The organism is Nonomuraea sp. MTCD27 (assembly GCF_041950495.1).
GTDB lineage: Bacteria > Actinomycetota > Actinomycetes > Streptosporangiales > Streptosporangiaceae > Nonomuraea.
The window spans coordinates 219780-332750 of the sequence record NZ_JBGNUW010000001.1 but is presented as its reverse complement, the minus strand read 5'-3'; the positions used below and the strand labels follow the sequence as shown (position 1 = coordinate 332750).

The 112971-nt window shown below is 72.0% G+C and carries 102 protein-coding genes, 2 pseudogenes and 1 riboswitch (2 of these 105 running past the window's edge); of the genes and pseudogenes, 61 read left to right on the top strand and 43 right to left on the bottom strand.

Going from position 1 to position 112971, the window contains the following annotated elements:
• The 5 genes from kdpB to ACBJ59_RS01625 all read right to left on the bottom strand — a co-directional run.
• Positions 1 to 296 carry the 5' portion of a potassium-transporting ATPase subunit KdpB gene (gene kdpB, locus ACBJ59_RS01645; RefSeq protein WP_375108370.1) on the bottom strand. Its footprint begins 1789 nt before the window's first position, so the window shows 296 of its 2085 coding nt (coding positions 1–296); the start codon lies at positions 294 to 296; the stop codon falls past the left edge of the window.
• 2 nt (positions 297 to 298) lie between these two features.
• The gene (gene kdpA / locus ACBJ59_RS01640; protein WP_375108369.1) at positions 299 to 1960 is read right to left on the bottom strand and encodes a potassium-transporting ATPase subunit KdpA; all 1662 of its coding nucleotides are present in this window, start codon (positions 1958 to 1960) and stop codon (positions 299 to 301) included.
• Positions 1960 to 2049, bottom strand: a complete 90-nt coding sequence (kdpF, locus tag ACBJ59_RS01635) for a K(+)-transporting ATPase subunit F (RefSeq protein ID WP_375108368.1) — start codon at positions 2047 to 2049, stop codon at positions 1960 to 1962. The genes kdpA and kdpF overlap by 1 nt, the downstream gene beginning before the upstream one ends.
• Positions 2050 to 2298: 249 nt before the next feature.
• Positions 2299 to 3510 (bottom strand): cation:proton antiporter, encoded by a 1212-nt coding sequence (locus ACBJ59_RS01630; protein WP_375108367.1) that lies wholly within the window; start codon positions 3508 to 3510, stop codon positions 2299 to 2301.
• Positions 3511 to 3665: 155 nt separating this feature from the next.
• Positions 3666 to 4319, bottom strand: coding sequence for a class I SAM-dependent methyltransferase (locus tag ACBJ59_RS01625; RefSeq protein WP_375108366.1), 654 nt, complete (start codon positions 4317 to 4319; stop codon positions 3666 to 3668).
• Between the two features lie 185 nt (positions 4320 to 4504).
• Here ACBJ59_RS01625 and ACBJ59_RS01620 point away from each other — a divergent pair, with 185 nt between their 5' ends.
• The 3 genes and pseudogenes from ACBJ59_RS01620 to ACBJ59_RS01610 all read left to right on the top strand — a co-directional run bounded on the left by ACBJ59_RS01620 (position 4505) and on the right by ACBJ59_RS01610 (position 6918).
• Positions 4505 to 5158 (top strand): rhomboid family intramembrane serine protease, encoded by a 654-nt coding sequence (locus ACBJ59_RS01620; protein ID WP_375108365.1) that lies wholly within the window; start codon positions 4505 to 4507, stop codon positions 5156 to 5158.
• A gap of 198 nt (positions 5159 to 5356) precedes the next feature.
• Positions 5357 to 5717, top strand: a pseudogene (locus ACBJ59_RS01615) (ATP-binding cassette domain-containing protein); the annotation flags it as partial.
• A 277-nt stretch (positions 5718 to 5994) separates the two neighbouring features.
• Positions 5995 to 6918, top strand: a complete 924-nt coding sequence (locus tag ACBJ59_RS01610) for a PaaX family transcriptional regulator C-terminal domain-containing protein (RefSeq protein ID WP_375108364.1) — start codon at positions 5995 to 5997, stop codon at positions 6916 to 6918.
• A 112-nt stretch (positions 6919 to 7030) separates the two neighbouring features.
• Here ACBJ59_RS01610 and ACBJ59_RS01605 read toward each other — a convergent pair whose 3' ends face one another.
• From ACBJ59_RS01605 to ACBJ59_RS01590, 4 genes are all read right to left on the bottom strand, one after another.
• The gene (locus ACBJ59_RS01605) at positions 7031 to 7420 is read right to left on the bottom strand and encodes a hypothetical protein (RefSeq protein WP_375108363.1); all 390 of its coding nucleotides are present in this window, start codon (positions 7418 to 7420) and stop codon (positions 7031 to 7033) included.
• 21 nt (positions 7421 to 7441) lie between these two features.
• Positions 7442 to 7831 (bottom strand): hypothetical protein, encoded by a 390-nt coding sequence (locus ACBJ59_RS01600; protein WP_375108362.1) that lies wholly within the window; start codon positions 7829 to 7831, stop codon positions 7442 to 7444.
• A 312-nt stretch (positions 7832 to 8143) separates the two neighbouring features.
• Entirely contained in the window at positions 8144 to 9520 is a 1377-nt protein-coding gene (locus ACBJ59_RS01595) for a serine hydrolase (protein WP_375108361.1), read from the bottom strand.
• Between the two features lie 11 nt (positions 9521 to 9531).
• Complete coding sequence (locus ACBJ59_RS01590; RefSeq protein WP_375108360.1) at positions 9532 to 9777, bottom strand: hypothetical protein; 246 nt, start codon at positions 9775 to 9777, stop codon at positions 9532 to 9534.
• A gap of 214 nt (positions 9778 to 9991) precedes the next feature.
• Here ACBJ59_RS01590 and ACBJ59_RS01585 point away from each other — a divergent pair, with 214 nt between their 5' ends.
• The 3 genes from ACBJ59_RS01585 to ACBJ59_RS01575 all read left to right on the top strand — a co-directional run bounded on the left by ACBJ59_RS01585 (position 9992) and on the right by ACBJ59_RS01575 (position 14656).
• A complete protein-coding gene (locus tag ACBJ59_RS01585) occupies positions 9992 to 10924 on the top strand; it encodes a MarR family transcriptional regulator (RefSeq protein ID WP_375108359.1) in 933 nt (310 codons plus the stop codon).
• 12 nt (positions 10925 to 10936) lie between these two features.
• A complete protein-coding gene (locus tag ACBJ59_RS01580) occupies positions 10937 to 11917 on the top strand; it encodes a DUF2804 domain-containing protein (RefSeq protein WP_375108358.1) in 981 nt (326 codons plus the stop codon).
• A 96-nt stretch (positions 11918 to 12013) separates the two neighbouring features.
• Entirely contained in the window at positions 12014 to 14656 is a 2643-nt protein-coding gene (locus ACBJ59_RS01575) for a DUF6493 family protein (protein WP_375108357.1), read from the top strand.
• A 77-nt stretch (positions 14657 to 14733) separates the two neighbouring features.
• On the opposite strand, the gene ACBJ59_RS01570 is transcribed toward ACBJ59_RS01575, so the two are convergent.
• On the bottom strand, positions 14734 to 15450 hold the full coding sequence (locus ACBJ59_RS01570) for a class I SAM-dependent methyltransferase (protein ID WP_375108356.1): 717 nt from the start codon (positions 15448 to 15450) through the stop codon (positions 14734 to 14736).
• 244 nt (positions 15451 to 15694) lie between these two features.
• Here ACBJ59_RS01570 and ACBJ59_RS01565 point away from each other — a divergent pair, with 244 nt between their 5' ends.
• Positions 15695 to 16528 (top strand): hypothetical protein, encoded by an 834-nt coding sequence (locus tag ACBJ59_RS01565; RefSeq protein ID WP_375108355.1) that lies wholly within the window; start codon positions 15695 to 15697, stop codon positions 16526 to 16528.
• 18 nt (positions 16529 to 16546) lie between these two features.
• Positions 16547 to 17329, top strand: a complete 783-nt coding sequence (locus ACBJ59_RS01560; RefSeq protein ID WP_375108354.1) for a hypothetical protein — start codon at positions 16547 to 16549, stop codon at positions 17327 to 17329.
• Positions 17330 to 17333: 4 nt separating this feature from the next.
• On the opposite strand, the gene ACBJ59_RS01555 is transcribed toward ACBJ59_RS01560, so the two are convergent.
• Positions 17334 to 17933, bottom strand: coding sequence for a gamma carbonic anhydrase family protein (locus ACBJ59_RS01555; protein WP_375108353.1), 600 nt, complete (start codon positions 17931 to 17933; stop codon positions 17334 to 17336).
• Between the two features lie 86 nt (positions 17934 to 18019).
• On the opposite strand from ACBJ59_RS01555, the gene ACBJ59_RS01550 reads away from it, so the two are divergent.
• The 6 genes from ACBJ59_RS01550 (at position 18020) to ACBJ59_RS01525 (ending at position 27790) form a co-directional block, all read left to right on the top strand.
• Positions 18020 to 18361 (top strand): ArsR/SmtB family transcription factor, encoded by a 342-nt coding sequence (locus tag ACBJ59_RS01550; protein WP_375108352.1) that lies wholly within the window; start codon positions 18020 to 18022, stop codon positions 18359 to 18361.
• Between the two features lie 158 nt (positions 18362 to 18519).
• Complete coding sequence (locus tag ACBJ59_RS01545; protein ID WP_375108351.1) at positions 18520 to 22482, top strand: Pls/PosA family non-ribosomal peptide synthetase; 3963 nt, start codon at positions 18520 to 18522, stop codon at positions 22480 to 22482.
• Positions 22479 to 23783 (top strand): M1 family metallopeptidase, encoded by a 1305-nt coding sequence (locus ACBJ59_RS01540; RefSeq protein WP_375108858.1) that lies wholly within the window; start codon positions 22479 to 22481, stop codon positions 23781 to 23783. The genes ACBJ59_RS01545 and ACBJ59_RS01540 overlap by 4 nt, the downstream gene beginning before the upstream one ends.
• Positions 23784 to 23885: 102 nt before the next feature.
• A complete protein-coding gene (locus ACBJ59_RS01535; RefSeq protein WP_375108350.1) occupies positions 23886 to 25037 on the top strand; it encodes an acyl-CoA dehydrogenase family protein in 1152 nt (383 codons plus the stop codon).
• Positions 25038 to 25228: 191 nt separating this feature from the next.
• On the top strand, positions 25229 to 26443 hold the full coding sequence (locus ACBJ59_RS01530; RefSeq protein ID WP_375108349.1) for an FxsB family cyclophane-forming radical SAM/SPASM peptide maturase: 1215 nt from the start codon (positions 25229 to 25231) through the stop codon (positions 26441 to 26443).
• Positions 26444 to 26467: 24 nt separating this feature from the next.
• Positions 26468 to 27790 (top strand): HEXXH motif domain-containing protein, encoded by a 1323-nt coding sequence (locus tag ACBJ59_RS01525; RefSeq protein WP_375108348.1) that lies wholly within the window; start codon positions 26468 to 26470, stop codon positions 27788 to 27790.
• Here the strand turns inward: ACBJ59_RS01525 and fxsT are convergent.
• Positions 27744 to 30287: an FxSxx-COOH system tetratricopeptide repeat protein gene (fxsT, locus tag ACBJ59_RS01520; protein ID WP_375108347.1), complete on the bottom strand. Its 2544-nt coding sequence runs from the start codon at positions 30285 to 30287 to the stop codon at positions 27744 to 27746. The two genes, ACBJ59_RS01525 and fxsT, sit on opposite strands and share 47 nt — an antisense overlap.
• Positions 30288 to 30448: 161 nt before the next feature.
• On the opposite strand from fxsT, the gene ACBJ59_RS01515 reads away from it, so the two are divergent.
• The 7 genes from ACBJ59_RS01515 to ACBJ59_RS01485 all read left to right on the top strand — a co-directional run bounded on the left by ACBJ59_RS01515 (position 30449) and on the right by ACBJ59_RS01485 (position 40857).
• Positions 30449 to 30604, top strand: a complete 156-nt coding sequence (locus tag ACBJ59_RS01515; RefSeq protein ID WP_375108346.1) for a hypothetical protein — start codon at positions 30449 to 30451, stop codon at positions 30602 to 30604.
• Positions 30605 to 30688: 84 nt separating this feature from the next.
• Positions 30689 to 32596 carry a hypothetical protein gene (locus ACBJ59_RS01510; RefSeq protein ID WP_375108345.1) on the top strand — a complete coding sequence of 636 codons (1908 nt, stop codon included), beginning with the start codon at positions 30689 to 30691 and terminating at the stop codon, positions 32594 to 32596.
• 253 nt (positions 32597 to 32849) lie between these two features.
• On the top strand, positions 32850 to 34175 hold the full coding sequence (locus ACBJ59_RS01505; RefSeq protein ID WP_375108344.1) for an MFS transporter: 1326 nt from the start codon (positions 32850 to 32852) through the stop codon (positions 34173 to 34175).
• An 11-nt stretch (positions 34176 to 34186) separates the two neighbouring features.
• Positions 34187 to 36913 (top strand): P-loop NTPase fold protein, encoded by a 2727-nt coding sequence (locus tag ACBJ59_RS01500; protein ID WP_375108343.1) that lies wholly within the window; start codon positions 34187 to 34189, stop codon positions 36911 to 36913.
• 196 nt (positions 36914 to 37109) lie between these two features.
• On the top strand, positions 37110 to 39242 hold the full coding sequence (locus ACBJ59_RS01495) for a SpoIIE family protein phosphatase (protein WP_375108342.1): 2133 nt from the start codon (positions 37110 to 37112) through the stop codon (positions 39240 to 39242).
• 208 nt (positions 39243 to 39450) lie between these two features.
• The gene (locus ACBJ59_RS01490) at positions 39451 to 40239 is read left to right on the top strand and encodes an NPP1 family protein (protein WP_375108341.1); all 789 of its coding nucleotides are present in this window, start codon (positions 39451 to 39453) and stop codon (positions 40237 to 40239) included.
• 66 nt (positions 40240 to 40305) lie between these two features.
• On the top strand, positions 40306 to 40857 hold the full coding sequence (locus ACBJ59_RS01485) for a hypothetical protein (protein ID WP_375108340.1): 552 nt from the start codon (positions 40306 to 40308) through the stop codon (positions 40855 to 40857).
• A gap of 6 nt (positions 40858 to 40863) precedes the next feature.
• Here ACBJ59_RS01485 and ACBJ59_RS01480 read toward each other — a convergent pair whose 3' ends face one another.
• Entirely contained in the window at positions 40864 to 42057 is a 1194-nt protein-coding gene (locus ACBJ59_RS01480) for an alginate lyase family protein (protein ID WP_375108339.1), read from the bottom strand.
• Between the two features lie 149 nt (positions 42058 to 42206).
• Between ACBJ59_RS01480 and ACBJ59_RS01475 the strand changes: the two genes are divergently transcribed.
• Positions 42207 to 43010 carry an SAM-dependent methyltransferase gene (locus tag ACBJ59_RS01475; protein WP_375108338.1) on the top strand — a complete coding sequence of 268 codons (804 nt, stop codon included), beginning with the start codon at positions 42207 to 42209 and terminating at the stop codon, positions 43008 to 43010.
• Between the two features lie 3 nt (positions 43011 to 43013).
• Here ACBJ59_RS01475 and ACBJ59_RS01470 read toward each other — a convergent pair whose 3' ends face one another.
• Positions 43014 to 43646 (bottom strand): dihydrofolate reductase family protein, encoded by a 633-nt coding sequence (locus ACBJ59_RS01470; RefSeq protein WP_375108337.1) that lies wholly within the window; start codon positions 43644 to 43646, stop codon positions 43014 to 43016.
• 268 nt (positions 43647 to 43914) lie between these two features.
• Here ACBJ59_RS01470 and ACBJ59_RS01465 point away from each other — a divergent pair, with 268 nt between their 5' ends.
• On the top strand, positions 43915 to 44571 hold the full coding sequence (locus ACBJ59_RS01465; protein WP_375108336.1) for a CBS domain-containing protein: 657 nt from the start codon (positions 43915 to 43917) through the stop codon (positions 44569 to 44571).
• Positions 44572 to 44786: 215 nt separating this feature from the next.
• Positions 44787 to 45776 (top strand): Acg family FMN-binding oxidoreductase, encoded by a 990-nt coding sequence (locus ACBJ59_RS01460; RefSeq protein WP_375108335.1) that lies wholly within the window; start codon positions 44787 to 44789, stop codon positions 45774 to 45776.
• 25 nt (positions 45777 to 45801) lie between these two features.
• Here ACBJ59_RS01460 and ACBJ59_RS01455 read toward each other — a convergent pair whose 3' ends face one another.
• Positions 45802 to 46230 carry a pyridoxamine 5'-phosphate oxidase family protein gene (locus tag ACBJ59_RS01455; RefSeq protein WP_375108334.1) on the bottom strand — a complete coding sequence of 143 codons (429 nt, stop codon included), beginning with the start codon at positions 46228 to 46230 and terminating at the stop codon, positions 45802 to 45804.
• A 172-nt stretch (positions 46231 to 46402) separates the two neighbouring features.
• The gene (locus ACBJ59_RS01450) at positions 46403 to 46588 is read right to left on the bottom strand and encodes a hypothetical protein (RefSeq protein ID WP_375108333.1); all 186 of its coding nucleotides are present in this window, start codon (positions 46586 to 46588) and stop codon (positions 46403 to 46405) included.
• On the opposite strand from ACBJ59_RS01450, the gene ACBJ59_RS01445 reads away from it, so the two are divergent.
• From ACBJ59_RS01445 to ACBJ59_RS01405, 9 genes and pseudogenes are all read left to right on the top strand, one after another.
• Positions 46589 to 48886, top strand: coding sequence for a phosphoketolase (locus tag ACBJ59_RS01445; RefSeq protein WP_375108332.1), 2298 nt, complete (start codon positions 46589 to 46591; stop codon positions 48884 to 48886). It begins immediately after the preceding gene.
• Positions 48887 to 48969: 83 nt separating this feature from the next.
• Positions 48970 to 49314, top strand: a complete 345-nt coding sequence (locus ACBJ59_RS01440) for a hypothetical protein (protein ID WP_375108331.1) — start codon at positions 48970 to 48972, stop codon at positions 49312 to 49314.
• Positions 49311 to 49781: an HPP family protein gene (locus ACBJ59_RS01435; RefSeq protein ID WP_375108330.1), complete on the top strand. Its 471-nt coding sequence runs from the start codon at positions 49311 to 49313 to the stop codon at positions 49779 to 49781. The genes ACBJ59_RS01440 and ACBJ59_RS01435 overlap by 4 nt, the downstream gene beginning before the upstream one ends.
• A 10-nt stretch (positions 49782 to 49791) precedes the next feature.
• Entirely contained in the window at positions 49792 to 50310 is a 519-nt protein-coding gene (locus tag ACBJ59_RS01430; RefSeq protein WP_375108329.1) for a flavodoxin family protein, read from the top strand.
• 192 nt (positions 50311 to 50502) lie between these two features.
• Complete coding sequence (gene ppk2, locus ACBJ59_RS01425) at positions 50503 to 51288, top strand: polyphosphate kinase 2 (protein ID WP_375108328.1); 786 nt, start codon at positions 50503 to 50505, stop codon at positions 51286 to 51288.
• Positions 51289 to 52036: 748 nt separating this feature from the next.
• A complete protein-coding gene (tnpA, locus tag ACBJ59_RS01420) occupies positions 52037 to 52459 on the top strand; it encodes an IS200/IS605 family transposase (RefSeq protein WP_375108327.1) in 423 nt (140 codons plus the stop codon).
• Positions 52425 to 52523: pseudogene (locus tag ACBJ59_RS01415) on the top strand (hypothetical protein); the annotation flags it as partial. The gene tnpA and the pseudogene ACBJ59_RS01415, both read left to right, overlap by 35 nt.
• Entirely contained in the window at positions 52514 to 53641 is a 1128-nt protein-coding gene (locus ACBJ59_RS01410; protein ID WP_375108326.1) for an RNA-guided endonuclease InsQ/TnpB family protein, read from the top strand. The pseudogene ACBJ59_RS01415 and the gene ACBJ59_RS01410, both read left to right, overlap by 10 nt.
• Before the next feature lie 72 nt (positions 53642 to 53713).
• Positions 53714 to 54682 carry a CapA family protein gene (locus ACBJ59_RS01405; protein WP_375108325.1) on the top strand — a complete coding sequence of 323 codons (969 nt, stop codon included), beginning with the start codon at positions 53714 to 53716 and terminating at the stop codon, positions 54680 to 54682.
• 78 nt (positions 54683 to 54760) lie between these two features.
• On the opposite strand, the gene ACBJ59_RS01400 is transcribed toward ACBJ59_RS01405, so the two are convergent.
• The 3 genes from ACBJ59_RS01400 to ACBJ59_RS01390 form a co-directional block, all read right to left on the bottom strand.
• Positions 54761 to 55174, bottom strand: coding sequence for an SPW repeat protein (locus ACBJ59_RS01400; protein WP_364129910.1), 414 nt, complete (start codon positions 55172 to 55174; stop codon positions 54761 to 54763).
• 76 nt (positions 55175 to 55250) lie between these two features.
• Positions 55251 to 56555, bottom strand: coding sequence for an acyltransferase (locus tag ACBJ59_RS01395; protein ID WP_375108324.1), 1305 nt, complete (start codon positions 56553 to 56555; stop codon positions 55251 to 55253).
• 21 nt (positions 56556 to 56576) lie between these two features.
• Positions 56577 to 59141, bottom strand: coding sequence for an ATP-dependent Clp protease ATP-binding subunit (locus tag ACBJ59_RS01390; protein WP_375108323.1), 2565 nt, complete (start codon positions 59139 to 59141; stop codon positions 56577 to 56579).
• A gap of 249 nt (positions 59142 to 59390) precedes the next feature.
• On the opposite strand from ACBJ59_RS01390, the gene ACBJ59_RS01385 reads away from it, so the two are divergent.
• The 3 genes from ACBJ59_RS01385 (at position 59391) to ACBJ59_RS01375 (ending at position 61781) form a co-directional block, all read left to right on the top strand.
• Positions 59391 to 60554, top strand: a complete 1164-nt coding sequence (locus ACBJ59_RS01385) for a site-2 protease family protein (protein ID WP_375108322.1) — start codon at positions 59391 to 59393, stop codon at positions 60552 to 60554.
• A 124-nt stretch (positions 60555 to 60678) separates the two neighbouring features.
• Positions 60679 to 61140, top strand: coding sequence for a hypothetical protein (locus tag ACBJ59_RS01380; RefSeq protein WP_375108321.1), 462 nt, complete (start codon positions 60679 to 60681; stop codon positions 61138 to 61140).
• Positions 61137 to 61781 (top strand): TetR/AcrR family transcriptional regulator, encoded by a 645-nt coding sequence (locus ACBJ59_RS01375; RefSeq protein WP_375108320.1) that lies wholly within the window; start codon positions 61137 to 61139, stop codon positions 61779 to 61781. Before ACBJ59_RS01380 ends, ACBJ59_RS01375 begins: the two co-directional genes overlap by 4 nt.
• Here the strand turns inward: ACBJ59_RS01375 and ACBJ59_RS01370 are convergent.
• Genes ACBJ59_RS01370 through ACBJ59_RS01350 form a run of 5 tightly spaced genes read right to left on the bottom strand, consistent with a single transcriptional unit; the run spans position 61735 to position 66280 of the window.
• A complete protein-coding gene (locus ACBJ59_RS01370) occupies positions 61735 to 62556 on the bottom strand; it encodes an ABC transporter permease (RefSeq protein ID WP_375108319.1) in 822 nt (273 codons plus the stop codon). The genes ACBJ59_RS01375 and ACBJ59_RS01370 overlap by 47 nt on opposite strands.
• Positions 62553 to 63272, bottom strand: a complete 720-nt coding sequence (locus ACBJ59_RS01365; RefSeq protein ID WP_364129894.1) for an ABC transporter ATP-binding protein — start codon at positions 63270 to 63272, stop codon at positions 62553 to 62555. The genes ACBJ59_RS01370 and ACBJ59_RS01365 overlap by 4 nt, the downstream gene beginning before the upstream one ends.
• Positions 63273 to 63287: 15 nt before the next feature.
• Positions 63288 to 64256: a phosphotransferase family protein gene (locus ACBJ59_RS01360; protein WP_375108318.1), complete on the bottom strand. Its 969-nt coding sequence runs from the start codon at positions 64254 to 64256 to the stop codon at positions 63288 to 63290.
• Positions 64253 to 65443 (bottom strand): acyl-CoA dehydrogenase family protein, encoded by a 1191-nt coding sequence (locus tag ACBJ59_RS01355; RefSeq protein ID WP_375108317.1) that lies wholly within the window; start codon positions 65441 to 65443, stop codon positions 64253 to 64255. Before ACBJ59_RS01355 ends, ACBJ59_RS01360 begins: the two co-directional genes overlap by 4 nt.
• A 54-nt stretch (positions 65444 to 65497) precedes the next feature.
• Entirely contained in the window at positions 65498 to 66280 is a 783-nt protein-coding gene (locus ACBJ59_RS01350; protein ID WP_375108316.1) for a CPBP family intramembrane glutamic endopeptidase, read from the bottom strand.
• Between the two features lie 105 nt (positions 66281 to 66385).
• On the opposite strand from ACBJ59_RS01350, the gene ACBJ59_RS01345 reads away from it, so the two are divergent.
• Positions 66386 to 66763, top strand: a complete 378-nt coding sequence (locus tag ACBJ59_RS01345) for a DUF6285 domain-containing protein (RefSeq protein ID WP_364129885.1) — start codon at positions 66386 to 66388, stop codon at positions 66761 to 66763.
• Here ACBJ59_RS01345 and mctP read toward each other — a convergent pair.
• The 4 genes from mctP to ACBJ59_RS01325 form a co-directional block, all read right to left on the bottom strand.
• The gene (gene mctP / locus ACBJ59_RS01340; RefSeq protein WP_375108315.1) at positions 66732 to 68339 is read right to left on the bottom strand and encodes a monocarboxylate uptake permease MctP; all 1608 of its coding nucleotides are present in this window, start codon (positions 68337 to 68339) and stop codon (positions 66732 to 66734) included. The two genes, ACBJ59_RS01345 and mctP, sit on opposite strands and share 32 nt — an antisense overlap.
• On the bottom strand, positions 68336 to 68545 hold the full coding sequence (locus ACBJ59_RS01335; RefSeq protein WP_364129880.1) for a DUF3311 domain-containing protein: 210 nt from the start codon (positions 68543 to 68545) through the stop codon (positions 68336 to 68338). Before ACBJ59_RS01335 ends, mctP begins: the two co-directional genes overlap by 4 nt.
• Before the next feature lie 227 nt (positions 68546 to 68772).
• Positions 68773 to 69426 (bottom strand): carboxymuconolactone decarboxylase family protein, encoded by a 654-nt coding sequence (locus ACBJ59_RS01330; protein WP_375108314.1) that lies wholly within the window; start codon positions 69424 to 69426, stop codon positions 68773 to 68775.
• Entirely contained in the window at positions 69426 to 69974 is a 549-nt protein-coding gene (locus tag ACBJ59_RS01325) for a VOC family protein (RefSeq protein WP_375108313.1), read from the bottom strand. Before ACBJ59_RS01325 ends, ACBJ59_RS01330 begins: the two co-directional genes overlap by 1 nt.
• Positions 69975 to 70052: 78 nt before the next feature.
• Between ACBJ59_RS01325 and ACBJ59_RS01320 the strand changes: the two genes are divergently transcribed.
• Positions 70053 to 70943, top strand: coding sequence for an SDR family oxidoreductase (locus ACBJ59_RS01320; protein WP_375108312.1), 891 nt, complete (start codon positions 70053 to 70055; stop codon positions 70941 to 70943).
• On the opposite strand, the gene ACBJ59_RS01315 is transcribed toward ACBJ59_RS01320, so the two are convergent.
• The 7 genes from ACBJ59_RS01315 to ACBJ59_RS01285 form a co-directional block, all read right to left on the bottom strand.
• Entirely contained in the window at positions 70934 to 71875 is a 942-nt protein-coding gene (locus ACBJ59_RS01315; RefSeq protein WP_375108311.1) for a helix-turn-helix transcriptional regulator, read from the bottom strand. The two genes, ACBJ59_RS01320 and ACBJ59_RS01315, sit on opposite strands and share 10 nt — an antisense overlap.
• Positions 71857 to 73452: a CocE/NonD family hydrolase gene (locus tag ACBJ59_RS01310; protein WP_375108310.1), complete on the bottom strand. Its 1596-nt coding sequence runs from the start codon at positions 73450 to 73452 to the stop codon at positions 71857 to 71859. The genes ACBJ59_RS01315 and ACBJ59_RS01310 overlap by 19 nt, the downstream gene beginning before the upstream one ends.
• Before the next feature lie 59 nt (positions 73453 to 73511).
• Positions 73512 to 74372 (bottom strand): DUF4394 domain-containing protein, encoded by an 861-nt coding sequence (locus ACBJ59_RS01305; protein WP_375108309.1) that lies wholly within the window; start codon positions 74370 to 74372, stop codon positions 73512 to 73514.
• Between the two features lie 124 nt (positions 74373 to 74496).
• Positions 74497 to 77991, bottom strand: a complete 3495-nt coding sequence (locus tag ACBJ59_RS01300; RefSeq protein ID WP_375108308.1) for a S8 family serine peptidase — start codon at positions 77989 to 77991, stop codon at positions 74497 to 74499.
• Between the two features lie 124 nt (positions 77992 to 78115).
• Positions 78116 to 79549, bottom strand: coding sequence for a glycosyltransferase family 39 protein (locus ACBJ59_RS01295; RefSeq protein ID WP_375108307.1), 1434 nt, complete (start codon positions 79547 to 79549; stop codon positions 78116 to 78118).
• Positions 79550 to 79560: 11 nt separating this feature from the next.
• Entirely contained in the window at positions 79561 to 80196 is a 636-nt protein-coding gene (locus tag ACBJ59_RS01290; protein ID WP_375108306.1) for a TetR/AcrR family transcriptional regulator, read from the bottom strand.
• A complete protein-coding gene (locus ACBJ59_RS01285) occupies positions 80193 to 81407 on the bottom strand; it encodes a cytochrome P450 (RefSeq protein ID WP_375108305.1) in 1215 nt (404 codons plus the stop codon). Before ACBJ59_RS01285 ends, ACBJ59_RS01290 begins: the two co-directional genes overlap by 4 nt.
• 281 nt (positions 81408 to 81688) lie before the next feature.
• Between ACBJ59_RS01285 and ACBJ59_RS01280 the strand changes: the two genes are divergently transcribed.
• Genes ACBJ59_RS01280 through ACBJ59_RS01265 form a run of 4 tightly spaced genes read left to right on the top strand, consistent with a single transcriptional unit; the run spans position 81689 to position 86771 of the window.
• Positions 81689 to 83815, top strand: a complete 2127-nt coding sequence (locus ACBJ59_RS01280) for an anthranilate synthase component I (RefSeq protein ID WP_375108857.1) — start codon at positions 81689 to 81691, stop codon at positions 83813 to 83815.
• Between the two features lie 45 nt (positions 83816 to 83860).
• Positions 83861 to 85027 (top strand): amidohydrolase family protein, encoded by a 1167-nt coding sequence (locus tag ACBJ59_RS01275; RefSeq protein ID WP_375108304.1) that lies wholly within the window; start codon positions 83861 to 83863, stop codon positions 85025 to 85027.
• A 56-nt stretch (positions 85028 to 85083) separates the two neighbouring features.
• Entirely contained in the window at positions 85084 to 85992 is a 909-nt protein-coding gene (locus ACBJ59_RS01270; protein ID WP_375108303.1) for an ABC transporter ATP-binding protein, read from the top strand.
• Positions 85992 to 86771 (top strand): ABC transporter permease, encoded by a 780-nt coding sequence (locus tag ACBJ59_RS01265; RefSeq protein ID WP_375108302.1) that lies wholly within the window; start codon positions 85992 to 85994, stop codon positions 86769 to 86771. Before ACBJ59_RS01270 ends, ACBJ59_RS01265 begins: the two co-directional genes overlap by 1 nt.
• On the opposite strand, the gene ACBJ59_RS01260 is transcribed toward ACBJ59_RS01265, so the two are convergent.
• On the bottom strand, positions 86727 to 87239 hold the full coding sequence (locus ACBJ59_RS01260; RefSeq protein WP_375108301.1) for a MarR family winged helix-turn-helix transcriptional regulator: 513 nt from the start codon (positions 87237 to 87239) through the stop codon (positions 86727 to 86729). The genes ACBJ59_RS01265 and ACBJ59_RS01260 overlap by 45 nt on opposite strands.
• A 13-nt stretch (positions 87240 to 87252) precedes the next feature.
• Positions 87253 to 87603, bottom strand: coding sequence for a DoxX family protein (locus ACBJ59_RS01255; RefSeq protein ID WP_375108300.1), 351 nt, complete (start codon positions 87601 to 87603; stop codon positions 87253 to 87255).
• A gap of 375 nt (positions 87604 to 87978) precedes the next feature.
• Between ACBJ59_RS01255 and thyX the strand changes: the two genes are divergently transcribed.
• Positions 87979 to 88713, top strand: a complete 735-nt coding sequence (thyX, locus tag ACBJ59_RS01250; protein WP_375108299.1) for an FAD-dependent thymidylate synthase — start codon at positions 87979 to 87981, stop codon at positions 88711 to 88713.
• A 139-nt stretch (positions 88714 to 88852) separates the two neighbouring features.
• On the opposite strand, the gene ACBJ59_RS01245 is transcribed toward thyX, so the two are convergent.
• Both ACBJ59_RS01245 and ACBJ59_RS01240 read right to left on the bottom strand, forming a co-directional pair.
• Positions 88853 to 89161, bottom strand: coding sequence for a hypothetical protein (locus tag ACBJ59_RS01245; protein ID WP_364135258.1), 309 nt, complete (start codon positions 89159 to 89161; stop codon positions 88853 to 88855).
• 3 nt (positions 89162 to 89164) lie between these two features.
• Positions 89165 to 90244 carry a WD40/YVTN/BNR-like repeat-containing protein gene (locus tag ACBJ59_RS01240; protein WP_375108298.1) on the bottom strand — a complete coding sequence of 360 codons (1080 nt, stop codon included), beginning with the start codon at positions 90242 to 90244 and terminating at the stop codon, positions 89165 to 89167.
• Between the two features lie 154 nt (positions 90245 to 90398).
• Between ACBJ59_RS01240 and ACBJ59_RS01235 the strand changes: the two genes are divergently transcribed.
• Positions 90399 to 91193: a helix-turn-helix domain-containing protein gene (locus ACBJ59_RS01235; protein WP_375108297.1), complete on the top strand. Its 795-nt coding sequence runs from the start codon at positions 90399 to 90401 to the stop codon at positions 91191 to 91193.
• Positions 91194 to 91251: 58 nt separating this feature from the next.
• Here the strand turns inward: ACBJ59_RS01235 and ACBJ59_RS01230 are convergent, their stop codons facing one another.
• Together ACBJ59_RS01230 and ACBJ59_RS01225 are read right to left on the bottom strand one after the other, a co-directional pair.
• Positions 91252 to 92652, bottom strand: a complete 1401-nt coding sequence (locus ACBJ59_RS01230; protein ID WP_375108296.1) for a hypothetical protein — start codon at positions 92650 to 92652, stop codon at positions 91252 to 91254.
• A gap of 115 nt (positions 92653 to 92767) precedes the next feature.
• The gene (locus ACBJ59_RS01225; RefSeq protein WP_375108295.1) at positions 92768 to 93865 is read right to left on the bottom strand and encodes a globin domain-containing protein; all 1098 of its coding nucleotides are present in this window, start codon (positions 93863 to 93865) and stop codon (positions 92768 to 92770) included.
• Between the two features lie 566 nt (positions 93866 to 94431).
• Here ACBJ59_RS01225 and ACBJ59_RS01220 point away from each other — a divergent pair.
• From ACBJ59_RS01220 to ACBJ59_RS01210, 3 genes are read left to right on the top strand one after another with little or no spacing between them, the layout of a single operon-like run.
• Positions 94432 to 95118 (top strand): gamma-glutamyl-gamma-aminobutyrate hydrolase family protein, encoded by a 687-nt coding sequence (locus tag ACBJ59_RS01220; protein ID WP_375108294.1) that lies wholly within the window; start codon positions 94432 to 94434, stop codon positions 95116 to 95118.
• Positions 95119 to 95127: 9 nt separating this feature from the next.
• Positions 95128 to 96042, top strand: coding sequence for an alpha/beta hydrolase (locus ACBJ59_RS01215; RefSeq protein WP_375108293.1), 915 nt, complete (start codon positions 95128 to 95130; stop codon positions 96040 to 96042).
• The gene (locus ACBJ59_RS01210; RefSeq protein ID WP_375108292.1) at positions 96042 to 96824 is read left to right on the top strand and encodes an enoyl-CoA hydratase/isomerase family protein; all 783 of its coding nucleotides are present in this window, start codon (positions 96042 to 96044) and stop codon (positions 96822 to 96824) included. Before ACBJ59_RS01215 ends, ACBJ59_RS01210 begins: the two co-directional genes overlap by 1 nt.
• 271 nt (positions 96825 to 97095) lie before the next feature.
• Here the strand turns inward: ACBJ59_RS01210 and ACBJ59_RS01205 are convergent, their stop codons facing one another.
• Positions 97096 to 97683, bottom strand: a complete 588-nt coding sequence (locus ACBJ59_RS01205) for a class I SAM-dependent methyltransferase (protein ID WP_375108291.1) — start codon at positions 97681 to 97683, stop codon at positions 97096 to 97098.
• Positions 97684 to 97811: 128 nt separating this feature from the next.
• Here ACBJ59_RS01205 and ACBJ59_RS01200 point away from each other — a divergent pair, with 128 nt between their 5' ends.
• From ACBJ59_RS01200 to ACBJ59_RS01140, 13 genes are all read left to right on the top strand, one after another.
• On the top strand, positions 97812 to 99416 hold the full coding sequence (locus ACBJ59_RS01200; protein WP_375108290.1) for a sensor histidine kinase: 1605 nt from the start codon (positions 97812 to 97814) through the stop codon (positions 99414 to 99416).
• On the top strand, positions 99413 to 100102 hold the full coding sequence (locus ACBJ59_RS01195; RefSeq protein ID WP_375108289.1) for a response regulator: 690 nt from the start codon (positions 99413 to 99415) through the stop codon (positions 100100 to 100102). Before ACBJ59_RS01200 ends, ACBJ59_RS01195 begins: the two co-directional genes overlap by 4 nt.
• A 142-nt stretch (positions 100103 to 100244) precedes the next feature.
• On the top strand, positions 100245 to 100658 hold the full coding sequence (locus ACBJ59_RS01190; protein WP_375108288.1) for a hypothetical protein: 414 nt from the start codon (positions 100245 to 100247) through the stop codon (positions 100656 to 100658).
• A gap of 10 nt (positions 100659 to 100668) precedes the next feature.
• Positions 100669 to 101265, top strand: a complete 597-nt coding sequence (locus ACBJ59_RS01185; RefSeq protein ID WP_375108287.1) for a phosphoribosylanthranilate isomerase — start codon at positions 100669 to 100671, stop codon at positions 101263 to 101265.
• 112 nt (positions 101266 to 101377) lie between these two features.
• Positions 101378 to 102130 carry a GNAT family N-acetyltransferase gene (locus ACBJ59_RS01180; RefSeq protein WP_375108286.1) on the top strand — a complete coding sequence of 251 codons (753 nt, stop codon included), beginning with the start codon at positions 101378 to 101380 and terminating at the stop codon, positions 102128 to 102130.
• Between the two features lie 128 nt (positions 102131 to 102258).
• Positions 102259 to 102840 carry a CDP-alcohol phosphatidyltransferase family protein gene (locus ACBJ59_RS01175; protein WP_364135300.1) on the top strand — a complete coding sequence of 194 codons (582 nt, stop codon included), beginning with the start codon at positions 102259 to 102261 and terminating at the stop codon, positions 102838 to 102840.
• Positions 102841 to 102844: 4 nt separating this feature from the next.
• A complete protein-coding gene (locus ACBJ59_RS01170; protein ID WP_375108285.1) occupies positions 102845 to 105349 on the top strand; it encodes a sugar phosphate nucleotidyltransferase in 2505 nt (834 codons plus the stop codon).
• Between the two features lie 299 nt (positions 105350 to 105648).
• Positions 105649 to 106161: an FHA domain-containing protein gene (locus tag ACBJ59_RS01165; RefSeq protein ID WP_364135306.1), complete on the top strand. Its 513-nt coding sequence runs from the start codon at positions 105649 to 105651 to the stop codon at positions 106159 to 106161.
• 55 nt (positions 106162 to 106216) lie between these two features.
• Positions 106217 to 106870 (top strand): MerR family transcriptional regulator, encoded by a 654-nt coding sequence (locus tag ACBJ59_RS01160; RefSeq protein ID WP_364135309.1) that lies wholly within the window; start codon positions 106217 to 106219, stop codon positions 106868 to 106870.
• 132 nt (positions 106871 to 107002) lie between these two features.
• On the top strand, positions 107003 to 107473 hold the full coding sequence (locus ACBJ59_RS01155) for a bifunctional nuclease family protein (protein ID WP_090771501.1): 471 nt from the start codon (positions 107003 to 107005) through the stop codon (positions 107471 to 107473).
• Between the two features lie 147 nt (positions 107474 to 107620).
• Positions 107621 to 108241, top strand: coding sequence for a MerR family transcriptional regulator (locus tag ACBJ59_RS01150; RefSeq protein ID WP_364135312.1), 621 nt, complete (start codon positions 107621 to 107623; stop codon positions 108239 to 108241).
• Between the two features lie 77 nt (positions 108242 to 108318).
• Positions 108319 to 108418: riboswitch (glycine riboswitch) on the top strand.
• A gap of 179 nt (positions 108419 to 108597) precedes the next feature.
• A complete protein-coding gene (gene gcvP, locus ACBJ59_RS01145) occupies positions 108598 to 111429 on the top strand; it encodes an aminomethyl-transferring glycine dehydrogenase (protein ID WP_375108284.1) in 2832 nt (943 codons plus the stop codon).
• 113 nt (positions 111430 to 111542) lie between these two features.
• Positions 111543 to 112352: a tetratricopeptide repeat protein gene (locus ACBJ59_RS01140; RefSeq protein WP_375108283.1), complete on the top strand. Its 810-nt coding sequence runs from the start codon at positions 111543 to 111545 to the stop codon at positions 112350 to 112352.
• Between the two features lie 10 nt (positions 112353 to 112362).
• Here the strand turns inward: ACBJ59_RS01140 and ACBJ59_RS01135 are convergent, their stop codons facing one another.
• A complete protein-coding gene (locus ACBJ59_RS01135) occupies positions 112363 to 112707 on the bottom strand; it encodes a hypothetical protein (protein ID WP_375108282.1) in 345 nt (114 codons plus the stop codon).
• Positions 112708 to 112789: 82 nt separating this feature from the next.
• Between ACBJ59_RS01135 and ACBJ59_RS01130 the strand changes: the two genes are divergently transcribed.
• Positions 112790 to 112971: the start of an alpha/beta family hydrolase gene (locus tag ACBJ59_RS01130; RefSeq protein ID WP_375108281.1), read on the top strand. 409 nt of this gene lie beyond the right edge of the window; only the first 182 of its 591 coding nucleotides appear in the window; its start codon is at positions 112790 to 112792; its stop codon lies beyond the right edge, outside the window.

Below are 112971 nucleotides of genomic sequence, written 5' to 3'. Positions count from 1 at the left end.
GCGCGCAGCGTGGCGGCCTGGGCCTTGCCCCGGCCCTCGGCCACGGCCTCGGCCAGGTTGGCGAAGACGACGGTCAGCCACAGCCACACGACGATGGCCCAGGCGAACCAGGACGGGTCGGCGATCGCCAGCACGGTGGTGAACACCGCGCCGATCTCGACGATGAACATCACCGGGTTGCGCCACAGGCTCAGGGGATTGAGCTTCTTCAGCGCGTCCGGCAGGGATCTGAACATCTGCTCGGGGTCGAGCAGGCCGCCGCCGACCCGGCTCTTCTCCTTCGGGGTCGTTGACATGGTCAGAGAAGTCCTTCTGCGAGGGGTCCGAGCGCCAGTGCCGGGAGGAAGGTGAGGGCGACCAGGATGATCGTCACGCCGACCACCATGCCGACGAACTGCGGCCGGTGGGTGGGCAGCGTGCCGGCCGAGGCGGGCACCGGCGCCTGCCGGGCCAGCGAGCCGGCCAGCGCCAGCGCCAGCACGATCGGCAGGAACCGGCCGAAGGCCATGCACAGGCCGAGCGTGGTGTTGTGGAAGGTGGTGTTCACGCTGACGCCGGCGAAGGCGGAGCCGTTGTTGTTGGAGGCGCTGGTGTAGGCGTACAGGATCTCCGACAGGCCGTGCGGGCCGGAGTTCAGCATGGCCGAGCGGCCCACTTCGGTGCCCATGGCCAGCGCCGTGCCGATGAGCACCAGCACCGGGGTGACCAGGAAGTACAGCGAGGCGAGCTTGATCTCGCGGGCGCCGATCTTCTTGCCCAGGTATTCCGGCGTGCGGCCGACCATCAGGCCCGCCACGAAGACGGTGATGACGGCCAGGATCAGCATGCCGTACAGGCCCGCGCCGACGCCGCCCGGCGCCACCTCGCCGAGCAGCATGTTGAAGATCAGCATGCCGCCGCCGAGCGCGGTGTAGGAGTCGTGGAAGGAGTTCACCGATCCGGTGGAGGTCAGCGTGGTGGCGGAGGCGAACATGCCGGAGTTCGACACGCCGAAGCGCGACTCGCGGCCCTCCATCGCCTGCCCGATCGCCTGCGGCACGGTGCCGCCCGCGCTCAGCTCGGCCCAGTTCGTGACGCCGATGCTGATGACGGCGATGATCGCCATCACGCTCACGATCGCGTAGCCCTGGCGGTTGTCGCCGACCATGCGGCCGAACGTGCGCGGCAGGGCGGCGGCGATCACCACCAGCAGGAAGATCTCCACCCAGTTCGTCCACGACGTGGGGTTCTCGAACGGGTGGGCGGAGTTGACGTTGAAGATGCCGCCGCCGTTGGTGCCCAGGTCCTTGATCGCCTCCTGCGAGGCGGCCGCGGCCGGGGTGAACGTCTGCTCGCCGCCGGTCAGCGTCGTCCACGTGCTGTGGTCGGCGAAGGTCTGGATCACCCCGCCGGCGACCAGCACGATCGCCGCGACGAACGCGATCGGCAGCAGGATGCGGAGCGTGCCGCGTACGAGGTCCACCCAGAAGTTGCCGAGCGTGTCGGCCTTCCTGCGGGCGAAGCCGCGCACCAGGGCGATGGCCACCGCCATGCCGACCGCCGCGGAGACGAAGTTCTGCACCGCCAGGCCGGCCGTCTGGACGACGTGGCCCATGGTGGCCTCGCCCGAGTACGCCTGCCAGTTGGTGTTGGTGACGAAGCTGACCGCGGTGTTCCAGGCCAGCGCCGGCTCGACCGGCTCCATCCCGAGGGACAGGAACAGGTGGTTCTGCAGGCGCTGCAGCCCGTACAGGAACAGGATGGACAGCACCGAGAACGCCAGCACGCCGCGCGCGTAGACGCCCCACCGCTGCTCGCTGTCCGGCTGGACGCCGAGCAGCCGGTAGGTGACCCGCTCCACGGCGTTGTGCCTGGTGCCGGTGTAGACCCGGTACATGTAGTCGCCCAGCGGCCTGTAACAGACGGCCAGGGCGAGCAGCAGGGATGCGATGAACAGGATCCCGGCCATGGTCGATGACATCAGAACCGCTCCGGGAACAGCAGGGCCACGACCATGAAGATCACCAGACCGGTGGCCACGACCAACCCGATGGCGTTGACGGCGCTCACAGCCGCTCCACCGCCTTGACGACGTACCCCAGGACCACGAAGACCGCGATCGTCAGGGCGACGAAGATGACGTCGGCCATCCCCACTCCTCAACTCCGTGACAGGTGTTCCAGTCGCCCTTCGCGAGCGGCTGTAGACCCAGCCAATCCGGGTTTTTGGGTGGTTTTGACTTTCTTGACGGGTTCCATACGGGCGCGGCCGGATTCTTGATGCGGTCCCTACGCGCACGCCCGTTGGGCGGGGGCCGGGTCAGTCCCCGCGCAGCCGCCGCCGGGCGCCGCTGAACCAGGCCGGCACCTCACGCTCGTCGTCGAACCCGCGGGCGACCACGATGTCGGTGGAGGAGTGCAGCAGGATCGACAGCACGATGGTGACCGCGACGAGCTGGAAGACCTGCTGCGCGGTGGCGATGCCGGAGGCCAGGACGATCAGCCCGTACACGACGGACGCGAAGCCCTTGGGGCCGAACCAGGCCACGGCCGCCTGCTCGCGTACCGACAGGCCGGAGCGCAGGAAGGACAGCCAGATCGCGATCGGGCGGGCCAGCACCAGAGCCAGGATCGCGAACAGCCAGCCCCGCCAGCCGACCGCGCCGAGCAGGGCGGGGGTGATGAGGGCGCCGAACAGCAGCAGCGCGGCCAGCTTGAACAGCTCCGCGATGAGCTCGCCGAAGTGCTCGAACGACTCCCGCTGCCGCTCCCCGAACGTGGCCACCGTGATGCCCGCGGCGAACGCGGCCAGGAACAGGTTGCCGTGCGTGACCTTGCCCAGCGCCAGTACCAGCAGGCCGATGGCCAGGGCGTTGAGCGGCTCGTACTGGGTGGAGGCGGAGAACCAGCGGGTCTGCTCCAGCTTGATCGCCAGCCACGGCACGGCGACGCCGATCAGCACGCCCATCCCGAGCTCCAGACCGAGCTCGCCCAGGTGCAGGTCGTCGGAGCCGGCCGCGACGGCCAGGAACACCATCACGAAGGGCAGCGCCAGCCCGTCGTTGACGCCGGACTCGACGTTCAGCAGCTGCCGCAGCCGCGGCGGCACCTTCTCGTTGCCCACCAGCGCGGCGGCGAAGACCGGGTCGGTGGGCGCCAGGATCGCGCCGATCAGCAGCGACTCGATCCAGCCGAGCCCGACCAGGTAGTGCGCGCCGACCGCGGTGACGACCAGGGTGAGCGGCAGCCCCCAGCCCAGGGCGCGGCCCGGCAGCCGCCAGGCGGTGCGCAGGTCCTTCCAGCCCACCCGCATGCCGTCGGTGAACAGCACCGTGAACAGGGCCAGCTCGGCCAGCGTGCCCACCAGCTCGTCGCCCGGACGGACGGACACCACACCGAGCACGCCGTCGCCCAGCACGAACCCCGCCGCCAGGAACAGCGCCGCCGTGGACAGGATCGTGCGATGCGCCAGGCTGGACACGAGCACGGCGAGCAGCAGCACTCCGGCGAAAGCCGTGAGCAAGGTGACCATCGGGGAAGCCTCCGGTGGAACGTCGACAGGACCCTTGCCGACCAGGCTTCCCGGCACACCGGCCTATACCGTAACAGCTCGGCCGGAGCGGTGTTCTCTACGCATCCTTGACGCGTCCCGCGGCCGGTCGAGGGTCCGCCGGGCACGCGGCCGGCTCAGGTCGAGGCGGGGCGGGCGCTGCCGATGACGTGGGAGATGTGCCAGCGGGCGAAGCGGTCGAGCCGGTCGATGACGAATCCGGCCCGCTCGATGGCGGCGACCATGTCACGTGCCGGGTGACAGCCGCCGCACACGCGGGCCCACACCGGGGTGACCACCGCCTCGGCCAGCGCCATGGCCGGGTTGACCGAGCGCTGGTGCTCGTGGAAGCGCAGCTCGCCGCCCGGCCGCAGCACGCGGTGAATCTCGCCGAGCGCCGTGTCCAGGTGCGGGGCGCAGCACAGGGCGAGCGAGCAGACCACCGCGTCGCACGTGCCGGGTTCCACGGGGAGCTGGGAGGCGTTCCCGCCGAGGATCCGCACCCGCATCGGGACGTCGTCGAGGACGAGGCGGGCCGCCGCGCGCAGGAAGGGGTCGGACTCGACCAGGACGATCTCCTCGCAGGCGGCGGGATAGCAGGTCAGCTTGACGCCGTCGCCCGCGCCGATCTCCAGCACCCGTCCGGACAGGCCCTCCATCAGCCGCCGCCGCTGGGGGGTCATCGTCGCGCCCCAGCGCACCGGGCGGGGGTGGTGGAACTGCTCCATCCCCGAACCGACGCCTTCCCCGGCATCGGGGGGCACGCTGGGCTGCGGAACATGAACGACCATGGCTCCTCCTGAGGACGACGTCTCCCAGCCTGCGGCACCCGCTCATCCGGATGGAGCCATCTCTACACGATTCCTACGGTCCGCGCGCCAATAGTCACGCTTCCTTGACGAGCCGCGTTCCGATGCCGAATCCGTGATCTTTCAATCCGATACTGGTGCGACACGGAAGAGCACGGGAGGACCGGATGGAGACCAAGGGCCCCACGGCGGAGATCATGATCGCCGAAGCCCGCAAGGCGTTATGGGTGATGGTCGGGTTCCTGGCCGTCATCTGGATTCTCCAGGTCGTCAACTGGGCGACGGGCTACGCGCTGAGCTACGAGTTCGGGCGGCAGGCGTGGAACCCCGAGAGCCTGCCCGACATCGTCACCTCCCCGTTCCTGCACTGGAGCTGGGCGCACATCGAGGCCAACTCGGGGCCGCTGTTCATCTTCGGGTTCCTGTCCGCCTACCGGGGCGTCGCCAAGTTCTTCGGCGTGACGGGATTCATCATCCTGGTGAGCGGAGTGGGCGCCTGGCTCACCGGCGACCCGATGAGCACGAACGCCGGTGCGAGCGGCGTCGTCTTCGGCTATTTCGGCTACGTACTGGTGCGCGGCGCGTTCGACCGGCATCTGACCGACATCGTGGTGGGTGTCGTCATGGCCCTGTGCTTCGCCTACCAGTTCGCGGGGCTGCTGCCCCAGGAGGGCATCGGCTGGCAGAGCCACCTGTTCGGCTTCCTGGGCGGCCTGGTGGGCGGCTGGCTGTTCCGCGACCGCAAGCGCCTCGCGCCGGCCGCCCCGCAGCAGAGCCCCAGGTCCGCGCTGCTCAAGGAACTGGACGACCTCGGGCTCTGACCGGCGATCACCCCCATCTGTTGCCGTTGGGGCATGCATTATTACTTCCTCTGAGAAACGACGGCCTCAGCCGCCTGTTCGGGCCCCATCAGCGGGCGCGGCTGAGCCTCTTCGCCGTCGTGTCTCGTCTTTCACGGATTCCCGCCCGCATCACGTCCGCTCTGCCGGCCTGCGCGGGATCCGGTTCTCGGAGGAAGCATGTTCACCGCCATCTCCCTACCGGCCCGTGTCCGGGCCCATCTCAACGCCACCGATCTGCGCCTGGCCCGTGGCGGCCGCCCCGTCCTGGCCGGCGTCGACCTGACCGTCTCTCCCGGTGACCGGCTTGGGGTGGTCGGCGAGAACGGGCGCGGCAAGACCACCCTGCTGCGTGGTGCTCGCCGGGACGCTCGCCCCCGACTCCGGCAAGGTTCACCGGGCCGGTACGCTCGGCGTCGCCGACCAGGAGCTGCCCGCCGGCGACGGCCGTACCGTCGGCGACCTGATCGACCTCGAACTGGCCCGGGTGCGCGCCGCGCTGCGCGCGTTCGAGTCGGCCACCCTCGCGCTCGCCGACGGAGCCGCGCTGGACGCCGTCCACGACCGGGACCGTCCCCGAGGCGCTGGCCGAGACCGGCGCCGCCGTCGTGCTGGCCACCCACGACCGCCGGCTGCTCCGCGACACCGCCGGCTGGCCCCGCCTGGAGCTCTGACCGCGCTCCTGCCCGGGACGGTCACGGGGCCGTCCCCGGCAAGGCGCGGCCGTTTCGTGGCATCGGGTTCCATCCGCGGAGGCCTTACACGTACGACGGATCGATAACGTGTGTATGTCCAAGCGTCATCCATATACTCCTGATGTGACTGACGGTGAAGGGTCTGAGGCAGGAGACGTCGATCTTCCGCGCTTCCAGGTGGGCGCGCCTCCGCAACACCTGATCACGACGCTGCTGGGCGACTACTGGATCAGCCGGCCCGAGCAGCTGCCGTCGGCGGCGCTGGTGCGGTTGACGGAGGAGTTCGGCGTGTCGCCCGTGGCGGCGAGAGCCGCGCTCTCTCGCCTGGCCCGGCGGGATCTGCTGGAGTCGTCGAAGGTGGGGCGGCGTACCTACTACCGGCTGACCGACCGGGCCGCGGCGGTGCTGTCGGAGGGGCGGCAGCGGATCATGTCGTTCGGGCTGGAGCAGGGCGCGTGGGACGGGACCTGGGTGGTGGCGGCGTTCTCGATCTCCGAGGAGCAGCGCGATCTGCGTCACGCGCTGCGGACGCGGCTGCGCTGGCTGGGTTTCGCCCCGCTGTACGACGGGCTGTGGGTCTCGCCGACGGCGGACGCCGACGGTGCGGCGGCGGTGCTCGTCGAGCTGGAGGTGCCGACCTCCACGATCTTCCGTGCCCGGGCTGTGGACCTGGCGGGCACCCGCGCCCCGCAGGAGGCGTGGGACTTCGACCAGCTGCGGCGCACCTACGAGGGCTTCACCGCCCAGCACTCCCCGCTGCTGAGCCGGGTCCGCAAGGGCGCGGTCGGCGCGTCCGAGGCGCTGGTGGCGCGTACCGGGATCATGGACACCTGGCGCACCTTTCCCAGCCACGATCCCGACCTGCCGGCCGAGCTGCTGCCCGCCGGCTGGCCGCGGGCGGCGGCCAGGGACGTCTTCGTGGAGATCTACGACACCCTCGGCCCGCTCGCCGAGTTCCGGGTCAGGCAGATCGTCGCCGAGTTCGAGCCCGGCCTGGCCGAGCTGGTCGCCCACCACCGCACCAGCTCGATCCTCGCCCCCAGCTGACCCCCTGAGAGAAGACATCAGCCTGGACGATCGCAATGTCCCTTGCAGTGCACCAGTGAACCCGGCCCGGGGGGATCCGCGGTTCACGACCGCGGCGGGTCCGGGGTCACCGTCAGGAGACGGAGAAGTAGAAGGCGACGTCGCGCGTCTGGCCCTCCGGGTTGATGCTCCGCACGGCGATGGTGACGCCGCGGTCCGGCTTGCCGCACTCCTTGGCGTTGATGATCGACAGCCAGCGCGGGGCGGGATACACCCCGACCGGAGTGGCGTGGATCGCCTCCGGGCCGCGCAGCATGACGTTCTCGTTGAGGTTCACGCAGTAGATGCCCGTGCGCAGCCGGGAGGTGGAGATCACGTTAAGGGCGGCCCCCACCGTCCGGCCGTCCGAGGCGACCCGGACCGAGGCCTGCGCGTACGGCGTGTCGGCCTGCGCCACGGCGGTCGGTGCGAGGACGGCGGCCGCGGTGAGCGCGCCCGCGGCGAGGCTCTTGATGTTCTTCATGGACGTGTCCTTTCGGCCCGGTCAGAGGACGGCGACGTCGAAGCCGCCGTCAGCCAGGTGTCCGGTCGTGGGGTCATAGACGACTACGGCGAGAGTGTTCTCCGCCTTGTCGCAGAGGGCCGACGGGTTCCGGTAGGCGATGTACGGCAGCCTGTTCGGGACGCGCGGGGTGATCTGGATGAGCCCGCCCGTGACGTCCACCGAATGGCCGATCCGCACGCAGTAGTGGCCCTTGGCGACCCGGCGGGAGGCGGTGACGTTCTTGAAGTTGTTCAGCGTCCCGTCGGTGTCGACGATCGCCGCCGCCCGCGCGTACGGCGCGTAGATGTCGGCCTGCGCGACGGACCCCCCGGCCAGTACGCAGCCGGCGGCGGCGATGACGAGGCCGCCGGCCAGAGTATGACGCAACATGGAAACCCCCTTCGGTTACCCGCAGAAAGTGATCTGCAGCGGAAAAGTAAGTCAGGGGACAGCGCAGCGCCACGAACCACCCCGCACCATGAGGTTCAAGGAATCTTGACCGTCCGGCGCGAGGTCGATCCGGCCGTCGGTGGCGAAGGGCCGGATCGCCACCAGGCTCAGCGGACCCGGAGGTTTTGATATGCGTGACATAAACGTCTTCGCCGTAAAGAAATCTGCATCACGATGCCGGTTGCCGGGTGGCCGTCCCGTACAGGTGACACGCGACCTCGCCCCCGTCGGTGTCCGGCCACCCTGCGGTCCCTACTCCTCGCGGGCTCTCGGGTTCACCCGGCAGTTGGTGTGCAGGTATTGCGCGGCCCCGTCCCGGAAGTCGTAGATCGCGACCGTCTGCGTGTCCTCCAGCGGGTCGTCCGACGGCATCAGGAAGTGCGTGTCGCTGATCGGGAGCAGCTCGTACGGGATGCGCTCCGGCTTGCCGAGAAAGCTCGCCTGCCAGGGATCCAGGACGAACGTGAGCGAAAGCCGCCCGCCGTCGGCCGACACCTCGTACCGGGCCCCGGGCCGCTCGTAGACGCCCTCGTACCGGGACAGGTCGAGCGCCGGCGCCGGGTCGGGCTCCGGCAGCTCCGGGATCGTGACCGCGCCGAGCTCGGCCAGGATCTCGTTGAACACCTCCTTGTAGAAGCTCTCGCGCGGCCCTCCGTTCGTCATCAGGGAGAGGGCGAGCCCGGAGTCCGGCAGGATCCGCAGGCGGGCGTTCTGGCCGACGGTGCTGCCGTCGTGCGCGTAGACGGTCTCGCCGTGCCAGTCGCACACGATGAGCCCGAGGGCCCACTCCGGCCCGAACATGTACGGGTCGGGCACGGGAACGCGCGACCCCGTCATCTCGAGGACACTCCCGGCCGAGACGATCCGCGTCCCGTCCCCGGCCTTGCCCTCGCCGAGGACGACGTGCGCCATCGCGAGCACCTCCCGGGCCGTCGAGTTGACGTTCCCGCCGGGGCCGAACGCGCGCGGCAGGTGGGGCAGCGGCGAGGCGACGGGCCCCTCGTCGAGGGACCGGATCACGTGACCCGTCGCGGCCCGGCCGGGCTCCACCTGGTCGGGACGGCTGCTCGTGCCGGTCAGCCCCAGGGGACCGAACAGGCGGTCCCGCATGATGTCGTCCCAGCCCTTGCCGTCGATCACCTCCATGACGCGGGCGAGGATCGCGTAGCCGAGGGCGGCGCTGTAACCGTGGGTGTACCCCAGGGGATGGACCTGGGGCGCGTCGGCGATGTTGTCGACCATGCGCTCGTACACGTCGTCGCCCTCGCCGGGGGCGCCGAAGTCCTCCTCGATGCCGTTGGTGTGGTTGAGCAGGTGGCGGGGCGTGACCCGGGCGGTGACCTCGGGGTCGGCGACCCGGAAAGCGGGCAGGTAGGTCCGCACCGGCTCGTCCAGCGCGACCTTGCCCTCGTCCACGAGCTGCATGAAGGCGAGGGCGGTCCACGTCTTGCTCAGCGAGCCGCACTGGTAGATGGTGCCGGTCGTCGCGGGCTCGCCGGTCGAGACGTCCTTGACGCCGACCGCCAGGTCGGTGATCTCGCCGTCGTGGAGGATCCCGACGGTGGCGCCGGGGATGCGGTATTCGCCGAGGAGCTCGGCGGTCCGGGCCCGGATCCGCTCTATGTCCATGAGGCTCCCGCCTAGCGCAGGCCGACCGCGTTGGCGGCGTCGGCCTCGATGAACTCCGTGGTGGCGAAGGCTCCGGCGTGCTCCTCGAAGAAGCCCCTGACGCCGTCGACCGAGTCGTGGACGATGACGTTCACCGCCCTGGTGCCGTCGGTGCTGGACACCGCCAGGGTCCACTTCGCCCCCTTGGGCAGCCGGCCGTACGCCTGCTTCAGCGCGCCCCAGAACCCGTCTCCGTCGGAGATCGTGGAAATCGCCATGACGTGCATCGTCGTGTCCTTCCGTAACGTGTTTCCTGGCGCGAAAAGGCTACGTTGCGTTTGATGCAACGTCAACGAAAAATCAAGGATGTAAGCCTTTGAACAGGCAGTTCTCCGAGAATCGTTGCAACAACAATGTCGATAAACGCAATCTGCCGTTGCAATGTGCTGTCGATGAACGCACACTGGACCGGACCAGGACAGGAGGCGGACGATGCCCGGAGGCAGGCTGACCCACGAGGACCGCCGGCGGATCGCGGCCTGGCTCGCCGAAGGGCTCGGGTACGCCGAGATCGCCCGCCGGCTCGGCCGCCCGACCTCCACGATCAGCCGGGAGGTCGCCCGCAACGCCGCGGGCGGCGACTACCTGCCCGACCGGGCCCAGCAGGCCGCCGGGCGGCGCGCCCGGCGGCGCAGGCCCGCCCCGGCCACGGAGCCGCCGGACGACGGGCGGACGGCCGAGTCGGTGCGCGGCTACGTGGAGGAGTTCGCCGCCCTGCTGGCCGGGACCGGCCTGCCCCGGATGGTCTCCCGGGTCTTCGTCTGCCTGATCACCTCCGGCCGGGGGAGCCTGACGGCCGCCGAGCTCGTACGCGGGCTGCGGGTCAGCCCGGCCTCGGTGTCCAAGGCCATCGGCTACCTGGAGGCGATGGAGCTGGTCGGCCGCCGCCCCGACCCCGGCGGGCGGCGCGAGCGCTACGTCATCGACGACGACACCTGGCTCCGGGTGTGGCAGGCCGACACCGGGGCGCACGCCAGGGTCGCCGAGGCCGCGCGGCGCGGGATCGAGCTCTTCGGCGCCGGCACGCCCATCGGCGAGCGGCTGGGCCAGATGGGCCGGTTCTTCGCCCGGGTCAGCGATGAGATGAACAACAGCGGCCTGACCGACACCGCCGTCCGCGACGCGCTGACGGTGATCGCCGCGCTGGCGGACGCCGGCCGGCCGCTGACCGCCGGCGAGCTGGCCACGGCGCTGGGCCTGCCGGGGGGCCGCGTCGCCGACGCCCTGGAGGCCATCGAACACCGCCCGGTCATCGCCGACCCGCTCGCCCTGCGGGCCACCGGCTCCGGCGCGTACACCCTCGCCCCGAGGCCGGACCGCCTGAGCCCCGCGCAACGCCAGGCACTGCGCGCGATCGCCGGATAGTACGTTCTCCCCATGCCGACCCATGAACGGGAGATCACCGAGCCCGTGGACCTCTGCCTGCCCGACGGCCGCCTCGACCCCCGGGCGGTCGGCTGGACCCGGCGCCCCCTGCACCGGGCCAACCTGCGGGGCTGGGGCCGGGCCAAGCGCTGGGAATACTGGGGGATCGTCACCCCGTCCCACGTGATCGGGCTGGTGGCGTCGTCGCTCGACTACGCCGGCGTGCACGGCCTCTACGTGCTCGACCGCGCCTCACGGGCCGAGGTGAGCCACGACGCCGTGGTGCCGCTGGCGCGCGGTGCCGCCTTCCCGCCGCGCAGCGGGGAGGGGACCGCCCGGGTCGCGGGCGGCGGCGTGCGGATCGCCATCGACCAGCATCCCGGCGGCACCTCGATCGCGGCCCGCGCGCCCGGGGTGGTCGTGGAGCTGGAGGTCCCGCTGCCGGACGGGCACGAGTCGCTCGGGGTGGTGATCCCATGGGGCCCGCGCCGCTTCCAGTACACGGTCAAGGACGTCGGCCGTCCCGTGCACGGGCGCCTGGTGCTGGGCGCGGCCGAGCACCAGGTGGGCGACGGCGCCTTCGCGGTGCTCGACCACGGGCGGGGCAAGTGGCCGTACTCCGTCGTCTGGAACTGGGCCGCGGGCAGCGCTCCCGGCCTCGCCGTGCAGCTCGGCGGGAAGTGGACCGACGGCACCGGCCTGACCGAGAACGCGCTGTTCCTGGACGGGCGGCTGCACAAGATCGGCGCCTCGCTGGAGTGGGTGTACGACCGCTCCGACTGGCTGCGCCCGTGGCGCATCCAGGGGGACGGGGTCGAGGTGGAGTTCACGCCCTTCCACGAGAAGGTCTCGCGTACGGAGCTCGGCCTGGTCGGCTCGGAGACGCACCAGTGCTTCGGGCACTTCACCGGCCGGATACGCGCCGACGACGGGCAATGGGCCGACCTCGACGGCCTGACCGGCTGGGCGGAGGAGGCCCGCAACCGCTGGTGACCCGGGATTGTCGGGGCCGCCGGATAACGTCCCGGCCATGATCGCTGCCACGCGCGCGGGGTCCCACCCCCGCCCCGCCGGAGACGAGGTGCCGGCGTGAACCCATGGACAGAGGTTCTCGACCGCATCGACGCTGGTGACGACGAGGACCTGGCGAGGTTCCTCGACGGGCTGAGCGACCTCGGCAGGCAGGCGGTGGCCCGGCAACTGCCCGCCCACCTGGCCGAGGAGCTCGGCGGCGGGTTCCTGGCCCGCCGCGAGGTCGAGGCCCTGGCCACCGGCTACCGCCTGGCCGGTGCGGCCTGCCTGCCCGGGGCGGCCCAGGTGGCGGCCTGGCTGGACCGCAGGGAGCTGCGCCGCCCGCGCGACCCCGACGCCGACGCCGCCCGGATCGTCTCCGTGCTGCGCCGCCGCCCCGAGAAGTGGCGCCGCGTCCTGGCCGAGCGGCTGGTGGGCCGGCTGCGTATCCCGGCCGAGCGGGATTGGCGCAGGCTGTGGGGCCTGCCCGGCTGGGACGTGGCCGCCGCGCTGGCGATCGAGACCGGCCTCGGGCCGCCCGACGGCGACGCGTTCGTCGCCGGCTGGGTGTGGGCGCTGGCCGGGCGGAAGCGGCGGAGCGGCGGAGCGCCCGTCCTGGCCGCGGACCCGCTGCTCGACGACCTGCTCCCGCACCTGTTCCACGCCCAGGGCGTGGGCCGGGCGCTCGCCCTGGACGAGTGGTGGAACCCCGGCCGGACCATCGCCGGCGAGCTGGCCGGCCTGGCCGAGGCGGGCCGGGTGCCGCGGCAGGCGCTGATCGACGGCTGCGCCGGCCGTTTCCTGGCCGGGGGCGAGGCCGCGGAGATCACCCCGTTCGTGACGTTGTGGCGGTGGCTGCGCACGACGCCCGGCGAGATCCCGGTGCTCGACTTCGTCCGCCTGCTGCCGTCGGCCACCTCCCCGCTCGTGCGGCTGGCGCTGGACGAGCTGCACCGGGCCGAGGCCGCCGGAGCGCTGGACGCCGAGCTGTTCGCCGAGGCGGTCGGCGCGCTGGCGTTCCGGCCGGAGCCGGAGTTCGCCGGGGCCGCCGTGAAGTGGCTGGCGGACGCGCCCCCGTCCAGGAGCGGCGGCGCGGTGGCCGCGCTGGCGAGCGTGTTCGACGCCGGCACCCGGGCGCTGCGCGAGCGCGCGGTGCGGCTGGCGGTCAAGCTCGCCCCGCACGCCGGCGACGAAGGCCGCGAGGCGATCCGCGAGGCGGCCACCCGGTTGCCCGCCGACCTGCGCGAGCGCGTGGCCGCCGGCTACGGCGCGGTGCCGGAGCCGGACCCGGAGCCGTGGCCCGCCCCCGTCCTCGCCCCGTCCCCTCCGCCCGTCCTCGCGCCGCCCATCGGCACGGTGGCGGAGCTGGCCCGCGAGCTGACGGTGCTCAGCCGGGCGGCCGTCGAGCCACAGCTGTTGGAGCGGGTCCTCGCCGCCCTGGTCGAGCTGACCCACCACGACCGCGACGGCGTGGCGGCGGCGCTGCGGCCCTGGTGGCTCGAACAGTGGCACCAGCCGTTCGACGCCCGCTTCTACGCCCACGTCGCCAACGGCTACGACCGCGACCCCCGGTTCCTGCTGTTGCGCTGCGCGCTGGCGGTGGTCTCGCCCGAGCACGGCCGCGAGCTGAGCGCGCTGCCGGCCGGGCGATCCCATGACCACCCGCCCATCGACGTGCTGCCCCAGCGCCTCGTCCGGCGCCGCCTGCGGGAGGTGGTCGCCCTGTTCGAGCGGGGGGAGACCATCCCCGTGCTGCTGGCCACGCCGACCGCCGCCACCGGCCACGTCGGCGCGCGGACCCTGATCGAGCGGATGGAGCGGCTGGGGGAGACCGAGCCGCTGGAGGCGGACTTCCAGCAGGCGTTGTTACGGTTGCCGCGGCACGTCGACCCGGCCCTGCTCGTACGCGCGGAGAAGCTGCCGTCCCAGGCCGGCCGGCGGCTGGCGGCCTGGCTGCGCGACGGCGGCCTGCCCGACCCCGTCGTGGACTGGAAGCTGCGCAGGGTGCGGCACGACGGCGACCACCGCTGGGTGCCCTACGAGGTGCGGCCCAGCGTCGTGCCGCCCGAGGGCCTGCCCGACTGGCTGGCCGAGCTGTGCGCGGTGGAGCGCCGGTCCGGCTACCTCGCCTACCCGCGCGACGTGGTGTGGTGGCCGGCGATCATGCCCTCCCACCCCGAGGTCGTGGCCGCCCACCTCCTGCTGTGCCTGCCCAGGTTCCTCGACGGCTCCGATGCCCGGCTGGACGCCGTGACGGCACTCGCGCACGCCGACGGACCGGTGGGGGCGGCGACCGCGATCACGATCGCCGCCGCTCTGGGGCACCGGCGGCCCGCCCCGCGGGCGACCGCGGCCGACGCGCTGACCGTCCTCGCCGTCCGCGGCCGGCTACCGGCCGCGGAGCTGGGCCGGGCCATCGCCGAGCTGATCCGGGCCGAGCTCGTCGTCCTCGGGCGGATCACCCCCGCCCTCGCCGAGCTGGCCTCGGGCGGGGCGCACGCGGAGATCTGGCGGGCCCTCGCCGTGGCGCTCCCGTCCCTGCTGCCGGCCCCCGGCGAGCGGCCCCGGGCCGGGCTCGGCGAGCTGCTCGAGGTGGCCGTGCAGGCCGCCGCCCTCACCGGAGTGCGGTGCGAGATCCGCGGGCTGGCGGACCTGGCGGCCCGCAAGGGGTCCAGCCACGTGCTGAAGGAGGCGCGGCGCCTGCACCTGGCGATCTCCTGACCGGGCGGACCGTTCGTGCGGCGGCCCGGCTACCTGGCCGGCGCGCCGGCCCCGCCGATCAGCTACCGGCCGATCAGCTACCGGCCGATCACGTACAGGCCGAGCTCGGGCGGGCCCGTGCGGGCCGGGGTGAGGCCGTGCTCGGCGAGCTCCGCCTTGAGCCCGGGCTCGTCGAGGATCCACCAGTCGTAACTCGCCGTCACCTCCCCGGCGGGCCGCTCGTCGTGGTACGTGCGGTACGTCATGTGCCAGGTGATCCGGCCGGGCCCGGCCGGTACGGCGCGGCCCAGGCCCTCGTACCGGCGCCGCCCCACCCGCACGTCCGCGAACCGGGACTCCGGCACCGCCGTCGGCTCGGAGGGCGGCTGCAGGTTCAGCACCGCCCGGCCGCCGGGGGCGAGCCGGTCGGCGAGCAGGCGCCAGACCCGTCGCCGCCCGGGCGGGTCGAAGTGCCCGATGACGTTCATGGCGACGAGGGCGCCGAGCCGCTCCGGCAGCGTGGTCTTCAGGAAGCCCTCCGGCAGCACGGTCACCCGGTCGCGGAGCCCGGCGCTCTCGTTCACCCGCGCCAGCAGGACCGAGCGCAGCCCCGCCGACGGCTCGACGGCCACGATCTCGGCCCCGGGCACCGCCCGGGCGATGACCCGCGTGCCGTGCCCGCCGCCCGCGCCCACGTCCACGACCGGGCCGGCGAGCCCGGCCAGCGCCTGCGCCAGCGGTGGCCCCAGGGCGGCCCAGTGCGGGGCGAGCATCATGTCGACGAACTCCGCCGAGCGCTCGTATTCGTCGGCCATCCTCACCCCTTATTCACGATATTGATAATCATCATCATTTCGTGAGATTAGGGATTTCATGGGGCGATCGTCAAGAGGGTGATGATCCGCTGGAAAGGCGCGAATCTCACCCTCCGTGATGCTCGGGTTGGTCGATTCGTCCGCGCCGCCGTGATCGGTGCACCAGGATGGAGTCACGGACGTTGCTCACCGTGAGCCTCCAAAGACGGAACTTGCTGCCGTGTGACAGGGGTGTGCTGTGGCCATGGCCATACATCGTTTCGCCCAGCGGGCGGTGCTGTGGGTGCTGGCGTGCGCGGGCATCGGCGTCGCCCTCGCCGACCTGCTGGGCCTGCTCGACGCGATGACCTTGGGAACCGCCCTGCCCAAGATCACGCTGCTGATCCTGAGCACGGTGACCGTGTTCCTGCTGCTGGAGATCGACCGGCTGCGGGTGGTCGACCAGATCCACGAGCTGGTCCGGCGGCTCGACACGGACGCGATCGTCCGCGACCGCCTGCGCGATCACTACGGAGGCGTGGCGCGCGTGCACGAGGGCTTCCCGAAGGGCGAGTTCATCGAGCACCTCGGCACGGCGAGCCGGGAGGTGTCGATCCTGCAGACCTGGATCCCCAACCTGCCGGACTTCCAGAAGGAGCTGGCGGAGGCCATCGTGCGCCGCGGCATCCGGGTCCGCGTGCTGCTGCTGCACCCCGCCTCCCCGGTCGCGCGGCTGCGCGACGAGGCGCTCGGCAAGCACCGCGACCCCGGCGCCGAGGAGAACGTGCGCGAGAGCGTGGGGCGCTGCCTGGAGGCGTTCGCGTCCATGTACGCCGGCCTCGGCGCGAACCGCGAGCTCCTTCGGGTCCACGTCTACAACTCGCTGCCGTCGATCGCCGTCTACCAGGTGGACGAGCGCTATCTCGTCAGCTCCTTCCTGCACAACAAGCTCGCCATCAACTCGAGCCAGGTCGAGGTCCACGGCGCCGACACCGTGGTGGGCCGCGACGTGCGGCACGAGCTGACGAAGATCTGGGAGATCAGCCGCCCGGTCGATCTCGGGAACTGGCAGGTGTCGGTCAACAACATCTCTCTCTAGGGGCGAAAGGACTGATCCATGAAAGAGCTCGACTCCATGAAAGAGCCCGTCTCCATGAAAGAGCTCGACGACTTCGAGGACGGCCTGATCGAGGAGTTCAAGGCGCATCCCGTGCTCGCCCACGTGCCGCTGATCCCGGCGGACGACTTCGCCGCGCTGCTGCTCCAGCGGCGCTTCCTGTCGCTGTCGTTCACTCCGGCCTACGACCTGGCGATCGATCTGCTGACCGACGAGACCGGGCTGCGCATCGCCCGTACGATCCTGCGGGAGGAATATCCGGGAAGCGACGGCCGTACCCGGTCACACCGCGAGGACATGAAGGAGGACCTGCTCCAGCTCGGCGTCTCGCGGCGGGCCCTGGTCGAGGCGCGGCCCAGCGCGGCCACCACGGCCGCCATCACCGGCACCCTGGAGCTCATCGCCGACGCCGGCCGGTCCGAGCACGCCGACCTGCGGCTGCTGGCGATCCTGCGCTTCTGGGGGGAGATCCTGGTCTCCGTCGAATACGGCCGGTTCTGGCCCCGGATGGAGCCGCACCTCACGCGCGACGGCAAGAACCACTCCTACTTCTACTATCCCCACCTCCTTCACGACGCCAAGGCGCACCCGCTCGCGGCGACCTCGCGGCTGTCGGCGAGCCATTCGGACCAGCTCGGGGTACGGCTGAGCGAGCTGCTGGCCCGCGACGACGGGGCCGACGGGTTCCGGGAGGTCGAGCGGCGGGCCTACGAGCTGCGGGTGGACTTCTACGACCAGTTCCTGCCGATGGTGGCCGCCACCGGATCCCGGGCCGGCGCCTGAGGGCTCACGCCTCGCCGAGCGGCCGGTCGTCGAGGTGCGCGCCGTAGAACTCGGCCTGGCGGGCCATGATGTCGCGCATCGGCGTGCCACGGGGCACGCCGTAGACCGTGCCGGGGAAGTCGAGGCCGCGCTGCTTCTCCCACAGCTCCTCGTGCCGCTCGGGGGAGAACAGCTCGGCCGGGTCCCCCGCCGCGATCCAGCCGATGGGCACGACGGTGCCGGGTTCGAGCCTCGAGTTGACGTGCAGCACGCTGTTGATCCGCAGCTCGGAGCGGGCCCCGGCCACCGCGCCGGGGAAGAGCGACGCCCCCGTCGCCACGAAGACCTCGTCCTCGACGACCGCCCCGTTGACGTGCGCGTGCGGGCCGACCAGCACGGCGTCGCCGATGATCGCGTGGTGTCCCGCCCGGCCGCGGATCAGCGCGTTCTCCATCACCACCACGTCCGAGCCGGTACGCACCGCACCGTCCTCTCCGGTGAGGACGGCCCCGTGCAGGACGCGCGCCCGCTCACCCAGGACGACCTCGCCACAGAGGACGGCCGTCGGCGCCACGTAGGCGGACTCGGGGACCACGGGCCTCCTGCCGCGATGCTCAAGCAACATGGCTCCGATCCTAGGCATGAGCAGGGCACGACATATCGAAGTTCCGCGAATCATCGTTATCAGCCGTATACTCGGCCTGATCACCTATGACGACACATGCCCGTCCTTCCTCGGACACCTCCGCCGAACTGCTCGACGTGTTCAAGGCGCTCGCCAACCCGGTGCGCCTGCAGCTGCTCCAGTGGCTGCGCGACCCCGAGCGCCATTTCCCGGTGGCGGAGGGCATCGCCGATCCGCACGAGGTAGGCGTGTGCGTGAGCCACCTCCAGGCCAAGACCGGGCTCGCGCAGTCGACTGTCTCGGCGTACATGGCCTCCCTCGAACGCGCCGGGCTGGTCCGCTCGACCCGGGTGGGGAAGTGGACGCACTACCGGCGCGACGAGGAGCGCATCGCCGGGATCATCGACCTGCTCGGCCACTCCCTCTAGCCCGCGACCGCCCGGTACGCGGCCGGCCAGGCGGAATAAGATCGCTCGCCGGGGCCGTTTGGCACGGGGTGGCGCGAACGCCACGATGGTGGCGGATGATTCGGGATGCCGCGGCATCTGCCTTCCAGGCACCGACCGCCTGACTCAGGGAGCAGCGTTTGCGTAGCAACCCGGCTGAATTACGCCCCAGAACCGCGTCCGCGGTCTATCCCGCCGGCCCGCTGGCGCCGCCACCGCGCACGTTGCTCGACATCCTCGACGAGACCACGCGCCGCCATCCGGACGCGCCCGCGCTCGACGACGGCAGCACGCGTCTCGACTACCGCTCGTTGCGCGCCGAGGTGAACCGGCTGGCCGCCGAGCTCGCGGAGGCCGGGATCGGGCGCGGCGCCCGGGTGGGCGTGCGCATCCCGTCGGGGACCGCCGAGCTGTACGTGTCCATCCTGGCCGTGCTGGCGGCGGGCGCCGCGTACGTGCCGGTCGACGCCGACGACCCGGACGAGCGGGCCGAGCTGGTCTTCTCCGAGGCCGCCGTGGACGCCGTCCTCACGGACAAGCTGACCGTCCGCGACACGGCGGAAAGCGGCACTGCGGAAAGCGACACGGCGGGGAGTGGCAGCGCGGGAAGCGGCGCTTCGGGAAGCGGCAGCGCGGGGAGTGGCGGCCCCTGGGGTGGCGGTTCCTGGGGTGGCGAGGTGGCCGGGGAGGCCGTCGAGGCGCCCGCGCCGGGGGACGACGCGTGGATCATCTTCACGTCCGGCTCCACCGGACGGCCGAAGGGCGTGGCGGTGACGCATCGGTCGGCGGCCGCGTTCGCCGACGCCGAAGCGGGCCTCTTCCTGCGCGAGCGCCCCCTCGGCCCCGGCGATCGCGTGCTGGCCGGGCTCTCCGTGGCCTTCGACGCCTCGTGCGAGGAGATGTGGCTGGCCTGGCGCAACGGCGCCTGCCTCGTGCCCGCCCCCCGAGCCCTGGTGCGTACGGGGATCGACCTGGGCCCCTGGCTGGCCGCCCGGGGCATCACGGCCGTCTCGACCGTGCCGACGCTGGCCGCGCTCTGGCCGGTCGAGCACCTCGGCGGGGTCCGGCTGCTCGTCTTCGGCGGCGAGGCGTGCCCTCCCGAGCTGGTCGAGCGGCTCGCCGTGCCGGGGCGGGAGGTGTGGAACACCTACGGGCCCACCGAGGCGACGGTGGTGGCGTCCGCGGCGCGGCTCACCGGCGACGGGCCCGTACGCATCGGGCTGCCCCTCGACGGCTGGGACCTGGCCGTGGTCGGCGACGCCGGCGAGCCGGTGGCCATGGGGGAGACCGGCGAGCTGGTCATCGGCGGCGTCGGCCTGGCCCGCTACCTGGACCCGGTCAAGGACGCCGAGAAGTACGCGCCGCTGCCGTCGCTGGGCTGGGGCCGCGCCTACCGCAGCGGCGACCTCGTACGCGCCGACCCCGAGGGCCTCGTGTTCCTCGGCCGGGCCGACGACCAGGTGAAACTCGGCGGGCGCCGGATCGAGCTGGGCGAGGTGGACGCCGCGCTGCAGGCGTTGCCCGGCGTCACCGGAGCGGCCGCGGCCGTCCGCACCGCGGGCGGCGGCCATCAGCTGCTCGTGGGGTACGTCGTCGCCGGCCCCGGCTTCGACGCCGCTGAGGCGCGCGAGCTGCTCGCCGACTCGCTGCCCGCGGCCCTCGTGCCGCGCCTGGCAACGGTCGGCTCGCTCCCGACCAGGACCTCCGGCAAGATCGACCGCGACGCGCTGCCCTGGCCGCTCACGGAGCCCGGCGGCTCCTCCGCCGCGCTGACCCCGGCGGAGGCGCTGCTGGCCGAGCGGTGGACCGGCGTCCTCGGCGTGGCGCCGGACGGCCCCGGCGCCGACTTCTTCGCCGACGGAGGCACCAGCCTGGCCGCGGCCCGGCTGGTGTCCGTGCTGCGCCCCGACCACCCGGACGTGGCGGTCGGCGACGTGTACGCGCAGCCGACGCTCGCCGGGCTGGCGCGCATCCTGGCCGGCAGGGGCGAGAGCGAGCCCGAGCGGCCGCCCGTCGCGCCCATGCCCCGGCGGGCCGCGCTGGCCCAGTCGCTGCTCATGATCCCGCTGCTCACCGCCGGCGCGATGCGCTGGCTCGTGCCGCTGGCCGCGCTGGGCAACCTGCTCGCGCCGCCGTGGGCGCCGGCCCTGTCCTGGTGGTGGGTGACGCTGGGCGCGCTGGCTTTCCTGACCCCCATGGGGCGCATGAGCCTGTCCGCGGCGGTGGCCAGGCTGCTGCTGCGCGGCTTGCGGCCGGGCGCCCACCCGCGCGGCGGCGGCGTACACCTGAGACTGTGGTTCGCCGAGCAGTTCGCGGCCAGGCTCGGCGTCCCCGACCTGGCCAGCGCGCCCTGGATGACCTGGTACGCCCGGCTGCTCGGCGCCCAGGTGGGCGCGGACGCCGACCTGCACTCGCCCCCGCCCGTCACCGGCCTGCTCAAGGTGGGCAGGGGCGCGTCCGTCGAGCAGGAGGTCGACCTCAGCGGCCACTGGTACGACGGCGACCTCGTGCGCATCGGCGAGATCCGGATCGGCGCCGGCGCCACCGTCGGCTCCCGCTCGACGCTGCTGCCGGGCGCGCGCATCGGCAAGAACTCCCAGATAGCCCCGGGGTCGGCCGTCGCGGGCACCGTGCCCGCGGGCGAGCTCTGGGCCGGGGTGCCGGCGTTCCGGCAGGGCAAGTCGCGCCGGACGCGGCCTCCCGAGCGGGCCGGCCGCTCCCGGTTCTGGGCGACGCTGTACGCCGTGAGCGCCGTCGCGCTCAGCCTGCTCCCGGTGGTGGCGGCCGGGGCCGGGCTGGCGGTGGCGGCGGTGTTCGCCCGGGACGCCCGCACGCTCGGCGAGGCGGTCACCGCCGTCCTGCTGGCCGTGCCCCTGGCGACGATCGCCGGTATGGCCGCCTTCGCCCTGGTCACGCTGGTCAGCGTGCGGCTGCTCGGCCTTGGCCTGCACCCGGGCCACCACCCGGTGCACAGCCGGCAGGCGTGGCAGGCGTGGGCGACCGGACGGCTGATGGCCTCGGCCCGCGTCTGGCTGTTCCCCCTGTACGCGAGCGTCCTGACCCCCGCCTGGCTGCGGGCGCTGGGCATGAAGGTGGGCCGCGGCACCGAGCTGTCCACGGTCCTCGCGCTGCCCACGATGACCTCGGTCGGCGACGGCGCCTTCCTGGCCGACGACACGATGGTGGCCCCGTACGAGCTCGACGGCGGGTGGATGCGCATCGCGTCCGCGCGGATCGGCAAGCGCGCCTTCCTCGGCAACTCGGGCATGACCGCGCCCGGCCGCAAGGTGCCCAAGGACGGCCTGGTCGGCGTGCTGTCGGCGACGCCGAAGAAGGCCAAGTCCGGCTCCTCGTACGTGGGGATGCCGCCCATGGAGCTGCGCCGTACCGCGGAGGAGGGGGACCGGAGCCGCACCTACGACCCGCCCGCGCGGTACCGGGCGGCCCGGGCGGTCGTCGAGGCGTTCCGCGTGGTGCCCGCCATGTGCGCGGTCGCGCTGGCCGTCCTGGTCGCCGCCGCGTTCGAGGGGCTCGCCGCCCGGTACGGCTTCGCCGTGGCGGCCGCGCTCGGCGGCGTGGTCATGGCGTCCGCCGGGGCGGTCGCGGCGCTGGTCGCCACGGCCGCCAAGTGGGCCCTGGTCGGCCGGATCCGGGCCGGCAACCGGCCGCTGTGGAGCTCGTTCGTGTGGCGCAACGAGCTGGCGGACAACTTCGTCGAGGTGCTGGCGGCGCCCTGGTTCGCCCAGCCGTGGCTGGGGACCGCGCCGCTGAACGTGTGGCTGCGCTCGCTCGGGGCACGCATTGGACATGGGGTCACGTGTGACACGTACTGGCTGCCCGAGGCGGATCTGGTGACCCTGGGCGACGGGGCGTGCGTCAACCGGGGCTGCGTGCTGCAGACCCACCTCTTCCACGACCGCGTCATGAGCATCGACACCGTGACGCTCGGGGCCGGCGCGACGCTGGGCCCGCACGGCGTGGTCCTGCCGGCCGCGCGGGTGGGCGCCGACAGCACGATCGGCCCCGCCTCCCTGGTCATGCGCGGCGAGAGCGTGCCCGGGCGCACCCGGTGGTTCGGCAACCCCATCTCGGCGTGGCGATGATCCCCATCTCGACCCCGTACTTCCCCGCGCACGGTGACCACCGCTACGGCGTCACGCACTACGACCTGACGCTGGGCTACCGGGTCGCGGCCAACCGGCTCGACGGCACGGCCCGGCTGACGGTGGTCGCCACGGCGGCCGCCGCCGAGCCGCTCGGCGTGCTGGAGCTGGACCTCGGCAGGTTCCGGGTCTCGGGGGTCACCGTGGACGGCGTGGCCGCCCGGCACGCGCACGGCCAGGGCAAGCTGCGCGTGACCCTGCCCAGGCCGCTGCCCCCCGGGGCGAGCGCCGGGGTCGAGGTGCGCTACTCGGGCAACCCCGTACCGGTGCCGAGCCCCTGGGGCGGGCTCGGCTGGGAGGAGCTGAGCGACGGCGCGCTCGTCGCCGGGCAGCCGATCGGGGCGCCCTCCTGGTTCCCGTGCAACGACCGGCCCGGCGACAAGGCCTCCTACCGCATCGCCGTGACCACCGCCGCGCCGTACCAGGTGATCGCGAACGGCGTGCTCGTGGCCAGGCGGCGCGGGGCCGGGAGCACGACGTGGATCTACGACCAGGCCGAGCCCATGGCCAGCTACCTGGCGAGCGTGCAGATCGGCCGCTACCAGCTGTCCGAGGTCGCCGGGACCAGGCTGGCCCACCCGGCGCGGCTGGCCACCCGCGTACGCCACGACTTCGGCCGGCAGGGCGAGATGATGGCGCTGTTCACCGCCCTGTTCGGGCCCTACCCGTTCGCCGGCTACACCGTCGTGGTGACCGACGACGACCTGGACATCCCGGTCGAGGCGCAGGGCATGTCGATCTTCGGCCGGAACCACGTCGACGGCGTACGCGGGAGCGAGCGCCTGGTCGCGCACGAGCTGGCGCACCAGTGGTTCGGCAACAGCCTCACCGTGGCCTGCTGGCGGGACATCTGGCTGCAGGAGGGGTTCGCCACGTACGCCGAGTGGCTCTGGTCGGAGGAGTCGGGCGGCCCGCCCGCCGGCGAGCACGCCCGGCGCTGGCGGCACCGCCTCGCGCTGCTGCCGCAGGACTTCGCCCTGGCCGACCCCGGCCCGGCCGCGCTGTTCGACGACCGCGTCTACAAGCGGGGCGCGCTCACCCTGCACGCGCTGCGCCGGGCCGTCGGCGACCGGGCGTTCTTCCTCGCCCTGCGCGCCTGGACGGCCGAGCACCGGCACGGGAGCGTCACGACCCGGGAGTTCGCCGCCCACCTCCGGCGGCACGCCGCGCAGCCGGTGGACGCGCTGCTGTCCGCCTGGCTGTACGAGAAGCCGCTGCCGCCCCTGGACCCGCAGGACTGAGCAAGCGGCTGCCGCCCCTGGACCCCGCGGGACTGAGCGGATGCCCGCCCCGGACGGGGACGCCCGTCGTAGCCTCGGAAGGTGGACCCGGGAGGAGCGGCGATGGCGCAGAACCAGGGGACCGGACCGGCCGGCGGACCCGACGCGTTCGAGGACATGCTCGCGGAGCTGGCCCGCCGCCGCGGGGAGTTCGGGGAGCTGCGCTACGTCCCCAAGGACTTCGTCGACCGGCTCAAGCGGCTCGGCCTCTACCGGGCGGCCACACCGGAGCGGTTCGGCGGCGAGACGATGCCGCCCGCGGAGTTCCTCAGGAAGATCGAGCGGATCTCCGCCGTCGACGGCTCCACCGGCTGGGTCGCCGGCTTCGGCTCCCAGCTCGTCTACCTGGGCCCGCTGCCGCTGGAGAGCCAGGCCGAGCTGTACGCCGACGGCCCCGACGTCGTCTTCGCCGGCGCGCTGTTCCCCGTCCAGCCGGCCACCCCGACCGAGCGCGGCTTCCGCCTCAGCGGGCGGTGGAAGTTCGCCAGCGGCTGCATGGCCGCCGACATCGTCTGCGTCGGCATCCCCGGCGACGACTCGACCGCCGGCAAGCCGCGCGGGGTGCTGGTGCGCCCCGAGCGCCTGGAGATCGTGCGGGACTGGGACGTGGTCGGCATGCAGGGCACCGGCTCCTTCGACCTGGTGGCCGAGGACGTGGAGGTCGGCCGCGAGTGGTCCTTCATCCGGGGCGGCACGCCGGTGATCGACGAGCCGCTCTACCGCTATCCCGCGATCTCGTACGCCGCCCAGTCGCTGTCCGTCGTCTCCGCCGGCGTCGCCCGGGCCGCGCTCGACTTCGCCCAGGGAACCGGCGGCGACCGGGGGAGCATCACCGGCGCCCCGAAGCTCGCCGAGCGCGCCTACTACCGCGCCGGGATCGCCGAGGCGGAGGCCGCGCTCCGCTCGGCCCGGGCCTACTTCTACGAGGCCGCCGAGGAGGCGTGGCAGGCGGTGCTGGCCGGCGGGCTGGTCGGTGACGGGCAGAACGCGCACCTGCGCCTGTCCGCCGCCCACCTCGCCCGGACCGCCGCGGAGGTGGTCGGCAAGGTCGTCTCGCTGTCCGGCACCGCGGCGATCTACCGCGACCACCCGCTGCAGGCCCTGCTCGGGGACGCGATGGTGCCGCAGGAGCACGCCTTCCTCAGCCCGGCCATGTACGACGCCGCGGGCGCCGTCCTCATGGGCCTGCCACCCACCGTCCCGGCCTTCCGCTGACACCGCCGCCTGACCGGCGTCCGCCGTGCGATCCCTCTACACGGATAACGATCAAACAAAAGCCACAAATAGGGCAAGCGGCTTCCGAATAGGGCCTCCCCCCGAGTTTGCAAGTCGGTTAACATCAAGTCGGTCTAAATTCAGATTCATTGTGGCGAACTTACCCGGGTGGATGACGGGGTGGTTTCCGGTTGAGGCCCGACGCGGGGGATCAGTCACGGGAGTGGCCTGCCACCCTCGATGTCGATGAGTTGTCACGGGGCGGCTGGCGCCCGCATCCCTTCCGGCAATTCCTGCTCAAAGTACACAGCCGCTGCAATCTTTCCTGCGATTACTGCTACATGTACACGATGGCCGACCAGAGCTGGCGCTCCCGTCCGATGGTGATGGATCCGCAGCTCGTCACGGTCGCCGCGCAGCGCATCGCCGAGCACGCCGCCGAGCACCACCTCCCCTCGCTCCGCGTGGTCCTGCACGGGGGCGAGCCGCTGCTGGCCGGGCACGACTACCTCGCCAAGATCGTCGAAGTCGTCCGGAACGAGATCGGCGAGAGCGTCCGGCTGGACGCCGTGGTGCAGACCAACGCCGTGCTGCTGGGCGAGCCGGCCCTGCGCTCGTTCGACCAGCTGGGGGTCAAGGTGGGGGTGAGCCTCGACGGATATCCCCGCGGCAACGACCGCAACCGCAGGTTCGCCGACGGCCGGGGCAGCTACGACGCGGTGTCGGCGGGCCTGAGGCAGCTCATGCGCCCGGAGTTCCGGCACCTGTACGGCGGCCTGCTGTGCACGATCGACCTGGAGAACGACCCGGTCGAGACGTACGAGGCACTGATCGCGTTCGAGCCGCCGGCGCTGGACTTCCTGCTCCCGCACGCCACCTGGGACTCCCCGCCGCCGGGCCGGGGCCCGGACACCAGCCCGGCACCGTACGCCGACTGGTTGATCCCGATCTTCGACCGCTGGTACGACAGCAAGTCCGAGAGCACGGTGCGGCTGTTCCAGCAGATCGTCAACCTGCTGCTGGGCGGCAGCTCGGCGAGCGAGTCCGTCGGCCTGACCGCCTCCACGGTCGTGGTCATCGAGACGGACGGCACCATCGAGCAGACCGACTCGCTCAAGGTGGTCGGCCAGGGCGCCCCCGCCACCGGCCTGAACATCACCGACCACTCCTTCGACGAGGCCCTGCTGCACCCCGGCATGATCGCCCGCCAGCTCGGCTGGGACGCGCTCAGCGACACGTGCAAGGCGTGCACGTTCGGGCGGGTCTGCGGCGGCGGGCTCTACTCACATCGCTACCGGACGGGCACGGGGTTCGCCAACCCGTCCGTCTACTGCCCCGACCTCTACCGGTTGATCGAGCACATCCGATCCCGCCTGGTCGCCGAGCTCCGGCGCGCGGTGACATGAAGCGGTGGCATGAAAAGGAACGCCATGTCCCTCAGACGGCACCGGATCCCCGACGACGTCCTGGAGCGGCTCGCCGCGGGCGCCGGCGGCGCGCAGGCGGCCGCCTGGCTGGCCGCGATCGAGCGCAGCAGGAACCTGCTCCTGATCCGCGGGCTGCTGGACCACCGGCCGGGCAAGGCCGCCGAGCGGGCCTACGACCTGCTGGCCCGGCTCCACCGGCAGGCGCCCGCGGCGGTCGACGCCGTGATCCGCTACCCGTCCGTGGGCGTGTGGGCCAAGCGCACGTTGCGGGCCCTCATCGAGGGGACGGCGACCGGATGGGAGCCCGCCCAGCTCGGCGGCGTGGCGGCGGCCGCGGCGGTGCGGGCCGGGCTGCCGTGCTCGGCCGAGGCGCCCGCGCCCGGCGGGTCGCTCCTCCTGCCCTCGGTCGGCCTGATCGAGCTGGGCGCCGAGCCGGACGCGCTCGTCCGGCTCGAGATCGGCGGCGACGGCGTGATCCAGGTCTCCGGCGCCGGCCGGGAGCTGCGCCATCACTCCGGCGAGGCCCGGCCCGGCTGGTCCCCGCTGGAGCATCTCACCTCACCCGCCACCGGCCTCGACCTCGTCGTGGACGACGTGGATCCGTACCGCTGGGGCGAGGGCGACGTCCGCAAGGACCGCCTGTCCGCCGACGAGCTGGGCGTCTGGCGGGAACGTTTCGAGGAGTCCCAGTCGATCCTGCGGGCCCACCACTGGACGCTCGCCGCCGAGACGCGCGAGCTGATCTCGGTGCTGACCCCGGTCGAGGCCCCGCCCCACGGGGGGAACAGCGCGTCCGCCGGCGACCGGCCGGGCACCATCGCCCTCTCGACCCCGGTGGACGGCCGCTGGCTGGCTGTGACGTTCGCCCACGAGGTCCAGCACGCCAAGCTCAACGCGGTGCTGGCGGTGACGGAGCTGACGCTGCCGGACGACCGCCGCTACTACGCGCCCTGGCGCGAGGACCCGCGCCCGCTCCCCGGGCTGCTGCACGGCGCGTACGCCTTCCTCGGCGTCGCGGGATTCTGGCGCCGCCAGCGTGAGGCCGACGGCGACCTCCGGGCGCACGGGGAGTTCGCCCGCTGGCGCGGCTCGGCGCTGGAGGCGACGGAGACGCTGCTGTCCAGCGGACGGCTGACCACCGAGGGCCGGGCCTTCGTGACCGCCGCCCGGCGCACCCTCTCGGCCTGGTCGGCCGAGCCGGTGCCGCCGGCGGCGCTGGAGCAGGCCCGGTGGGAGCACGCCGAGCACCGGGCCGCCTTCGAGGCCAAGCACCCGCACGTCACAGCGGCGGCGGGTCGAAGTCCCACGAAGCCCGCTCGCCCTTGAGCGCGCGCAGCAGGTGCGGATGGTCGGGGTCGAACGCTTCCCGGTACGCCGACAGCGTCTCCCCGGTCAGCCGCTCAGCCTCCTCCTCCCGCCCGGACGCCCGCAGGTCGAGCGCGAGGTTCACGGTGGCCGACAGCGTCAGGTAGTGGCGCTCTCCGAACGACGACGCCAGCAGCTCCACGGTCTCGTGGTCCTGGCGGCAGGCGGCGGCGAAATCGCCGAGCGCGGCCAGGTCGCCGCCCCGGTTGACGGCCGCGGTGAAGGTGTAGATGTGCTTGGGGCCGAGCCGGTCGAGCAGGCCCTTGTAGGCGTCGGTGTCCTCCTCCAGCGCCCGCGCCGCGTTGCCGCGCAGCCGGTAGAGCAGCGCCAGGTTGCTCTGGCAGCCGTAGGTGTAGGGGTGCTGGTTGCCGTAGACGGTGCGATAACGCGTCATCGTCTCCTTGGCCAGCACGAACGCCTCGTCCAGGCGGCCCGCCTCGCGCAGCGTGTTCGACAGCGCCATCGCCGACGCCATCGTGTCGGGGTTGTTCGGCCCCAGCACCTTCTCGGTCCTGGAGTAGGTGTCCTGGATGAGCTCCAGCGAGGTGGACAGGTCACCGGCGGCCCGTTTCGCGATCGACAGCTCCTTGGACGCCTTCAGCGTCAGCGGATGCTCGGGCGACAGCTCCCGCAGGCCGTACGCGTAGGCGTCCTCGGCCAGGTCGCAGGCCTCCTCGAAGTCGCCGCACAGGCGCACCACCAGGGCCAGGCAGTTCCAGGCGTTCTGCACGTCCCACGGGCTGATGCCCTTCGTGGCGCTGCTCATCTCCAGATAGGTGAGCTTGAGCAGGTCCCTGGCCTTGAGGTGGTCGCTCAGCAGCGCGTGGTCCAGCCCGAGGTTGTGCAGCATGCGCAGCGCGCCCGGGTGGGTCGGCCCGAACTTGCTCTCGTAGGCCAGCAGCGACTCGTCGTCGCGACTGCGGGCGCGCTCGAACTCGCCCAGGGCGCGCAGGTTGCTGCCGTAGGAGTTGGCGACGGCGAGGGTCTCCTCGTGGTCGGCGCCGAACGTCTCCTGCATCAGCTCCAGCGTCTCCTCGTTCATCAGGCGGGACTCGGTGAACTCGCCGAGCTGCCACAAGGTGTTCGCCAGGTGCCGGCGCAGCCGCAGCACGTGCGGGTCCGCGACGCCGAGCTGCGCCGTCCACGCCGCCCGCAGCGCCTCGCCGAGGTTCCTGGCGGCACGGTAGTCGCCGACGCGGTAGAGGTAGCGGACGACGTCCAGACAGGTCCGCCTGGACGGCTCGGCGTAGCAGGAGCTCAGCCCGGACGGCTCCACGTGCGGCAGCAGCTCGCCGAAGGCCGGCCACTTGGCGGTGTCCTCGGGCGAGGTCGGGGCGCTCCCGGCGAGGAGCAGGTGGACCTCGTGCCGCAGGCTCTCGCGCTGGTCGGCGCTCACGGAGTCGCGCAGCAGGCTCTGGATCAGCCGGTGCACCGTGATCGTCCTGGTGCTCGGCTCCACCTTGATCAGGGCGAACCTGTTCAGCTCGCCGATCGCCTTGTTCAGCAGCAGGGGGTCGGCCAGGATCGGGGCCATGCTGGTGGCCTCGGACACCTTGTTGCCGCGGCGGAAGACGTCACGGGGGATGGGGTCGGGCCCGAAGAACGCCAGGCAGCGCAGCACGGTCGCGGCCTCCGGCATGCGCTCCTCGATCGCCTGCACCGACAGCTGCCAGGCCGCCGTCATGGAGTGCGGATATTCGGTCGCCTTGCCCAGCGCCAGCAGCGGGCGGGTCTGCTCCTCCAGCGCCTCGATGTACTCCTCAGTGGGCATCCCGGTCATCAGCTGCAGGGCGGCGGCCTGTTCCAGCGCCAGCGGGAGGTCGCCGAGCGCCTCCGCCAGCCGGTGCGCCTCGTCCCTCGGCAGCTCGCGCTCCAGCCGCTTGCGGAGGAAGGCCAGGCTCTCGTCGCGTTCGAAGACGTCGACGGCGACGCTCTCGCTGGTCGTGGTCCAGCGGTTGTTACGGGAGGTGATGAGGACCCGCCCGGGCCCGCCGTCGGGGATGAAGTCCTTGATGGACTCCGGTTCGTCGGCATTGTCGAAGATCAGCAGCCATTTGTCGTACGGGGTGCCCTGCTGCAGGGCCTTGCGCACGGCCACGGCGGCCTCGTCGATGCCCACCACGTTCGCCGAGGGCAGGCCGAGCTCGGGGGCGAGGGCGGCGAGCGTGGCCGGGACCAGGGCGGGCTGGTCGGAGGCGATCCACCAGACCACGTCGTACGAGCTGCGGAAGCGCCAGGCGTACTCGGTGACGAGCTGCGTCTTCCCCACACCGCCCAGGCCGTGCAAGGCCTGCGGCACGGGCGAGTGCGCCACCACGGCCGTGGTGGCACCGCCCGCCATGCTCTTGCCCAGGCGGCTGAGCAGCGCCTCGCGACCGGTGAAGTTCCTGTTGCGCGGGGGTACCCTGCCCCAGACCGGGGGCATCTTCGTCGCCCGCTCGTTCGCTCGCTCGTCCACGTGGGCCTCCGCCAGTCTCCGCCAGCCGTTTTCCCAGGAATTCCATCCTAGGATTGATTTAACGCACCTAGCGTCACAGAATCACATATAAGTTAGTAGGTCACACGCTCGGCCGGGCGTGCGGTTTCCGGATGTCCATAACTGACGGCGAGGGACACGGAATGGGCGAGAGAATCTGTGCGGAGCTCCTGGATATCAGCGACTTCGACCTCGAAGTTCTGAAGGACATGCAATCCCCCGCACTCAGAAGTGCCTACCGGCGGCTGGCCGAGGCATCGGATGAAACAGCGGTTCAGGGGTGGAATTCGGCCATCTGAAACCCGGTCACGAACCTGGTAATGATCGAAAGTAATCGCCATTCGCCTGCGAAAAGCGCGCGAATCGCTGGCTGAATCGCGGCGATGGGCGGGACAGTGATGGAGTCGAGGGGCAACCGGTTCCCCGGGGAGCGCGCCTTCCGCAGGGAGGACGCCGTCCGGTTCTTCGGGCGTGAGCGGGAGGCGAAGGAGCTGTCCCGCGCGTGGCGGACCCACCCTGTCACCATCCTGTACGGGTCCGCGGGATGCGGTAAGTCGTCGCTGCTGGCCGCCGGGGTGCTGCCGCTGCTCGACCCCGCCGGGAACGACGTACTGCCCGTCGGCGGCCTCCGGCACCGGCCCGGCGTGCCCGCCGCCCTCGTCCAGGAGAACGAGAACCCGTTCGTCCTCGCCCTGCTCTCCTCCTGGTCGCCCTACCAGGCGCCCACCGAGCTCGTCGGGCAGACGGTCGCCGGCTTCCTGGGCAAGCACCCGCCGAGACGGGTGCCCTCAGGAGACCCGCTGCCGCTGCTGGCCGCGATCGACCACGTGGACGACGCCTTCGCGGGGCCGGCGGCGTGGCAGCGGCACCGCGCGGAACTGCTGGCGCAACTCGCCGACGCGCTCGACAGCGAGCTGTCGCTGCGCCTGCTCGTCGTGGTGAACGAGGAGCATTTCGACGACCTCGTCCGGCATCCCGGCCTCGCGCGCGCCCGGCACTTCCGCCTGCCCCCGCTGCCGGTGGGGGCCGCGCTCGACGCGTGCCGCCTGCCGGTCGAGACCACGGGCGGCGGGTTCGCCCCCGGGGTGGCCGAGGCGCTCGTGGACGACCTGCGCACCGTACGCGGCGAGCGGCGCGTCCGGGTCCAGCCGCTCCTCCTCCAGCTCGCCTGCGCGGCCCTGCCCGACGGCACGGCGTACGTCACCCGCCCGCCCGACGTGGACCGGGTGATCGCCGACCACTGCGACCGGCTGCTCGGCGAGGTGGCCGCGGACTACTTTCACGGTGATACGGGCAAGCTCAGGGCCCAGGTACGGGAGACGTTCGCCGGGCCCGTGTCCCCGGGGGAGGGCGGGCTGCCCGAGTCCGTGATCGACGCCCTCGTCGAGCACCGCCTGCTGCGCACCGTGCCCGGCGACGGCGGCCCATGGCACCGGCTCTGGGACGACCGGCTGGCCGCCGCGCTGCTGCTGAGCGGGTCCGGCTCGCTCCCGCGCGGCCCCGCGGACGCCGCCGGGGAGCTGCGGGTCGCGGAAACGGCACTGCGGCTGGGGCACCTCGACGTGGCGGCCGGGCACGCCGGCGCGGCCCTCGCCGCGGCGCCCAGGGCCGGACCGCTGACGGCCGTCATCCGGTCGTTCCTCGGCGACGTGGCCTATCACGGCGGGGACCTGGACGCCGCGGTCGCTCACTACCGCCTGGCCGCCCAGAGCCACGCGACCGCGCGGGGCGGCGATGTCGCCGTCGCCACCCTGCTCACCGCCGCCGGCCGCGTCCTCATCCGGCAGGGTGCCTTCGGCGACGCGATCAAGGACCTGCGGGCGGCCTGCCGGCGCAGCCCTGACGACGCGACCATCCAGACCGAGCTCGCCTGGGCGCTGTACTACAGCGGGCACGAGAGCGGCGCGGTGGACGTGCTCGACGGCGTACTGGCCGTGGCGGGCAACGCCACGGAGGCGCTACGTGCCCGGGGCGAGATCATGTCCGACCTGCAGCGGCCCGAGCGCGCGCTGCGCGACCTGGAACGGGCCGGGCCGCTCCAGCAGCCTTCGGCGCAGGCCGCCTACGCGCTCGCGCTGGCCCAGAAGGGCGAGGTCTCGGAGGCCGTACGCGCCATCCCGCCCATGGACGCCGAACAGGACGGCCCGACCCTGCTGCGCGCGGCGCGGGTGATGGTGGCGGCGGGCAAGCACAGCGAGGCGGTCCGGCTGGCGCGGCGTGCGCGCGAGCCCGGCGCCCGAACGCACCTCCCACCCCGCCTCGCCGCCGAAGCCGACCGCCTGAGCGAATAACCGCCCCCTACCTACCCGCCGCCCCTCCCGCCGTCATTCGTGCGCCGCGCCCGGTGTGCCGCGACCCGTGTGCCGCGCTCGGCGCGTGCCGCGACCCGTGCGCCCATGCGCTCGGCCACCGAGGTGCGCGGCGGGTGCGGCGTGCGCCTGGGCGGGTGCCTTGCCGTATATATTTGAAGCCTCCCGCCGTCTCTCTCCTCAAAGGGAACGCGGAACACATTTCCCCAAGATCCAGCTGGCGGGAGCTGCGACGGTGGTGGCCTCTCAGGGTTTCGTGCGGTCATGGAGCGCTTCGGCGCTGTCCATGCTCGGCACCCGCACCCTGAGCGTCATCTACCCGCTGCTCGCGATGGCCCTCACCGGCTCGGCCGCCTGGGCGGGGTGGGTCGTGTTCGCCTCCATGCTGCCCGGTCTGCTGTGCTACCTCCCCGCCGGGACGATCAGTGACCGGCTCGGGCCGCGGCGCGTGATGTTGTGGAGCGAGGCGCTGCGGGCGCTGCTCATGGCCCTGCTGTGCGGCACGATGCTGGCCGGGATGTTGCGCATCGAGCACCTGCTCGCGGTCGCCTTCCTGGAGGGTGGTCTCGCGGTCGTCACCTCGGTGGCCGAGGCGGCGCTGGTGACCACGACGGCCAGGCAGGCCAGGCTGCACACCGCGCTGGCCATGCACGAGACCACCGTGCACGCCATCGCCCTGGCGGGACGTCCGCTCGGCGGCGCCCTGTACGCGCTCGGCCCGCTCACCGCGTTCCTGTCGAACGCGTTCTTCTTCGCCATGTCGGCGGGGGTTCTGGTACGCCCGCCCCGAGCGGCCCCGGAGACCGGGCCGCAGACCGGGCCGGAGACCGGGCCGGGTCCGGAGACCGGGGAGCGGCGGCCCATGTTGCGGGAGACCGTCATGGGTTTTCGCGAGGTCTGGCGGCACCCGTTCATCAGGTCGGCCACGATCCTGACCGCGCTCATCAATCTCATCGTGCAGTCGCTGACCGTGGTGTCCATTTCCCACATGACCGGCGGCGGGCTCAACCCGGCGGTCATCGGCACGATTCTGTCGGCTTCCGGCGTCGGCGGAATCATCGGCGGGCTCATTTCCCCGCGGCGCCGCAGGATTTCCCGGAAGATCCACGAGAAGGCGTCCCGCCGGATGTCGGCCGCGATATTCGCCGAATGGGTGGGGCTCACCCGGCACGGCAGGTCCATGCTGCTGGTCCACGCCTGGATGTGCTCCCTCGCGCTGCTCCTCACCGCCGTGACCGGGATCGCGCCGCTCGCGTTCGCGGTGGCGCTGTTGATGATCGGGCTGGCCGGCGGGCTGAGCAACGTCACCATCAGGACCGTGCTCAGCGACGTGCCCCACCATATGACGGCCCGGGTGGTCGGGGTGTCCCGGCTGGTGAGCTACGGGGTCGCGGCGCTCGGCCCGCCGCTGTTCACCGTGTTCTACGAGCGCGCCGGAGCCGGGCTCACCGTCGGCACGCTCGCCCTGGCCATGGTGGTCGTCGCATTGTCCATGACCGTGGTGCCGCCTTTCCGGAAAAGTCTGTCCCCCAACTGGGCCACAAGAAAGGTGACCGCCTGAATAATTGACGCATGGCGGCTGCGGGTTTGCTGCGCATGGTCCTGGTGACCATTCTCGTGCCGGTGCTCGCCGCGATGACCGCGGCGCCCGCGTTCCTCGACAGCGGCTCCCTGACCATTCCCGTGGGGGAGAAAGGGCCGTGGCGGGTCGCGGTGGCGAATCCCGGGCCCGCGGTGGACGCCCAGGTGCGCCTGACCGGGCCGGTCGCCAAGGTGCTGGCCGTCTCCGGGCCCGCCGTGGTGCGCCTGCCCGCCGGGGGCGTCACCGACATCGTCCTGCGCCGCGCCGGGCCGGGCCGCGCCGTGGCGGGAGAGCTGGTCCTGGTCGCCGAGAGCGGCCTGGCCAGGAAACAGGTGCGGATCACCGAGGCGTCGTGGCTCGCCCGCTACTGGGCCGTGCCGGTGGGCGGCGTCCTGCTGCTGCTCGTGGCGGCGGGGGTCGCCCTGGTGATGCGGCGGCGGCGTCTCGTGCCGGAGGCCACGCAGGGGGCGCCGGCCGCTCCGGGACAGGAGGAGTTCACCCACAGCGACGAGCCCGTGGAGGCCGACGGACTGGGCCGCGAGGAGTACGTCAGGGAGCTGGCCATGCTGGCCGGCTCGGCCGCGCCTCCTCTGGTCGTCGGTGTCTTCGGCGAGTGGGGGACGGGCAAGACGTCCCTCCTCAAACAGGTACGGAAGGTGGTGGAGACAGAGCATCCCCACTGCGCGCACGTGTGGTTCGATCCCTGGCCGCACCAGTACGACGGCAACCCCGTGCTGCCCCTGCTCCACGGCATGGTCACCCAGCTCGGGCTCACCCGGCGCGAGGATGTGCGCCGTACCCTCAGGACCATCTCCGAGGTGCTCGGCTCGCTCGTGCTCACCGCCTCCCTGCGGATCAGCGTCACCGACGTACGCAAGAGCCTCGATTCCTACGACGAGACGAACTTCCGCGTCCGCTCCGAGCGCACCCGCTTGGACGAGCACCTCGGCACGCTCATCGCGCAGGCCCTGCGGGCCCGGGGGAAGAGCAGGCTCGTCGTCTTCATCGACGACCTCGACCGGTGCGACGGCGAGCAGATCACGGCCCTGCTGGAGGCCCTCAAGCTGCACTTCAACCGCGACAACTGCGTGTTCTTCCTGGCAGTGGCGAAAGAGCCGCTGATCTCAGCCGTTCGCAGCAAATATCAGGACATGCCGGTCGACAACTACCTCGACAAGATCGTGCAGTTCCCCTTCGAGATGCCCCGGCTGCCGGACCCGGCCTTCCACGACTACCTGGACAGCCTCCTGCGCGAGCAGATCCGGCCCGCAAGAGACCTGCTCGCCATCGGGCTGCCGCGCAACCCGCGCACGGTCAAGCGCTTCGTCAACGTCCTGATCCTCCAGGACAGGGTGGCCAGGGCCAGGGGGCTGGCCGACTACGACCTGTGCATCCTGGCCGCCGTCCTGCTCATCCGGGACGCCGACAAGGACTTCTACGACCGGCTGAGCGGCGATTCGACCCTGCTCAACCGCATCGCCGAGGACCTGGAGACGGCCTCGACCGACCAGCTGCCCGACTGGAACCCGCTGCCGCTGGGGATCGTGCGCTGCCTGCTCGGCATGAAGCGGGCGGTGCCCGGGGACGTCAGTTCCTACATCGACCTGGTCAAGGCCTCGCCGCTGCCGCGGCAGAGCGACGAGGTCGCCCCGGAGGAGAGCCTGCCCCGGGACCCCGTCAGCGGGGCGGTCCCGTCGTCGGTGTTCCTGGAGCGGCTGGGCCGGCGCGTCGACCTGGTGGTGGGCGAGGAGGGCGAGCTACTGCCCTCGCTGGCGCGCGTCGGCCCGGAGCCGCAGGCCCGGCGGGTCACGCCGGAGGAGGTCATGGGCCTCTGGAGGAACGAAGGGCTGCTGCTCACGGGTGCGCGGGGGTCGGGCAAGACCACCTTCTGCGCGCGGATCATCCGGCGGCTGCTCGCGCAGGGCGGGGCCACCCCCGTCTACCTGCCCGTACGCTCCCTCAGAGAGCGGAGCGGCACCCTGGAGCTGCGGCTCACGCACGCGGTGGTGGACCAGTACCGCCTCTCACTTTCGGAGGCGTTCAGCCTGGTGATCAGGGAGAACGTGCTCTGCGTGCTCGACGGCCTGGACGAGCTGCCGAGCCCGTCCGCGCGGGCGAGCCTGGTGCAGGAACTGCTGATGTGGCAGGGACAGACCGGCACACGCGTCATCGTCACCGACACCGGCAGGATCGCGCACGACCGCCTGGTACGCGGCGGATTCACGGTCGTGGAGCTCCTCGGCGTGCCCGAGGTGGACGCCGCGGCCCGGCTGCGCCGGCATCTCACCGCGCACGGGGCCGACTACGGTCGGCTGCGCCTGCCGGAGGGGTTCATCCGCTCACCGGAGGCGCTGGCCATGCTGCTGGCCTCGTCCTCCTGGATCGACGACCTGCCGCCGGACCCGGTCGACTTCATCCCCTGGTACGTGAACCGCGCGCTGCGCCGCTGCGCCACCGAGGAGTTCACGGCCGACCAGCTCGCCGAGGCGCTGCGCGGGCTCGCCCGGGATCCCAAACACGGGCCGGGGGAGACCTTCTCCAGTGAGGCGGCGGGCGTCAGGAGCGTGTTCCGGCAGAGCGGCCTGCGCGGGATCGAGGTGACCGGCGCCCTGCGCGCGCTGGTCGAGGCGGGGCTGCTGAAGGAGGCCGGTGAGGACACCTACCGCTTCTGCCACGAACTCATCCTGGAGCACTTCGCGAGGCGGTCTCCTGCCTGATCTGCGGGGATGTCCCAATTATGGAGTCAAGACGAACTTGCCGATTTAATGCCCGAAATATCGATGCTCGTGTCAAAGTGCGACCAGAATCCCGCCATGGGCCGTCTTGCCGTGGACGCGGGCGCCTATCGTTGGCCGTATGACTGGTTCGTGGAAGGCCCTGTCGATGCCGGTGCGGAGTGGAGCCTGCTGAGCCGTGCCGAGCCAGGTCGAAGGGACCGCTGAACGGCATGCGTCCGCGCTGGACGAGGTGCTCTGCGACGCGGTCAGTGCCGCCGGTGCGCACATCGGCGCGATCTACCTCCTGAACGAGACCGACCAGGTGCTCCTCATGGAGGCGGAGATCGGGCTGCCCGCGCAGATCGTCCGGCCGTGGACCCGGGTCAGGCTGAACGCCTGCGTCCCGGCCGCTGCCGCCGTCCGCCAGCGGCACCTGATCTGGGTCCCCAGCCACCAGGACATGGCCCGCCGCTTCCCCGCGACGGCCCTCGCCCTGCCGTACTCGTTCGCGGCGGCCGCGGTGCCGATCCAGACCGGGGCCCGGGTCTGGGGCTGCTGGGTGCTGATGTGGCCCCCGTCGCACCCGCCCGACCTGAACGCCCAGGAGATGGACGTCATCGACCTGGCGAGCCGGAAGCTGGGCGACCTGCTGAGGCAGGCCGACAGCGAAGGACAGCCGCCGCACCCCTCCGGCGAACCGCGCGTCCTCACCCCCGCGCCGAAGCAGACCCCGGATCCCGAGCACGCCGCCGGAGCCTTCACCTATCTGGACCGCCTGCACGAGGGATGCGTCGCCCTCGACCTGGAGGGCCGCATCACCTTCGTCAGCGCCACGGCGGCCGAGCTCCTCGGGGGCGACGTGTCCGGGCTGCTGGGCAGGACGCTCTGGGACGTGATGGCCTGGCTGAAGGACCCGCTGTTCGAGGATCGCTGCCGGGCGGCGGTGGTCAGCCAGGAGATGGCCCGCTGCGTGGCCCGCCGCCCGGACGGCCGCGAGCTGGAGTGTCATCTCTATCCGGACTCGTCAGGCATCAGCCTGCGCCTCACGCTTGTTCCGCTGCGGGACCAGGAGCCGCCGGCGCACGAGACCGGCTCCCGCGCCCACGGCCTGCCCAGACCGGAGGTCTTCTACAATTTCGTGCACCTCGCGGCGGCCCTGACCCGGGCGCAGAAGGTACGGGAGATCATCGATCTGTTCGCCGATCACGTCATGCCCGTGTTCGAGGTCCAGGCGATGGCGGTGGTGATAGCCGAGTGCGGCAAGCTGAAGATCATCGGCAGCCGGGGGTACGACAGCGAGGTCCTCGACCGGTTCGACGGGCTGCCGCTGACCACGCCCACGCCCTCCGAACGCGTCCTGCGGACCGGCGTCCCCATGTTCTTCGCCAACCGGAGCGAGCTACGCCAGATGTACCCGTACGTCGCTCACTACGACCAGATGTCCGCCTGGGCCTTCCTGCCGCTCGCGGGTGCGGAGGGCCGGATCGGCAGCTGCGTGCTCGCCTTCGGCACCCCCCGCTCGTTCAGCGGTGAGGACCGCGCCGGCCTCACCACCCTGACCGGGCTGATGTCCCAGGCCCTCGACCGCGCCCTCCTCTACGACGCCAAGGAGCGGCTCGCCCAGAGCCTGCAGGAGGTGCTGCTCCCGAGGCGCCTGCCCGAGATCCCCGGCCTGGCGGCGGCGGCCCGCTACCTGCCCGCCACCCGCGGCGTGGGCATCGGCGGCGACTTCTACGACCTCATCCGCCTGAGCGACTCGCTGGCCATGGCGGTCATCGGCGACGTCCAGGGGCACAACATCACGGCCGCCGCCCTCATGGGGCAGGTGCGTACGTCCATCCGCGCCCACGCCGCGGCCGGCGCCGAGCCCGGGGAGGTGCTCACGCACACCAACCGGCTGCTCATCGAGACCGAGACCGACCTGTTCGCCAGCTGCCTGCTGGTCCAGGTCGACCTGCGGCTGCGCACCCTCAGCGCGGCCAGCGCCGGTCACCCGCCGCCCCTGTTGCGCCCGCCCAACGCGCCGGGCGAGATCATCGACGTGCCGGTGGGGCTGCTGCTCGGCGTGGAGGACAACATTCACTACCCCACCACGGAGGTGCCGTTCCCGCCGGGCGCCCTGCTGGCCCTCTACACCGACGGGCTCGTCGAAACCCCGGGCGTCGACCTCGACGAGGCCATCGGGGAGGTCGCCGACCACCTGACCCGAGCCTCGAACCAGCCGCTGTCGGAGCTCTGCGACAGTCTCCTGGACGACATCCCGCACGGCGCGCGACGGATCGACGACATCGCGTTGCTGCTCCTGGAACACCGGTCCGGCCACTCCTGACCGCGCCCCGGCAGGGGGGAGCGCGAGGGCCTGCGGTGGCCAGGGTGCGGAAGGACTCCGTGAGCCGGGTTCACCGGCCGTTTCCCCACGTCGTACCACTGGCTGCCTGATGTTCGCCCGAAGGCATTGGACGGCGCCGATCCGCCGTCGTCTCATGGAGGCATGATCGACAGGTCCCCCCACCGCCGATCCCGGCAGGAGACTCGCCATGCCCGATGACAGCACCCACGTGAGACGGCGTCCGCGGAGATTATCGTTCGCCCTGCGCGCCCTGGTGGCCGCGGCGGCGATCGTCGTGGCCGTCCCGGGAATCGCCCACGCCGCCCCGCCCACCGCCCTCGACGGGGTGGCGCCGCCGGAAGACCGTACGTACCAGCCGGCGTTCGACTACGACGGGGACGGCTGTTACCCCACGCCCGCCATCGGGCGCGACGGCACCATCGCACCGGGACTGGCGCTGGGCGGCGCGGTCAACGGGCAGTGCCACGACCTGTCCGACCTGGACAACACCAACTCCTACTCCCGCTCCAAGTGCAACAACGGCTGGTGCGCGTACGTGTACGCGCTCTACTTCGAGAAGGACCAGACGCTGCCCGGCTGCTGCGGGCACCGGCACGACTGGGAGCACGTCGTGGTCTGGGTCCAGGACGGCACCGCGCAGTACGTGGCGGCGTCCGCGCACGGGGCCTACAGCGTACGCGCGCGCTCGCAGCTGCCCTGGGACGAGACCGGCACCCACCCGAAGATCATCTACCACAAGGACGGGCTCTCCACCCACGCGTTCCGCTTCGCGAGCGCCACCGAGCAGCCGGAGAACCACAAGGGCACGTGGCAGTTCCCGCCGCTGGTCGGCTGGGACGGCTACCCGCCCGGGTTCCGCGACCGCCTGGTAGCGCACGACTTCGGCTCGGCGAGCTTCGGCCTCAAGGACTCCTCGTTCAACGGGGAGCTGGCGAAGGCCAAGCCGGCGGGGATCCCGTTCGATCCCTACGCCTGAGACGGCGCGGCCGGCCGGGGCTCCCCTCGGCCGGCCGGATCGGACACGAGCGCTAAACTGCCCGATATGCGGCGATTGACCAGTACGGTGGTCGTGGTGGCGGGGGACGCCGCCGGGGACGTGGTCGCGGGCCTGGACGGGCTGCACAACGTGCGGGCCATCCCGCGCGGCGAACGCGGGCCGGCCGAGGTGACGGAGCTCGCGGGACGGTCGGCGGCCACGTACGTGGTGCACGACGCCGACCCGCTGGCCGACGTGGCCGCGGCGTGGGCCGCCTACTTCGACGGCACCGGGATCACCGGCGGCCTGGAGGTGGCCGTCGAGGCCGCGCTGGGCGAGCTGCGCGCGGGCCGGCTGGTGCTGCCCGACTACTACCTGGTGCTGGACCCCGACGGGCTGGCCGAGACCTGGCGGCACTGGTGGCTCGGGGTGCTGGCGGGAGCCGCGCCCGTACGGGTCGTGCCGGTGCACGCCTCGTCGGCCGCGGTGGCGGCGGAGCTGGGCCGGCTGTCGGCGGGCCGGTGGTGGCCCGCCGACCTGGAGGGGTGGCTGCGCGGCCTCCCGCGGGTGGTGCCCGACCTGGCCGGACTGCCGGGCGGCGGCGGCGTGGTGGTGTAGGGGGCCTCAGTTGGGGTTGCCGGCGTGGGTGAGGGTCTCCCAGGCCACGAAGAGGTTGTTGGTGCCCGCCGGGCGCTGCCGCTCGGTGAGGGTCTGGGTGTTGGTCATCGCGATGCCCATGCGGTGGTGCAGGGCGTTGAAGCCGACCTCCGTGACCGGGCCCAGGCCCAGCGTGAGAGCGCCGTCGCACAGCCACGACGGGACGGCCGCGCCGAGCTGGTACTTGGCGTGCAGCCCGAGCGCGTGCCGCAGGCGGTCGGCGATTTCAGGGTAGAGGTCCTGGCCCTGGATCCGGGCCGTCTCGGCGATGTGCGCGATCGCCGCCAGCCCGTAGCCGGTGTGGGTGAGGTCGCGGCACGTCTCCTGGGACAGCCCGTCGACGAACGTCTCCTGGCCCTGCCAGTACGAGATGATCTCGGCCCGCGTGTCGATGCCGCTGCCGGCCGGTCCCCTGGGCAGGGCGCCGTCGGCGGTGAGGTAGATGTAGGCGGGCACGCGGGCCCGGAATGTGCTCACGGCCTTGTCGTAGGCGGCCCGGTCCTCCAGGAACACCGCGATCCCGATGGCCGCGTCCATCATGGACAGCTCCCAGTTGCCGTTCGTGCTCGGCCGGCCGTTGATGACCTCGGGGAGGTAGACGTTCCTGAGCATGGTCGCGAAGCGGCTGACGCCCGTGGCGGACCAGCCGGTGTAGGTGTAGCGGATGATCTCGGCCGCCCGGGGCCAGGACGAGCCGGCCCACCCGGTCTGCAGCGGCGCGTTGCTGTTGGTGTGGTCGGTGATCACGGCCGACCAGGCGTCCATCAGCTCGATGGCCTTCTGCGCGTACCGGCTGTCGCGGGAGATGTACCAGATCAGCGCGTCGGTGTAGGCCGCCAGCGCGTCCTGGCGCTCGTCGGTGCAGCCGTAGTTGGGGTTGGAGTACGAGCCGCACTCCACGACGGCGCGCGGCTTGGGGGTGCGCGACAACGAGGCCAGGCTGCTGGCCACCATCTGGTCGTAGGCGGCCTTCCACGGCTGGGCGCCGGCGTTGACCTTGGACCGGACGAAGTCGAGCTGGGCGCGGCTGACGAGCACGCCCGGATGCGCGAACGTGGCCGGCGCGCTGCGGGCCCCGGCGGTGGCGGGAGCGGACATGGCTGCGGTGATCAGGAGCAGGACCAGTAACAACAGGGTCCCGCGGGCGCGGGGACGGACCACGTGCTCAGCCTCCTTATTTAGGAAACTTTCCTAAAATGTGAGGAGATCGTAGTCCTGACACCACATCCTGACAAGAGCCATGCCCCTGCCGAAAACCGCCGGGTACGCCTATGCTCTTTCTTGATCGTCTCCAGGAGGAGTGGGCATCCGTGGCCGAACAGCCTGACGAGTGGACCGGCGCGATCGACACGACCAGGCCCAGCATCGCGCGGGCCTATGACGTCGTCCTGCACGGCAAGGACAACTACGAGGTCGACCGGGCGTTCGTCGCGGAGATCGTCAAGGTCGTCCCCGAGATCTACGACGTGGCGGCCTACAACCGCCAGATGCTGGGCCGCGGCGTACGGTTCCTGGCCGGCCAGGGCGTCACGCAGTTCCTCGATCTCGGCTCGGGCCTGCCCACGGTGGAGAACACCCACCAGGTCGCCCAGCGGGCGAACCCGGACTCGCGCGTGGTCTACGTCGACAACGACCCGATGGTGCCGGCCCAGGGCCGCGCCCTGCTGGCGGACAACGACCGCGCCGCGGTGGTCTCGGCCGACCTGCGGGACCCGGCGGCGGTCCTCGGCGACGAGGCCGTCAGGCGCCTCGTCGACCTCGGCCGCCCGGTCGGCGTCCTGCTGGTCGGCGTCCTGCACCACCTGCACGACGACGAGGACCCGCGGGGGATCGTCGAGGCGTACATGGCCGCGGTCCCGTCCGGCAGCTACCTGTTCATCACCCACTTCTGCGACTCCAGCCAGGACTCCCGGGACGCGGAGCGGAAGTATCTCGCGCTCCTCGGCACCGGCAGGTTCCGCACCGTCGCGGAGATCACCGGCTTCTTCGACGGGTTTGAGCTGGTGGAGCCGGGTGTGGTGCCCCTGCCGCGGTGGCGGCCGGACGCGGCCGTTCCCGAGGCGCTGACCGTGGGCCAGCGCCTCATGTTCGGCGGCGTCGCGCGCAAGCCCTGACCGCTACACGAGGGTGTTGTAGGAGGGCTTGCCCGTCCACTCGTAGGTGAGGTAGGCGACACCGGCGTCGGTGGCGGACGAGCCGGTGAGCTTCAGCCCGGCCGGGACGGTGCCCTCGGCGAACAGGCGCTTGCCCTCGCCGAGCACGACCGGGAAGACCAGCAGGTGGTACTCGTCGACCAGCTCGGCGCGCTGCAGCGTACCGATGAGGTCGCTGCTGCCCTGGACGAGGAGCACGCCGTCGGTGTCCCGCTTGAGGTCGGCGACCGTCTGGGCGGCATCGCCCACCAGCACCTGGGTGTTGCGCCACTTGGCCGCCATCGGCGTCCTCGTGGTGACGTACTTCGGCATGCTGTTGATCTTGGCGCCGCCCTCCTCGTCCGGCACGTCCGGCCAGTGCGAGGCGAGGATGTCGTACGACCTGCGGCCCAGGAGCAGGCCGTCGGCGCGGTCGAACAGCGGGCCCATGATGCGGTTGAAGCCCTCGTCCACGTGCGGCGGCAGCCAGCCGCCCTGCCGGAAGCCGTTGGAGTCGTCCTCGCCGGGGCCGCCGGGGGACTGCATGACCCCGTCCAGCGACACGAACGTCCCCACCACCAGCTTGCTCGCCATCTCGTTGCTCCCTGTCTCGGTCATCGCGTCTCTTTGATGTGCCTCCAGCGTGCCCGGGCGCGTTTAAGGATTCCTTACGGCATTCCTATGGGGCGCTACCGGCACACGGGAACCGGCCCGGGGCGGGTCGTCGGCACGGCGTGCGTCCGCTTCTCCGTGGAGCTGCCGGCGTGTCGAGTCGGCCCGTTCACCGGCCGCGTACGGGGACCTTTGGGCGACCACCTGAGGACCTTCGCCGCTACGGGGTGAGCCCGTCGTGCGGGACGGTGGAAGCGGATGAGAGGTGGAGACCATGCCGATGGAAGTCAAGGACGTCATGGGTCGTGTGGCGATCGCCGTGCTGGAGGAGGCGTCCTTCGCCGACATCGTGGCCGCGATGAAGCGGTTCGCGGTGGGCGCCGTCACCGTGATCGACGCCGACCGGCGACCGGTGGGCGTCGTCTCGGAGGACGACCTGCTGCTCAAGGAGGTCGACCCGGTGCGACACCCCGTGTCGATCTTCGAATCCCGCAAGCAGCGGCGCGAGCACGAGAAGGCCGCGGGGCTGACGGCGGCCCAGCTCATGACCTCTCCCGCCGTCACCGTCACGCCGGGCACCGGCCTGCGCGACGCGGCCCGGCTGATGCACGACCGGCGGATCAAGCAGCTGCCCGTGATCGACGTGGTCACCGGGCGGGTGGTCGGCACGCTGCACCAGCGCGACGTGCTGCGCGTCTACTCCCGTCCCGCCGACGAGCTGATCGCCGACATCATGGCCGCGCTCCCGGCGGCGGGCACGTACTCCGTCGAGATCGACAAGGGGGTCGTGACCCTCGGCGGGCGGGTGCGCCGGCGGTCGGAGGCCATCGCGGCCGCGGCCGCGGCGCGCGCGGTCGAGGGCGTCGTGGACGTGGTGTGCGCGGTGGTCTCCGAGCAGGACGACCTCGTGGCCGTCCCGCCGCTGCTGTAGGAGGCGGCCATGAGGGACGGCCCGGCGTCGTCGTGGGCTTGGAGGACTCGCCGTCCGCCGCCGTTCGCCGGAGCCGTGCGCGCGGCCGTGCGAGAGAACGGTTCCCGTGGATCGTGCCGATGAGGGCCGATGTACCCGGCGGAAGGGTCCTTCGGCCCTGACGGGGCGGGGGTACCGCGTGATGCTGTGGTGTGAGGACCCGTGGAGGGAGAGTCATGGCCACCCGTTCGGCAGAACACGTACTGGACGCCGCGGTGGAGGCCGCGCGCTGGGCACCGTCGGTGCACAACACGCAGCCCTGGACCTTCTCGATCTCGGAGGAGGAGATCTGCCTGCGGGCCGACACGGACCGGCAGCTGCGCGTCGGTGACGCCTCGGGCCGGGAGCTGCTGATCAGCTGTGGCGCCGCCCTGTTCACCATGCGTACGGTGCTGCGCCGCGAGGGGCTCGAACCCGTCGTGCGCGTCCTGCCCGACCCGGACCGCCCGTCGTTGCTGGCGACGTTGCGGGCCGGGGCCGGTGCCGCGGCCGACAACAGGGCCGACGACGCCACCAGGATGCTGGCGGGCGAGATCGAGCGCCGCCGTACGCACCGGGCGGGCTTCGCCGACGTGCCGGTGCCGGACAGGCTCGTGGAGCGGCTGGTCGGAGCGGCCCGCGGCGAGGGGGTCGACCTGACGCCCGTCCGCTCCCCGGAGGCGGCCGGCGTGCTCGCCGCGCTCACCCAGGCCGCGCAGGGCGTGCAGGCGCAGGACCGGCGCTTCAGCCTGGAGGTGATCCGATGGGCCCGGCCTCCCGGCAGCAGCCGCAAGGACGGCGTGCCCGCCGAGGGCTATCCCCGCCGGAGAGCGCGTACCGACCCGGACTTCCCGCAGCGCGACTACGCCTGGCGTCACGACTGGGGCAGCCGCGCGGACCAGAAGGGCGCGGTGGCGACCGGGGTCGTCGCGCTGCTCACCACGCCGGGCGACAGCCGCCGGGAATGGATCGACACCGGGCAGGCGCTCCAGCACGTCCTGCTGCACGCCTCGGCGTACGGGGTCAGCGCCGCCTTCCACACCCAGGCGCTGGAGATGGACCAGCTGCGCGAGTTCATCCGGCAGGAGGTCTGCTCGGGCCGGTACCCGCAGATGATCATGCGGTTGGGCGTCACCTTCGACGACAAGGGCTCGGTGCGCCGCCCCCTGTCCGAGCTCCTGGACTGAGGGCCCGCCGGCCGGCCCGGGCGGGCTAGACCGCCGCAGCGATGGGCCGGCCGGTCAGCCGGCGGCCGGACACCTGCTCGGCCTCGACCACGATGTAGTGGTCGTGGTCGCCGGTCACCCACGGGACCAGCGGCAGCGCGCTCAGCCGGGCGAGCTCGGCGGGATCGGTCACCGCGCGAGCATGCCCGACGGCCGTGACCGACCAGCCCGTCCGCAGCGCGGGGTCGAGGTCGTCGGCCTCGAACGCCACCACGCTGCGCCGGGTGGCGGCCGCCAGCTTCGACCCGGACGAGGTACGGATCACGATGCTCTCGCCGACGAGGCGGAAGTTGACCGGCTGAACGGCGGGCAGGGCGCGATCGGTGAACACGATCCGCCCGATCGGCACGGACGACAGCAGGTGCAGACACTCCTCGCGGGAGAGCACCTGAAGTCCGGACGTATCGAGTCGCATGGTTCCAGCATCACCCCGCCGCACCCTCCGCGAGCAGGGACGAAAGTCCCCTCGATCCCGCCGATCAGCCCGGGGCGGACGGGGAGAAGGACTCGGGCCGCAGCGGCTCGCCGGGACGACCCCGGCGCGGCCTGACCTGGGACTCAAGGGACCAAGGTCCTCCGTGGCCGGGCTACACCTGCGGGTACTGCGGGTACTGCGGCAGCGGCCGCGAGACCCTGTGCGAGCCGCAGCTGAACACCGGGTACGCGATCTTCGGCATCGGCGGGGCCGACGTGGCCGTCGTGCCCTTCTCACCCGCCAAGGTCGGGACCAAGGTCCCTAGGCCGGGGGACAGGCGCCGGAAATCATCGGACACATGACGACGATGCAGACCATCGATGCCTACTGGCGTGCCGCGAACTACCTGTCCGTGGGGCAGATCTACCTGCTGGACAACCCGCTGCTGACCGAGCCGCTGCGGCCCGAGCACGTCAAACCCCGCCTCCTCGGCCACTGGGGCACCACACCCGGACTGAACTTCTGCTTCGCCCACCTCAACCGGATCATCGCCGAACGCTCCCAGGACATGATCTACATCGCCGGCCCCGGCCACGGCGGCCCGGCGGCGGTGGCGCACGCGTGGCTGGAGGGGTCGTACTCCGAGCGGTATCCGGACGTGTCGCAGGACGTGGAGGGCATGCGGCGGCTGTTTCGGCAGTTCTCCTTCCCCGGCGGCATCCCGAGCCACGTCGCGCCGGAGACGCCCGGGTCGATTCACGAGGGCGGCGAGCTGGGATATTCGCTGGCACACGCGTACGGGGCGGCCTTCGACAACCCCAGGCTCGTGGTGGCCTGCGTCGTCGGCGACGGCGAGGCCGAGACGGGCCCGCTGGCCGCGAGCTGGCACTCCAACAAGCTCCTCGACCCCTTCCGGGACGGCGTCGTCCTGCCGATCCTGCACCTCAACGGCTACAAGATCGCCAACCCGACCGTCCTGGCCCGCATCCCCGAAGCCGAGCTGATCAAGCTCATGGAAGGGTACGGCTACCGCCCTCACGTGGTCGGCCCCGACCACGACGAGATGGCCGGCACCCCGGACGTGGTGTTCGACCAGATCGCCGCCTACAAGGACGGCCGCGCCGACCGCCTCCCCATGATCATCCTCCGGACGCCCAAGGGCTGGACCGGGCCCCGCGAGGTGGACGGCCTGCCGGTCGAGGGCACGTGGCGGGCCCACCAGGTGCCGCTGTCCGGGGTCCGGGACAACCCCGGGCACCTGGCGATGCTGGAGGAGTGGATGCGCTCGTACCGGCCGGACGAGCTGTTCGACGGAGACGGCCGGCCCGTGCCCGCCGTCCTGCACGGGGTGCCGGAGGGACCGCTGCGCATGAGCGCCAGCCCGCACGCCAACGGCGGCGAGCAGCTGCGCCCGCTGACGCTCCCGGACTTCCGCGACTACGCCGTCGACGTCAAGTCGCCCGCCGGGCAGACCAGCGAGCCGACCCGGATGCTGGGCGCCTTCCTGCGCGACGTCATCGCCGCGAACCCGCACGGCTTCCGGCTGATGGGGCCGGACGAGACGGCGTCCAACCGGCTGCAGGCCGTGTTCGAGACGACCGACCGGGCCTGGAACGCCGCCGTCGAGGAGACCGACGAGCACTTGGCCGCCGGCGGGCGGGTCATGGAGGTGCTGTCCGAGCATCTGTGCCAGGGCTGGCTGGAGGGCTACCTGCTGACCGGGCGGCACGGGCTGTTCAACTGCTACGAGGCCTTCATCCACATCATCGACGCGATGTTCAACCAGCACGCCAAGTGGCTGGCCTCGACGAAGCGGATCCCGTGGCGGCGGCCGATCGCCTCGCTCAACTACCTGCTGTCCTCGCACGTGTGGCGGCAGGACCACAACGGCTTCAGCCACCAGGACCCCGGCTTCCTCGACCTGGTGGTCAACAAGAAGGCCGAGGTCGTACGCGTCTACCTGCCGCCGGACGCCAACACCCTGCTCTCGGTCGGCGACCACTGCCTGCGCTCGCGCGACTACGTCAACGTGATCGTCGCCGGCAAGCAGCCGGTGCTCGACCTGTTCACCATGGACGAGGCCATCGCCCACTGCACGCACGGCCTGGGCATCCTGCCATGGGCCTCCACCGACCAGGGCAGCGAGCCGGACGTGGTGCTGGCCTGCGCGGGCGACGTGCCGACGCTGGAGACGCTGGCCGCCGCCGCGCTGCTGCGCGAGCACCTGCCCGAGCTGAAGGTACGCGTCGTCAACGTCGTGGACCTCATGCGCCTGCAACCGCCCTCGGAGCACCCTCATGGCATGCCGGACGCCGAGTTCGACACGATCTTCACCACCGACAGGCCGATCATCTTCAACTTCCACGGCTATCCCTGGCTGATCCACCGCCTCACCTACCGCCGGAACGGCCACGACAACCTGCACGTGCGCGGCTACAAGGAGGAGGGCACCACCACGACGCCGTTCGACATGGCCATGCTCAACGACATCGACCGCTACCACCTGGTCATGGACGTCATCGACCGCGTCCCGGGCCTCGGCACCACGGCCGCCCACCTCCGCCAGCACATGAGCGACGAGCGGCTGCGGGCGCGGGCGTACACGCGCGAGCACGGCGAGGACGCACCGGAGATCCGCGACTGGACCTGGACCTGACCGGCCCGTGCCGCACCCGACCCCACCATGCACGATCGATTGGGCTCAGGCCACCTGAGCCCCGGTGAGGGCCTCTGGCCGGCGTGAACGGCCCGCTGGCCAGGCTCGGCCTGCTGGGCCGGCTCCTCGATCACCAGCGGCTCATCCACACTGTGACCCGGGGGAACGTGACCGTCGCCTTCACGGTCCTGTCGTACGCGGGCCTCCTGACCGTGACCGGCGTTCCCGGACCACGTCGGCCGTCCGCGAACGGGCGGATCAGGACCAATGGCATCCCGGCCCGGGACTTCCTCCTCCGGTGCCGCGACGCCGCCTTCGGGAGAGTGGAAGCAGGAGGAACGAACGTCGTGAGCGAGGGCACGGCGTCCCGAACCACACGGCCCGTCCCGGTCGCGGTGGTCCGGCCACGTATCGAGGAGGCGTCATGACCGTCGAAACGCTGACCGCCGGACAGGTGATGAGCCGCATCCTGGTCGCCGTCAGACCGGACGAGTCACCGCTGATGGCCTGGGAGCTGATGCGCCGGGCCGGCGTGCACCACCTGCCGGTCGTGGACGGGCGGAACGTGGTGGGCATCCTGACCAGCGAGCGGCTGGCCGCCTCCTGGTCGGGCGGGCCGCAGGAGCAGTCGAGCCGCCAGGTCCACACCCTGCTCGAGCGCGGCCCGCGGCCACGCGTACGGCCGGACATGCCGCTGCCCCGGGTCGCGGCCGTGATGCTGGACGCCGGGTGCGACGCCGTGCCCGTGCTGTCCGGCGACGGGCTCATCGGCCTGGTCACGGCCCGCGACGTGCTGGCGGCGGTCGCCGGCCGCGCCCAGCCGGCCGCGGACACCGGTGAGGTGGTCACCGGGATGTTCCACCTCGAACCCGTCCTGCCATCCCGGACCCGATAGGAGACGAACGATGGACGCGCTGGTCGTCTACGAATCCATGTACGGCAACACGCGGCGGATCGCCGAGGCGGTGGCCCGGGGGCTGGCCGCCGGGATGGTGGCCGAGGCGCTGGAGGTCGGTGCCGCGCCGGCGCTCGTGGGGGAGGACGTGCGGCTGCTCGTGGTGGGCGGCCCGACGCACGCCTTCTCCATGAGCCGCGCCTCCACCCGGCAGTTCGCCGCCCAGCAGGCCGAAGGGGCGCTCGTCTCGCGCGGGGACGGCGTACGGGAATGGCTGGCGGCCCTGCGCACGTCGTCGGCCGGGCTCGGCTCGGCCGCCTTCGACACCCGCATCGCCAAGCCCCGCATGCCCGGCTCGGCCGCACACGGCATCGCCAGACGGCTCCGCCGCCACGGCGTCCGGGCCGTCGTCCCGGCGCAGAGCTTCTACGTCACGGGCACGCAGGGGCCGCTGGTGGAAGGCGAGCTGGAACGCGCCCGGCAGTGGGGCGAGATCCTGGCCGCCCTGTTCCCAACCCCAGCCACCTGACCGCCGTTGAAGCCCGGGGCGGGAGGCCCTGGGCGCGACGCGGGGCAGCGGGCCGGGTGCGGCGCCGGGGGTGCGAGGCGGGGTGCGAGGCGGGGCGGGGCGGCGGGTGTGACGGCGGGGACGTTTGCTTGTGGCGGGCTCCGGGGGACAAGCTGGGCGGATCGCTGATGACGATGGAGAGGAACCGCCCTCGTGACGACCGAGAGGCTGCGGCGCAAGCCGTACGAGAAGCAGCTCCTCCGCCTCCAGGCGGAGCTCGTGAAGCTGCAGGAGTGGGTGAAGGCCGAGGGGCAGCGGCTGGTCGTGATCTTCGAGGGGCGGGACGCCGCGGGCAAGGGGAGCACGATCAAGCGGGTCACCGAATACCTGAACCCGCGGGTGACCAAGATCGTCGCGCTGCCCGCCCCCACCGAGCGGCAGCGCACGCAGTGGTACTTCCAGCGCTACGTCGAGCACCTACCGGCCGCGGGGGAGATCGCGCTGTTCGACCGGAGCTGGTACAACCGGGCCGGGGTCGAGCGGGTGATGGGGTTCTGCTCCCAGGAGGAGTACACCCGGTTCCTTCACCAGTGCCCGATCTTCGAGCGGTTGCTGGTGGAGGACGGGATCATGCTGCGCAAATACTGGTTCTCGGTCAGCGACACCGAGCAGGAGCGGCGCTTCCGCGACCGGCTGGAGGATCCGATGCGGCGCTGGAAGCTGTCGGAGATGGACCTGGAGTCGATCACGCGCTGGGAGGAGTACTCGCGGGCCAAGGACGAGATGATGATCCACACGCACATCCCCGAGGCGCCGTGGTACGAGGTGGAGAGCGAGGACAAGCGGCGGGCCAGGATCAACATGATCTCCCACCTGCTGTCCACGATCCCGTACCAGGAGGTACGGCGCCCGCCGCTGAAGATCCCGCCCCGCCCCGCTTCCACGGGGTACCGCCGGCCGCCGAGGGTGGAGACGCTGGTGCCCGACGTCACCACCTGACGGCCACCGGTGAGGCCCCCGGCCGGATGATCCCGCAGAACGGGTCACGAGCCCGAGCCACGGGACCGCCGCCGGGCGCGCAGGAGGGCGGCGACGGCCGCCCCCGCCCCCGCGCCCGCAGCGGCGGCGACGGCGGCCACGACGAGCACGCCCATGCCCGCCCTCCGCCCGCCCCCAACGCCCCGCCCGCCCCTAACGCCCCGCCGGCCCTCAACGTCCCGCCCGCTCCGATCGGCCACCGGGCCTCTCACACTCCTGACGCCCTGCCTGCCCCGATCGGTCAGCCGGCCTCTGAGGCCCGCAAAGCCTCGCCTGACCCGACCGGCCCCCTTGCCCCCGTAGGGCCGCCTGCCCCGGTCAGGCCGTCTGCCCGGAAGGGGGAGGCCGTCGGCGATGGACGTGGCGGCCACGGTGGCGGTCTCGGTGGTGGCTTGGCGGTGGATCGCCCGGGATGCCCGCTCGACGTCCCCCGCCCCCACCCGCTGCCGTTCATGCGCTCTCATCCGGCCGTCCCACCTTTCCGTCAGAATCCGGCGGACCGGCGCCCGCCGCGCTGTCCGCGTGGCCCTACCCGGCGCCGCCCCCCGTATCCATCAGTACCTCCTGAGGGGACCGGCGGCTTCGGCCGTCGGGGGAATCGGGAGCGGGAGGGCCGCCAAGGCCCGAGCGTGCAGTGACCCGCCAGATTCGGGCATCAGAGATCTCCGTTCATCGCGCACTAGATATATGACGCTGTCATAAAGATCGGGTGACTCGTCAGGTGCGCACCTCCCCCGGTGTGGCGTATGAGCTCGGGTACCACGTCGTGTGGTGCCCGAAGTACCGCCGTCCCGTTCTGGGCGGCCGGGTGAAGGCCCGCTTGGAGGAGCTGATCCGCGTCAAGGCCGACGAGCACGGGTGGGAGATCGTGGCGCTTGAGGTGATGCCCGACCAGGTGCACCTGTTCGTCAAGCCGCATCCGAAGAACTCGCCGTCGTATGTGGCCAACCAGTTCAAAGGGTTCACCTCGCACCACCTGCGCGCGGAGTTCGCTCACCTGCGTTCCCGGTTGCCCACGCTGTGGTCGCGGTCCTATTTCGTGGCCACCGTCGGCGCCGTGTCCGCAGAGACGGTGCGGCGTTACATCGAGACGCAGTATGAGCGGGCGCCCCAGGCGGGTGGCCGTGCGTAGGTCTTACACGTTCCTCATGCGTCCGACCGCGCACCAGCAGGCCGCGCTCACCGCGTGCCTGGACGACCACCGCGCCCTGTACAACGCGGCGCTTGTGGAGCGGCGCGAGGCGTACAAGCGGTCCAAGGTGTCGATCCGGTACGGCGACCAGTCCGCCCAGCTGAAGGAGATCCGCGCCGACGACCCGATCAGGCGCACTGGTCGTTCTCCTCCCAGCAGGCCACCCTGCGCCGCCTGGACAAGGCGTTCCGCGCGTTCTTCGACCGCGTCAAGGCCGGTCGCACTCCGGGCTTCCCGCGTTTCAAGGGCCGGGGCTGGTTCGACACGGTTGAGTGGCCCAAGGACGGCGACGGCTGCCGGTGGGACTCCCAGCCCGAGCACCCGTCCGCCACGTTCGTCCGCCTTCAAGGCGTCGGGCATGTCCGCGTGCACCAGCACCGCCCGGTGCGGGGCCGGGTGAAGACGATCAGCGTAAAGCGGGAAGGCTCCCGCTGGTACGTCGTCCTGTCGTGCGACGACGTGCCCGTCGAGATCCTGCCCGCCACGGGTGCGGTCGTCGGCGTGGACATGGGCGTGGCGTCGTTCCTGACCACCTCGGACGGCGAGCAGGTCGGCAACCCGCGACACCTCGCGGCGTCCGCCGAGAAGCTGGCAGCCGCTCAGCAGGACCTCGCCCGTAAGAAGCGCGGGTCCAAGCGCCGCCGTAAGGCGGTCGCCCGCGTCGCAGCCCTGCACGGCAAGGTCCGGCGTCAACGGCTCGACGGCGCGCACAAGGCCGCGAACGCCCTGATCCGCGACTACGACATGATCGTGCACGAGGACCTGCGGATCGCGAACATGACCAAGAGCCCAGCCCCGAAACCGGACGGAGAAGGCGGCTACCTGCCCAACCGCGCGGCGGCCAAGGCCGGACTGAACAAGAGCATCCTGGACGCGGGTTGGGGGGTGTTCCTGGGCATCCTCGCGCACAAGGCTGAAAGCGCCGGTCGAGAGCTGATCTCCGTGGACCCCCGCAACACCTCCCGCACGTGCGCCCAATGCGGGCACATGGCGAAAGAGAACCGCGCCACCCAAGCCGAGTTCGCCTGTACGGCGTGCGGCCACACCGCGCACGCCGACGTCAACGCGGCGATCAACATTCTCGGGGCAGGGCTTGCCCTTCGCGAAGCCGCAGCGGCTTAGCGAGAAGCCGCCCTCTTCAGGGGGCGGAGGAGTCACGTGTTTGAGCACGTCATCGCGAGGCAGAGGACTCCTGTGACTGTGACGCTCGCGCTGGCGGGTGACACGATGCTCGGCCGTGGCGTCGCCGACCTGCTGGCCAGATCATCCGAACCGGAGGCGTACGTGTCGGACGGCGTCCGCGCGTGGCTCTCCGAGGCCGACCTGACCCTGCTGAACCTCGAATGTTGCGTCTCCGACCGGGGCAGCCCGTGGAGCGCTCCCGGCAAGCCGTTCCACTTCCGCGCCCCGTCGCACGCCGTGGAGCTGCTCGCCGAGCTCGGCGTCAGCTGTGTCACGCTGGCCAACAACCATGCCCTGGACTACGGCCACGAAGCGCTGCTGGACACCCGTGCCCTGCTCGAACGCGCCGAGATCCGCGTGGCGGGCGCGGGCGGCGACCTGGAGCGGGCGCGCGAGCCGGTCGTGCTGGTCGTGAACGGGCTGCGCATAGCCGTCATCTCCGTCACCGACCACCCCCCGGACTACGCCGCCACCCCCGACCGGCCCGGCGTGGCCTACGCCGACCTGCAGGCCGGCGTCCCGGCCTGGCTGACGGACACGGTGGCGCGAGCGCGTACGGAGGTGGACGTCGTGCTGGTCAGCCCCCACTGGGGCCCCAACATGACGAGCGGCCCGCTGCCGTACGTCCGCGCGGCGGCCACGATCCTGGCCGACGCGGGAGCCACGCTGATCGCCGGCCACTCCGCGCACGTCCCGCACGGAGTCGCCCCGCCCGTCCTGTACGACATGGGGGACTTCCTCGACGACTACCTGGTGGATCCGGACCTGCGCAACGATCTGTCGCTGCTGTTCCTGGTGACCATCGACGAGCTCGGCCCGGTACGGCTGCGCGCCGTGCCGCTCAAGCTGGACTACTGCCACACCCTCCTGGCCACCGGCGAGGAGCGCGACTGGCTCGGCCGGCGTTTCATCGGCGCGTGCGCCAGGCTCGGCACCACGGCGGCGTGGGAGGACGGCCTGCTCACCGTGGACATGCGCTGAGTGGACATGCGCTGAGTGGACATGCGCTGAGTGGACATGCGCTGAGATGGAGGGCCGGTCCGTGGGCCGGCCCTATTCTCACCGCCTTCGCGTCATGCCCATGCCGCACGTGACCAGGCCCAGAATGAGGATGATCGCGCCGACTATGACATTCGTGATGATTCCCGACGTGTTCGTCTCACCCCTGATCACCCAGGGCGCCAGGATGGTCCACACCCCGATGAGGGGTGCGGTCCACGCGATGCCGTAGGTGCGGCCGTACGCCGAGCTGAAGCCCAGCGCCAGCAGTGCCACGGCGATCCCGGTGACCAGGTTGTTCACGGTGAGCGCCCCGAGGTTGGTGAATCCCACGATCCACGGCGACAGCGCCAGGAAGAGCCCGGCCAGCAGGGTCAGCCCGTCCGCCGCTTGAACCGCCGGATTGGCCGCGGCTACCTCGTACCTCTCCCGCATGCTGATGATGTCGGGATGCCGCTCCATCTCGCGGGTCATCGGTGACATCACCTCCCGATTGCGTTGACGGGACCTTCTCCCGTCGCCCGCCTCCCACTACCCACTTCCGGCCGTCTCACACCAGCGGCGGGTGCGTTGACCTGCGACGACGGGCGTGGCGCAGGACGGCGGCCCCGGCGAAGTAGGCGACCAGTGCCGGGGTGGGCAGCCCGGCCACGCCGTGGTCGCCCGGACCGGCCGACGCGGCGCCGAGCAGCCCGCCCAGCACCCCCGCCGTCCCGGCCAGCGCCGGCACGACCGGCGCGGCGCGGGGATCGGGCAGCGGACCGGAGCGCTGCTCGATGGGCCCGAACACCGCCACCAGCACCCCGAGGATCAGGGCCAGCACGACGATCCACGGCACCCGCAGCAGCACCCAGGCCGTCGAACCGGCCGGCGGGTCCGGCAGCACCCCCGTCGGATACAGCGCCAGCACCCCCAGCACGGCGGCCGTCATGTGCCACAGGAACAACGTCATGATCACGGAGTTGACCGCGACCACCACCGTCCACGGGCGCAGCCGCCGCAGCCACCGGTTGACCGGGTCCTGCAGCCACATGGCCAGACCCGTCTGCGCGACGGCCAGCGCCAGCAGCGCCAGGCTGGGCGGAGAGGTGTTCACCCCCACCATGCTGATCGGGTACGGGCCGGGCACGGTCAGCGCCACCAGCGCGGCGAGCCCGCCGAGGACGAGCGGCAGCGCGACGGATCGCCGGGCGGGCAGGCGCCCGTCCTGCCAGGCGAAGCCGGCCTGGTGGACGGCCAGCCAGGCGAACAGGAAGTTCCCCTGGTCGACGTACGGAATGTGCCACACCATCCGCGCCGCGTCACCCACGCCGACGAGGACGGCCAGCACGACCGGCACGACCAGGCCGTACCGGCGGTGCAGGGCATGCGTGAGCGGGGTCAGCACCACGACGGCCAGGTAGACCACGAGGAACCACAGCGGGATCGCCGCCGCCCAGACGCCCATCCCGATCAGCGCGGAATCGGCGCCCAGCGTCCGCGCCGACAGGGCGGCCACGGTCAGCACGCCGAGCAGCGCCGTGGTGGGCCGGACGAGCCGGTCGGTACGCCGCAGGATCCAGCTCGACGCGGTGCCGCCGCCGTCCCGATGGGAGGTGAAGGAGGCCGCGTTGGCGAAGCCGCCGACCAGGAAGAAGATCGGCATGACCTGGAACAGCCAGGTCAGCGGCCGGGTCCAGGGCACGGTCTCGAGGGCGCTGCCGCCGTGCAGGCCGCCGTCGTCGCTCACGTACACGACCAGCCAGTGGCCCATGACCACGGCCGCGATCGCGACCGCGCGCAGCAGGTCGACCTGGCGATCCCGGCGCGCCGGCGTGTCCGCGGCCAGCCGGCGGATCCGCCGCAGAGTTCCCATGAGCGTCGTCAACGAGGCCGGTCACAGGTAGGGGCCGGTCAGGTCCGGCTGGTCCTCCTCGGGGAGGCGCGGTTCGGGCCGGGCCACGACGTGCGGCTCGACGTCCGGCCCGGGCTCGGTCCCCGGGTCGAGCACGGTGATGGCGAGATCGCCGTCCCTGACGCCGATGTGCGCGCGCTGGTCCCGCCTCAGCGTGCCGTCCAGCAGCAGCCGCGACAGCGTGTTGTCGAGCTTGCGCTGGATCGTCCGGCGCAGCGGCCGGGCCCCGAAGTGCGGCTGGTACCCCTCGTGCGCCAGCCAGTCCACGGCCGCCGGCTCGAGCTCCAGCACGACGCCCTGGGCGTGCAGCCGTCGCCGGGTGTCCTCCAGCAGCAGGACGGTGATCTGCCGGAGCTGCTCGGCGTCGAGGCCGCGGAAGACGATGATCTCGTCGACCCGGTTGAGGAACTCCGGCCTGAACCGCATCTGCAGCAGCCGCATGAGCTGGCCGCGCAGCCCCCGGGCGGCCTCGCCCGGATGGGACATGATGAGGTCCGCGCCCAGGTTGGAGGTCATGATCAGCACGGTGTTCCGGAAGTCCACCGTACGGCCCTGCGCGTCGGTCAGCCGCCCGTCGTCCAGCACCTGCAGCAGCAGGTTGAACACGTCGGGGTGGGCCTTCTCGATCTCGTCCAGCAGCAGGACCGAGTACGGCTTGCGCCGCACCTGCTCGGTGAGCTGGCCCGCCTCCTCGTAGCCGACGTATCCCGGCGGGGCGCCGACCAGCCGGGAGACGGTGTGCCGCTCCTGGAACTCGCTCATGTCGAGCCGGATCATCCGCTCCTGCTCGCCGAACAGCGACTCGGCCAGCGCGCGGGCCAGCTCCGTCTTGCCGACCCCGGTGGGCCCGAGGAACAGGAAGGAGCCGATGGGCCGGTCGGGGTCGCTCATCCCGGCCCGGGAGCGGCGTACCGCCTCGGACACCGCCGCGACCGCCTCGTCCTGGCCGATCACCCGCTGGTGCAGGTGCTCCTCCAGGGCCAGCAGCCGGTCCTTCTCCTCCTGGGTGAGCTGGGAGACGGGGATGCCGGTGGCGCGGGAGACCACCTCGGCGATCTCGTTCGGGGTGACCTCGGCGACCCCGCGCCGGCAGCCGCGGGCCTGCCCGACGCGGGACTGCAGGCCGGCGATCTCGTCGCGCAGCTCGCGGGCGCGTTCGTAGTCCTCGGACTCCACCGCCTGCTGCTTCTCCCGCTGCCGGTGCTCCAGCTCCTCCTCCAGCTCGCGGGTGCCGGCCGGGGTGGTCCTGGTCTGCAGCGCCACCCGGGCGCCCGCCTGGTCCATCAGGTCGATGGCCTTGTCGGGCAGGAACCGGTCGGAGACGTAGCGGTCGGACAGCTCGGCCGCGGCGACGAGCGCGTCGTCGGTGAACTTGACCTGGTGGTGGGCCTCGTACCGGTCGCGCAGGCCGCGCAGGATCTCGATGGCGTCGGCGACGCTCGGCTCGGGCACCAGGATGGGCTGGAAGCGCCGCTCCAGCGCGGCGTCCTTCTCGACGTGCCGGCGATACTCCTCCAGCGTGGTGGCGCCGATCACGTGCAGCTCGCCGCGGGACAGGGCGGGCTTGAGCATGTTCGCGGCGTCGATGGAGCCCTCCCCGCCGCCCGCGCCCACGACGGTGTGCAGCTCGTCGATGAAGATGACGAGCTCCTCGCGGTTCGCGCGGATCTCCTCCATGACCTTGGTCAGGCGCTCCTCGAACTCGCCGCGGTACTTCGTGCCCGCCACCATCCCGGCCAGGTCCACCTGGACCACGCGCTTGTCCTTGAGCGTGTCGGGCACCTCGCCGTCCACGATGTGCTGCGCCAGCCCCTCGACGATCGCGGTCTTGCCGACGCCCGGCTCGCCCAGCAGGGCCGGGTTGTTCTTGGTCCGCCTCGACAGCACCTCCACCGCCTGCATGATCTCGTTGTCGCGGCCGACCACGGGGTCGATCGCGCCCTCCCGGGCGACGGCCGTCAGATCCCGGCCGTACTGGTCGAGGGTGGGGGTGCTGCTGGGCGGCGGCTGCTGGCCCGCCAGCGGCTCGGCGCTCCCCGTGCCCTCCGGCGCGAACGACTGCGGGGTGACGCGCGCCCCGCGCAGCAGCCGGCCCGCCGTCGACTGGGGGTTGGCCGCCAGGGCGAGCACCAGGTGCTGCGCCCCGATGTACGACGCGCCGGTGGCGTGCGCCACCTGCCGGGCGTCCAGCAGCGCCCGCTTGGCCGCCGGGGCCAGCGGCATGGGGCCCTGGCGCGGCTCGCCCTGCTCGACGGCCTGCTCAACCTCTCCCGCCAGCGCCGCCGGATCGGCTCCCGCCTGCTCCAGCTGCCTCCGGGTCGCCTCCACCTGCGTGGCGGCCCACAAAAGATGCTCGGTGTCGAGGTAGTCGGCGCCCCACTCGGCCGCCTTCTCCGCCGCCGTCCGCAGCAACTCGATCGCGTCCTCGCTGAGCAACCGCCCGATGTCCACGCGACGGGGGAACGCCGGTGGGCCGAGCCCGAAGAACCTGGCCAGCAGATCATCCATCGGGCCGTAGCCGTAATGCCAATAATCACCCGTAGTCATCGATCCTCCCCTCAGGTATCGCCCGTCACGCCCGTCTACCCATGACATCAATGGACAACCACGGCAATTCCGGAGCTATCGGTCAGGAGTCTGGATAGCGGGCACAAGAAGCCGCTGCCGGCGGCGCCTCCCGGCGAGGCGCACTGACCGTGGAGAAACCGCCCGAGTGACGAGAAACACCCGACCATCCGCGTGACCAGGGGCGATGCGCGGGTAAGGGAGGGCGGACATCCATCCGCAGGAGGAAAGATGCGCTCCTCCATCTCTCTGGGCCGCATCGGCGGAGTCCAGGTCGGGCTCAACGTCAGCGTGCTGGTCATCGTCGTCATCCTGGTCGTGGGGCTGGCCTACGGGCGCTTCCCCGCGGTCTTCCCCGGCCGCTCCCCCGTGGAGTACCTGCTGGCCGGGCTGACCTCGGCCGTGCTGTTCCTGGGGTCCCTGCTCGCCCACGAGCTGGCCCACGCCGTGACGGCCCGCCGCCACGGCATCGAGGTGGCGCACATCACCCTGTGGCTGCTCGGCGGCGTCGCCGAACTGCGCGGCCAGCCCCGCACGCCCGGCGCCGACCTGAGGATCGCCGCCGTGGGCCCCGTGACGAGCCTGCTGGTGGGGGTGCTGTTCGGCGCCATGGCGGTGCTGCTCTCCGCCATGACGGGGACGTCGCTGCCCGCCGGCGTGTTCCTGTACCTGGCCGGGGTGAACGTGCTGCTCGCGGTGTTCAACCTCATCCCGGCCGCGCCGCTGGACGGCGGGCGGGTCCTGCGCGCGGCCCTGTGGGCGCGCTGGCGGGACCGCGCCAGGGCGGCGATCGCCGCGGCCCGCGCCGGCCGGGTCTTCGGGTACGTGCTCATCGCCCTGGGCTTCCTGCAGGTCGTCACCGGCCTCGGCTTCGAAGGGCTGTGGCTGGTCCTGATCGGCCTGTTCCTGGTCAACGCCGCCACCGCCGAGGAGCAGCAGACCCGGCTCGGCACCCTGCTGTACGGCCTGCGGGTCGGCGACGTGATGTCGGCCCGGCCCGTCGTCGCGCACCCCGGCCAGACCGTGGCGGAGCTGATCGACCAGGTCGTGATGCACCGGCGGCTGTCCACGTACCCGCTGGTGGACGACGACGGCGTGTTCACCGGGCTGGTGACGCTCAACCGCATCCGCAGGGTGCCCCCGCAGGACCGCGCCGCGAAGAGGCTGAGCGACATCGCCTGCCCGCCGGACGAGGTGCCGCGCTCCGGCCCGGACGAGCCGCTGACGGACTTGCTGGGCCGGATGGGCGGCTGCACGGACGGGCGCGCGGTCGTCCTCGACGGGAGCGGGCACCTGATCGGCCTGCTGACCCCCACCGACATCAGCCGGGTGGTCGCGACCGCCGGCCTGCGCGGCGCCGGCCACACTCTCCACCGGGAACGCCACAACGCCTGAACAGGGCGGACCTTCCCCCGTTCCCGCGTGCGGCGCGGACCGGACGGCTAAGGTGGGCGTCCGAAACTCGCGATCTCCCCGGCACGCACGGGCCCGGGCGCGGGCGAGCACAGGGGAGGGGAGCATGCGCGACCGGCGAGCCCGCCACCTCATGGGAGCCGCCGCCGGCCTCGCGGCGATCGTCCCCGTCTACTACCTCACCGAGGCCGCCGCCAGGGCGCTGCGCACGGGCGCCGCCGCGTTCGGCCCCGCGCCCGCCGGCCTGGGCTACCTGGCGGCGGTGGCCGTGCTCGTCACCCTCCTCACCGCCTGGCCCGCGGCCGCCCTCGGCTGCGGGGTGCCCCTGGCCGCGGCGGGCGTGCTGTTCGCCCTCGACCTGGACGCCGCGGTCGGCGTGGCCGCCACCCTGCCCTGGGCGCGGACCGGCGGGCTGCCGTGGTCCCCGCCGGACGGCGTGCCGTGGGCGGAGCTGGGCGAGCCGCCCGGCACCCTGGCCGGGACGGGCGGCCTGTACGCGCTCATCGGCGCCGTCCTGGTGCTCTCGGCGGTGCTCCCGGCCCGCCTGCGATCTATCCTGGACAGGTGAACGGGCGGGATCCGGATCGGCGCAGTGCGCTGCTCGACGCGGCCGACCGGGTCATCATGAAGGAGGGCCCCGGCGTCTCGATGGCGGCCATCGCCGCCGAGGCGGGCATCACCAAGCCCATCCTCTACCGCCACTTCGGCGACAAGCACGGCCTCTACCAGGCCCTGGCCGACCGGCACGTGCGCAAGGTCATCGCCCAGCTCCGGCCCGAGTTCGCCGCGGCGGGGCCCGACCTGCGCGAGCGGGCCAGGTCGGCCATCGACGTCTACCTCGACCTGGTCTCGGCCAACCTCAACCTCTACCGGTTCCTGTTCCACCGGGCCGGCGCCGAGGACAGCAGGGTCCGCTCCCACATGACCTCGCTGGTGCGCAGCCTGGGGGAGGAGCTCGGCGGCATGCTGGCCGCCGAGCGGGTGGTGCCCGACCCGGTGCGCGCCCAGGTGCTCGGGCACGCCTTCGTCGGCATGGTGCAGACGACCGGCGACTGGTGGCTCGACCACCGGGAGGTGGACCGGGCGCAGGTGGTGGAGGGCCTGGTGGACGTGATCGCCGCCGCGGTCGCTCCCCGGCCGGAAGGGCCGGCGCCCCGGCGGGTCACTCCCCGAAGCGCGACAGCCGCCCGCGGCGCCGGGCATAGCTGAGGGCCCACGCGAACAACCCCAGCGTCCCGGCCAGATAGCCGACGTTGATGGCGCTCGCCCAGGCCAGCCGGTCCCACGGCACCGCCCCGCCCGCCATGACCGTGCGCATGCCCTCGAACACGTGCGAGGCCGGCAGGAACCAGGCCGCCGTCTGCAGCGGCGCCGGCAGCACCGAGATCGGGTAGAAGATCCCGGCCAGCGGCTGCACCACGAACACCAGCGACCAGGCGATCACCTGCGCCTTCTCGCCGAAGCGGAGCACCGCCGCGATGCCGACCAGCCCCAGCGACCAGCCCAGCATGAGCAGCACCCCCATGAACGGCACCAGCCCCACCCCCATGGCGTTCACCCCGAACCCGTACAGGGCGTAGGCCAGCCCGGCCATCACCGCCACCGCGAAGGCCACCTTGCCCAGCGAGAACAGCACCAGCCCCACCAGGTATTCGACGCTGGACAGCGGGCTGACCTGCACGTTGAGCAGGTTGCGCGACCAGATGTCCTCGAGGAAGGCGATCGAGATCTCGTTGCTGGCCTTCTGCAGGACCTGCCACAGCAGCACCGCGCCGAGCAGGAACGACACCACGAACGGCACCCGCTGCGTCTGCAGGAACGACGTGACGAACCCCCACAGCACCAGCTCGACCGTCGGCCAGAACAGGATCTCGAATACCCGGACCGGGCTGCGCCGCAGCGCCGCGAAGTCACGGCGGACCACGCCCAGCACCCGGGTGCGCCGGGCGGCCAGGCTCAACGGGGGCAGGGTCAGGTACGTCATCCGCGGGCCACCTTGAGAAACACCTCTTCCAGGTCCTCGGCACCGTAGTGCCCGGCCAGCTCCGCCGCGCTGCCGGCCGCCACGATCTCGCCCCCGGACAGGAAGTGGATCCGGTGGCACATGCGCTCGACCTCCCGCATGTTGTGCGAGGTGATCAGCATGGAGCTGCCGCTCTCCCCGGCCACGCGGGACAGCAGGCCCCGGATCCGGTCGCCGGCGTCGGGGTCGAGGTTGGCCGTGGGCTCGTCGAGCACCAGCAGCCGGGGCGCGTTGAGCAGAGCCTTTGCCAGCTGCACGCGGGTGCGCTGGCCGGACGACAGCGCCATCACCTGCCGCCTGCTGATCGGGCCCAGCTCGAACAGCTCGATCAGCTCGTCCACCCGCAGGCGGGGGCGGCGCACCGCGTACAGGCGGGCGAAGGCGTCGAGCACCTCGTGCACGCGCAGCACCCCGGGCAGGTCCACGTAGCTCGCGGCGAAGTTGACCTGGCTCAGGACCTCGACCCGGTGCCGGGCCAGCTCCATGCCGAACATCTCGATGGTGCCCGCGTCGGGGGTGATCAGGCCGAGCAGCATGTGCAGGGTGGTCGACTTGCCCGCGCCGTTGGGGCCGAGCAGCGCGACGACCTCGCCCTCACCGACGGTCAGGCTCACGTCGCGAACGGCCGTGACCGCCCCGAACCGCTTGACCAGATGGGAAGCTCGCAGGATGGTCACCGACCAAGCGTGCGGTCAGGAGGGGCGGCCAGGCAACGGGTTTTCCCGCAGCAGCCGCAGCAGGTCCCACTCGTTCTCGCACACCCGCCGCCCGATCGCGGCCAGCTCGACCGACCGAGCGCCGCCGCGCAGGTGCCGCATGGTCTGCATGACGCAGATGATGCCCCACTTCAGCACGCCGAACGTCTCCCACCAGCGCAGCGCGTCACGGTCGACCGCCTGCCCGCCGGCCTCCTCGTAGGCGTGGATGAGGTCGCTGTAGTCGCCGAACCCGCCCACCGGCAGCTCGGAGCCGAACCGCCACGCCTTCACGCACAGCCAGCCCAGGTCCTCCAGCGGGTCGCCGGTGTGCGCCAGCTCCCAGTCGAGCACCGCCCTGATCCCCTCGGGCCCGACGATGAGGTTGCCGTTGCGGAAGTCGCCGTGCACGACCGTCGGCCGCCGGCTGCGCGGGCGGGTTGCGGCCAGCCGCCGCAACGCCAGCTCGAACACCGGATGCGGCTCGCCGAGCTGGTCCAGCACGTCCCGCCAGCGCAGCAGCGGGTCCTGCCCCTGATCCTCCGTCACCGGGACCGCCGACAGCGGCATGCGGTGGATGGCGGCCAGCGCCTGCCCGCACTGCCGGGCCAGCCGGGGCCGCGCCGCCGCGTAGGCGTCGTCGCGCAGGATCTTGCGCGGGATCGTCTCGCCGGGGACGCGGGTCATGAGGATGTACGACTCCCCGCAGGCGATGATTCGCGGCACCGGCACGCCGGCCCCGGCGGCGGCCCGCATCAGCCCCGCCTCGGCGGCCAGGCCGGAACCCGCCTCCGTGGGGGCGCCGGGCGAGTCGAGCCGCAGGATCAGCTCGTGCCTGCCGCCGTCCTGGGTGACGACGTCGAGGGCCCAGGTCTCCCGCGAGGCCCCGCCGGGCAGCCGGGCGCAGGACCCGATCGCCGCCCCGGCCCCGAACACCTCGCGGGTGATCGTTCGCGGGTCGGTCATCGGCGGCCGAACTCCCAGGTGCCGCCCGCCGCGTACGAGCCCAGGATCCGCCGCCCCACCGAGTCGATGTGCACCTCGTCGGGCCCGTCGTAGATGCGCCCCGCCCGCGCGTGCCGGTACATCCGGTCCAGCGGCGTGTCGGGGGTCAGGCCGGCGGCGCCGTACACCTGGATGGCCCGGTCGATCACGTTGTGCAGCATCCGCGCGCCCACCACCTTGATCGCCCCGATCTCCACCCGGGCCTGCGAGCCCGCGTCGATCGCCTCGGCGGCGTGCAGCGTGAGGAGGCGGGCGGACTGGATCTCGGCGTAGGAGTCGAACACGTGCTGGCGCATGAGCTGCTTGGCGGCCAGCGGCTCCCCGAAGGCGGTGCGCTCGTGCAGCCGCCGGCACATCAGGTCGAAGGCCCGCTGCGCCTGCCCCAGCCACCGCATGCAGTGGAAGATCCGCCCGGGCCCGAGCCGCCTCTGCGCGATGACGAACCCCTGCCCGCGCGGCCCGAGCAGGTTGGACGCCGGCACGCGGACGTCCTCGTAGCGCACCTCGCAGTGCGCCCCGTCGAGGCCCAGCACCGGCGTCTCGCGCACGATCGTGTAGCCGGGGGTGTCCGTCGGCACCAGGATCATGGAGAAGGCCAGGTGGGGTGGCGCGTCCGGCTCGGTCCTGCACATCACGGTCGTGTACGCCGCCCGCGACGCCCCGGTCGTGAACCACTTGTGGCCGTTGATCACCCACTCGTCCCCGTCGAGCACCGCGGCCGTGCCGATCTGCGTCGGGTCGCTGCTGGAGACGCTCGGCTCGGTCATCGCGAAGCTCGGCGAGATGTCGCCGCGCACCAGCGGTTCCAGGTAGCGCTCCCGCTGCTCGGGCGAGGCGTGCTCGTGCAGCATCAGGGAGTCCTGGAGGGTGTAGGTGCCCAGCGCGAGCTGGCCGTACTCGCTGCGGCCCTGCACCTCGTTGACGTAGACGTAGTCGAGGAACGGCAGCCCGCCGCCGCCCAGCTCGCGGGGGTGGCCGAGCGCCCACAGGCCCTCCTTCCTGGCCTCCGCCCGCAGCTCCTCCAGCGCCGTCGCGGCCGCCGGCCCGCCCGCGTGCAGGACGGGCTCGGCGGGCTCGACCCGCTCGGTCATGAACGCGTACACGGCATCGCGGATCGGGCGTACGCCGTCGGGGATGGCGAAGGTCATGAAACGATCCCATCCCGAAACCCCGGCGGCGGTCAACGGTGGCGCGGCGGCCGATCAGGGCAGCCAGCTGACCCGGCCGTGCAGGAAGGCGTACCCGACGAAGGCGACGGCGTCGATGAGCGTGTGCGCGACCACCAGCGGCATGGCCCGCCCCCACCGCTGGTACAGCCGCCCGAACACCAGCCCCATCACCACGTTCCCGACGAACCCGCCGAACCCCTGGTACAGGTGGTACGACCCGCGCAGCAGCGACGACACCACCACGGCCTTCCACGGCGACCACCCGGCCTGCCCGAGCCGGTGCAGCAGGTAGCCGGCGACCAGCACCTCCTCCAGCACGCCGTTCTGCGCCGCCGCCAGCAGCAGCACCGGCACCTGCCACCACACCTCGGGCAGCTGCCCGGGCACGACGGTCAGGTTCACCCCCGCCGCCCACACCGCCAGGTAGAACGCCAGCCCGGAGCCGCCGATCGCGGCCGCCAGCGCCGCCCCGCGCGCCAGGTCGCCCCCGGGCCGGCGCAGGTCGGCGCCGATCGTCCGCAGCGACTCCCCGGAGCGCACCAGCAGGTACGCCACCAGCCCCACCGGCGCCACCGAGATCGCGATCTGGACGAGCTGCAGCGCCAGGTCCAGCCAGGGCCGGTCGGGCGCCATCGATCCGACGAGCACCGCCTGCTGGCCCTTGAGCTCCCGCGGCGCCGTGAGCGCACCGATCAGCCGCACGAGCGCCACCAGAGCGCTGGCGCCGAGCGAGACCGAGAACACGACGAGGACCTCGGCCCGGATGAGCCTCGGCCCGAGCACCGGGGCGGGTGCGGCGGGGGACTGAGTGTGCATGTGCGCAGATTAGTCGGTACATGATCGGATGCCGATAAAAGCGACATTCCGCCTGGTAGCCGGATCCGCTTGGGGAGCGGGGTCCCGGTCTGCTAAGGAGGTGCTGTGAGGCGTACCGATCCGCACGACGTCCCCACCGCGGCCGAGCTCGTGGCCGCCGTGCGCGACTTCCTCCAGACCGATGTGCTCCCGGCGGTCGACGGCCGGGTCCGCTACCACACGCGCGTCGCCATCAACGTGCTCGGCATGGTGGAGCGGGAGATCGAGCTCGGCCCCGAGCAGGCCGAGCGGCACGCCGCCCGCCTGGCGGAGCTGGGCGTGGCGGGCGACGCCGAGCTGGCCGCCGCCATCCGGGAGGGCCGCGTCGCGGACGACGCGGCCCTCGTGACCGCCCTCGAACAGGCGGTACGCGCGAAGCTGGAGGTGGCCAACCCCGCCTATCCGGGTGAGGTCAGTGGGAGCCGGTCAGATCCAGGTCCTTGACCTCCGGGTCGCCCTCGTCGGCGAAGTAGTCGTTCCGGGCGGTCGCGTCCTTCCCGTCGGCCACCTTGGCGGCCCGGAAGATCAGCGTGCCCACGGCCGCCACGATCAGGTTGACGCCCAGCGCCAGGAACCCGGCGTAGATCGTCATCTTGGTGTCGAAGCCCAGGTTCGCCAGCCCGAACGCCGAGCCGCCGAAGTGCTGCTTGCCGTTGGCCGGGTTCGGGATGAGGTAGAGCATCCACATGCCCGCCGCCAGGCCGGCCGCCCAGCCCGCGATCAGGCCGCCCTTGTGGAACCAGCGGGTGTAGAGGCCCAGACCCACCGACGGCAGCGTCTGCAGGATGATCACGCCGCCGATGAGCTGCAGGTCGATCGAGAACTGCGGGTCGAGCAGCAGGATGCACAGCACCGCGCCCACCTTGACCACCAGCGACACCAGCTTGGAGACCTTGGCCTCCTGGGCGTCGGTGGCGTCCTTGTTGAGGTATTCGCGGTAGATGTTGCGGGTGAACAGGTTCGCCGCGGCGATCGACATGATCGCCGCCGGGACGAGCGCGCCGATGCCGATGGCGGCGTAGGCCACGCCGGTGAACCAGTCGGGGAACATCTGGTCGAACAGCACCGGCACGATCGTGTTCGTGTCGGTCTTGCCGCCGGCCGTGACCGGCTTGGTGCCCGCCGCGATCGCCATGAAGCCGAGCAGCGCGATCAGGCCCAGCACGAGGCTGTAGGCGGGCAGCGCCGACATGTTGCGCTTGATGACGTTGCGGTTCTTGGAGGCCAGCACGCCGGTGAGGCTGTGCGGGTAGAGGAACAGCGCCAGCGCCGAGCCGAAGGCCAGCGTGATGTACTGCAGCTGGTTGTTGGCGTTCAGGATGACGCCGTCCGCCGGATTGGGGCTGGCGTCGAACTTGGCCTTGGCCGCGTCGAAGATCGAGTCCCAGCCCCCCAGCTTGGCCGGGATGTAGATGATCGCCGCCAGGATCACGATGTAGATCAGCGCGTCCTTCACGAACGCGATCAGCGCGGGGGCGCGCAGGCCGGACTGGTAGGTGTACGCCGCCAGGATCGCGAACGCGATGATGATCGGCAGGTGCCCGGTGATGCCCATCGCCTTGAGCACCGCCTCGATGCCGACGAGCTGCAGCGCGATGTACGGCATCGTGGCCACCAGACCGGTGATCGCGATGACCAGCGCCAGCGTCGGCGACCCGAACCGGGCCCGGACGAAGTCGGCCGGCGTGACGAACCCGTGCACGTGCGACACCGACCACATCCGCGCCAGCACCAGGAACACCAGCGGGTAGACCACCACGGTGTACGGCAGCGCGTAGAAGCCGAGCGCCCCGGAGCTGAACACCAGCGCCGGCACCGCCACGAAGGTGTAGGCGGTGTACAGGTCGCCGCCGATCAGGAACCAGGTGATCCACGAGCCGAAGCTGCGACCGCCGAGCCCCCACTCGTTGAGGCTGGCCAGGTCGTTGGGCCGCCGCCAGCGGGCGGCCACGAAGCCCATGCCGCTGACCAGCAGGAACAGCAGGATGAAGACGACCAGCTCGGTCGTGTGCCCGCTCACTTGGTCATCCTGTAGACGATGGTCGTGGACACGACGCCGACGACGATGAAGGCGATCTGCAGCCAGTAGAAGAGCGGGAAGCCCATCAGGCGCGGCTCGTCGGCGTTGAACAGGAACGTCAACAGCGGCAGCACGATAGGCAGGACCAGCAGCCAGTTCCACGGGCTGCGGTCGGTGCGCGGCTGCCCGGGTTCCCCGGTAGTCATCGACCCTCCGATAGGTGGATCAGGAGCCGGTTGTGACCGGGCCCTGACATCTAGTCAATGGAGGGAGATTAGCTTTACGGGAGTATTAAACCCAATGTCCGCAATGTTACGGTTTGGCCTAAATGTCGAGATGGTGTCTCGGCATGTGAGACCAGGGTCAGGGGTCGCCGGATGCACAGTAACGACGGTCACGGGGTGAACGGGATCGCCGATCGGCGAATGGTCGATTACTCGCGCCCAATGGTCGCGTCGCCGGTGGGGTCGCCGGCGAGCTCGTCGGCGATGTCCTGGGTGCCGTACCCCTCGGGCGCGGGCACCTCGACGATGGGTTCCGGCCGGTCGTCGAACTCCAGCCGCAGCGCCCGCGACATGGTGGCGTGCATCTCGTACAGGCAGATCGCGTAGGTCAGCTCCAGGATCTGCTCGTCCGGCAGATGCGCCTTGAGCACGGCGAACACCGCGTCGTGCACCCGCCCGCCGTCCAGCGCCAGCGCGTCGGCGTAGGCCAGCACGGCCCGCTCCAGCTCGCCGAACAGGTCGCTGACCGCCCAGTGCTCGACCGCCCGCACCTTCTCCTCCGGGACGCCGAGCGCCCGCAGCTGCTTGCAGTGCTGGGAGAAGACGAACTGGCTCTGCCTCGCCCAGCCCGCCCTGGTCTGGCCCAGCTCGCGCAGCACGGGGTCGAGCGTCATCTCCCGGTAGAGCCGGAAACCCTTAACGCAGTGCCGGAAGATCTTCGGATCGAGCGCGAACACCGTCCACCAGTCGCCCGGCGAGCCGGTGGCCGTGCCCTGCCGGCCGGGGGAGAGCAGGCGGTCGTGGAAGAACGTGACGACCGGGTCGGTCATCTCCTCCCGCGGCACCTGGCGCAGCCGCGGCATCACACGGTCCGGTCGGCGGCGGTCTTCGGCTCGTGCGTGACGTCGCCCGGCCGCCCGACCCGGCGCGTCCAGGCGGCGAACTCGACCAGCACGCCGTCGGGGTCCTTGAAGTAGATCGACCTGACGAACACGCCGTCGTGCATCTCGGGGGCCACGCCGAACTCGCTGTCGTCGTGGTTGAGCAGCACGCCCACGTCGATGCCCTTGGCGACGAGCCGCTCGCGGTATTCCTCGATCCTCTCCGGCGGCACGTCGAAGGCGATGTGGTTCATGGAGCCGACGGCCGACAGCAGCTCGCCGCGGTCGGGCAGGTTCTTCGGCGCCGACACGCCGGGCACCCCGTCGGGAGCGTCGGGGAACCAGAAGAAGGCCAGCGCGTTGCCGCCCCCGCAGTCGAAGAAGAAGTGCTGCCCCCAGCCCATGGGCAGCTCGATGGTCTTGATCAGCGGCATGCCCAGCACGCCGGAGTAGAAGTCGACGGTCTGCTTCATGTCCGAGCAGACCAGCGCGACGTGGTTGACCCCGCGAAGCTCGAATTCGCTGTTCATAGTAACTCCCTACTTATCACAGGGTTTCACCGAAAAACATGACACGAGATGTCGGCTTTCGCGGGCACGATCGGTCGCATGATTGCTTTGGTGGCGGGCGCGACCCGCGGAACGGGACGGGGCATCGCGGTGGCCCTGGGGGAGGCCGGCGCGACGGTCTACTGCGCGGGCAGGAGCACGCGGGAGCGGCGCTCGGAGATGGACCGGCCGGAGACCATCGAGGAGACGGCCGAGCTGGTCACCGCGGCCGGCGGGACGGGCATCCCCGCCCCCTGCGACTTCCTCGACCCGGCCCAGGTGGAGGCGCTGGCCACGCGCGTGGAGGCCGCGCACGGGCGGCTCGACGTGCTGGTCAACGACGTGTGGGGCGCCGACGGCCTCTGGGAGTGGGACACGCCGGTCTGGAAACACGACATGGACAAGGGGCTGCGGCTGCTCCGGCTGGCGATCGACACGCACCTCATCAGCGCCCGGCACCTGCTGCCGCTGGTGATCAAGGAGAAGGGCGGCCTCGTGGTCGAGGTCACCGACGGAACCTGGTCGTTCAACGAGACCCGCTACCGGGAGAACGTCTACTACGACCTGGCCAAGATGTCGGTGAACCGGCTGGCGTTCGCCTGGTCGAACGAGCTGCGCCCGCACGGCGGCACCGGCGTGGCCGTGACGCCGGGCTTCCTGCGCTCGGAGGCCATGCTCGACAACTTCGGCGTCACCGAGGACAACTGGCGCGAGGCCAAGGTGGACATCGCCTGGATGGTCTCCGAGACGCCGCTCTACGTCGGCCGGGGCGTGGCCGCCCTGGCCCAGGACCCGGACCGGCAGCGCTGGTCGGGCAGGTCGGTCAGCAGCGAGGAGCTGGCCGTGGCGTACGGGCTGACGGACGTGGACGGCAGCCGCCCGCGCGTGTGGAGCTTCATCACCGAGGTGCGCGAGAAGGACGGCCAGACCGGCTGGGAGTCCTACCGGTAGAGGCGCGCCATGCGGGCGGCGGCCTCGGCGACCATCGCCCGCAGCTCCGGCGGATCGAGCACCTCCGCCTCCGGCCCGAACCGCAGCACCTGCGAGTACGCCACCGGCACCGACTCCACCGCCAGCCGCACGGTGCCGTCCGGCCCGAGCGAGGCCAGCGCGTCGTCGAGCGCGGCCGGGTCGGCGATGTGCCGCAACATCCGCAGGCCGCGCTCGCTGAGCCGCAGCGTGATCACCTCCCGCAGCAGCGACCGGCTGAACTCCGCCGACTGCCCCGCCCAGAAGGCGGCCAGGTCGAAGTCGGCGTCGCGGACGAACGGCTCGTCCAGCACGGAGATCTCGCCGAACCGGTGCAGCCGGAAGATCAGGAACCGCGTCCCGAGGCGGGCGGCCAGGTACCAGACCCCCGCCTTGAGCACCAGCCCGTACGGCTCCAGCGTGCGCGCGTTGCCCTTGTAGACGGCCGAGACGCGCCGGTCGCTCCACACGGCCCTGGCCAGCGGCGCCAGCGCGGCCGGCGGCGGGTCACCGCCGGCGAACCACCCCGGCGCGTCCAGGTGGAAGCGCTGCGCCGCGGTAGACGGCGCGTCCTGCAGCGCGGGGGAGAGCGCGGCGGCGGCCTTCAGCCGGGCCGTGGCCGCCACCTCCTGCAGCCCCATCTCGCGCAGCGCGGCCGGCACCCCCGACAGGAACAGCGCCTCCGCCTCGGCCCGGTCCAGCCCGGTCAGCCGGGTCCGGTAGCCGTCGACCAGCCGGTAGCCGCCGCCCCGCCCCCGGTCGGCGTAGACCGGCACGCCCGCCTCCGACAGCGCGAGCACGTCCCGGTGCACCGTGCGCTCGGAGACCTCCAGCTCCTTGGCCAGCTCGGCCGCCGTCATCCCGCCCCGGCCCTGCAGCAGCAGGACCAGCGACATCAGCCTCGAGGCGCGCACAGCGGCAGCACCACGGCCGAGGGGCGGTCGGGGGAGTGGAACACCTCGACGTCGGCGGGCACCATCGCGCCGCCCGCGCCGAGGGGGTCGCCGGTGCCGTGGTTGCGGGCGATCGTCGGGTACGCCCCCGCCGCCACGTGCACCCGGATCCGGTGGTCGCGCCGGAACCGGTGCCCCATCGGCCACAGGTCGACGCCGACCCGGCGCACGCCCTCACCGTCGGGTCCGGGTCCGGAGCCCGGCCGCAGGCGGCGCACGCCCTCGCACACGTTGAGCGAGCGCCCGTCCGGGTGCACGTCGCACACCCGCACCACCACGTCCACGGACGGGGTGCTGGAGCGCACGAACAGCTCCGCGCGTACCGGGCCGATCATCTCCACGTCCGAGTCCAGCGCGGCCGAGCTGTAGACCAGCACGTCGCGGCGCTGCTCCAGCCGCCGCTGGTCGCGCGGCCTGGAGTCGCCCAGCAGCACCGGCCCGCCGATCACCGGCGTCGGATGGGCCGGGTGGTAGCGGAAGCGGTCCGGCTCCGCCTCCAGCGGCCCCTCGGTCCCGAGCCCGAAGCCGTGCTGCAGGTGCCAGCGCTGCTCCCGCATGCCGGGCACCGGCCAGTCGGGATGGTCGCGCCACTCCCCGGCGCCCGTCACGTAGATCCGCACGGGGTCCGGCCGCAGCAGGGAGTGGTCGCCGAGCAGGTGCGCGCGGAACCACGCCGACGCCTCGGCCATCGTGGGCCGGCCGTGCCGGCTGTCGATGTGGTACCAGGGCCCGATCGTCAGGTACGGCCGCCGCCCCGCCGCCCGCAGCGCCGCGTAGTCCTTGAGCTGCCACGGCAGGAACACGTCGTACCAGCCGCCCAGCATCGTGACCGCCGCCTCCACCTCGCCGACCTTCGGGGAGAAGTCGCGCCGGTCCCAGTAGGGGACGGCCGGGTCGGCGTGGTGGGTGAGCAGGTCCTGGTAGAACGGCAGCGGACGCCCGGCCGAGGCGAGGTCGAGCTCCGCCACCGGGCGGCCCGACAGGACCGCCCTGCGGGTGAGCCGGGGCGCGGTGAGCACGGAGGCGCCGCCGAAGCGGCGGGACATGCCGTCGGTGAGCGTGGTCCAGCTCAGCGCCGACTCCAGCGCGAACGCGCCGCCCACGTAGGCCGCGTCCCTGAACTGGGAGGCGGTGATCTGCGTGGCCATGGCCTTGAGCTCCGATCCGGCGTACGGCGCGATGGCCCACTGGGTGTAGCCGAGGTAGGAGGGGCCGAACATCGCGAACGAGCCACCGTACCAGGGTTGCTTGCGCAGCCACGCCACGGTGGCCAGGCCGTCGTCGTGCTCGTCGCCGAGGGGGTCGAGCAGGCCGCCGGAGCCGAAGCCGCCGCGGCAGCTCTGGATGACGACGTGGAAGCCCTGGCGGGCGAAGCCGCGGCCGTAGAACCAGCCGAGCAGGCCGCGCCGGCCGTACGGGGAGCGCATCAGGATGACGGGGGCCCGCCCGCCTCCGGCGGGGGCGTAGTGATCGGCCAGGAGCGTGACGCCGTCGGGCATCGGCACCGGTAGGTCACGCTGGAGCCGCACACGTCTCATGTACTAACGAGTAACATATGCCGCCGGGGTGCGGTAGCCCGGGGGCATACGTTGCGCAATCAGCTGAGCTGGACGGCGATGTCACTCACCTGACGGTTGGACGGGAACGTTCCAACCACCTCCGCCTTGCCGGTCAGCACGTTCACCGTGTGGAAGCGGTACGCGCCGCCGGCCTTGAGCGTGGCGTAGGCGGTGTTCGACACCGTCACGCCATCGCGGAGCCGGCTGTGGACGTCGAACCCGGCGTCGGTCGCCGCGTCCACGCCCAGCTTGCCGGTGGGGGCCAGGTTGCCGGCGTTGGCGGGGGACTGCGCCGAGACCTGGTCGGCCATGGTGTCCACGTCGAACAGCGTCGTCGCGGTGGTGGCGTCCAGGTCGTTGTTGGTGTAGCCGGCGCCGGTCACGCCGGTCGCGGTCGCCCCGGCCGTGGCGGGGGGCACGGGCGGGTTGGTGAGCGCGCCGTCGTTGGCCGTCATGCCCGCTGCGGGGGCGCCGTTCGGGTCGTCGAGGTTGTGCCGCAGGTTCTGGCCGGCGTCGCTGATGACGCGCAGCCGGTTGGCGGCGGGGTTGAAGTCGACACCGAAGGTCTTGCCGTTGAGCGCGACCGTGAGCTGGGACACCTTGGTGGCCCTGGCCCGGTTGTCCAGCGTGTAGATGCCGCCCTTGTCGCCGACCGCGTACAGCCTGCCGTTCTGTACCCGGTAGTCGATGCCGACGACCTTCATGTCGTCCTTGAGGCCGCTGATCCGGCCGATCCGGTTGACGTCGCGCGGGTCGCCCGCGTCGAAGGTGACCAGGTCGCCCGCGGTGGTCAGGCCGGTGACGCGGGGGCCGTCGTCACGGTGGTGAGCCTGCGCGGGCGAGGCCAGGACCGCGCCCGCGCCGAGCACGGCGGCGGCGAGCGCCAGTTGCTTACGCATCAGATCTCCTTGTGTGGGTGTTGCCTTGCCCCTTTCTTCGCCCGCCGCCCGGTTCTGGATGAAGGGCCCGATGAAGGGCCCGAGGGTGGGCCCGCCCCGCGTGACGGCGAGGCGGGCCCGGGGGTCACGGGGCGGCCCGGTCCGGGCGCTCCGAGATGCGCAGCGCGTTGACGATCGTCGCGCCCTGCCGGGTCGCGAACCGCACGTTGAGCTGCCCGTCGGTCACCTTCACCGTGTACTGCCTGCTCACGGCGGTGTACGTGCCCGCCTCCAGGGCCAGGTCGAGCGCCGGGATCGCCAGCTGCCCCTCGACCAGCACGTCGAAGACCCGCTTGCCCATCGCGGTGTTCCTGATCTCGGCGAAGTCCAGCTCCACGGTGTACGTCCCGGCGGGGACGTTGTCGAACCGGTACTCCAGCATCGACTCCCTGGCGGTCCGGAACAGGGCCTGGTCGGCGGTCCCCGCGATGGTCCTGGACGTGCTCTGCGTCCGGTTCTGGGTGGCCAGGTAGCCGTAGCCGCCCTGGACGTACTTCCTGTCCGGCGTCCAGGTGTCACCGGCGGCGTCCACGGAGTTCCTGGTCGCGCCGGCGTCCACGGCCACCTGGTGCTTCGGCACCACGACCGTCACCTTGATCTCGATGGTGGGCTGCCGCCCGCTGGCGGACTTGACGAGCAGCTTGCCCTCGCGGAACGTGCCGGGCGCGACCCCGGCGCTCGACACCGCCAGCTCCAGGCGCACCGCCTGCCCCTTGGCCAGCTCGCCGGCGGCCGGCGTCACCGTGAACCAGGAATCCCCGGTCGCCGTGTACGGCGTCGGCGTGCCCAGGTTCGTCAGCTCCACCGTGCGCCTGCGGCTGGACTCGGCCGGCAGCACCACGGTCACCTCCGCCACCGACGCGCTCACCCGGCCGGTGACCAGCGCCGTGTCGATCCGGGTCACCGTCGTGGGCGCCACCGTGACGGGCTGGGTGAAGGTGCCGTAGTGCTCCTTGGACACCACGACGTCGTAGTCCCCGGCCGGCACCTGCCCGTAGAAGGCGCCGTCCGCGCCGGTCGTGAGCGTGGCCACCTCGCCCACCTTCACCGTCGCCCCGGCGATGGGCTCGCCGTCGTTGGCGTCGGTGACGGCACCGGTGACCAGGCCGTGCCGGCTGGCGGTGAACGTCACGCCCTGCCCGGTGCTCAGCGCCGCCTGCTCGTAGGAGTAGAGCAGCGCGTCGTCGCCGGCCGCGTTCTCGACCCCGATCGTGGCGCTGACGCCCTGGTCGCGCGTGCTCTCGATGTCCTTGTACCGGAACCCGATCGAGCCGTCCTCGCCCAGCAGCGCCGCGAACGACACCCGCTGCGCCGCCTCGTTGTAGAAGGTGACGTTGCGCCACTCGACCACGAACGTCCGGTGCGGCGCCGTGCCGGTCACCGCCGTGTAGATCCCGGCCTGGGCGTCCACGATGAGGTCGTCCCAGTACGGGTACACCGCGTTGTTCGGCGTGCCCGACGTCGGCAGCCGGCCGTTGCTGCCGGTCGTGATCCGGTCGGCGGCGAACGTGACGAACCCGTTCGTGCCGATCCACGCCCGGCCCTGGCCGGTGCCGTAGAACGGGACCGGGAACGGCAGGGTCACCTGCACGGCCTCGTCGTCGCCGGTCAGCGCCAGCTTCTCGGTGCCCGCCACGTACGCCTGCGCGCCGCTCCGGCAGGTGTAGCCGAAGTTGTCGCCGCGCAGCGGCAGCTCGACGTCCTTGACCAGGTCCCCGGCCACCGTGACGGCCGAGGTCGCGGCGCTGGAGCAGCGGGACGCCGGCGTGACCCGCAGCTCGTACGAGCCGTGCGGCAGCGTCATGGTGTAGCGGCCCGAGGCGTCGGTCACCGCGCTCACCGGCGTGCCGGCGGCGGCCACCGTCGCGCCCGGCTCCGGCGTGCCGGCCGTGGTGACCGTGCCGGACACCACGCCCGTCGGCTGGACGGTCATGGGCACGTCTGCGGTCGTGGCCTGCTCGGCGGTGATCGTGACGGCCGCGGTGGCCCGGTCGTGGCCGAACTTCTGCGCGCTGAGCTCGTAGGCGCCGGGCAGCAGGCGCGGGATGGCGTACGTGCCGTCCGCGCCCGTCGTCACGGTGCGGGTCAGCGGGCCGGTGACGGTGACCGTCGCGCCGGAGACCGGCGTGCCGCCTGCGGTCACCGTGCCGGACAGGTCGCCCAGGCCCTCGTCGGGGGCGGCCCGCACGGCGGCGTAGGTGTCGAGCCTGCCCTCGCCCCAGATGTTGTTGTCGGCCGCGGTGCCGCCGCACGCGGTGTCGGAGACGTCCGTGGCGGTGGTGTCCAGCAGCGGCCGGGTGGCCGCCACGTCACCGGCCAGGCCCGGGGCCGCCGACCAGATCAGCGCCACCGTGGCCGCCACGTGCGGCGAGGCCATCGACGTGCCGGTGTAGACGTCGTAGTCGTCGCCGGGGGTCGAGGAGCGCACGTTGACGCCGGGGGCGGCGATGTTCGGCTTGATCTCGCCGTTCTCGCCCTCGCCCTTGCTGGAGCGGGTGTACAGGGCGTTGTTGACGTCGAAGCCGCCCGCGCTGTACGCGGTCACGTACTGGCCGGGCGAGCCGCTGCTGCGGCAGGCGGGGCCCTCGTTGCCGTTGGAGAAGGCCGGGAAGATCCCGGCCGCCAGCCACGCCTCGACGACGTCCTGGTAGAAGGGGTCGAACCCGGTGCCGCCCCAGGAGTTGTTGACGATGTCCGGCGCCAGGTCGGGGCGCGGGTTCTGGCCGTTGAGGTCGGTGGGCCGCACCATCCACTGCCCGGCCGCCAGCAGGGAGGCGTCGGTGCAGGTGTTGACCTCGCAGCCCTTGGCGGCGATCCACCTGGCGCCCGGCGCCACGCCGATGCCGTTCGCGCCGACCATCGTGCCCATGGTGTGCGTGCCGTGACCGTTGTTGTCGCACGGCGCCGCGGTCGGGCAGACGCGCGCCGGGTCGAACCAGTTGTAGTCGTGGGTGTAGGAACCGTCCGGGTTCCGGCCCCGGTAACTGGCGGCCAGCTCGGGGTGGTCGAACTGGGCGCCGGAGTCGATGTGGGCGATCACGATGCCCTCGCCGCGGTTGCCGAGCTCGTTCCACACGCGCGGCGCGTTGACCCGGTCGATGTTCCACTCGACCGCGTCGACCTTCTCCTCGGCCGTCCCCCGGACAGGCTTCGGCAGCGAGAGGATGCGGATCGGGTCGATGCGCTCGACCTCGGGCAGCGTCGCGATCTCGGCGGCGAGCTTCTCGCCCGCGGTCACCTTGACCGCGTTGACGATCCAGTACGGGGTGTAGTCGGCGTGGTGGGAGTCGAGCAGCTTGCGCAGGCCCTCCTGGGAGGTCCTGGCGCGCGCGTTCTTGGCCTCGAAGACCTGCTCGGCCTTGGCTTCCTTGGTCGCGGCCCGGCGGGCGCCGCTCAGGTCGGCACTGCCCTTCATCCGGACCCAGAACGTGGCCTTGTCATCCTGCGCGAGCTGCGCCTGGACGCCCGCGTCGATCTTGCCTGGGTCGGGTGCGGCCTGCGCCGCGGCCTGCGGTGCTAACAGTCCGGCGACGGTCACGATCCCGGTCAGGATCGCACGCCAGCGGGGGGTGTGGGGCACTGGCTCTCCTTCAGGACAAAGGGAGAGGTGATCTTTACGCCTCTGTCGAGAAGGGTGAAGAGATCGTGTCGGGAAAGCAAGAGCCGACCTGAAAAGTTACTTTGCGAGCTGAAATGTAATCTGGTCAGCTGAAATGTCGCCACGCGGGCCATAAGGCCGACCACGGCTCCCGCAGGCCCCGGCACAGGAAGACCGGCATGTCCTGCTCCTCGTTGTCGATGCCGTAGCCGTTGTCCACCCGGCCCCGCTGCTCGCAGGAGTCGAACAGGCCGCGGCCGCGCGGGCCGACGTTCACCAGGATCGCGGTCGTGCCGTCCTCGGGCGGCGGGCCGTAGTGCCAGAGCTGGTTGTGCCCGGAGTAGACGCGCGGCACCCCGGCCAGGTCGAGCGCGCCGTGCTCGCCGTAGCTGCCGGTCACGACCACCGCCCGCTCGCGCTCGCCGGGCGGTATGGAGTCGCGTACCTCCTGGATCTTCGCCGTGAACTGCGGCCAGCCCACGGACTCGCGCGCCACCTCGCTGATCGCCGGCACCGGGGTCGCGGCCAGCGCGGACACCGGGATGAGCGGCAGCCCGATCACCGCCGACACCATCGCGCTGAGCGCCAGGCCCACGCCCGCCAGCCGCACGCGCGCGGCCGCCGCCGCGCTCACGCAACCCGCCGCGAACAACATCAGGAGCAGCCCGCCCGTGTAGTCGAACCGGCCGCCGCTGATCATCGTCAGCGCCCCCGCCACCGGGTACGCGATCGCCAGCGCCCGCACCCGCCGGTCCCGCCACAGCCGGACGAACCCGAACACCGCGATCACCGACACGATCGGGCCGAACAGGATCAGCTGCATCGGCACGTACAACATCCGGAACTCGGCGCCGTTCTCCTCGCTGAGCGCCGCCGCCATCTCCAGCTGCGGCCAGCCGTTGGCGATCTGGTAGATCAGGTTGGGGGCGGCGATCACCCCGGCCAGCAGCGCCCCCGCCCACAACCACGGGCTCGCCAGCACCCGCCGCGGCCCCGCGACCAGCAGCCCCACCGCCAGCCCCAGCACCAGCAGCGCGATCAGGTGCTTGTTGTAGGTGGCCACCCCGATGACCGCCCCCGCCGCCACCCACCAGCGCGGCTGCTCCCGCATCAGCGCCTTCAGCAGGAACAGGATGGCCGCCGCCCACAGCGGCAGGTCGAAGGTGACCGTCATCAGCGAGTGGCCCGCGACCAGGCAGTACGTCCCCGTCGCCGTGCCCAGCGCCGTCAGCACCTGCGCCGCCCGGCTGCCGTCCAGCTCCCTGGCGATCAGGGCCATGAGCACGACCAGGAGCGCGATGGAAAGCGCGGGGAACACCCGGAGCCCGGTGATCGTGTCGCCGAACAGCGCGATGCCGGCCTTGCCGATCATGGGGGTCAGCGGTGGCTGGTCGACGTATCCCCAGGCGGGATGCTCCGACAGCACGCGGAAGTACAGCTCGTCACGGTGGTAGCCGTAACCGGGGGTCAACGCCAGCAGCACCCCGAAGAGCACGACCGCGATCACGGTGACCGGCCGCCAGGCCAAGGGCCGTTCCATGAACGCTGAGGCTAGATCCCTTTACGCTCCCTTGTCACGGGTTGATAGCCCACTTGTTTCATGATCGCCATGAACCAGGCCGCGATCCGCCCGGCGTCGTCCTCGTCCGGATGGGCGCTGACCTGGTTGAGCACCGCGCCCGTCAGCATCTCCCGCACCACGTCCACGTCCACGTCGCCGGGCAGGTGTCCGAGATCGCGGGTGCGGCACAACATCTCGCGCACCATCGCCGCCCGCCGGCCCCTGGCGACCAGCCGGTAGGCGGCCATCAGCTCGGGGTAGTCGTCGATGCTGCCGTAGAGGCGGCGCAGCAGCAGCCGGTTGCGCGGCACCGCCAGATACGCCGCCCAGTCGCCGAACATGTGCTCGATGTCGCGCCAGCCGGTGAAACCCGGGTCGTTGTCGTGGTCGGCCCACTCCAGGGCGCGCACCAGCAGCGCCGTCTTGTCGGCGAACCTGCGGTAGACCGTCGCCCGCGTCACGCCGGCCCGCCGGGCCACCTGCTCGATGCTGGTCTGCTGCGCGCCCTGCTCGATCAGCAGGTCGAGCGCCGCGGCCAGGATCGCCAGGTCCGCCTCCTGGCTGCGCGGGCGGCCCGCCGGGCGCGGGGCGATCGTCGGCCCCCCGGCCGTCCCGTCGGCCGTCACGGCGCCTCCCGGGTGATGGGCCAGGTGACGGGCCAGGTGACGGGCAGGCGGTGCACGCCGTGGATGAGCATGTCGGTACGCAGCGGCACCTCGCCGGGCGCCACGGCCAGGCGCAGCGACGGGAGGCGGCCGAACAGCGCCGGGTAGGCCGCCAGCATCTCCACGCGGGCCAGCTGCCGGCCCAGGCACTGGTGCACGCCGTGACCGAACGCCACGTGCCCGCCGCCGGCCCGGCGCGCGTCGAGGCGGTCGGGGCGGGGGAAGCGCTCCGGGTCGCGGTTGGCCGCCGCGATCGAGACGGTGACCGTCTCCCCGGCCCTGACCAGCTCGCCGCCCAGCTCGACGTCCTCCAGCGCGGTCCGTACGAGGAAGGGGACGATGCTGAGGTAGCGCAGCAGCTCCTCCACCACCAGCTCCACGCCTCCCGGCCCCGCGCGCAGCACCTCGAGCTGATCGGGATGGAGCAGCAGCGCGAAGGTGCCCAGAGCGAGCATGTTGGCGGTGGTGTCCAGCCCGGCGCCCAGCAGCACGAAGCCGATGCCGGCCAGCTCCTCGTCGGTGAGGTCGCTCCCGGTCAGCCCGCTGAGCAGGTCGTCGCCCGGCCGGGCCCGCCTGGCGAGCACCAGCTCCTCCATGTGGCCCCGCATCGCGAGGAAGGCCGGGACCTTCTCCTCCTGCGGCAGATCGGCCCGCATGAGCGTGGCGCCCTGGGCCATGAACCGCTCGCGGTCCTCCTCCGGCACGCCGAGCAGCTCGCAGATCACCACCGCCGGGATCGGCGCCGCGAACGCCTCGACCAGGTCGGCGGGCGGGCCCTGACGCTCCATGGCGTCCAGGTAGGCGTGCGTGACCTCCCCGATCCGCTCGGTGAGCCGCCGCATCCTGCGCACGGTGAACTCGCCGGTCAGCAGGTGGCGGTAGCGGGTGTGCACCGGCGGATCGGTGGCGACGAACATCCCGGGCGGCGCCGGCTGCCCGGACGGCCCCCCGGGCCGGGTGGGCAGGTGCCGCAGCTCGGGGCGGGCGCTGAACCGCCGATCGGCCAGCACCTCGCGCACGAGCGCGTGGCTGGTGACCAGCCAGCCTCGATGCCCGTCGGGGTAGGCCAGCCGGGCGACGGGCCGCGTCTCACGCAGCTCGGCCAGGCCGGTGGGCGGGTCGAACGGCGTGGGCCGCTCGGTGGGCAGGGTGATCGCCTCGGTCTCCGCCATCTCGGGGATCTCCTTCCGACCGATGCCAACACAAATACAGTACAGACCTGTATTCGAATTCCGTCCCTGGCCCCCTGCCGATCGGGCCGGTGGGTCGCGTTGCGCGATCATGGTCGGGCGGTTACCCTTGGCGTCATGCGAAATCACGCTCAGCTCCTGTGGTGGCGCCGCTCCTAGGCGGCGCGTGTTTCGCATTCCTCAACGGACGGCCGCCCCGGATGGCGGCCTTTCTCGTGTCCGCCCCCGGGGCTCGATCATTTGACGTGGTGAAGGGGCAGGAAGTGGAGAAGAGCGGATATACCACCGCCGGGGGCATCGGTGTCGAACGCGAGACACGCGAGGTGGACGAGGCCGCCCTCGAAGAGATCGTGACGGCCCTCGGGGACCGGCGCGGGGGCGCCTTCTCCTCCGGCATGGACTACCCGGGCCGCTACAGCCGATGGGCCTTCGGCTACGTCGACCCGTGCCTCGAACTCGTCGCCAGGGGCCGCAACATCGCGGCCGTCGCGCTCAACGAGCGCGGCCGGATCGTGCTGCCCGCCATCGCCTCCTGCCTGCTGGCCGCGGGCAAGCCGGTCACCGAGCCCACGGCCGACCGCGTCGAGGTGCACGTGCCCGAATCGGAGGACCTGCTGCCGGAGGAGATGCGCAGCCGCAGGCCCACCGTCTTCACCGCGATCCGCGAGGTCATCGCCGCCTTCCAGGGCGACGACCCGCACCTCGGCCTCTACGGCGCCTTCGGCTACGACCTGGCCTTCCAGTTCGAGCCCATCAGGCAGGAGCTCGTCCGCCCCGACGACCAGCGCGACCTCGTGCTGCACCTGCCCGACCGGCTGGTGGTGATCGACCGGCAGCGCGAGAGCTGCGTCGAATACCGCTACGAGTTCACCGTCGACGGCGCCACCACCCGCGGCCTCGACCGGGCCGGCGACACCGCCGCCCCCGTCATCCCGGGCGAGCTGCCGGCGAACCCGCCGAAGGGCGAATACGCCAAGGTCGTGGCCGCCGCCAAGGAGAAGTTCAAGCGCGGCGACCTGTTCGAGGTCGTGCCCGGCCAGGTCTTCCACGCCGCCTGCGCCGACCCGTCCGCCTTCTACCGCGGCCTGCGCAAGAGCAACCCGGCCCCGTACGAGTTCATCATCAGCCTCGGCGAGGGCGAGCACCTGGTCGGAGCCTCGCCCGAGATGTACGTACGCGTCAGCGGCGACCGCGTCGAGACCTGCCCCATCTCCGGCACGATCGCCCGCGGCAGCAACCCCGTCGAGGACGCCGAGGCCATCCGCACGCTGCTGTCGAGCGTGAAGGAGGAGTCGGAGCTGACCATGTGCACCGACGTGGACCGCAACGACAAGTCGCGCATCTGCGTCCCGGGCACCGTCAAGGTCATCGGCCGCCGCCAGATCGAGCTCTACTCCCGCCTGATCCACACCGTCGACCACATCGAGGGCCGCCTGCGCCCCGAGTTCGACGCCCTCGACGCCTTCCTCACCCACATGTGGGCGGTCACCGTCACCGGGGCGCCCAAGACGTGGGCCATGCAGTTCATCGAGGACCACGAGGCCACCACCCGCAGGTGGTACGGCGGCGCCATCGGCTTCATCGGCTTCGACGGCTCCATGAACACCGGCCTGACCCTGCGTACCGCCCAGATCAAGAACGGCGTGGCGACCGTCAGGGCGGGGGCCACGCTGCTGTTCGACTCCGACCCCGAGGCGGAGGAGCGCGAGACCGAGCTCAAGGCCAGCGCCCTGCTCGGCGCCCTGGCCGCGGTCAACCAGCCCGACGCCGTGCCGGTCGCCGAGGCCCGGCAGCAGCCGGGCCTGGGCATGAAGGTGCTGCTCGTCGACCACGAAGACTCCTTCGTCAACACGCTGGCCGACTACTTCCGCCAGGAGGGCGCGGACGTGGTGACGCTGCGCCACGGCTTCCCGGCCCACCTGATCGACGAGATCGGGCCCGACCTGGTGGTGCTCTCGCCCGGCCCCGGCTGGCCGACCGACTTCGGCATGTCGGCCCTGCTCGACCAGATCTACGCCCGCGACCTGCCGGTGTTCGGCGTCTGCCTGGGCCTGCAGGCCATGGTGGAGCAGGCCGGCGGCACGCTGGAGCTGCTCGACTATCCCGAGCACGGCAAGCGCGGCCAGGTCGCGCGGCTGGGCGACAGCGCGCTGCTCCACGGGCTGCCCGAGGAGTTCACCGCGGCCCGCTACCACTCGCTGCACGCCAAGCGGCCCGGCGTGGTCGGCTTCACCCCGACCGCGCTCACGCCCGACGGCAACGTCATGGCCATCGAGGACACCGAGCGGCGGCGCTTCGCCGTGCAGTTCCACCCGGAGTCGATCCTGACCCAGGAGGGCGGCGCGGGCGCGAAGATCATCGCGAACGTGCTGCGTCTGGCCCGCAGGTAGGTAAAACCCGCGCGGGAGCGTGCGGAGCTCCCCTAGAGTCTCCGCATGCTCCCCGTAGACCTGCCCGGCACGGTGCGTGACGCGCTGCTCGCCCCGCTCGTCGACCACCACTGTCACGGGGTGCGGCGAGACGAGCTGAGCAGAGCCCGCTTCGAGCTGCTCATCAGCGAGGGCGGCGGCCCGGCCCCGCCCGGCACCACCCACTTCGACACGCCGTTCGGCGCGGCCGTGCGCCGCTGGTGCGCGCCGCTGCTCGACCTGGAGCCGCACGCGCCGCCGGCCGTCTACCTGGCCCGCCGGGCCGAGCTCGGGGCGGGCGAGGTCAACCGGCGGCTGCTGGCGGGCGCCGGGGTGGTGGCGTTCCTGGTGGACTCCTCGCCGGAGGACGCCGAGATGCTGAGCGCCGCCGAGATGGGCCGGCACGGCGGGGCGGCGGCCGACGAGCTCGTACGGATCGAGCAGATCGAGCGGGACGTGGCCGAGACCGCGCAGATCGCCGTCGACTACCTCGACACCCTGGGCGAGGAGCTGGCCGCCAGGGCCGCCAGGGCGGTCGGGCTCAAGACGGTCATCGGCTCCCTGTGCGGCCTCGACTTCGACCCGGCCAGGCCGGCCCGGGGAGCGGTGATCGCGGCGGCCAACCGGCGGCTGGCCGACCCCAAGGAGCCGCTGACGGACCCGGTCCTGCTGCGTTACCTGCTCTGGAGCGCGGTCGACGTGGCCAGGGAGCGGGGGCTGCCGGTGCAGTTCCACAGCGGTTTCGGCGGCCCCGCGGAGTTCGGCGGGGACGTGCTCGGGGCCGAGCCGCATCGCGCCGACCCGGCCAGGCTGAGCGTGTTCGTCAGGGCGCTGCAGCCGCTCGGCGTGCCGGTCATCCTGCTGCACTGCTACCCGTTCCACCGCCAGGCCGCCCACCTCGCCGGGCTCTTCCCGCACGTCTACGTGGACGTCGGTCTCGCCCTGCCGCACCTGGCCGCCTCCGCCCGGGTCATGGACGAGCTGCTGGAGCTGGCGCCGTTCCACAAGCAGCTGTTCAGCTCCGGCTGCCGCGGCGTGGCCGAGAGCGGCTACCTGGGCGCCCTCCACTACCGGCAGGCCCTGGCGGCGGCGCTGCGCACCAGGCTGGCGACGGGGGAGTGGAGCGCGCCGGACGCCGCCCGCGTCGCCCACATGATCGGCTCCGGCAACGCCCGCCGGATATACCGCCTGTGAACTCCTCCTTGCGGAGGAGGTGTGACCTGGGTCTCATTGCGGATAATCGGCGCACCATGAGTGCTATCGAGATACGAGACCTTTCCAAGTCGTTCGGTCCGGTACGCGCGGTGGACGGGGTTTCCTTCACGGTCGAGGCCGGCACGATCACGGGCTACTTGGGCCCGAACGGCGCCGGCAAGACCACGACCCTGCGCAGCCTGCTCGGGCTGGTCACCGCAGACTCCGGCAGCGCGCTGGTCGACGGCCGCCGCTACGTCGAGCTCGAACGCCCCCTCACCGAGGTGGGCGCCGTGCTCGAAGCCACGAACTTCCATCCCGGGCGCACCGCGTACAACCACCTGAAGGTGCTGTGCACGGCGGCCCGCCTGCCGCTCGCGCGCGCCGGGGACGCGCTGGAGCGGGTGGGGCTGGCCGAGGTGGCGGGCAAGCGGGTGCTCGGCTTCTCCATGGGCATGCGGCAGCGGCTCGCGCTGGCCACCGCCCTGATCGGCGACCCCAAGGTGTACATCCTGGACGAGCCCGCCAACGGCCTCGACCCGGCGGGCATCCAGTGGCTGCGCGGCTTCATGCGCCACCTCGCCCACGAGCGGGGGGCCGCCGTGCTGGTCTCCAGCCACGTGCTGGCCGAGGTCGAGCAGACCGTGGACAACGTCGTGATCATCGCCAGGGGGCGGCTGGTGCGCCAGGGCAGCCTGGCCGAGCTCGTCTCCAACGGCGGCGCGCCCGTCATCAGGGTGCGCACGGCCAAGCCCGAGGAGTTGCGGCCCGCCCTGGAGCGGCAGGGAGGCCGGGTCGAGCTGACGGACGGGGTGCTCCGGGTCCGCGACCTCGACGTCGAGGCCATCGGCAACATCGCGCTGGAGGAGCGCGTCGTGCTGACCGAGATGACCGAGGAACGCGGCGACCTGCAACAGGTCTTCCTGCAGCTGACAGGGGAGCCGGCGGGGGAGGTGCGGGGCTGATGGCGCTCATCCGCGCGGAACTGCTCAAGGTCGCCACCACCCGGCTGTGGTGGGTGATACTGCTGGTCATGCTGGCGTACGTGGCCCTGTCGGTCGGCTTCACCATCTTCGCCGCCGGCCAGACGACGCCCACCGGCCAGGTCATCATCCCCGGCCGCGACACGGCGGGCTTCCAGGAGATCCTCTGGGGGATGGGCACGGGCGGCACGCTCTTCGCGGCCGTGCTCGGCGTGGTCATGATGACCGGCGAATACCGCTACCAGACGATCACCACCACGCTCCTCGCCACGCCGAAGCGGGTGCGGGTGGTGGCCGCCAAGCTCGGCGCGAGCTTCGTGGTGGGGGTGCTGCTCGGGGCGGCGGCGCTGGTGCTGACCGGGGCGGCGCTGGTCGTGACCGTGCTCGCCGCCGGGGGCGACCTGGTGTTCTCGGGGACGGTCCTGCGGGTGATCGTGAGCGTGCTGGTCGTGCTGGGGCTCTACACGCTGTTCGGGCTCGGGCTCGGGGCGCTGGTGAAGAACCAGGTCGGGGCGCTGGTCGCGGTCATCGTCTGGGTGTACGTCGTCGACACGGTGGTCAACGCGATCCCCGCGCTGCAGCCGCTGGGCAAGTGGACTCCCGCGGGCGCCACCACGGCGCTGACCAGCACGGGGGTGGGGTTCGGGCTGGACCTGTCGTATCTGCTGCCGCCGTGGGCGGGCGCGCTGGTGCTGCTCGGCTACGCGCTGGCCTTCTCAGCCCTCGCCTCGGTCACCACGCTGCGCCGCGACATCACCTGACCGCCCGCCACCGGGTGGGCGGCCGTCCATGCAGGCGCCCAGCTTGGTGCCGACGACCTGCATGGCGTCGGCCAGCGCGAGCGTCTGCTCCGGGGTCAGGTGGTCGAACAGCACCTCGCGCAGCGCCTGGGCGTGATGGGGGGCGATCGCGGCGATGACCGCGCGCCCCTCGTCGGTGATCTCGGCCACGCTGGCCCGCCCGTCGCTGGCGTCGGGCCGCAGGCGTACGTAGCCGCGGTCCACGAGCTTGCTCACCCGGTGGCTGAGCCGGCTGATCGACACGTTGCCCACGCTCGCCAGGTCGCTCAGCCGCAACGGCCGCGAGACGAGCGCGTTGAGCAGGCCGTATTCGATGTGCACCAGGCCGTGCGCCCGGAACGTACGCTCGACCTGCGGGATGCCCACCAGCATGACCGCGAGCAGGCCCTGCCACGCCCGCTGCTCGTCCTCACCGAGCCCGTCGACCAAGGAACCCCCAGGGTCAGATGCGTCCCGCCACGACGATGACCGCCATCGCCAGCAGCACCAGATTAACCGCGATGCCCTCCTTCCGCCTCCGGTGCACCAGGGCGGCACCGATCATGAGGAGGCCGAGCCCGGCGGCGGCGAGCGGGGTGAGGATCGGCGCGACGCCGGTGGCCCAGGGCAGCACGACCCCCGCGCCGCCGAGCACCTCCAGCGCGCCGACGGCTCTGAGCTGCGCGGGGCTGAAGTCCTCCCGGTAGGCCTGCTGCTCGCGGAAACGCGGGCCGAGGTCGGCGAACTTGCCGAGGCCCGAGACGACGAAGGCGACGGCGAGCAGGATCTGCAGGATCCAGAGGATGACATCCATAAGCTTGACCCTTCAAGTATCAGTGGAATCATGACTGTAGACCTGAAAACTTGAAGCAACAAGTATCGTGGCGAAATCAGAAATGGATATTTCCGAATTCGATTGATCGAATTGTGATTTGTCTCCTTGTCAATTCTGCTGTGATGATCGGCGGTGTCGTGTCCCGGCGTCCTTCGCCGCGGGCGGGGGCGGCACGCTCGTCCGGCTCGCCGGGACCGGCGCCGCTGACCCGGACCGAGCCAGGTCGGCACCCCCGCTGACCTGCCGGGGCGCCCGCCGTACCACTGTGAGGGGGACGGCGGGCGCCGACTCGCGCACGGCCTCGGGACCTGGTTTGCTGGAACCGACACATCATCGAGCGGAGTGGGGTTCTGCATGGGCAAGGTCGAACCGGAGGTCGAGGTCAAGTTCCGTAGCGACATGGACGTGGAGCTGATCAAGTCCGCCGCCTCGGACGCCGACGTGTTGTGGGCGGCACGCGTCTCCACCAAGGGCGAGAGCTCCTTGGCCGAGATCGAGGCCGACCCGCAGCGCTCCAAGGGTTTGATCAACTTCCTGATGCGCGACCGGCACGGCACACCGTTCGAGCACTCGTCGATGACCTTCTACGTCAGCGCGCCGATCTTCGTGTTCCGCGAGTTCATGCGGCACCGGACGTTCTCCTACAACGAGGAGTCCGGGAGATACCGGCAGCTCGTGCCGGTGTTCTACGTGCCGGGGCCGGACCGCCAGCTGGTCCAGGAGGGCAAGCCCGGCAAATACGTGTTCACCGACGGCACCGCCGAGCAGCACAAGCTGGTGACCGAGGCGACCCAGGAGAGCTACCGGCAGTCCTACCGGGCCTACCTGGAGATGCTCGAGGCGGGCGTGGCCCGGGAGGTGGCCCGCACCGTGCTCCCGGTCGGCCTCTACTCCTCGATGTACGCCACCTGCAACGCGCGGGCGCTGATGAACTTCCTGTCGCTGCGGGTCAAGCGTGAAGACTCCGCGTTCCCCTCGTTCCCGCAGCGCGAGATCGAGATGGTCGCCGAGAAGATGGAGGAGCTGTGGGCGGGGCTCATGCCGCTGACCCACGCGGCCTTCGAGGCCAACGGCCGCGTCTGTCCCTGAGCCGCCCATCGCCGCCGCGGCGGCCGGCCGGCCACATCCGCCTCCGGCTTCGGCGCGGATGGCCGGCGCCGCGGCGGCCGGTTGCCGGAAGAGAGGCCGGCAACCGGCCGCGTCCGCGAGCGAGCCGGCGCGGCGCGGGTCAGGCGAGCGCCGGGAGCACGTAGACCTCGGCGCCCGGGGGCAGCGCGCAGTCGAGGCCGCCGAGGCCCCGGGCGTTCTCCCCGCACACGATCATGCTGATGTGCCGGCGGATGCGCCCGTAGTCGTCGCGCAGCCGCTCCTCCAGCATCGGATGCGTGCGCCGCAGCATGTCGAGGGCCGAGCCCAGGGTGGGCGGGGAGTCGCGGTCGGCGCCGATGGCGAAGACCTTGACCTCCGTCCGCCCGCTCACCCATCTCCGCAGCGAGCTGGGCAGCACGAACACGACCATCGTGACCGGTTTCGTCATCGACTAGAGCACCGCCGCGCGCACGGTGAGCACGTCGGGCATGTGCCGGCCGACCAGCGACCAGGTCTCGCCGTCGTCGCGCGAGCAGTAGACCTCGCCGTCGCGCGTGCCGAAGAACACCCCCGCCTCCGACGCCGTCATCGCGTCGCGCAGCACGCTCGAGTGGACCGGCCCCTCGGGCAGCCCCTGCGAGAACGGCTGCCAGTTCTTGCCCCCGTCGTCGCTGCGGTAGATCCGGTAGCGGTGGTCGACCGGCGTGCGGTCCATGTCGGCCGTCAGCGGCAGCACGTAGATCGTGTCGGGCCGCGACGGGTGCACCGCGATCGGGAAGCCGAAGTCGGACGGCAGCGGCGAGCCGATGTCGTGCCAGCTCCCGCCGAAGTCGTCGCTGCGGTAGACGCCGAAGTGGTGCTGCAGGTAGAGCCGCTCGGGCCGGGACGGGTGCATGGACACCTTGTGCACGCACTGCCCGTACTCGGGATATTGCTGCCCCTCCGGCATGAACGGGGCCCGGATGTTCTTGTTGGCCGCCTCCCACGACAGGCCGCCGTCGGTCGTGCGATAGAAGCCGGCGGCCGAGACGGCGATCGCCATGACGTCGGGGTCGGTGGGATGGTTGACGATCGTGTGCAGGCACAGGCCGCCGCCGCCCGGCTGCCAGTGCTCGCGGTGCGGGTGCTCCCACAGGCCCTCGACGAGCCGGTAGGTGACGCCGCGATCCTCGGAGCGGAAGAGGGCGGCCGGCTCGACGCCCGCCCACACCACCTCGGGCTCCGACGGGGACGGGGCGAGCTGCCAGACCCGGGTCAGCGTCGCCTCGGTCTTCTCGGGGAAGGCGATGGGCGGCTGCTCCGCCTCCTTCCAGGTCTGGCCGAGGTCATCCGAATACATGACGGATGGACCGAAGTGGCCGTATTCGATGCCGGCCAGGAGCCGGGGTGTGGTGCCGCGCGTGTCGATCGCCACCGAGGGCACCGCGACCGTGGAGAACTGGATCGGCTGGATCTCGAAGGGGCCGCCGTCCGTCGAACGGGCGAGGAACAGACCCTTGCGGGTGCCGATCGCGAGCATTGCGTCACTCATAGCATCGCTCCCATGTTCGCTTGCGGCCATCGTGCCACGCGGCACCGACAGTCGCCGAAGACTGGGAGATTCCCCGCGCAAGGATGGCGTTTCGCGTCCCGCATTACCTCCCGGGTAATCGAGGCCCTTCCCTCCACTCGATAACGTGTGCGGCATGGGAGCGGTCGCCGTACATGAAGAGGTCTTTGGTGAGTTGTTGCGTTCGTGGCGGCAGCGGCGGCGGGTGAGCCAGCTCGACCTGGCCATCGGGGCCGACGTCTCGGCCCGCCACATCAGTTTCCTGGAGACCGGGCGCGCCAGGCCGAGCCGCGAGATGGTGATGCGGCTGGCCGAGGAGCTGGGGGTGCCGCTGCGGCACCGCAACAGGCTGCTGGTGGCGGCGGGGTTCGCCCCGGTCTATCCCGAACGGGAAGTACGCGCCCCCGAGGGCGAGGTGGTCCGGCGGGCGCTGGACAAGATCCTGGCCGGGCACGAGCCCTACCCGGCGGTCGTGGTGGACGCGGTGTGGAACCTGGTCGCGGCCAACTCGGCGGCCGCCATGTTCATGGAAGGGGTGCCGGAGGAGCTGCTGCGGGAGCCGATCAACGTGATGCGGCTGTCGCTGCACCCGCAGGCCATGGGCGGGCGGCTGCTCAACCTGGCCGAGGTGCGGGCCCACCTGCTGCAGCAGCTGCGCAGGCAGGCCGAGGTGTCCGGCGACGGGCGGCTGGCCGAGCTGCACGACGAGCTGGCGTCCTACACCTACCCGGGGGTGGATCTGAACGTCGCGCACGTTCCCGGGCCGGGCGACATCCTGGTGCCGTTGCGGATCGCGGCGGGCGACCGGGTGCTGTCGATGTTCACGACGATCGCGACGTTCGGCACGCCGGTGGACGTGACGGTGTCCGAGCTGGCCATCGAGACGTTCTGGCCCAGCGACGAGGAGACCGCCGCCGTGCTGCGCGGATAGCCGCCGATGCCCACGCCGACGCTCACGCCAACGCCGACGGTTCCGGCGCGGTGCGGGGTCAGCGGGCGGTCGGTGGGGTGGTGGGCGGGGGGTCGCCGGTGGCGATGGCGGCCTCGATGGCGATCGAGGGCGGGTCGCCGCCCAGGATCGGTAAGCCGCCCGTGACCGTGTGGGTGCGCACGTCGTACGCCCCGCCCCTGGGCGCCCGGGCGATCGCGAACGCCGGGAAGGCGCTGCCGCCGGGGACGACCGAGGTGGAGATGTAGTCGCCCACCGTGCGGCCCTGCGCGCTGCCGGCCAGCCAGTCCACGGACATCGGCCCGTGCAGCTCCGTCGGCGCCGACCAGCTGGCCCCGCCGTTGGTCGAGGAGGTGTACGCGACCGTCAGGCGGCACGTGGCGGCCGTGCAGGCGGCCTCCGGGTACCGGTAGTAGGCCAGCGCCAGCCGGGCCCTGCCGCCCGCGCTCTCGCGGTCCACGCCGAGGCCGGGGATGAAGTGGTCGCCGCCGTCGCCGGTGACCCGGATGACGTCGCCCCACGAGGCCCCCGTGGCCGACCGGCTCAGCACGATGTCGTTGCCGGCGCAGCCGATCTGGAAGCGGCAGTCGTGCCAGACGACGTACACGGTGCCGGCCGCGTCGACCTCCGCCGACGGCAGCGGCGCGGCCCGCAACCCGCCCGCCACCGTGTGCCGCTGCACCCGCGAGACCGGCACGCTCCCGCTCCAGCTCGCGCCGCCGTCACGGGAGCGGAAGGAGCGGATCTCGCCGTCGTCGCCCAGGTACGGGACCACCACGGCCCCGTTCGGCCGCACCACCGGCTGCCCGCCCAGCCCGGTGGCCGAGGTGCCGGTCACGGCCCAGGTCAGCCCGCCGTCGGAGGATCGGGCCACCTTGATCGCGTTGGCCGCGCCGTGGTCGTCGAACACCACGTAGCAGCGGCCGCGGTACGGGCTCTCCGCGCCGTTGTCGCAGGCCACCCAGCTCTTGTCCAGGTCGCCCCCGACGGCGGTCGCGATCGGCTCGTCCCAGGTCACCCCGTCGGTGGAGCGGCTGGTCAGCACCGCCGCCCCGGCGACCCCGCCCACGTCGGTGAGCGCCAGCGAGGAGATCAGCCACACCCCGTGACCGGCGTCGAACGCCACCGACGGATCGCTGACCCGCGCGTACGCCCCGTCCCCGAAACCGGTCAGCCCCGGCAGCACGCCCTTGGCCCACGTGGCGCCGTTGTCCGCGGACGTCGCGAACGCGATGCCGGACGCCCCTCCGTCGTGGAAGCGGCCCGCCTGCTGCGCGGTCACGATGGTCGAGCCCCACTGGTAGGTGTCGGGCCCGGCCTGGGTGCCGTGCTGGCTGGTGGCGTTGGCGTAGGCGTCGGACCCGATCTCGGTCAGCGGCACGGCCTCCTCGGCAAGGGCGGGGGAGGGGGCGAGGAGGAGCATCGCGGTGACGACGGTCACGAATCCGCCGATTCCTCGGCACCGGGCGGGGGATGGCACAGTCCACCTCCACTTGGCGGGTCAAGTTCCAGATGGCACCGTCCGATCCCCGCTGTCAACCTCCTGATCTGGAAAATCAGCGTTCCCCCTGGATGATGTCCCGGTGGATGCGGGCCAGGGGCACGCCGTCGATCTGCAGGCGGCGTACGGTCTCGTTGACCATGGAGGTCGGGCCGCACACGTACACGTCGTGCTCGGCCCAGGAGTGGAAGCGCTGCGTCACCTCGGGCAGGTGGCCGCGCATGCCCTCGTAGGAGGGCTGGTCCGACACCACCGGCAGCACCCGCAGCCAGGGGAACGACGACTCCATCCTGATCAGGTCCGGCAGGTCGTACAGCTCGTCGGCGGTGCGGGCGCCGTACAGCAGGTGGATGTTGGGCCGGCGGCCGGAGGCGATGATGGACTCGATGATCGCCTTCAGCGGCGCCAGGCCCGTGCCGCCGGCCACGCACAGGACGTCGCGCACGCTCTGCTCGCGCGGCGCCATCGTGCCCATCGGCGGGCCCAGCATGAGCGTGTCGCCGATGCGGGTGTGCCTGATCAGCGTGGTCGACACCCAGCCGCCGGGGACCGAGCGCACGTGCAGCCTGATCGTGTTGTCCGGGCGCGGCGCGTTGGCGATGGAGAACGTCCGCCACACGCGCGGCCAGCGCGCGGTCTGCACGTTGACGTACTGCCCCGGCGTGTACGGCAGCCGCTGCGTCGGCCGCAGCGTGAGGACCGCGATGTCCCGGTGACGCTGCTCGTGGTCGATGACCTCGGCCAGCCACCAGGCGGGGGAGACCCCCGAGTCCGACTCGGCCGACTCGATCATCAGGTTCGCGGCGGCGGTGTACGCCGACACCCAGGCCGCCTCGATCTCGTGGTTCCACACGTCCGCGGCGAAGCGGCGGATCGTGGCGAGCAGCGCGTTGCCCACGGCCGTGTAGTGCTCGGCGATCACGCCGTACTTGCGGTGGTCCCGCCCGAGCTGCCCGAGGAAGGCCGCCAGGCTGTCCGGGCTGTCCAGGCTCCACACGATCCGGGTCAACGCGCTGAACAGCCGGTCGCGCTGCACGTCCATGGCCGGCGGGAACATCCCTCGCAAGTGCGGGTTCTCCGCGAACAGCCGGCCGTAGAAGTAGGCCGTGGCCTTGTCGGCCAGCGGCTCCACGACGGAGAAACTCTCTTTCACCAGGCGCGGATTCAACGACATATATCCAACCCCACCCTTTGACCGGAAACGCATTCCGGTCTCGCCGTTCACCTCCCTGACGGTTCCGGGTCATGAGCGCCGGGGCCTGCCCCGGCGTACCCGAGCGCTCGAAATTGAGTCTTACACCACCGATGACGCGTCACAACCGTTTCCCCTCAATACGGTGCGAAGCAGAACTATCCGTAGCGTTCTTGTGATTCTCCGCAGGCAATCCCCATGCGATTTCGGTCAGCAAATGCGAAAATTATTTATTTTCGCATTTCATTCGCGGGAGTTCCGCGACCGGCCCGCCCGGAGCCCCTCGCGGGCGGGTCGCTCGGGGTGGCTCGCGAACGTCCGTCTCGGGACCGGCGCGTGGCGGGCACGGCTGACGAAGGCGGAGAAGGGGGCGAAACCCGGAAAGTCCGGCTCCCCGGGAGGCAAGCGGTGGGAGGGGATCTTTGGGAGGGGTGACATATCGGAAAGAGAGTGCGCCATGATGGCATGGGGCCGTCACCTTGACGGGCTGGCGCCCGCACGACTCCACCATGCCCCCTGGAGATCGCATGTCCCGACCGCTGATCGGCATCACCGCCTACTTCGAAGCTGCCCGCTGGGGCGACTGGGTCCGGGAGGCCGTGCTGTCTCCCCCCTCGTACGCCAAGGCGGTCGGACGGGCGGGGGGCGCGCCCGTGATGCTGCCGCCACTCGGCCCGCACGCCATCGAGGACTACGTACGCGGCCTGCAGGGCATCGTCCTGGCCGGCGGTGTGGAGGTGGGGGCCGACACCTACAACGGCGATCCGGACGAGCGCGTCGCCGAGCCGCAGGTGCACCGCGACCGGTTCGAGCTGGCCATCGCCAGGGCCGCCATCCGCGCCGACGTGCCCGTCCTGGCCGTCGCCAGGGGCATGCACGTGCTCAACGTCGCCCAGGGCGGCACGCTCATCCCCTGGCTGCCGGAGGTGCTCGACAGCGACCGCCACGCCGAGCCGGACGGCGGCCACACGATCCAGGTCAGCGTCTCCAGCAAGCTCGGCAAGGCGATCGGCGACCGGGTCGAGGTGAACGCGCCGCACCACCAGTCCGTACGCCGCCTCGGCAGCGGCCTGCTGGCCGTGGCCTGGGCCGAGGACCAGATCGTCGAGGGCATCGAGCTGCAGGGACACCGGTTCGGCGTCGGGGTGCAGTGGCACCCGGAACGCGGTCAGGACAATCGGCTCTTCGATGCGTTCGTCGAGGCGGCCCGCTAGGCTTCGATCATGCCGCTGCACCCCCAGGCGCGGGACTACGTCGCCCAGTATCCGTCGGATCTGACCACCGACCTGGCCACGCTCGACCTGGCCGCGATCCAGGAAATGCGCGCGCAGGACGCCCTGGCGGCCCACCGAGGGCCGCTGACGAAGCTGCCGTTCGTCCGCGACGAGCTGGCCGAGGGCGTGCCGATCCGCATCTACCGGGCCGATCCCGGCGACGGCCTGCTGCCCGTGGTGGTCTACTTCCACGGCGGCGGCTGGGTCTTCGGCAGCGTCAGGCGCAACGACGCGGCCGGCCGCGACCTGGCCATCCGCACCGGCGCGGTGGTGGTGTCGGTCGACTACCGGCTGGCCCCCGAGCACCCCTTCCCGGCCGCCGCCGACGACGCCTGGACCGTGGTGCGCGACATCTTCGCCAGGCCCGCCTTCTACCAGAGCAACGGCAGCGTCGCCGTGATCGGCGACAGCGCGGGCGGCAACCTGGCCGCCGTCGCCGCCTGGCAGGCCCGCGACGCCGGGTTGCGGCTGGCCCACCAGGTGCTCGTCTACCCGGTGCTCGACGTGGCCATGGACACGCCCAGCTACGTGCAGCACGCCAAGGGCTTCGGGCTGGACGCCGAGGAGATGGCCTGGTTCACCCGCCAATACGCTCCCGACGCCGACCCGGCCGACCCGCGGCTGTCCCCGCTGCGCCTGCCCGACGTGTCGGGCCTGGCGCCGGCGACCGTCGTGACCGCCGAATACGACGTGCTGAGAGACGAGGGCGAGCGCTACGCCGCCCGCCTGGCCGAGGCGGGCGTGCCGGCCGAGCTGCGCAGGTTCGACGGCGCCGTGCACAGCTTCTTCGTCCTGCCCGGCCTGTTCGACCAGGCCGTCGAGGCCCGCGACTACGTGGCGGAGCGGCTGCGGGAGTCGCTCTGATGGACTCCTACGCGAAGCTGAAGCTCGACACCCCGGCCGACGGCGTGCTGCGCATCACGATCAGCGAGCCCGCCCGGCTCAACGCCGTGGACGCCGTCGCCCACCGCGAGCTGGGCGAGATCTGGCGCGACGCCGACCGCGACGACGGCGTCAGGGCCATCCTCGTCAGGGGAGAGGGCCGGGCGTTCTCCGCGGGCGGCGACCGGACCATGATCGAGGAGATGACGCGCGACCACGCCACCAGGCTGCGCGTGTTCGCCGAGGCCCGCGACATCGTCTACAACGTGCTCAACTGCTCCAAGCCCGTCGTCTCGGCCATCCAGGGCCCGGCCGTCGGCGCGGGCCTCGCGGTGGCCCTGCTGGCCGACATCTCCGTCGCCGGCCGCACCGCGCGGATCATCGACGGCCACACCAGGCTCGGCGTCGCGGCCGGCGACCACGCCGCGATCATCTGGCCGCTGCTGTGCGGGATGGCCAAGGCCAAATACCACCTGCTGCTGTGCGAGCCCGTCACGGGCGAGCAGGCCGAGCGGATGGGCCTCGTCAGCCTGTGCGTGGACGACGACCAGGTGCACGACAGGGCCCTGGAGATCGCCGTCCGGCTCGCGGCCGGGGCCCAGGAGGCGATCAGGCTCACCAAATACTCGCTCAACAACTGGCTGCGCCTGGCCGGTCCGACCTTCGACGCCTCGCTCGCCATGGAGTTCCTCGGCTTCACCGGCCCCGACGTGGCCGAGGGCGTTCGCGCGCTGCGCGAGAAGCGGCCCCCGTCATTCGGCTGAGCGCCAGGCGTGTGCTTCCCCGGGCCTCGGGTAGGCGGGCCTCGTGGAGGACCAGGTGGAGGACAACGAGCTGGAGGAGGTGCCACCGACGCACCCGTACGCCGGCCGCGAGATCTCGGGCAGGCCGGCTTGAAGCCACCGCAAGCCGCGGGGGCAGTCCGGGAAGCCGCGCCGCGAGGGGGTTGAGCAGAAGCTCCCCCGCCACAGGTGCGGTACCGCCCGAATTCGGTACCGATCGGGCGGCCGGACACCCCGCTTCACCCAGCCGGGCTCACCGGGGCCGGCGCGCGTGGAACACGAAGGCCGGGGGAGTGTTACGCCACACCGTACGCCCGGGGACGACCTCCTCGAAGCGCTCGGCCAGCAGCGCGCGGAACCGCCGCGCCGAGCTGAGCGGGATGGCGTGGATGTAGGAGAACGTGGTGAACGCCGCCCCCGGGCTCATCGCCCCCGTCACCGCGGTCAGCAGTTCGCGCTGCAACTCGTCCGGGAAGGCCGCCCACGGCAGCCCGCTCACCACCACGTCGGCCATCCGCAGCCCGCGCTCGCCAAGGAGTTCGCCCAGGCGGGTCGCGTCGTCGTGCACCACGTCCACCGTGGGGAAGCGCTCGGCCAGCAATTGCGCCAGCGGTTCGTTGAGCTCCACGGCCATATGGTGGCCGCGCCCGGCCAGCCGCTCCTGGATCTCCACCGTGAACGCACCCGTACCCGGGCCGAGCTCGGCCACGACGGGCTCGCCCCGCTCGGGGATCGGCGCGCAGACGGCCGCGGCCAGCCGCCGCGAGCTTGGCGCGAACGCGCCGATCGTGGCGGGGGAGCGCAGGAACTGGCCGAGAAAAACCGCGGTGTCGTTGGACATGATCAGAATCTAGGGGAGCGACCGGGCCCGATCGCTCCCCCGTCCGGGCGGATGTCCGGCCACTTGGAGGAGGCGGGGTCGCCCGTACGGAGGATCAGCAGTTCACGCTCGGCGGATACGGTGTGTGCATGCGTTGGCGTGGTGTGCCGCTGGATGTCCTCCTCGCGGCTTCTGGAGTGGGCCTGGATCTGCTGACCACGGCGCACGCCGGTGACACCGAATACCTGCCCGCCGAGATGAACATCCCCATGGCGCTGCTCGTCGGCCTGCCCATGGGCCTGGTACGCCGCTGGCCGGTGCCCGTCACCCTCTACCTGGCGGCCTTCCTGGCCATCACCGACCAGCTCGGCTCGTTCACCTCCAACACCGCCCAGATCCTCGTCTGCGTGGCACTGGGCGTGGCCGGGCACACCTCGAGGGCGCGGTCCACCGCCCTCGCCGTGACCGCCACGATCTTCGCGACCGCCCTCAACATCGCCGATCCGGGCATCGCGCTCACCGGCAACATGTGGATGTACTCCGTGCTGCTGCCCGTCTTCCCCGCCGTACTCGGCGCCTACCTGCGCAGCTCCGCCGAGCGCCTCGACGAGCGCGACGTCACCCCTGACGCGCTGCTCGCGGCGGGCGGCGTGGCGATCACCGTGCTCAGCACGTGGACCTCCTGGCACGCGGGCGCGCAGCCCGTCTGGGTGGTCGGGCTGCTCGCCGTGGTGGGCGGCCTGTCGCTGGGCATCGCCAGGCGGCTGCCCGGCCTGGTGTTCCTGCTGCAGGGCGTGCTGCTCGTCTCGGCCGACACCTATCTCAACCAGGCCGTCAACACGTGCGTGATCCTCACGCTCATCGCGATCGGCGTCTTCGCCATGCGGGTGGTGTCCTGGGCCTGGACGGTGGCCGCGTACATGACCGGCTGCCTGCTGACCTCCATCGCCGTCGTCGGCGACGACACCGAGATCACCGGGTTCCGCGTCGGCGTGCTGATGACGCTGGTGGCCACGCCCATCGCCATCGGCCGCTACCTGGGCATGCGCCGCGCCGCCGTGGCCTCCGAACGCCTGCGCGCCGAGGAGGCCGCCCGCGCGGCGGTCGCGCAGGTGCGGGCCGACCAGCTCGCCGAGCGCGAGCGCATCGCCCGCGACGTGCACGACATCGTGGCCCACCACGTCGGCGCCATGGTGCTGCGGGCCAGCGCCGCCCGCTACACCGCCCCCGACGGCCCCGTGGCCGACGCGCTCAACGACATCCGCGAGACCGGCCACCAGGTGCTGCAGGACCTGCGCGACCTGCTCGACCTGCTGCGCGACCCCGAACGCCAGCCCGACCTGCTGGCCAACCCCGCCGACGTCGTACGCGAGTCCGCCGAGCGCATGTCCGCCGCCGGCCTCGTCGTCGACCTCGACCTCGACCCGGCCACGGATCAGGCCCCGCTCATCGCCCGCACCTCCGCCGCCAGAATCGTCCAGGAAGGACTCACCAACGTGCTCAAACACGCAGGTCCCGGCACCCGGGTCCGCGTATCCGTGACCCCGGCGGACGAAGGGCTTGCCGTGGAGATCCGCAACGGCCGGCCGCCCACGGCCATCGAACGCCTGCCCTCCTCCGGGCGCGGCCTGGCCGGCATGCGCGAGCGCGTACGCACCGTCGGGGGCACCCTCAGCGCGGGGCCCGACGGCGAGGGCGGCTGGCTGCTGGCCGCCCACCTGCCCACCCGCCTGTCCTCGGGGAGTGCGGCATGATCCGCGTGCTGGTGGCCGACGACCAGGCGCTCGTCCGCGCGGGCGTGCGCATGCTGCTGCAGGCCACGGGCGACATGGAGGTCGTGGGCGAGGCCGAGGACGGCGCCGAGGCCGTGCGCCTGGCCGAGCGTCACCTGCCCGACGTGGTCCTCATGGATCTGCGCATGCCCAGGGTCGACGGCCTGGAGGCCATCAAGCGGGTGCTCGCGGCCCGGCCCGGCGCCAGGATCGTGGTGCTGACCACCTTCGCCGAGGACGGCAACGTCTACGCCGCCCTGCGCGCCGGCGCGGTCGGCTTCCTGGTCAAGGACGACGAGCCGGAGCGCATGGTGGACGCCGTTCGCAGGGCCGCGGCCGGCGAGCAGCTCCTCGCGCCCTCGGTGCTGCGCCGGGTCGTGGAGCGCTTCCTGGCCGCCGAGGAGCAGGCCGCCGGGCCGGCCGCGCCTCCCGGGCTGACCGAGCGCGAGATCGAGGTGCTCGCCCTGGTCGGCACGGGTCTGTCCAACGCGGAGATCGCCGAGGAGCTGCACGTCGGCGTCACCACGGTCAAGACCCACATCGCCGCCGCCATGGACAAGCTGGGCCTGCGCAACCGCATCCAGGCCGCCGTCGTCGCCCACCGCACCGGCCTCGTGGACGCCTCCTTCCGCCCCGTACGCCAGCCACGCGGCGGATCCTCCGGCTGAGCCGCGTCACCCCCGCCGCCGGGGCCGGATCCGCCCGGCGGCGGACCCGCGAGTCACCCCGCAGGCTGACGACCCGCCCCGCCCCTCGCCGCGACCATGTGGTCCTTCACCCGTCGTACGACCGGAAGGACCACTGATCACCATGTCGGAAACCGTCACCATGCCCCGGCCCCAGCGCGCGGGCCGGGTCTCCGCCGGCCTCCTCTACAGCCTGCGCGTCGCCGTCTCCGCCCAGGCGGCGGCGCTGCTCGTGGCCGCCTCGTTCGCCGGCCAGGCGGTGGAGTCGGACTCCATGATCGAGACCCACGTCATGGCCGGCATGGTCGTCCACCTCGTGGCCCTCGTCCAGATCGTCCTGGCCGTGCTCGTCTGGCGACCCGGCCGCGGGGCGGGCTGGCCCGCGCTGGCCAGCGTGGCGCTGTTCGTCGTCGGCGCGGCCCAGCACTTCACCTGGCTGTGGCTGGGGGCGCACCTGCCCAACGGCGTGCTGCTGTTCGGCCTCACCAGCGCCGTGCTGATCTGGGCGTGGTCCCCGGCAGCCGCCCGCCGCCGCTAAGGTCGGAGATGTGTATGTGAAGATCTGCGGGCTGAGCGAGCCGGAGCACGTGGCCACCGCCGTCGGGGCCGGGGCCGACGCCATCGGGTTCGTCATGACCCGGAGCCCGCGCCGGATCACGCCCGAGCGGGCGGCCGAGCTGGCCGCGCTCGTCCCCGAGCACGTGCTCACCGTCGGCGTGTTCCGGGGCGAGGACCCGGAGACGGTGCGGGCGGCGGCGCTGGCCTCCGGGGTGCGGGCCGTCCAGCTGCACGGCCGGCACCCGCACGGCGACTTCACCGCGCTGAAAGACCTCGGCGTCCGCCTGGTCAGGGCCGTCGACGCGCAGGCCGACCTGCGCTGCGGGGCCTTCGACGAGGACCTGCTCCTGGTGGACGCGCCGCACGCGGGCTCGGGCGAGCCGTGGGACTGGGCCGCCGTACGCGGGCGGCCCTCCGGGCAGTGGATGCTCGCGGGCGGCCTCGACCCGGCCAACGTCGCCGAGGCCATCGCGGCCGCTCGCCCGTGGGGCGTGGACGTCTCCAGCGGCGTCGAGACCGCGCCCGGGGTCAAGGACTCGGCCCTGATCGAGGCGTTCCTCCGCGCGGCCCGCCAGACCCATGCCTGACCCCGTCCCACCTTCGCAAGCGCCCGCCATTTCGGAAGCGGCCACCTCAGAAGCGTCCGTCACTTCGGAAGCGCTCGCCACGGAGCGGCACGTCCGGGACGGAGCCGCCCTGGTGCGCGCGCTGGACTTCCTGCACGCCTTCGCCCGCCGCAGGGCGCCGCGCGAGGTCCCGGTGCCCGGCGGGTTCGCGGTGCTCGACGATCGCTTCCCCGGCTCGTACGACGACAACAAGCTGATCGTCCGCACGGCGCCCGACGACGATCCCGCCGCGGCGGTGGCGCGGCTCCTGGCGGCGGCCGACGAGGCGCTCGGGAGCCACGGTCACCGGCTGGTGTGCGTGGACGACGACCGGCTCGGCACGGCGTACGCACCCGCGTTCGCCGCCGCCGGCTACGAGCACGAGACGAACCTCCTCATGGCCTTCCGCGGCCCGGTCCCGAGAGATCCGGCCCCGGCCGAGCGGCTCGAACTGCCGGAACTGATTCCCGTGCTGCGCCGCGACTGGCGCCGTACCCTGCCGCAGGCCCCCGACGCGGTGATCGACGGGCTGGCCAGGCGCGTGGAGTCCCGGCTGCGCGGGGCCGGCTCGGTGGGCTTCCACGGCGTACGCGCCCCGGACGGGGAGATCGCCACCAGGGCCGACCTGTACGCGCACGACGGGGTCGCCCAGATCGAGAGCGTCTTCACCGGCGAGCCGTACCGGGGCAAGGGGTACGCGCGTGCCCTGATGACCGCGCTGCTGGCGGAGTCGGCGGGGGCCGAGCTGATCTTCCTGGTGGCCGACGCGGACGACTGGCCGCGCCACTTCTACTCCCGCCTCGGCTTCGAGCAACTCGGCCGCACCCACGCCTTCCTCCGCACCTGACCCCACCCACCCCCGCCTCCGGCCTCCCGCCCCTGCCCCCGCCTCCCGGGGTGGGCGCTGAAACGCCTGGAAAAGCCGGGCCCAGGTGGGGCCGCTGTGTTGGAGTTCCACGCAGTAGGGTCTCCTGCGTGAGCGAAACTTCCGCCGAGGACCGGATCTGGACGGTTCCTAACCTGCTGAGCTTCCTGCGCCTCCTGGGTGTGCCCGTGTTCCTCTGGCTGGTTCTCGGGCCCAAGGCGGACGGGTGGGCCATCGGGATCCTCGCGGTCGCCGGGTTCACCGACTGGCTCGACGGAAAGATCGCCCGGGCGTTCAACCAGACCAGCAAGCTCGGCCGGATCATCGACCCCGCCGCCGACAAGCTGTACGTCTTCGCCACCATCCTGGCTCTCCTGCTGCGCGACGTGATCCCCTGGTGGCTGGTCGCGGTCATCGTCGCACGGGAACTCTTCGTCGGAAGTTTCATCCCCGTACTTCGCAAACATGGCTATAAGGCACTTCAGGTGCATTTCCTGGGCAAGGCCGCCATGTTCAACCTCATGTACGCTTTCCCTCTCCTCTTCCTTGCCTCCCACACGGGGTGGTATGCCGATATAGCCCGCATTGTCGGATGGGCGTTCGCGCTTTGGGGAACGGGCCTGTACTGGTGGGCGGGGGTGCTGTATGTGGTACAGGTGCGCCAACTCGTAACCGCGGCCAAGAAGGGGTGATCGGGTGAAGGCGGTCGTCATGGCAGGCGGGGAGGGCACTCGGCTGCGTCCGATGACCGCCAACCAGCCCAAACCCCTGCTCCCCGTGGTCAACCGCCCGATCATGGAGCACGTCCTGCGCCTGCTCAAGCGGCACGGCGTCACCGAGACGGTGGTGACCCTCCAGTTCCTGGCCGCCCTGGTGCGCAACTACTTCGGCGACGGCGACGAGCTGGGCATGAGCCTGCAGTACGCCACCGAGGACATCCCTCTCGGCACCGCCGGCAGCGTCAAGAACGCCGCCGACCGCCTCCGCGACGACCGATTTCTAGTGATCTCCGGCGATGCCCTAACGGATATTGATTTATCCGACATGATCCGTTTTCACCGTGAAAATCAGGCACTTGTGACAATTGGCCTGAAAAGGGTCCCCAATCCTCTCGAATTCGGGATCATCATCGTGGACGAGGAGGGCCGCGTACAGCGCTTCCTGGAGAAGCCCACCTGGGGTCAGGTCTTCTCCGACACCGTCAACACCGGCATCTACGTCATGGAGCCCGAGGTCCTCGAGGCCGTCGCCGCCGGAGAGCCCGTCGACTGGTCCTCGGATGTCTTCCCCGCCCTCCTCGAACGTGGCGCCGCCATCTACGGCTACGTGGCCGACGGCTACTGGGAGGACGTCGGCACCCACGACAGCTACCTCAAGGCCCAGGCCGACGCCCTGTCCGGCAAGGTCGAGCTGGACATCGGCGGCTTCGAGGTCTCGCCGGGCGTCTGGGTCGCCGACTCGGCCTCGGTGGACCCCGACGCCGTGCTCAAGGGCCCGCTGCTGATCGGCGAGTACGCCAAGGTCGAGGCGGGCGCCGAACTGCGTGAATACACCGTGCTCGGCAACAACGTCGTCGTCCGCGAGGGCGCCTTCCTGCACCGCGCGATCGTCCACGACAACGTCTACCTCGGCCCCGGCGCCCACCTGCGCGGCTGCGTCATCGGCAAGAGCACCGACGTGATGGCCGGCGCCCGCATCGAGGAGAACGCCGTCATCGGCGACGAATGCGTCATCGAGGCGGAGGCGTACGTCTCCAGCGGCGTCCGGGTCTACCCGTTCAAGACCATCGAGGCCGGCGCGGTCGTCAACACCAGCGTCATCTGGGAGTCGCGCGGCCAGCGCAACCTGTTCGGCCCCCGGGGGGTCAGCGGCCTGGTCAACGTCGAGATCACCGCCGAGCTGTGCGTCCGCCTGGCCAGCGCGTACGCCACCACCCTGAAGAAGGGCGAGTACGTCGTCACCTCCCGCGACTGCTCCCTGGCCGCCAGGGCGCTCAAGCGGGCCGTCATCGGCGCGCTCACCGCGGGCGCCATCAACGTCCTCGACCTCGAGGCGGCCCCGCTGCCGGTCACCCGCTTCCACACGGCCCGCGAGTCGGCCGCCGGCGGCATCGTGCTGCGCACCACCCCCGGCGACCCGCAGAGCGTGGACATCGTCATCATGGACGACCGCGGCGCCGACCTGCCCCCGGCCGCGCAGCGCAAGCTGGAGCGGGTCTTCTCCCGCCAGGAGTTCCGCCGCGCCTTCCCCGGCGAGATCGCCGAGCTCGCCTACCCGGCCAGGGCCGTCGAGGACTACACCCACGAGCTGCTGCGCCACGTCGGCGTGAGCGGCGTCAGGGACATGAAGGTCGTCGTCGACTGCGCCGGGGGCACCTCCTCGCTGGTGCTGCCCACGCTGCTCGGCCGGGTCGGCGTCGAGGTGCTCACCGTCAACGCCCGCCTCGACGACGTCTCGCCCACCGAGACGCTCGCCGAGCGCCGCCGCGACCTGCAGCGCCTGTCCGAGCTCGTCAGCTCCTCGCGGGCGGCCTTCGGCGTGCGGTTCGACCCGGTCGGCGAGCGCATCGCCCTGGTGGACGAGAAGGGCCAGCTCATCAACGAGGAACGCGCCCTGCTCGTCGTGCTCGACCTGGTCGCCGCCGAGCGCCGGGGCGGCCAGGTGGCCCTGCCCGTCACCACGACCAGGGTCGCCGAGCAGGTCTGCCGCTTCCACGGCGTACAGGTGCAGTGGACCTCCACCGCGCTCGACGCCCTCACCTCGGCCGCCGCGAGCCCCGACATGATCTTCGCGGCCGACGGGCGCGGCGGGTTCGTGGTCCCGGAGTTCAGCCCCGCCATCGACGGGCTGGCCGCGTTCATGCGCCTGCTCGGCCTGGTCGCCCGCACCCGGCTGTCGCTCAGCCAGATCGACGCCAGGATCCCCGAGGTCAAGCTGCTCAAGCGCACCGTGCCCACGCCGTGGGCGGCCAAGGGCGCCGTCATGCGCTCGGTCATCGAGGCCGCCGAGTCCGAGCCGGAGGGCCACCGCGTCGACACCACCGACGGCGTGCGGGTGGCCCGCGAGGACGGGAGCTGGGTGCTGGTCCTGCCCGCCGCCGCCGAGCCGGTCACCGACCTGTGGGCCGAAGCGTCGGACGTCGACAGCGCCCAGGCGCTGCTCGAACGGTGGGCGCGCATCGTGGAGCAGGCCGCCGGCTGACCTCGTCGCACACGCGTCACACGCCGTCACGCACAGCGACCGGAGACGATCGGGAAAGGCTTTGCCGATGACGTGCACAGAGAGTGCCGCAAGATCGTAATGTAGAAACGCGCGGCGGCATGGACCACGGGGCGGGGGCGACGGTAACTTTGTCTGCGTCCAAACCAAAGTGCAGCGCCCCGCCTTGACCTTTGCCGCTGATCAGCGTAAGTTGCGGCATTCGCAAACTTGAAAAAGCGAAGCGAGGCGCGCCCTGAGCACCGTCGCCGCGTCTTCGCGGTAGGAGGCCGAGCCGATCGATGCCGAGCGTCTACTGCACGCAGTGCGGGCACGCCAACCCCGAGGATGCCCGTTTCTGTTCCCGCTGTGGGTCACCGCTGACCAGACCCGAGGTCTCCGGGGACACCACATCGACGATCTCCGTCGCGGGAATCGAGGCGTACGAGGCTGAGACGGGCGACATGCTCCTGGCCGAGCGGGCTCTGGTCGAGCAACTGCCCCCGGGCACGGCGTTGCTCACGGTGACCAGGGGTCCCAACCAGGGGAGTCGCTTCCGGCTCGACAAGGAGCTGACCACGACGGGGCGCCATCCGGAGAGCGACATCTTCCTCGACGACATCACGGTCTCCCGCCGCCACGTCGAGTTCTACCGCCACCGCGGCGGCCAGTTCTCCGTGCGCGACGTGGGCAGCCTCAACGGCACCTACGTCAACCGGGAGCGGATCGAGGAGGTTCCCCTGCACTCCGGAGACGAGGTGCAGATCGGCAAATTCCGCCTCGTCTTCCTGATGCGGGGCACCGCCGGCGTATGAGTGAGCGACCCTTGGACATGGCTCAGCACCCCGGGTTCACGGGGCCGGAGGCGCCGTGAGCTCCCAGGCGGCGCGGTCGCACATGAGCATCGGGGAGGTGCTCGCGCTCCTGCAGGGCGAGTTCCCCGATGTCACGATCTCCAAGATCAGGTTCTTGGAGGGCGAGGGGCTGATCGAGCCCGAGCGCAGCCCCTCCGGCTACCGCAAGTTCACGCACCTGCACGTGGAGCAACTGCGCTTCATCCTCACCGAGCAGCGTGACCACTACCTGCCGCTGCGGGTGATCAAGGACCGGATGGCGGAGAGCTTCGGCCGCCCGCGTGAGGTCCGGCAGGCGCAGGAGGTCCGGTTCAGCCGGGCGGAGCTGCTCGAGGCCGCGGGGATCGACGACGAGACGCTCACCGAGCTGGAGGACTACGGCCTGCTCGCCCCGGTGGCCCGGCGCTACGACGAGGAGGCGCTCAAGGTGGCGCGCACGGTCGGGGCGCTGGCCCGGTTCGGCCTGCACGCCCGCCACCTGCGGGCGGTCAAGGCGGCGGCCGAGCGCGAGGCGGGGCTGGTCGAGCAGACCGTCGCGCCGATCCTCAAGCGGCGCGCCCCCGGCGCCATCGGTGAGGCGGACGAGGTCGCCAGGGAGCTTTCCACGCTTCTGCTCGACCTGCACGCATCCCTTGTGCGCACGGGTGTCCGTTCGGTCCTGGGACGTTGAGACCGTAGCGAGCTGGGAGGCGGGGGCACATTCCAGGCCCGCTGGGTGTTACGTTGAATTGCAGAAGCCAGTCAGCAGAAGCGATGATCGAAGAGCTGTGCCGGGTGACCGGTCAGGAATACGGAGCAGCCCGTGTTGCAGATGGAGGTCGTGGGCGTTCGCGTTGAAATGCCCACTAATCAGCCGATCGTCTTGCTCAAGGAGGCTCACGGGGAACGGTTCCTTCCTATATGGATCGGCATGACGGAGGCCACGGCGATCGCCCTGGCCCAGGCTGAGGAGCCGCCGCCGCGGCCGCTCACCCATGACCTTTTCCGTGACGTGCTGAGCGCCCTGGGTGTCGGCCTGCGGGCGGTCAACATCGTCGCGCTGCGCGACGGCATCTTCTTCGCCGATCTGGTCTTCTCCAACGGCGTGGAGGTGAGCGCCCGGCCGTCCGACTCGATCGCGCTCGCCCTGCGCACCGGGGCCCGGATCTTCGCCAGCGAGGAGGTCGTCCAGGAGGCCGGAGTGATCATCCCGGACGACCAGGAGGACGAGGTGGAGAAGTTCAGGGAGTTCCTTGACACGATCACTCCCGAAGACTTCGGCAGGGCGGGGTAGGTATTTCAGTGCATTTACGCTTCACGACGCGCCGAGCCGGATCGTTGACTGAGCATGGTCACGGTCCTACGGTGCAAGTGAAACCCGTGGTCGCCCTTTACGAACCCCCAGATCAGGCCACGGGATGAGAGAAAGCCGGAGGTCCGCGTGGCGGTCAGCAGCGGCGAGGGAAAGACGGCCGGCCAGGAAGATCCGGTGCGGCGCGAGAGCGCGCGGCAGCGTGCCGGGGAGCAGGGTCTGCTCTTCGACGAGCAGCCGTCGGCGTTGCCGGGCGACATCGGATACCGCGGGCCGACGGCCTGCGCCGCGGCCGGCATCACCTACAGGCAGCTCGACTACTGGGCGCGCACGGGCCTGGTGGAGCCGACGATAAGAGCCGCGCAGGGCTCCGGCTCCCAGAGGCTCTACAGCTTCCGCGACATCCTCGTACTCAAAGTCGTCAAGCGGCTCCTGGACACCGGGGTGTCGCTGCAGCAGATCCGCACGGCCGTGCAGCATCTGCGTGACCGCGGGGTCGCCGACCTCGCGCAGATCACGCTCATGAGCGACGGCGTCAGCGTCTACGAGTGCACCTCGGCCGACGAGGTGATCGACCTGCTCCAGGGCGGCCAGGGCGTGTTCGGCATCGCGCTCGGGCGAGTCTGGCGAGAGGTCGAGGGCTCCCTCGCGGAGCTGCCGGGGGAACGCGCGGCGGTCGAGGACAACGTCCCGGCCGACCATCCCGCTGACGAGCTGGCTCGCAGGCGCCGCGCGCGCCGCACCGGCTGAACACTTCGAAGACCGTCGGGGCAGGCCGGTGAACGGCAAACGGGGCTTAGCGTAGTAATCTGGGACAGCAAGGCTGACGACCCCGTGCGGGAGAGTCCTCGGGCCCCCTGGGCCCCGGGGCGCCGAAGGAGCAACCCTCCCCGGAATCTCTCAGGCATCCTGTACCGCTCGGGTGAGGCAACTCTGGAAAGCAGGTGCGCCCGCCAGGCGCGTCTCACCGACGGTGCAAGCCCCCGCAGGGGTGAAGCTCTCAGGTCGCGGCACCGCGCAGGTCGTGGATCGCGCTGACAGAGGGGGAGATCCGGCACTCGTCCGCGCCCTGGCGCCGGTCTCCATAGCCTCGGGAGGCACACCCCATGACCGATCTGTCCGCTCCGCCGTTCTCGTCAAGGCACATCGGCCCATCGGAGTCCGAGCAGCAGCGCATGCTCGAGGCCGTCGGCTTCGAGTCCGTGGCGGACCTGGTGGCGGTGGCCGTCCCGGAGGCCATCAGGGCCAAGGACCGGCTCAAGCTGCCCGCCGCGATCGGCGAGGCCGAGGCCATCGCCGAGCTGCGCGCCCTGGCCGGGCGCAACCGGGTGCTCACCTCCATGATCGGCCTGGGCTACTACGACACCGTCACGCCCGCGGTCATCCGCCGCAACCTGCTGGAGAACCCGGGCTGGTACACCGCCTACACGCCGTACCAGCCGGAGATCTCGCAGGGGCGCCTGGAGGCGCTGCTGAACTTCCAGACGGTCGTCTCCGACCTCACCGGCCTGCCCGTCTCCGGCGCGTCGCTGCTGGACGAGGCCACGGCCGCGGCCGAGGCCATGACGCTGGCGCGCCGGGCCGGCAAGTCCAGGAGCGACGTGTTCGTGGTGGACGCCGACGCGCTGCCCCAGACCAAGTCCGTGCTCGCCACCCGGGCCGAGCCGCTCGGCATCACGCTGGTGGAGCACTCCCTGGAGGGCGAGCTGCCCGAGTGCTTCGGCGTGCTCGTCCAGTACCCGGGCGCGTCGGGCCTGCTGCGCGACTTCCGTGCCCTGGCCGCCGCCGCGCACGAGGCGGGCGCCCTCGTCGTGGCCGCCGCCGACCTGCTGGCCCTGACGCTGGTCACCGCCCCCGGCGAGCTGGGCGCCGACATCGCGATCGGCTCCTCGCAGCGGTTCGGGGTGCCGTTCGGGTTCGGCGGGCCGCACGCCGCGTACATGTCCGTACGCGAGGGCCTGCAGCGCCAGCTCCCGGGCCGGCTCGTGGGCGTGTCCGTCGACGCCGACGGCGACCCCGCCTACCGCCTGGCCCTGCAGACCCGCGAGCAGCACATCCGCCGCGAGAAGGCCACCAGCAACATCTGCACCGCGCAGGTGCTGCTCGCCGTCATCGCCGGCATGTACGCCGTCTACCACGGCCCCGAGGGACTGCGCGGCATCGCCCACCGGGTGCACCGCCACGCCACCGCCCTGGCCGAGGGGCTGCGCGGCGCCGGCGTGGAGGTCGTGCACGGCGAGTTCTTCGACACCGTGCTCGCCCGCGTGCCCGGCCGGGCCGGCTCCGTCGTGGCCGCCGCCGCCGAGCGGGGCGTCAACCTCTGGCAGGTGGACGCCGACCACGTCTCCGTCGCCTGCGACGAGCAGACCGGCGTCGCCGAGGTGGCCAAGGTGCTGGCGGCCTTCGGAGTGGAAGGCACGGAGCCCGACCCCGAGGCCGCCGCCGACGCGCTGCCCTCCTCGCTGCTGCGCGAGACCCCGTACCTGACCCACCCGGTCTTCCACGCCCACCGCTCCGAGACCGCGATGCTGCGTTACCTGCGCAGGCTGCAGGACAAGGACATCGCGCTCGACCGTTCGATGATCCCGCTCGGCTCCTGCACGATGAAGCTGAACGCGACCACCGAGATGGAGCCCATCACCTGGCCCGAGTTCGCCGCCGTCCACCCGTACGCGCCGGCCGACCAGACCGAGGGCTACCGCGAGCTGATCGGCACGCTGGAGGGCTGGCTGGCCGAGGTGACCGGCTACGACGCCGTCTCCATCCAGCCGAACGCCGGCTCGCAGGGCGAGTTCGCCGGGCTGCTGGCCATCCGCGCCTACCACCGCGCCAACGGCCAGGGCGAGCGGGACGTCTGCCTCATCCCGTCCTCCGCCCACGGCACGAACGCCGCCAGCGCCGTCATGGCCGGCATGCGCGTCGTGGTCGTGGCCTGCGACACCGACGGCAACGTGGACCTGGCCGACCTCGACGCCAAGATCGACAAGCACCGTGACGCGCTGGCCGCGATCATGGTGACGTACCCGTCCACGCACGGCGTGTACGAGGAGACGATCACCGAGGTGTGCGCCAAGGTGCACGAGGCCGGCGGCCAGGTGTACGTGGACGGCGCCAACCTCAACGCCCTGGTCGGCCTGGCCAAGCCCGGCGAGTTCGGGGCCGACGTCTCCCACCTCAACCTGCACAAGACCTTCTGCATCCCGCACGGCGGCGGCGGCCCGGGTGTCGGCCCCGTCGCGGTGCGCGGCCACCTGGCCTCCTACCTGCCCGGCCACCCCCTGCACAACGGCACGCCGGTCGGCCCCGTCTCGGCCGCCCCGTACGGGTCGGCGGGGATCCTGCCGATCTCGTGGGCGTACATCAGGATGATGGGCTCCGAGGGCCTCACGGCCGCGACCGAGCAGGCCATCCTGTCGGCGAACTACCTGGCCCGGCGGCTGGCCCCGCACTACCCCGTGCTGTACACCGGCCGCGGCGGCCTGGTCGCGCACGAGTGCATCGTCGACCTGCGCCAGATCACCAAGGAGACCGGCGTCACCGTGGACGACGTGGCCAAGCGCCTCATCGACTACGGCTTCCACGCGCCGACGATGTCGTTCCCCGTGGCCGGGACGCTCATGATCGAGCCGACCGAGAGCGAGGACCTCGGCGAGCTCGACCGGTTCGTGGACGCGATGGTCGCCATCCGCGGGGAGATCGCGAAGGTGGCCTCCGGCGACTACGACAAGACCGACAACCCGCTGCGGAACGCGCCGCACACGGCGGAGTCGGTCAGCGCGGACGAGTGGCCGCACCCGTACGCGCGCAGCGAGGCGGCCTACCCGCTGCCCTCCCTGCGCGACGGCAAGTACTGGGTGCCGGTGCGCCGTATCGACCAGGCCTACGGCGACCGCAACCTCGTGTGCTCCTGCCCTCCCCTGGAGGCGTACGAGGACTGAGGCGTGCGGGGGCGGGCGCCGTCAGGCGTCCGCCAGTCCTTCGGTGTCAAGTGAGCAGACATGATCGCCAGAAGTGGTTAGGCTCGGTCCGACCGTCGCCACAAGGAGCTCTCTTGACGTCCTCAGAGCTGGAGACCCCGCCCCTCGACACCGCCCGCCTCCTGGCCGAGCGCGGTGACCTCGATGCCGCCGCCGCCATCCTGGGCGAGCTCGCCGCCGACCCCGAGCAGCCCGACCGGGCGCAGGCCGCCGTCGGGCTCGCCGTGGTGCTGGAGCAGCGCGGCGACATGGAGGCGGCCCGGGCCGCCGCCAGGACCGCCCTGGCCACGGGGCATCCCGAATACGCCGCGCAGGCCGCCTGCCACCTGGCCCAGGGGTTCGAGCGTGAGGGCCGGGCCGACCAGGCCAGGGCCGCCTGGCAGGCGGTGCTGGGGGTGGGCACGGCCGCGTACCTGCCGCTGGCGCATCTCGCGCTGGCCCGGCTGGCCGTGGGCGCCGACGACCTGGGGGAGGCGGAGAAGGAGCTGCGGGCCGCCGTGCGGACCGGCATGGACGCGGGTGACGACCGGATCGGTGCGCACGCCGCCCAGCGGCTCGCCGACCTGATGCTGGAGCACGGGGAGCCCGGCGCGGCGGCCGAGGTGCTCCTGGACGCCCTGGAGTTCGCCCCCGAGGACGAGGTGCCCGGGCTGCGGGTCCAGCTCGGGATCGCGCATCTGGAGCTGGCGTGCGCGGAGTTCGCCGAGAGCGTCGAGGGCGGGGCCGACGCGCCGACCAGCGCGCTGGCCATCGAGCTGCTCGCCCGCACCCTGCCCCTGCGCGGGCGCGGCGAGGACGCGGACCGGGTCTGGTCGTACGGGCTGGAGCACGAGGACGAGACCCTGGCCGCCGAGGTCCGGCTGCGCTACCACCGCGAAGCCTGAACCCCTGCCGTCAGTTGCGGCGCCCGATGGCTGCGGCGGCCGCCAGGTTGATGATCACGATCGCCAGCCACGCGATCACCAGCCCGACCGGCCCCGCCTCGTGCGCCGCGATGCCGGTCAGGGGGATGCCGATGCCCAGGGAGCCCAGGACGATCGGGATCATCGGCGCGCCCGGCATCGGCCGCTTGGCTGGCGCCACGCCGTGCCGGCCCAGCTCGGCCCGGACACGCGCGGCGATCGTGGCGTCGAGGCGCTCGACGAACGAGTCGGCGAGCGCGGCATCGTAGTCGGGGCCGAGATCGCGGCGGGCGTCGAGCGTGGCCTGCAGATCGTCTCTGAGACTTTTGTCTGGCATAACGGAAATCATCCCTGCTCGGCGCCGCGCCGTCATCCGTCCTGAGAGCTAGGGCCGGATCCTCCCCAGGTACGGTGCTGCCATGCAGGTGATGACCCCGAGAGGGCCGGCGCTGGTCCAGCTCGACGACGTGCCGGATCCGCGGCTGTTGCTGGTGCTCACGCACGGGTCGGCCGGGTCGGTGGAGGCGCCCGATCTGCTGGCCGTGCGCGACGCCGCCCTCGCGGCCGGGGCCTGTGTGGCCAGGGTGACGCAGGCGTTCAG

Bases quoted from the DNA above. Each gene is read 5' to 3' on its own strand.
- kdpA (WP_375108369.1), bottom strand. From the start codon at position 1,960: ATGTCATCGACCATGGCCGGGATCCTGTTCATCGCATCCCTGCTGCTC.
- ACBJ59_RS01630 (WP_375108367.1), bottom strand. From the start codon at position 3,510: ATGGTCACCTTGCTCACGGCTTTCGCCGGAGTGCTGCTGCTCGCCGTG.
- ACBJ59_RS01625 (WP_375108366.1), bottom strand. From the start codon at position 4,319: ATGGTCGTTCATGTTCCGCAGCCCAGCGTGCCCCCCGATGCCGGGGAA.
- ACBJ59_RS01620 (WP_375108365.1), top strand. From the start codon at position 4,505: ATGGAGACCAAGGGCCCCACGGCGGAGATCATGATCGCCGAAGCCCGC.
- ACBJ59_RS01605 (WP_375108363.1), bottom strand. From the start codon at position 7,420: ATGAAGAACATCAAGAGCCTCGCCGCGGGCGCGCTCACCGCGGCCGCC.
- ACBJ59_RS01600 (WP_375108362.1), bottom strand. From the start codon at position 7,831: ATGTTGCGTCATACTCTGGCCGGCGGCCTCGTCATCGCCGCCGCCGGC.
- ACBJ59_RS01595 (WP_375108361.1), bottom strand. From the start codon at position 9,520: ATGGACATAGAGCGGATCCGGGCCCGGACCGCCGAGCTCCTCGGCGAA.
- ACBJ59_RS01590 (WP_375108360.1), bottom strand. From the start codon at position 9,777: ATGGCGATTTCCACGATCTCCGACGGAGACGGGTTCTGGGGCGCGCTG.
- ACBJ59_RS01585 (WP_375108359.1), top strand. From the start codon at position 9,992: ATGCCCGGAGGCAGGCTGACCCACGAGGACCGCCGGCGGATCGCGGCC.
- ACBJ59_RS01580 (WP_375108358.1), top strand. From the start codon at position 10,937: ATGCCGACCCATGAACGGGAGATCACCGAGCCCGTGGACCTCTGCCTG.
- ACBJ59_RS01570 (WP_375108356.1), bottom strand. From the start codon at position 15,450: ATGGCCGACGAATACGAGCGCTCGGCGGAGTTCGTCGACATGATGCTC.
- ACBJ59_RS01565 (WP_375108355.1), top strand. From the start codon at position 15,695: ATGGCCATACATCGTTTCGCCCAGCGGGCGGTGCTGTGGGTGCTGGCG.
- ACBJ59_RS01560 (WP_375108354.1), top strand. From the start codon at position 16,547: ATGAAAGAGCTCGACTCCATGAAAGAGCCCGTCTCCATGAAAGAGCTC.
- ACBJ59_RS01555 (WP_375108353.1), bottom strand. From the start codon at position 17,933: ATGTTGCTTGAGCATCGCGGCAGGAGGCCCGTGGTCCCCGAGTCCGCC.
- ACBJ59_RS01550 (WP_375108352.1), top strand. From the start codon at position 18,020: ATGACGACACATGCCCGTCCTTCCTCGGACACCTCCGCCGAACTGCTC.
- ACBJ59_RS01540 (WP_375108858.1), top strand. From the start codon at position 22,479: ATGATCCCCATCTCGACCCCGTACTTCCCCGCGCACGGTGACCACCGC.
- ACBJ59_RS01535 (WP_375108350.1), top strand. From the start codon at position 23,886: ATGGCGCAGAACCAGGGGACCGGACCGGCCGGCGGACCCGACGCGTTC.
- ACBJ59_RS01525 (WP_375108348.1), top strand. From the start codon at position 26,468: ATGTCCCTCAGACGGCACCGGATCCCCGACGACGTCCTGGAGCGGCTC.
- ACBJ59_RS01515 (WP_375108346.1), top strand. From the start codon at position 30,449: ATGGGCGAGAGAATCTGTGCGGAGCTCCTGGATATCAGCGACTTCGAC.
- ACBJ59_RS01510 (WP_375108345.1), top strand. From the start codon at position 30,689: ATGGGCGGGACAGTGATGGAGTCGAGGGGCAACCGGTTCCCCGGGGAG.
- ACBJ59_RS01500 (WP_375108343.1), top strand. From the start codon at position 34,187: ATGGCGGCTGCGGGTTTGCTGCGCATGGTCCTGGTGACCATTCTCGTG.
- ACBJ59_RS01490 (WP_375108341.1), top strand. From the start codon at position 39,451: ATGCCCGATGACAGCACCCACGTGAGACGGCGTCCGCGGAGATTATCG.
- ACBJ59_RS01485 (WP_375108340.1), top strand. From the start codon at position 40,306: ATGCGGCGATTGACCAGTACGGTGGTCGTGGTGGCGGGGGACGCCGCC.
- ACBJ59_RS01470 (WP_375108337.1), bottom strand. From the start codon at position 43,646: ATGACCGAGACAGGGAGCAACGAGATGGCGAGCAAGCTGGTGGTGGGG.
- ACBJ59_RS01465 (WP_375108336.1), top strand. From the start codon at position 43,915: ATGCCGATGGAAGTCAAGGACGTCATGGGTCGTGTGGCGATCGCCGTG.
- ACBJ59_RS01460 (WP_375108335.1), top strand. From the start codon at position 44,787: ATGGCCACCCGTTCGGCAGAACACGTACTGGACGCCGCGGTGGAGGCC.
- ACBJ59_RS01455 (WP_375108334.1), bottom strand. From the start codon at position 46,230: ATGCGACTCGATACGTCCGGACTTCAGGTGCTCTCCCGCGAGGAGTGT.
- ACBJ59_RS01445 (WP_375108332.1), top strand. From the start codon at position 46,589: ATGACGACGATGCAGACCATCGATGCCTACTGGCGTGCCGCGAACTAC.
- ACBJ59_RS01435 (WP_375108330.1), top strand. From the start codon at position 49,311: ATGACCGTCGAAACGCTGACCGCCGGACAGGTGATGAGCCGCATCCTG.
- ACBJ59_RS01430 (WP_375108329.1), top strand. From the start codon at position 49,792: ATGGACGCGCTGGTCGTCTACGAATCCATGTACGGCAACACGCGGCGG.
- ACBJ59_RS01400 (WP_364129910.1), bottom strand. From the start codon at position 55,174: ATGACCCGCGAGATGGAGCGGCATCCCGACATCATCAGCATGCGGGAG.
- ACBJ59_RS01395 (WP_375108324.1), bottom strand. From the start codon at position 56,555: ATGGGAACTCTGCGGCGGATCCGCCGGCTGGCCGCGGACACGCCGGCG.
- ACBJ59_RS01390 (WP_375108323.1), bottom strand. From the start codon at position 59,141: ATGACTACGGGTGATTATTGGCATTACGGCTACGGCCCGATGGATGAT.
- ACBJ59_RS01385 (WP_375108322.1), top strand. From the start codon at position 59,391: ATGCGCTCCTCCATCTCTCTGGGCCGCATCGGCGGAGTCCAGGTCGGG.
- ACBJ59_RS01380 (WP_375108321.1), top strand. From the start codon at position 60,679: ATGCGCGACCGGCGAGCCCGCCACCTCATGGGAGCCGCCGCCGGCCTC.
- ACBJ59_RS01370 (WP_375108319.1), bottom strand. From the start codon at position 62,556: ATGACGTACCTGACCCTGCCCCCGTTGAGCCTGGCCGCCCGGCGCACC.
- ACBJ59_RS01360 (WP_375108318.1), bottom strand. From the start codon at position 64,256: ATGACCGACCCGCGAACGATCACCCGCGAGGTGTTCGGGGCCGGGGCG.
- ACBJ59_RS01355 (WP_375108317.1), bottom strand. From the start codon at position 65,443: ATGACCTTCGCCATCCCCGACGGCGTACGCCCGATCCGCGATGCCGTG.
- ACBJ59_RS01350 (WP_375108316.1), bottom strand. From the start codon at position 66,280: ATGCACACTCAGTCCCCCGCCGCACCCGCCCCGGTGCTCGGGCCGAGG.
- ACBJ59_RS01335 (WP_364129880.1), bottom strand. From the start codon at position 68,545: ATGACTACCGGGGAACCCGGGCAGCCGCGCACCGACCGCAGCCCGTGG.
- ACBJ59_RS01330 (WP_375108314.1), bottom strand. From the start codon at position 69,426: ATGCCGCGGCTGCGCCAGGTGCCGCGGGAGGAGATGACCGACCCGGTC.
- ACBJ59_RS01325 (WP_375108313.1), bottom strand. From the start codon at position 69,974: ATGAACAGCGAATTCGAGCTTCGCGGGGTCAACCACGTCGCGCTGGTC.
- ACBJ59_RS01320 (WP_375108312.1), top strand. From the start codon at position 70,053: ATGATTGCTTTGGTGGCGGGCGCGACCCGCGGAACGGGACGGGGCATC.
- ACBJ59_RS01310 (WP_375108310.1), bottom strand. From the start codon at position 73,452: ATGAGACGTGTGCGGCTCCAGCGTGACCTACCGGTGCCGATGCCCGAC.
- ACBJ59_RS01305 (WP_375108309.1), bottom strand. From the start codon at position 74,372: ATGCGTAAGCAACTGGCGCTCGCCGCCGCCGTGCTCGGCGCGGGCGCG.
- ACBJ59_RS01295 (WP_375108307.1), bottom strand. From the start codon at position 79,549: ATGGAACGGCCCTTGGCCTGGCGGCCGGTCACCGTGATCGCGGTCGTG.
- ACBJ59_RS01285 (WP_375108305.1), bottom strand. From the start codon at position 81,407: ATGGCGGAGACCGAGGCGATCACCCTGCCCACCGAGCGGCCCACGCCG.
- ACBJ59_RS01275 (WP_375108304.1), top strand. From the start codon at position 83,861: ATGCTCCCCGTAGACCTGCCCGGCACGGTGCGTGACGCGCTGCTCGCC.
- ACBJ59_RS01270 (WP_375108303.1), top strand. From the start codon at position 85,084: ATGAGTGCTATCGAGATACGAGACCTTTCCAAGTCGTTCGGTCCGGTA.
- ACBJ59_RS01265 (WP_375108302.1), top strand. From the start codon at position 85,992: ATGGCGCTCATCCGCGCGGAACTGCTCAAGGTCGCCACCACCCGGCTG.
- ACBJ59_RS01255 (WP_375108300.1), bottom strand. From the start codon at position 87,603: ATGGATGTCATCCTCTGGATCCTGCAGATCCTGCTCGCCGTCGCCTTC.
- thyX (WP_375108299.1), top strand. From the start codon at position 87,979: ATGGGCAAGGTCGAACCGGAGGTCGAGGTCAAGTTCCGTAGCGACATG.
- ACBJ59_RS01245 (WP_364135258.1), bottom strand. From the start codon at position 89,161: ATGACGAAACCGGTCACGATGGTCGTGTTCGTGCTGCCCAGCTCGCTG.
- ACBJ59_RS01240 (WP_375108298.1), bottom strand. From the start codon at position 90,244: ATGAGTGACGCAATGCTCGCGATCGGCACCCGCAAGGGTCTGTTCCTC.
- ACBJ59_RS01235 (WP_375108297.1), top strand. From the start codon at position 90,399: ATGGGAGCGGTCGCCGTACATGAAGAGGTCTTTGGTGAGTTGTTGCGT.
- ACBJ59_RS01220 (WP_375108294.1), top strand. From the start codon at position 94,432: ATGTCCCGACCGCTGATCGGCATCACCGCCTACTTCGAAGCTGCCCGC.
- ACBJ59_RS01215 (WP_375108293.1), top strand. From the start codon at position 95,128: ATGCCGCTGCACCCCCAGGCGCGGGACTACGTCGCCCAGTATCCGTCG.
- ACBJ59_RS01210 (WP_375108292.1), top strand. From the start codon at position 96,042: ATGGACTCCTACGCGAAGCTGAAGCTCGACACCCCGGCCGACGGCGTG.
- ACBJ59_RS01205 (WP_375108291.1), bottom strand. From the start codon at position 97,683: ATGTCCAACGACACCGCGGTTTTTCTCGGCCAGTTCCTGCGCTCCCCC.
- ACBJ59_RS01200 (WP_375108290.1), top strand. From the start codon at position 97,812: ATGCGTTGGCGTGGTGTGCCGCTGGATGTCCTCCTCGCGGCTTCTGGA.
- ACBJ59_RS01195 (WP_375108289.1), top strand. From the start codon at position 99,413: ATGATCCGCGTGCTGGTGGCCGACGACCAGGCGCTCGTCCGCGCGGGC.
- ACBJ59_RS01190 (WP_375108288.1), top strand. From the start codon at position 100,245: ATGTCGGAAACCGTCACCATGCCCCGGCCCCAGCGCGCGGGCCGGGTC.
- ACBJ59_RS01165 (WP_364135306.1), top strand. From the start codon at position 105,649: ATGCCGAGCGTCTACTGCACGCAGTGCGGGCACGCCAACCCCGAGGAT.
- gcvP (WP_375108284.1), top strand. From the start codon at position 108,598: ATGACCGATCTGTCCGCTCCGCCGTTCTCGTCAAGGCACATCGGCCCA.
- ACBJ59_RS01135 (WP_375108282.1), bottom strand. From the start codon at position 112,707: ATGCCAGACAAAAGTCTCAGAGACGATCTGCAGGCCACGCTCGACGCC.